This window comes from Limosilactobacillus avistercoris (genome assembly GCF_014836425.1).
Lineage (GTDB): Bacteria > Bacillota > Bacilli > Lactobacillales > Lactobacillaceae > Limosilactobacillus > Limosilactobacillus agrestimuris.
Window position 1 is genome coordinate 1 of record NZ_JACSQW010000007.1, and the last position, 84,458, is coordinate 84,458.

At 40.1% G+C, this 84,458-nt stretch carries 80 protein-coding genes and 4 pseudogenes; 43 read left to right on the forward strand and 41 right to left on the reverse strand.

Features of this window, described 5'->3' with window-relative positions:
• The first annotated feature begins 226 nt into the window (after positions 1-226).
• The 6 genes from H9564_RS03655 (at position 227) to H9564_RS03680 (ending at position 6,157) form a co-directional block, all read left to right on the forward strand.
• Entirely contained in the window at positions 227-1,240 is a 1,014-nt protein-coding gene (locus tag H9564_RS03655) for a zinc-dependent alcohol dehydrogenase family protein (RefSeq protein ID WP_191684171.1), read from the forward strand.
• A 132-nt stretch (positions 1,241-1,372) separates the two neighbouring features.
• Positions 1,373-1,891, forward strand: coding sequence for a TetR/AcrR family transcriptional regulator (locus H9564_RS03660; protein WP_191684172.1), 519 nt, complete (start codon positions 1,373-1,375; stop codon positions 1,889-1,891).
• Positions 1,892-2,953: an ABC transporter permease gene (locus H9564_RS03665; protein ID WP_191684173.1), complete on the forward strand. Its 1,062-nt coding sequence runs from the start codon at positions 1,892-1,894 to the stop codon at positions 2,951-2,953. It begins immediately after the preceding gene.
• Between the two features lie 9 nt (positions 2,954-2,962).
• Positions 2,963-3,649, forward strand: coding sequence for an ABC transporter ATP-binding protein (locus H9564_RS03670; protein WP_191684174.1), 687 nt, complete (start codon positions 2,963-2,965; stop codon positions 3,647-3,649).
• A 119-nt stretch (positions 3,650-3,768) separates the two neighbouring features.
• Positions 3,769-5,748, forward strand: coding sequence for an ABC transporter ATP-binding protein/permease (locus H9564_RS03675; RefSeq protein ID WP_191684175.1), 1,980 nt, complete (start codon positions 3,769-3,771; stop codon positions 5,746-5,748).
• Between the two features lie 172 nt (positions 5,749-5,920).
• Positions 5,921-6,157: a hypothetical protein gene (locus H9564_RS03680; RefSeq protein ID WP_191684176.1), complete on the forward strand. Its 237-nt coding sequence runs from the start codon at positions 5,921-5,923 to the stop codon at positions 6,155-6,157.
• Positions 6,158-6,217: 60 nt separating this feature from the next.
• Here the strand turns inward: H9564_RS03680 and H9564_RS03685 are convergent, their stop codons facing one another.
• Positions 6,218-6,529 carry an ArsR/SmtB family transcription factor gene (locus H9564_RS03685; protein ID WP_191684177.1) on the reverse strand — a complete coding sequence of 104 codons (312 nt, stop codon included), beginning with the start codon at positions 6,527-6,529 and terminating at the stop codon, positions 6,218-6,220.
• A 131-nt stretch (positions 6,530-6,660) separates the two neighbouring features.
• Positions 6,661-8,616: a LysM peptidoglycan-binding domain-containing protein gene (locus tag H9564_RS03690; protein ID WP_191684178.1), complete on the reverse strand. Its 1,956-nt coding sequence runs from the start codon at positions 8,614-8,616 to the stop codon at positions 6,661-6,663.
• A 336-nt stretch (positions 8,617-8,952) separates the two neighbouring features.
• Here H9564_RS03690 and H9564_RS03695 point away from each other — a divergent pair, with 336 nt between their 5' ends.
• On the forward strand, positions 8,953-9,888 hold the full coding sequence (locus H9564_RS03695) for a LacI family DNA-binding transcriptional regulator (RefSeq protein WP_191684179.1): 936 nt from the start codon (positions 8,953-8,955) through the stop codon (positions 9,886-9,888).
• Between the two features lie 118 nt (positions 9,889-10,006).
• Here the strand turns inward: H9564_RS03695 and H9564_RS03700 are convergent, their stop codons facing one another.
• Positions 10,007-10,207: an LBP_cg2779 family protein gene (locus tag H9564_RS03700; RefSeq protein ID WP_191684180.1), complete on the reverse strand. Its 201-nt coding sequence runs from the start codon at positions 10,205-10,207 to the stop codon at positions 10,007-10,009.
• 218 nt (positions 10,208-10,425) lie between these two features.
• On the opposite strand from H9564_RS03700, the gene H9564_RS03705 reads away from it, so the two are divergent.
• From H9564_RS03705 to hisS, 3 genes and pseudogenes are all read left to right on the forward strand, one after another.
• Positions 10,426-11,043 carry an LVIS_2131 family protein gene (locus H9564_RS03705; RefSeq protein ID WP_191684181.1) on the forward strand — a complete coding sequence of 206 codons (618 nt, stop codon included), beginning with the start codon at positions 10,426-10,428 and terminating at the stop codon, positions 11,041-11,043.
• A gap of 139 nt (positions 11,044-11,182) precedes the next feature.
• Positions 11,183-12,296: pseudogene (locus H9564_RS03710) on the forward strand (MFS transporter).
• A gap of 169 nt (positions 12,297-12,465) precedes the next feature.
• Positions 12,466-13,743 (forward strand): histidine--tRNA ligase, encoded by a 1,278-nt coding sequence (gene hisS / locus H9564_RS03715; protein ID WP_191684182.1) that lies wholly within the window; start codon positions 12,466-12,468, stop codon positions 13,741-13,743.
• A gap of 68 nt (positions 13,744-13,811) precedes the next feature.
• Here the strand turns inward: hisS and H9564_RS03720 are convergent, their stop codons facing one another.
• The 5 genes from H9564_RS03720 to H9564_RS03740 form a co-directional block, all read right to left on the reverse strand.
• A complete protein-coding gene (locus tag H9564_RS03720) occupies positions 13,812-14,813 on the reverse strand; it encodes a D-2-hydroxyacid dehydrogenase (protein WP_191684183.1) in 1,002 nt (333 codons plus the stop codon).
• Between the two features lie 163 nt (positions 14,814-14,976).
• A complete protein-coding gene (locus H9564_RS03725; protein WP_191684184.1) occupies positions 14,977-15,519 on the reverse strand; it encodes a hydrophobic protein in 543 nt (180 codons plus the stop codon).
• Between the two features lie 54 nt (positions 15,520-15,573).
• Positions 15,574-16,899 (reverse strand): dihydrolipoyl dehydrogenase family protein, encoded by a 1,326-nt coding sequence (locus tag H9564_RS03730; protein WP_191684185.1) that lies wholly within the window; start codon positions 16,897-16,899, stop codon positions 15,574-15,576.
• Positions 16,900-17,019: 120 nt separating this feature from the next.
• The gene (locus H9564_RS03735) at positions 17,020-17,481 is read right to left on the reverse strand and encodes a hypothetical protein (protein WP_191684186.1); all 462 of its coding nucleotides are present in this window, start codon (positions 17,479-17,481) and stop codon (positions 17,020-17,022) included.
• 105 nt (positions 17,482-17,586) lie between these two features.
• Positions 17,587-18,228: an NAD(P)H-hydrate epimerase gene (locus H9564_RS03740; RefSeq protein WP_191684187.1), complete on the reverse strand. Its 642-nt coding sequence runs from the start codon at positions 18,226-18,228 to the stop codon at positions 17,587-17,589.
• Positions 18,229-18,367: 139 nt separating this feature from the next.
• Between H9564_RS03740 and H9564_RS03745 the strand changes: the two genes are divergently transcribed.
• Both H9564_RS03745 and H9564_RS03750 read left to right on the forward strand, forming a co-directional pair.
• Positions 18,368-18,685: a DUF7671 family protein gene (locus H9564_RS03745; protein ID WP_191684246.1), complete on the forward strand. Its 318-nt coding sequence runs from the start codon at positions 18,368-18,370 to the stop codon at positions 18,683-18,685.
• 420 nt (positions 18,686-19,105) lie between these two features.
• Positions 19,106-19,582, forward strand: coding sequence for an XRE family transcriptional regulator (locus H9564_RS03750; RefSeq protein ID WP_404804676.1), 477 nt, complete (start codon positions 19,106-19,108; stop codon positions 19,580-19,582).
• Between the two features lie 63 nt (positions 19,583-19,645).
• On the opposite strand, the gene H9564_RS03755 is transcribed toward H9564_RS03750, so the two are convergent.
• Positions 19,646-20,032 (reverse strand): DUF488 domain-containing protein, encoded by a 387-nt coding sequence (locus tag H9564_RS03755; protein ID WP_191684188.1) that lies wholly within the window; start codon positions 20,030-20,032, stop codon positions 19,646-19,648.
• A 64-nt stretch (positions 20,033-20,096) separates the two neighbouring features.
• Here H9564_RS03755 and H9564_RS03760 point away from each other — a divergent pair, with 64 nt between their 5' ends.
• The 8 genes from H9564_RS03760 (at position 20,097) to H9564_RS03795 (ending at position 26,981) form a co-directional block, all read left to right on the forward strand.
• Positions 20,097-20,732 carry a DNA-3-methyladenine glycosylase gene (locus H9564_RS03760; protein WP_191684189.1) on the forward strand — a complete coding sequence of 212 codons (636 nt, stop codon included), beginning with the start codon at positions 20,097-20,099 and terminating at the stop codon, positions 20,730-20,732.
• Positions 20,733-20,734: 2 nt separating this feature from the next.
• Positions 20,735-21,910 (forward strand): ATP-binding protein, encoded by a 1,176-nt coding sequence (locus H9564_RS03765; RefSeq protein WP_191684190.1) that lies wholly within the window; start codon positions 20,735-20,737, stop codon positions 21,908-21,910.
• Positions 21,907-23,208 (forward strand): vWA domain-containing protein, encoded by a 1,302-nt coding sequence (locus tag H9564_RS03770; RefSeq protein WP_191684191.1) that lies wholly within the window; start codon positions 21,907-21,909, stop codon positions 23,206-23,208. Before H9564_RS03765 ends, H9564_RS03770 begins: the two co-directional genes overlap by 4 nt.
• Positions 23,205-23,498, forward strand: coding sequence for a hypothetical protein (locus H9564_RS03775; protein WP_191684192.1), 294 nt, complete (start codon positions 23,205-23,207; stop codon positions 23,496-23,498). Before H9564_RS03770 ends, H9564_RS03775 begins: the two co-directional genes overlap by 4 nt.
• Positions 23,499-23,543: 45 nt before the next feature.
• Positions 23,544-25,457 carry a M13 family metallopeptidase gene (locus H9564_RS03780; RefSeq protein WP_225209537.1) on the forward strand — a complete coding sequence of 638 codons (1,914 nt, stop codon included), beginning with the start codon at positions 23,544-23,546 and terminating at the stop codon, positions 25,455-25,457.
• 273 nt (positions 25,458-25,730) lie between these two features.
• Positions 25,731-25,868, forward strand: coding sequence for a helix-turn-helix transcriptional regulator (locus tag H9564_RS03785; protein WP_191684194.1), 138 nt, complete (start codon positions 25,731-25,733; stop codon positions 25,866-25,868).
• Positions 25,869-25,950: 82 nt separating this feature from the next.
• Positions 25,951-26,226, forward strand: a complete 276-nt coding sequence (locus H9564_RS03790) for a hypothetical protein (protein ID WP_191684195.1) — start codon at positions 25,951-25,953, stop codon at positions 26,224-26,226.
• A gap of 245 nt (positions 26,227-26,471) precedes the next feature.
• Complete coding sequence (locus tag H9564_RS03795; protein ID WP_191684196.1) at positions 26,472-26,981, forward strand: O-acetyl-ADP-ribose deacetylase; 510 nt, start codon at positions 26,472-26,474, stop codon at positions 26,979-26,981.
• Between the two features lie 196 nt (positions 26,982-27,177).
• On the opposite strand, the gene H9564_RS09105 is transcribed toward H9564_RS03795, so the two are convergent.
• From H9564_RS09105 to greA, 8 genes are all read right to left on the reverse strand, one after another.
• The gene (locus H9564_RS09105) at positions 27,178-27,582 is read right to left on the reverse strand and encodes a GH32 C-terminal domain-containing protein (RefSeq protein WP_225209538.1); all 405 of its coding nucleotides are present in this window, start codon (positions 27,580-27,582) and stop codon (positions 27,178-27,180) included.
• Positions 27,583-27,694: 112 nt separating this feature from the next.
• Positions 27,695-28,570, reverse strand: coding sequence for a glycoside hydrolase family 32 protein (locus H9564_RS09110; protein ID WP_318241069.1), 876 nt, complete (start codon positions 28,568-28,570; stop codon positions 27,695-27,697).
• Positions 28,566-30,509, reverse strand: a complete 1,944-nt coding sequence (locus H9564_RS03805; RefSeq protein ID WP_191684197.1) for an FtsX-like permease family protein — start codon at positions 30,507-30,509, stop codon at positions 28,566-28,568. The genes H9564_RS09110 and H9564_RS03805 overlap by 5 nt, the downstream gene beginning before the upstream one ends.
• A gap of 2 nt (positions 30,510-30,511) precedes the next feature.
• Positions 30,512-31,267: an ABC transporter ATP-binding protein gene (locus H9564_RS03810; RefSeq protein WP_191684198.1), complete on the reverse strand. Its 756-nt coding sequence runs from the start codon at positions 31,265-31,267 to the stop codon at positions 30,512-30,514.
• A gap of 349 nt (positions 31,268-31,616) precedes the next feature.
• Positions 31,617-32,591: a sensor histidine kinase gene (locus H9564_RS03815; protein ID WP_191684199.1), complete on the reverse strand. Its 975-nt coding sequence runs from the start codon at positions 32,589-32,591 to the stop codon at positions 31,617-31,619.
• Complete coding sequence (locus H9564_RS03820; RefSeq protein ID WP_191684200.1) at positions 32,581-33,264, reverse strand: response regulator transcription factor; 684 nt, start codon at positions 33,262-33,264, stop codon at positions 32,581-32,583. The genes H9564_RS03815 and H9564_RS03820 overlap by 11 nt, the downstream gene beginning before the upstream one ends.
• Before the next feature lie 100 nt (positions 33,265-33,364).
• Positions 33,365-34,117, reverse strand: a complete 753-nt coding sequence (gene pnuC, locus H9564_RS03825; protein WP_191684201.1) for a nicotinamide riboside transporter PnuC — start codon at positions 34,115-34,117, stop codon at positions 33,365-33,367.
• Positions 34,118-34,336: 219 nt separating this feature from the next.
• Entirely contained in the window at positions 34,337-34,855 is a 519-nt protein-coding gene (greA, locus tag H9564_RS03830) for a transcription elongation factor GreA (RefSeq protein ID WP_191684202.1), read from the reverse strand.
• A 109-nt stretch (positions 34,856-34,964) separates the two neighbouring features.
• Between greA and H9564_RS03835 the strand changes: the two genes are divergently transcribed.
• The 3 genes from H9564_RS03835 to H9564_RS03845 are packed head-to-tail and all read left to right on the forward strand — an operon-like array spanning position 34,965 to position 37,625.
• Positions 34,965-36,113, forward strand: a complete 1,149-nt coding sequence (locus H9564_RS03835) for a hypothetical protein (protein ID WP_191684203.1) — start codon at positions 34,965-34,967, stop codon at positions 36,111-36,113.
• 38 nt (positions 36,114-36,151) lie between these two features.
• The gene (locus tag H9564_RS03840) at positions 36,152-36,478 is read left to right on the forward strand and encodes a hypothetical protein (RefSeq protein ID WP_191684204.1); all 327 of its coding nucleotides are present in this window, start codon (positions 36,152-36,154) and stop codon (positions 36,476-36,478) included.
• Between the two features lie 7 nt (positions 36,479-36,485).
• Positions 36,486-37,625: a glycerate kinase family protein gene (locus H9564_RS03845; protein ID WP_191684205.1), complete on the forward strand. Its 1,140-nt coding sequence runs from the start codon at positions 36,486-36,488 to the stop codon at positions 37,623-37,625.
• 41 nt (positions 37,626-37,666) lie between these two features.
• Here H9564_RS03845 and H9564_RS03850 read toward each other — a convergent pair whose 3' ends face one another.
• The 4 genes from H9564_RS03850 to H9564_RS03865 all read right to left on the reverse strand — a co-directional run bounded on the left by H9564_RS03850 (position 37,667) and on the right by H9564_RS03865 (position 40,237).
• Positions 37,667-37,894: a hypothetical protein gene (locus H9564_RS03850; protein WP_191684206.1), complete on the reverse strand. Its 228-nt coding sequence runs from the start codon at positions 37,892-37,894 to the stop codon at positions 37,667-37,669.
• 14 nt (positions 37,895-37,908) lie between these two features.
• Entirely contained in the window at positions 37,909-38,415 is a 507-nt protein-coding gene (locus H9564_RS03855; protein WP_191684207.1) for a YbhB/YbcL family Raf kinase inhibitor-like protein, read from the reverse strand.
• Between the two features lie 13 nt (positions 38,416-38,428).
• Positions 38,429-39,214 (reverse strand): tyrosine-protein phosphatase, encoded by a 786-nt coding sequence (locus H9564_RS03860; RefSeq protein WP_191684208.1) that lies wholly within the window; start codon positions 39,212-39,214, stop codon positions 38,429-38,431.
• A gap of 69 nt (positions 39,215-39,283) precedes the next feature.
• Positions 39,284-40,237, reverse strand: a complete 954-nt coding sequence (locus tag H9564_RS03865) for a GDSL-type esterase/lipase family protein (RefSeq protein ID WP_191684209.1) — start codon at positions 40,235-40,237, stop codon at positions 39,284-39,286.
• A gap of 227 nt (positions 40,238-40,464) precedes the next feature.
• Here H9564_RS03865 and H9564_RS03870 point away from each other — a divergent pair, with 227 nt between their 5' ends.
• The 3 genes from H9564_RS03870 (at position 40,465) to H9564_RS03880 (ending at position 44,382) form a co-directional block, all read left to right on the forward strand.
• Complete coding sequence (locus tag H9564_RS03870) at positions 40,465-41,643, forward strand: galactokinase (protein WP_191684210.1); 1,179 nt, start codon at positions 40,465-40,467, stop codon at positions 41,641-41,643.
• 231 nt (positions 41,644-41,874) lie between these two features.
• Entirely contained in the window at positions 41,875-43,323 is a 1,449-nt protein-coding gene (locus tag H9564_RS03875) for a UDP-glucose--hexose-1-phosphate uridylyltransferase (protein WP_191684211.1), read from the forward strand.
• A gap of 66 nt (positions 43,324-43,389) precedes the next feature.
• A complete protein-coding gene (locus H9564_RS03880; protein ID WP_191684212.1) occupies positions 43,390-44,382 on the forward strand; it encodes a LacI family DNA-binding transcriptional regulator in 993 nt (330 codons plus the stop codon).
• Positions 44,383-44,590: 208 nt separating this feature from the next.
• Here the strand turns inward: H9564_RS03880 and H9564_RS03885 are convergent, their stop codons facing one another.
• The 4 genes from H9564_RS03885 to H9564_RS03900 form a co-directional block, all read right to left on the reverse strand.
• On the reverse strand, positions 44,591-45,925 hold the full coding sequence (locus H9564_RS03885) for a dipeptidase (protein WP_191684213.1): 1,335 nt from the start codon (positions 45,923-45,925) through the stop codon (positions 44,591-44,593).
• Positions 45,926-45,937: 12 nt separating this feature from the next.
• Positions 45,938-47,419: a YfcC family protein gene (locus H9564_RS03890; RefSeq protein ID WP_404804677.1), complete on the reverse strand. Its 1,482-nt coding sequence runs from the start codon at positions 47,417-47,419 to the stop codon at positions 45,938-45,940.
• A gap of 388 nt (positions 47,420-47,807) precedes the next feature.
• A complete protein-coding gene (locus H9564_RS03895) occupies positions 47,808-49,382 on the reverse strand; it encodes an amidohydrolase (protein WP_191684215.1) in 1,575 nt (524 codons plus the stop codon).
• A 16-nt stretch (positions 49,383-49,398) separates the two neighbouring features.
• The gene (locus H9564_RS03900; RefSeq protein ID WP_191684216.1) at positions 49,399-50,067 is read right to left on the reverse strand and encodes a hypothetical protein; all 669 of its coding nucleotides are present in this window, start codon (positions 50,065-50,067) and stop codon (positions 49,399-49,401) included.
• A gap of 216 nt (positions 50,068-50,283) precedes the next feature.
• On the opposite strand from H9564_RS03900, the gene H9564_RS03905 reads away from it, so the two are divergent.
• Positions 50,284-51,564, forward strand: coding sequence for a dicarboxylate/amino acid:cation symporter (locus H9564_RS03905; protein ID WP_191684217.1), 1,281 nt, complete (start codon positions 50,284-50,286; stop codon positions 51,562-51,564).
• Positions 51,565-51,784: 220 nt separating this feature from the next.
• On the opposite strand, the gene H9564_RS03910 is transcribed toward H9564_RS03905, so the two are convergent.
• Together H9564_RS03910 and H9564_RS03915 are read right to left on the reverse strand one after the other, a co-directional pair.
• A complete protein-coding gene (locus H9564_RS03910) occupies positions 51,785-52,276 on the reverse strand; it encodes a GNAT family N-acetyltransferase (protein ID WP_191684218.1) in 492 nt (163 codons plus the stop codon).
• A 12-nt stretch (positions 52,277-52,288) separates the two neighbouring features.
• Positions 52,289-52,744: an Lrp/AsnC family transcriptional regulator gene (locus H9564_RS03915; protein WP_191684219.1), complete on the reverse strand. Its 456-nt coding sequence runs from the start codon at positions 52,742-52,744 to the stop codon at positions 52,289-52,291.
• A gap of 220 nt (positions 52,745-52,964) precedes the next feature.
• Here H9564_RS03915 and H9564_RS03920 point away from each other — a divergent pair, with 220 nt between their 5' ends.
• Positions 52,965-53,432, forward strand: coding sequence for a universal stress protein (locus tag H9564_RS03920; RefSeq protein WP_191684220.1), 468 nt, complete (start codon positions 52,965-52,967; stop codon positions 53,430-53,432).
• Positions 53,433-53,716: 284 nt separating this feature from the next.
• Here the strand turns inward: H9564_RS03920 and H9564_RS03925 are convergent, their stop codons facing one another.
• The 4 genes from H9564_RS03925 to zwf all read right to left on the reverse strand — a co-directional run bounded on the left by H9564_RS03925 (position 53,717) and on the right by zwf (position 59,286).
• Positions 53,717-53,866, reverse strand: a complete 150-nt coding sequence (locus tag H9564_RS03925) for a hypothetical protein (RefSeq protein ID WP_191684221.1) — start codon at positions 53,864-53,866, stop codon at positions 53,717-53,719.
• Positions 53,867-53,953: 87 nt separating this feature from the next.
• Positions 53,954-55,921 carry a glycoside-pentoside-hexuronide (GPH):cation symporter gene (locus tag H9564_RS03930; RefSeq protein ID WP_191684222.1) on the reverse strand — a complete coding sequence of 656 codons (1,968 nt, stop codon included), beginning with the start codon at positions 55,919-55,921 and terminating at the stop codon, positions 53,954-53,956.
• A 313-nt stretch (positions 55,922-56,234) separates the two neighbouring features.
• Positions 56,235-57,671, reverse strand: coding sequence for an NADP-dependent phosphogluconate dehydrogenase (gndA, locus tag H9564_RS03935; RefSeq protein WP_191684223.1), 1,437 nt, complete (start codon positions 57,669-57,671; stop codon positions 56,235-56,237).
• 136 nt (positions 57,672-57,807) lie between these two features.
• Positions 57,808-59,286, reverse strand: a complete 1,479-nt coding sequence (gene zwf, locus H9564_RS03940; protein ID WP_191684224.1) for a glucose-6-phosphate dehydrogenase — start codon at positions 59,284-59,286, stop codon at positions 57,808-57,810.
• A 354-nt stretch (positions 59,287-59,640) separates the two neighbouring features.
• On the opposite strand from zwf, the gene H9564_RS03945 reads away from it, so the two are divergent.
• Positions 59,641-60,075: a VOC family protein gene (locus H9564_RS03945; RefSeq protein ID WP_191684225.1), complete on the forward strand. Its 435-nt coding sequence runs from the start codon at positions 59,641-59,643 to the stop codon at positions 60,073-60,075.
• Between the two features lie 47 nt (positions 60,076-60,122).
• On the opposite strand, the gene nrdI is transcribed toward H9564_RS03945, so the two are convergent.
• Complete coding sequence (gene nrdI / locus H9564_RS03950) at positions 60,123-60,584, reverse strand: class Ib ribonucleoside-diphosphate reductase assembly flavoprotein NrdI (protein ID WP_191684226.1); 462 nt, start codon at positions 60,582-60,584, stop codon at positions 60,123-60,125.
• Positions 60,585-60,876: 292 nt separating this feature from the next.
• Here nrdI and H9564_RS03955 point away from each other — a divergent pair, with 292 nt between their 5' ends.
• Genes H9564_RS03955 through H9564_RS03965 form a run of 3 tightly spaced genes read left to right on the forward strand, consistent with a single transcriptional unit; the run spans position 60,877 to position 62,836 of the window.
• Positions 60,877-61,743: an ATP-binding cassette domain-containing protein gene (locus tag H9564_RS03955; RefSeq protein WP_191684227.1), complete on the forward strand. Its 867-nt coding sequence runs from the start codon at positions 60,877-60,879 to the stop codon at positions 61,741-61,743.
• 17 nt (positions 61,744-61,760) lie between these two features.
• Entirely contained in the window at positions 61,761-62,300 is a 540-nt protein-coding gene (locus tag H9564_RS03960) for a saccharopine dehydrogenase related protein (protein ID WP_191684228.1), read from the forward strand.
• A complete protein-coding gene (locus tag H9564_RS03965) occupies positions 62,300-62,836 on the forward strand; it encodes a DUF1836 domain-containing protein (protein ID WP_191684229.1) in 537 nt (178 codons plus the stop codon). Before H9564_RS03960 ends, H9564_RS03965 begins: the two co-directional genes overlap by 1 nt.
• Before the next feature lie 12 nt (positions 62,837-62,848).
• Here the strand turns inward: H9564_RS03965 and H9564_RS03970 are convergent, their stop codons facing one another.
• From H9564_RS03970 to ybaK, 4 genes are all read right to left on the reverse strand, one after another.
• Positions 62,849-63,952 carry an AI-2E family transporter gene (locus H9564_RS03970; RefSeq protein WP_191684230.1) on the reverse strand — a complete coding sequence of 368 codons (1,104 nt, stop codon included), beginning with the start codon at positions 63,950-63,952 and terminating at the stop codon, positions 62,849-62,851.
• Position 63,953: 1 nt separating this feature from the next.
• The gene (locus H9564_RS03975; protein WP_191684231.1) at positions 63,954-64,790 is read right to left on the reverse strand and encodes a TIM barrel protein; all 837 of its coding nucleotides are present in this window, start codon (positions 64,788-64,790) and stop codon (positions 63,954-63,956) included.
• A gap of 167 nt (positions 64,791-64,957) precedes the next feature.
• Positions 64,958-66,391: a C69 family dipeptidase gene (locus tag H9564_RS03980; protein ID WP_191684232.1), complete on the reverse strand. Its 1,434-nt coding sequence runs from the start codon at positions 66,389-66,391 to the stop codon at positions 64,958-64,960.
• Between the two features lie 107 nt (positions 66,392-66,498).
• Positions 66,499-67,005: a Cys-tRNA(Pro) deacylase gene (gene ybaK / locus H9564_RS03985; protein ID WP_191684233.1), complete on the reverse strand. Its 507-nt coding sequence runs from the start codon at positions 67,003-67,005 to the stop codon at positions 66,499-66,501.
• Positions 67,006-67,132: 127 nt separating this feature from the next.
• On the opposite strand from ybaK, the gene H9564_RS03990 reads away from it, so the two are divergent.
• Complete coding sequence (locus H9564_RS03990) at positions 67,133-67,864, forward strand: GntR family transcriptional regulator (RefSeq protein WP_191684234.1); 732 nt, start codon at positions 67,133-67,135, stop codon at positions 67,862-67,864.
• Positions 67,865-67,914: 50 nt separating this feature from the next.
• On the opposite strand, the gene H9564_RS03995 is transcribed toward H9564_RS03990, so the two are convergent.
• Positions 67,915-68,991, reverse strand: coding sequence for an acyltransferase family protein (locus tag H9564_RS03995; protein ID WP_191684235.1), 1,077 nt, complete (start codon positions 68,989-68,991; stop codon positions 67,915-67,917).
• Between the two features lie 264 nt (positions 68,992-69,255).
• On the opposite strand from H9564_RS03995, the gene H9564_RS04000 reads away from it, so the two are divergent.
• The 3 genes and pseudogenes from H9564_RS04000 (at position 69,256) to H9564_RS04010 (ending at position 74,243) form a co-directional block, all read left to right on the forward strand.
• Positions 69,256-71,667, forward strand: coding sequence for a phosphoketolase family protein (locus H9564_RS04000; RefSeq protein ID WP_191684236.1), 2,412 nt, complete (start codon positions 69,256-69,258; stop codon positions 71,665-71,667).
• A 169-nt stretch (positions 71,668-71,836) separates the two neighbouring features.
• Positions 71,837-73,184, forward strand: a pseudogene (locus H9564_RS04005) (APC family permease).
• A 156-nt stretch (positions 73,185-73,340) separates the two neighbouring features.
• On the forward strand, positions 73,341-74,243 hold the full coding sequence (locus tag H9564_RS04010) for an ROK family protein (protein WP_191684237.1): 903 nt from the start codon (positions 73,341-73,343) through the stop codon (positions 74,241-74,243).
• 60 nt (positions 74,244-74,303) lie between these two features.
• Here H9564_RS04010 and H9564_RS04015 read toward each other — a convergent pair whose 3' ends face one another.
• On the reverse strand, positions 74,304-74,768 hold the full coding sequence (locus tag H9564_RS04015) for an Rrf2 family transcriptional regulator (RefSeq protein WP_191684238.1): 465 nt from the start codon (positions 74,766-74,768) through the stop codon (positions 74,304-74,306).
• Between the two features lie 169 nt (positions 74,769-74,937).
• Between H9564_RS04015 and H9564_RS04020 the strand changes: the two genes are divergently transcribed.
• The 5 genes and pseudogenes from H9564_RS04020 to H9564_RS04040 all read left to right on the forward strand — a co-directional run bounded on the left by H9564_RS04020 (position 74,938) and on the right by H9564_RS04040 (position 78,869).
• A complete protein-coding gene (locus H9564_RS04020; RefSeq protein ID WP_191684247.1) occupies positions 74,938-75,840 on the forward strand; it encodes a glycine betaine ABC transporter substrate-binding protein in 903 nt (300 codons plus the stop codon).
• Between the two features lie 30 nt (positions 75,841-75,870).
• Positions 75,871-76,521 (forward strand): ABC transporter permease, encoded by a 651-nt coding sequence (locus tag H9564_RS04025; RefSeq protein ID WP_191684239.1) that lies wholly within the window; start codon positions 75,871-75,873, stop codon positions 76,519-76,521.
• Entirely contained in the window at positions 76,496-77,266 is a 771-nt protein-coding gene (locus H9564_RS04030) for an ABC transporter ATP-binding protein (protein WP_191684240.1), read from the forward strand. The genes H9564_RS04025 and H9564_RS04030 overlap by 26 nt, the downstream gene beginning before the upstream one ends.
• Complete coding sequence (locus tag H9564_RS04035) at positions 77,259-77,915, forward strand: ABC transporter permease (RefSeq protein WP_191684241.1); 657 nt, start codon at positions 77,259-77,261, stop codon at positions 77,913-77,915. Before H9564_RS04030 ends, H9564_RS04035 begins: the two co-directional genes overlap by 8 nt.
• Positions 77,912-78,869 (forward strand): annotated as a pseudogene (locus H9564_RS04040) (zinc-binding dehydrogenase). Before H9564_RS04035 ends, H9564_RS04040 begins: the two are co-directional and overlap by 4 nt.
• A 235-nt stretch (positions 78,870-79,104) precedes the next feature.
• On the opposite strand, the gene H9564_RS04045 reads toward H9564_RS04040, so the two are convergent.
• Both H9564_RS04045 and H9564_RS04050 read right to left on the reverse strand, forming a co-directional pair.
• Positions 79,105-81,030 (reverse strand): GTP-binding protein, encoded by a 1,926-nt coding sequence (locus H9564_RS04045; RefSeq protein WP_191684242.1) that lies wholly within the window; start codon positions 81,028-81,030, stop codon positions 79,105-79,107.
• A complete protein-coding gene (locus tag H9564_RS04050; RefSeq protein WP_191684243.1) occupies positions 81,027-81,506 on the reverse strand; it encodes a universal stress protein in 480 nt (159 codons plus the stop codon). The genes H9564_RS04045 and H9564_RS04050 overlap by 4 nt, the downstream gene beginning before the upstream one ends.
• A 206-nt stretch (positions 81,507-81,712) precedes the next feature.
• Between H9564_RS04050 and H9564_RS04055 the strand changes: the two genes are divergently transcribed.
• Together H9564_RS04055 and H9564_RS04060 are read left to right on the forward strand one after the other, a co-directional pair.
• Positions 81,713-82,726 (forward strand): lipoate--protein ligase, encoded by a 1,014-nt coding sequence (locus H9564_RS04055; RefSeq protein WP_191684244.1) that lies wholly within the window; start codon positions 81,713-81,715, stop codon positions 82,724-82,726.
• A gap of 97 nt (positions 82,727-82,823) precedes the next feature.
• A complete protein-coding gene (locus H9564_RS04060; RefSeq protein WP_191684245.1) occupies positions 82,824-83,288 on the forward strand; it encodes a hypothetical protein in 465 nt (154 codons plus the stop codon).
• A 449-nt stretch (positions 83,289-83,737) separates the two neighbouring features.
• Here the strand turns inward: H9564_RS04060 and H9564_RS09405 are convergent.
• Positions 83,738-84,458: pseudogene (locus tag H9564_RS09405) on the reverse strand (IS66 family transposase); the annotation flags it as partial.

Here is an 84,458-nt window from a genome sequence, read left to right on the forward strand (position 1 = left end):
TTAGCGACACCATTAAAGACCTTTATGGGTTTTTCTGTCCACTAAAATGTTCAACTTAAATTTTACAATCTGCCAAATAATTAATTCTTTCTAAAACAACAATAAAATGTGAGAGTTTTATAAAAGATATGGCAAATTTATGTTAACCGGTTGACAGCGAAATGATTATTCCCTTATAATCAAACGCATAAGATAAAAGAAGTATTTCACAAGCGAGGTATTAAAGATGAAAGCTCTTGTATTAACTGCTGTTAAGAACTTAGAAGTTAAAGATGTTGACATGCCTGAAATCAAGCCTGATGAAGTGTTAGTTCACACTGCTTATGCAGGTATCTGTGGTACTGACCATGCCCTTTACGCTGGGTTACCAGGTTCTGCAGATGCTGTTCCACCAATTGTTTTAGGACACGAAAACTCTGGTGTAGTTGCTAAGGTTGGTTCAGAAGTTACTAATGTAAAGGTTGGGGACCGTGTTTCTGTTGACCCTAACATTTACTGTGGTGAATGTAAGTACTGCCGGACTTCACGCCCAGAATTGTGTGAACACCTTGATGCAGTCGGTGTTACCCGTGATGGTGGGTTTGAAGATTACTTCACTGCTCCTGCTAAGGTTGTTTACCCAATTCCTGACAGTCTTTCATTGAAGGCTGCTGCTGTTACTGAACCACTTTCATGTGCTGTTCACGGTGTTGACTTGCTTACTCTTCACCCATACCAAAAGGCTTTGGTTATCGGTGATGGTTTCATGGGTCAATTATTCGTACAAACTCTCTTGGCACAAGGTGTTAAGGAAGTTACTTTGAGTGGTCTTTCCGAAGATAAGTTAAAGTTAAACCACGATAAGTTTGGTGCCAAGACTATCAACACTGCTAAGGGTGAAGAAATTCCTCGCGATACTTATGACATCGTTATCGAAGCTGTTGGTCGTCCACAAACTCAAGAACAGGCCGTTGAAGCAGCTGCTCGTGGTGGCCAAGTATTGATGTTCGGTGTAGGTAACCCAGATGACAAGTTCTCCATTAATAGTTACGAAGTCTTCCAAAAGCAATTAACTATTCAAGGGGCCTTCATTAATCCTTACTGCTTCGAAGACGCTATCGCATTAATGGGTTCAGGCAAGGTTGACGTATTACCATTGCTTTCACACGAATTTGATTTCAAGGACGTTAATGACTTTGTTAACGGCCGAATCAAGGGTGTGTCTAAGGCTGTTGTTAAAGTAGCCGGCGAAGAAGCTTAATTGGAATTTTATTTAGGGACTGGAAAATTAATCTAGTCTCTTTTTTTGTTCGTACTATTGACACGGTGTCACTTTAAATTATAAGATGAAACCAATTAAAATGACACGATGTCACTGAGGAGGAGTAAAACAATGCCAAGTACAACATATCAGCATTTACCAAAAGAGAAACAGCTAAAAATTGAGTCTGCTCTCTTAAAGGAATTTAGTAGTCATAGCCTTGCAGATGCTCAAGTGGCAAGAATTGTAAAGGATGCTGAAATTGCGCGGGGGGCATTTTATAAGTACTTTGAAAATATTCAGGCAGCATATATTTACCTCTATCAACAAGCGGTTCTTGAGATCCATGCCGGAATTGTTGGTGAGCAAAAACTATCAGCAGAGGACTATTATCAGCAGGTTTCATCATTTGTAAACGTTGTGAATGGGAGTGAGTATCACGAAATGATGAAGCTTCATTTTGAAATCAATGAACAACTTGTTGAAATTGCTGGTAACCGTAACTTGAGACCAAAGAGTGCTGGTGAATGGGCAATTATGGTTTTGAGTCATGAAACAATTCGTGAATGCTTAGAGAAGCCCAGTCGGTCTGTAAAGCTTTTGAAGCGTTACTATCAAGCAATTGTTCCATTAACTAAGGAGGGAAACTAAATGTTCTTAGCGATTAAGGAAATCATGCATGAAAAACTGCGCTATGGTTTGATTTTAGCGATGTTCATCTTAATCAGTTACTTGATAATGATTTTAATGGGGCTGATGCTGGGACTCGCTAATGAAAACACCGCAGCAATAAAGAGCTGGGATACTGAAACCGTGTTTTTGAATAAAAATAGTAACGATAATCTTAGCCAATCATTAATTAACCGCGAACAAATAAAAAAGTTTAATGATAACGATACAGCTTTAATTGGTGTGACCCCGGTAGTGATGAAAACAACTGATCACGGAAGAAATAAACAAAATGTCCAATTTGTTGGCCTGGACGAGAATCAGTATATCTATCAAAAGAAATTGAACCTAGTGAGTGGTCATCGTCCACAGAACAACAAGGAAGTAGTTGTCGATGAAAGTTTACAGGATCAGGGTTACCGTTTAGGCCAAAAGATCACGCTTAATTCTTCAAAAAATTATCAAATTGTTGGCTTCAGTCGTGGGGCTAAATTAAATATTTCTCCCGTAGTTTACGGTAGTTTAAGTGATTGGAGAGACTTAAAAGGAATTAACAACAGCGTAGTAGCTAGTGGGATTATTAGTAATCAAAAACTCTCAACAAGTGCCTTTCCACAACTCCAACGTTATTCAGTTCAAAAGTTTATTGAAAAATTACCAGGGTACACTGCTCAGAATACGACTTTTATCTTTATGATTGTCTTCTTGATGGTGATTTCATTGATTATCATTGCAGTCTTTCTGTATATTTTAACAATGCAAAAGATGAGTCATTTTGCAGTTCTCCGGGCTCAAGGAGTTCCAGCTAAGCACTTAGTTAAGGCAACGATGGCTCAGGCATTGATTCTGGTAGTGGCTGGTTATGTAGGAGGTGTTATCCTAACTGAACTTACATCGTTATTATTGCCGACCGCTGTGCCAATCTTAATGAATTGGCCACTAATTGGCTTGCTTGCAGTAGTGATGGTGATTTTAGGGATGGTTGGAGCGCTATTACCCGTAAGATTGATTTTGAAAATTGATCCTGCTAAAGCACTCGGTTAGGAGGTAGAAATGACAACAGCAATTAAATTAGAAAATGTAAATAAGTCCTTTGGTAAGGGAATCGGTAAGGTTCACGTATTAAAAGACGTTGACTTTGCAGCAAACCTTGGTGAGCTATGCTTGGTTTTAGGACCATCAGGATCAGGAAAAAGTACTTTTCTAACCATCGCTGGAGGGTTACAAACACCCGATAGTGGTAAGGTGATTGTTGATGGTCAGAATTTCCTGAGTCTATCGAATAAAGAGCGAGATCAGTTTCGATTAAATAAAATCGGCTTTGTCCTTCAATCGTATAACTTACTGCCATACCTGAATATTGCTGACCAATTTAAGTTAGTCCAACAGGTGAAGAAGGAGGGTAACTTAGAGCCAAAGGAATTTCATGAACTACTAGAAGAACTTGGAATTGAAAAATTATTAAAGCAATACCCGGCTGAATTATCTGGGGGTCAAAATCAACGGGTGGCGATTGCTCGAGCATTGTATACTGAACCACAAATTGTCTTAGCCGATGAACCAACTTCAGCTCTAGATAGTGACAGGGTTGAGCTGGTGGGCCGGCTATTGAAGAAGCTAGCGGTTAAGCAAAATAAAGCAGTGATTGTGGTAACCCATGATCTTCGCTTACGACAATTTGCCGATAAAATTTATCAATTAGAGGATGGAAAGCTGAAACAAGAGGAAACTAACCAATAATTTCCCGGGAAATGTTAATAAGATTTAATTTAGATCCCTTTTGGAGAATTATGAAAAAGCTTAAATCTTGGTATAATCATTTAATAATAAGCGTTTAGATAGAAAATGAGGAGGAAGTCATGGCCTTTTTAGAATTAAAGGACATTCATAAATCGTACTACCTAGATAAACAGGCATTTCCGGTTCTAAAGGGGATTAATCTTTCTTTTGAACGTGGCGAATTTGTCTCGATTCTTGGTGAATCTGGTGGTGGGAAATCAACTTTAATGAACATCATTGGTGGACTTGACCGTAATTTCACCGGGAAAGTAATTGTTGACGGGAAGATGATCGATCATAGCAAGAAAAAGCAACTAGATACTTATCGGCGGTCGACTGTTGGCTATATTTACCAATCGTATAACCTGATTTCACATTTAACAGTTCTTGATAATGTTTTAATTGCCCTTGATATGACAACTTTGGACAAGAATGCTCGCCGAAAGCGTGCACTAAAGTTACTTGAACGAGTTGGCTTAGCTGACCAAGTTAACAAGCATCCTAATCACTTATCTGGGGGACAAAAGCAGCGGGTGGCGATCGCTCGTGCGTTAGCCAGTGATCCACAATTAATCATTGCTGATGAACCAACAGGGGCACTCGATTCTGAAAACACTAAGGAAGTATTAAAACTGTTGGATGATATTGCTAAAGATGGAAAATTGGTGATTGCCGTTACCCACTCTCAAGAAGTGGCTGATCACGGGACACGGATTGTCCACCTTGCTGACGGTAAGATTGATGGTGATGAGCGACTTCGACCAGCTTACCCAACTCCTGATGACCCACAGCGACTTCAATCACGAGTCCTCCCGGCGCTAGCAAGTTACCGGACTGCATTTAAACACTTAATGTACAACTTTTGGCGGAATTCGCTAATCATGCTTGGTACTGCAATTGGGATTTTTGCGGTTCTTTTGTTTAGCGGGTTAGGAAATGGGGTAAATGGTTATATGCAAGACCAGATTAACTCATTAGCCAACCCGCGGAGCATGACAATTTTGAAGAATACAAGCGAGAAAAAGATGACACAGGACCAGCTACAAATGTCTGCTCAAAATATGATGGCTGATCCTCAATCAATGTTTATTAAACAGAGTGAGATTGACCGTGTGAAGAAGATTGCGGGGGTTTCATCAGTAGAAAAGGGGTATGTGCTACCAAGCTACCGATTATCGTATAAAAACCTACAACAGAGTGGGACTTCATTGGATAGCTGGACCGATTCGACTACTACTCGGGGAATCACCAAAGGACATAAACCAGGAAATGGTGAAATTGTTCTTACTAAACAACAAGCAATTCAATTAAGTAGTGCTAAAAATTATAAACAATTGATCGGCAAGACCGTCCAAATTAGTTTTAATTGGGTTGATAATGCGGGTAAACCGGTTCAAGCTCAAGGCAATGTTAAAGTATCTGGGATCTCAAATGGTACTAGTGTTCGAACATCGCTTAATTCTGCAACCTTAGTTAAGATGATCCGGAGTGCTAACGGTAGTGTTCAACCAAACTTCCTTTCAGTAAATGTTAAGGATCTTGACCAGGTACAAACCGTTGCTGACAAGATTAATAACTTACGTAATAGTCAGAATAAACGGATCCTTGGTGCAATGACGGTCGGATCGATTTTGAAGACTGTTAACACCTATGTTAAGTTGGCATCAACTCTCTTGGCCGCAATTGCCGGAATTTCTTTATTAGTTTCAGCATTGATGATCATTGTAACGATGTACATGTCAGTTTCAGAACGAACGAAGGAAATTGGAATCTTGCGGGCACTTGGAGAACGAAAGAAGGATATTCGGCGGTTGTTTACTTCTGAATCAATGTTTATTGGGTTCTTCTCGGCAATTCTCGCCTTAATAATCGTCTTCTTTGCAACATTAGCGATTAATCATGGGCTTTACCACTTAATTAAGTACAACATTATTCAGATTACTTTCGGTAACATTGTCTTTGCCTTTGTAGTAGCATTAATTATCTCGTTCTTAGCTGCATTATTGCCAGCACGGCGCGCAGCAAACTTGAACCCGATTGATGCACTTGCTGCCGATTAAAATAGAATAAATTTAGCAACCAGCGATTTAGGGGGAACAAACCTGATCATTGGTTGCTTTTTTATACTTAATATACTATTTTTGCTAAAATGACTATTTTATAACATTTAATCAAAAAATATTTTTAGGCTACCCCAAATTGGCGTTATAATAGTAAGTGGAGGTGTTATGGATGACGACAGTTTATGTTCGCGATAAAGATAAAGCAACTCAAGAATTTAATTGTTCTGATGGTTCCACTGGGGTATTAAAAGTGGAAGATATGAAAACAGCACCAACATACTATTTTAAGTTTTACGCACACAGTCATCCAGGTTTTCGGTTGGCTGATAACGAATTTCATGATGGGGAAGAATTGACAATTCGGGATATTCTCGATAATGAGCAAGTAGCCCTAAAATTTGTTTGATTTTAGTAATAAAAAATGCGGCTAGACGTCTAAAAGGTTGTCTTGCCGCATTTAATTGTATTATCGATGAATTATTTGTTCCGCGTGTGAAAGAACGTCTGCAATTAATGTCATTACTTGTGGGTCTTCAAGACGGTAAATAATCGCCTTACCATCTCGTTTTTGCCCAACAAGATTGAACTTGCGAAGCAGTTGTAATTGATGGGATACTCCTGATTGTTCCCAGTTCATTCGTTGACTGATCTCTGTAACACTCATTGAATCTTGAATTAAGAGATATAGTAATTGAAGTCGTTTAGGATTACCAAGTAACTTGAATAACTGGCTAATCTCCTCAATATCAGAAAAGGCTCTCCCCGTTTGACTAACCATGTAATCACCCTTCTCACTATCTAAACAGTCCAAAACATATCAATAATATAATACTATTATATTACAAAAAGCGCTTAAATATGATTACTTTATCATACTTAAGCGCTTTGCCTTAATGATTTAGTTATTAATTAAAGAACAATGTGTTGCCCAACAATAATTTGGTTAGGGTTAGAAATATTATTTATCCGTGCTAATGTTTGGTAACTCATCCCGTAACGAGCAGCGATTGCTGAAAGAGTGTCACCAGCTTTAACGGTGTAAGAACCGTTATTGCTTGATGAAGTTGCCGCATAACGAGTGCTGGTATTAGCTTTAGTACCTAAGTTAAGAGTTTGACCAACATAAATACGGTTAGGATTGGAAATATTATTCAACCGTGCCAATGTTTCATAGCTCATTCCATAGTGAGCAGCGATTGCTGAAAGTGAATCACCAGCCTTAACGGTGTAAGAGCCGTTAGCGGAAGAAGTGGTAGTAACATGATGTTGTTCGACAACATTTGATGAAGTGGTTCCAGCACCTAACTTTAGTACTTGACCAACATAAATGTGGTTAGGGTTAGAAATGTTATTCAACCGTGCTAATGTTTCGTAACTAGTCCCATAGTGAGTAGCAATTGCTGAAAGTGAGTCACCGGCTTTAACGGTGTAGCTTCCAGTTGGGGTATTATTAGTTACTTGGTGATCAGGAGTTGAAGTGGTAGAGTTTGCACTTAACTTCAATACTTGACCGACATAGATCCGGTTAGGGTTAGAAATATTATTCAAGCTTGCTAAGGATTCGTAATTTGTTCCGAACTTATTAGCAATTCCGGAAAGAGTGTCGCCGGGTTGAACAGTATAGGTTCCCTTAGCATTAGTAGTTGAATTAGTGTTATTGTTGTTGCTTGAAGCATTATTACTAGTTTGTGAACTTGCTTGTTGCCGGACGAGGAGGTGTTGACCAACATAGATCCGGTTAGGGTTACTAATATCATTTAATGAAGCTAAATGGTTAACGGTAGTGCTAAAATGGTTGGCAATTCCAGAAAGGGTATCACCAGATTGAACAGTGTAGTAACCAGTGGTACTTACAGTTGAGCTACCACTGTTGTAGTTGTTGTTATCTCCATTATTATTCTTGTTAGTGACAACTTTTCCGGAAAGGGCAACTGAATCTAATTGGGTTAAGTTGTAAGTCCGGACCAGGTTAATTAGTGAGTTTGCATAATTAGGATCGGTAGCGTAGCCATCTTGGTGAAGTTTATTAGCCACTGAAACATAATTGGTATCACCAAGGAGGTTCCGATAACGACTATTAACGTTTAAGAAGCGACCATGATCAGTTACAGATTCAGAATTATTAGTATAAGCTCGGAAATTTGAGTTAACATATACAGAACGCCCGCCTATTACTTCACGGGTGCGCATAACTACAGAATGACCATTGTAAGAACCCTTAATTCCGAATAGGTTATGAGCGCTGGTAGATAAACTTGAACGTCCCCAGCCACTTTCAAGAATTGCTTGGGCAACAGTAATGGATGGAAGAACGTGGTATTGGTTCCAGCCGTCGATTGCTCCTTGAGCAACACTTTCAATAAATTGTTGTGAATGAGCATCGTTACTAAAGTGAAGAGAATTTAAATCAACTGAAGAAGCTGGTGCTTGAGCTGCATAAGCGGCAGTGGTGGTTGCTGAAGCAGTATTTGACTGTGGGGCAACAGAAGAGTTAGCAGCACTAGCTGAAACTGAACTAGCAGATGATGCACTAACAGCTGAAGTAGCAGCACTAGCCTCACTAACAGCAGCACTGGTTACCTTAACATTTGATGCGGCTACAGTAGCTGAAGCAGTAACTTCACTACTGTCACTGGTAGCACTCTGACTAGCAGCAGAATCAGCTGAGCTGTTGTTGGCACTATTACTGTTGGAATTAGTGGTTACTTCAGTGGCATTACTATTTGGTTGAGTTTCATCGGCATGAGCTACAGCCCCCGTTGCGGTTAGCAAGGTAACGGCAGTTAAACCCGCAAACATCCACTTTCGACCGCTTTTATACATCTTGTAATGCGTTGTCGAATTTGATAGTTCTGAACGATTCATTATCTTGACTCCCTTTAGATGAATTTCTTGAAAATTTATTAACTAATCGAACAATAATTAAAAGATAACAAAAAAATAAAATTGTTAAGAAGTTATTAAGATTTCAAACTAAGTTAAAAATAGCATTATTAGCTTAAAAGAGCAAGTGATTTTAATATTTATTATAACTAAATTAATATTTGGCTATTCTTATCAATTGAAAGGTAAACCTCTAATACGATAGCTAACAATTAACATTATAGTATTATTCGTCTGATTAAAGTAATTTTATTTTAACTATTACCTTTGATATTAGGATATAATGAAGGACAGTTCGAGAAAGATTGGGGAAGAAGTATGGTAGCTAAATTACAAGACGTGGCCAAATTAGCAGGCGTTTCCGTAACAACGGTATCACGAGTAATTAATAATTATAGTTCTTTAAGTGATAAAACAATCAAAAAGGTTCATCAAGCAATGCGCCAATTAAATTACCAACCCAATGCGCTTGCCCGTGCAATGCAAGGAAAACCTTCAAATTTTATTGGCTTAATCTTTCCAAACCTTACTAACCCATTTTTTGCTGAATTAGTAAATGAACTGGAACATCAATTGTTCTTGCAAGGTTATAAGACGATCATTGCGTCATCTGCTGAAAATCGTGAGATCGAGCATGAGTACTTAAATATGCTTTTTGCCAATCAAGTAGATGGAATTATCTCTGGTTCCCATAACCTGGGGATTGAAGAGTACCAGCAATTAACTGCGCCAATCGTTTCGTTTGACCGTTATCTTTCGGATAATATTCCAATTGTTGCTGCCGATAGTTATCGTGGTGGTCAGTTAGCTGCCCAATTTATGGTGAACCACAAAGTAAGACGGTTGGTTGCAATTGTTGACGAAGATACTTCAGTTTCACCAACATTAAACCGTCTTCAGGGAGTGGTTGACTACCTAAATGATCAGGGACAAGATTTTACAACTTTAGCTAAAGAAGAAATTGCGAAAACTAACTTTGCCGACCAGTTTTCGGGTGTGATTGCGTCAAATGATGTCCAAGCATTAAAAATTATTTCCCAGTATCGGCAAAAGGGCTATCGACTTAATCAGGACTTCTTTGTTACTGGTTACGATGGTTCCCAACTTATTCGCCAAATTGCACCGCAGTTACCAACAGTTGTTCAGCCAATCCATGCCCTTGCTGAGAATCTTATTTCAACCTTACTTAAACGAATTGCTAGTCCTACAAGTAAGGTTGATTCAGTAACATTACCGGTAAAATTTGAAGAATAAGCTTGTTTTATATAAAACAAAATGGATTTAGGTGAAATTTTTGAGTTTCACTTAAATCCATTTTTCGTTTGAGATCGTATATTACAGTCTCCTTTATATCTAACGATTAATTTTGAAATTAATCGTTACTACTATTATTACTTTGCATGAACCGTTCAATTAGTTCTGCTTCTTCTTCTGTTGCGTCACTGTTACCAGATTTGATATCGTGAATTCGTTCAACTGATAAGTGGCTACCAAAGGCAACTTGGTTATCATTCATATCTTGTTCACGTTCAAATTTGATCAATTCTTGGGCAATTTCGTTCAAATTATCCATGAAATAAATTTCCCCCTTACTGCAATTAGCATGGCTAATACAAGATTAACTATTCCTATTGTAGAACATTCTTTGTTTCGATGCCAAAGTTAAGTTTATCATAGTTTTAAAAATTGAAATCGAATAAATATTTAAGTTTTGGTGTTGTGGGCGGACAAGGACGTCATTTTGTGTGATAATCAATATAAATCTATTGAGAAGAATGGAGAATTAGAATTATGAGTTGGAACTGGCTAGGCTGGTTAATGTGGATTCTTGGAATTGTATTTTTAGGCTTTGTAATTCACTATATTCGGGTAAAACAATTAATGTTGATTGCCAAAACTAAAAAGAGGTTTAACGGTAAATTATTTATTCAGTATGTAGTGATGAGTTTAGTAGCAATTTTTTGGTTAGGTGGGTTGCTTTACCTTCATTTTCAACCAGTTGATTATAATGATCACCAGCAGATACGATTATCAACAAAGTATCAGCCACTACAATTGCATGACCAGGGAAACGATTACTACTACGTTCTTGCCAAGCGAAGTGTTGCAGGAAAAAAGACAATTGTTTCCTATACTTATTGGACTAATGATTCTAAATACATGGTTAGTTCTCATTTTAGTTCGATTAGTGATGGTGAACGACTTATCCCAGTTGAAGCGACAAATTTACCATGGAATAAGAAAAAGCTCCAAAAGATTGATAGTGAATCTGGACATGCATTTGCCGCTGTAATGACCGGACATTACCGGAACACGCCACTAAATGGTCTTAGTCTTCGTGCAAATCATGTCGCTTCTAGTTACACCCTTCTTCGGGTACCACAAGAAAACATGGTTGCTGAGCACTAGCTATTGTAAACACTAAATATGAGACTGGGAGAAACTAACCTGGTCTCTTTCTTTTTGTTAAGTAGTTCAAAGGTTGAGGAGTTAGAAAAGGAACGAATGAAAAAAAACGGTTAAGCTAAAATGGGTTGCCCTAGCGAGTCTGTTGAATAATACAGGGGCCGCCTTTATTTGGCCACTAACGACGATGTATGTTAATAAATACTTGGGGCAAACACTAACGACAGCTGGAATAGTAATGCTATTGATTTCTGTTGCAATGATGTTTGGAAATTATATAGGGGGTTGGTTATTTGATCATTGGAGTTCATACCGAACAGCCTCGTTGGGAGTAATTTGTTCGACAATTCCAATTGTTCTTTTAATCTTCATTCATGGTTGGCCCTGGTATGCGTTGCTAATGATAATTAACAGCTTTGGTGACGGGATTAATATGACAATCGTTAATTCCTACGGGACAGCTGTTGCCGATCATCCGGCACGGTTCGTTTTTAACTATGTCTACATGGCATTTAATGTTGGTGTAGTTTTAGGGACACTCCTTGTTGGGATTCTCTTACCAATTAGCGTTGTCCTTGTCTTTAGTGTTGCCGCTGCTTTCTATGTCGGGTTAACTTTGATGGTTCTGTTCACCTTTAATATTGAAGTGCGGAGTACAGAACAACAGCAAACTAAGGCATCCCCTAAGGTTAAGGGACGACCAAAGTTCATTACTCTAGTAGTTTTGATCCTGGTTAACGTGATGACGATTCACATTAGTTATTCATTGTGGGAGAGTGTCATGGCGGTTCACATGACTAATATGGGGATTCCATTTTATGCCTACAGCCTGTTATGGACCTTAAATGGGATTATCATTATTATCGGTCAGCCGTTAGTTAATAAGTTAAGTCCATATGCGCCTTTCGACGCAGATTGTGATGGGAATATTGATCTTTGCTAGCTCGTTTTTCTTCCTAATTTTTGCTAAAAACTTGCCAGAATTTGTAGTTGATTTTGTGATCCTAACGGTTGGTGAAACACTAAGTTTTGCCGGACTTCCTGCCTGGATTACTCAATTAACGGGAACCGAGAATGCTGGTCACTATCAAGGGCTTTACAATATTGTCATTTCCGTTGGGCGAGCAATTGGGCCATTATATGGGGGATATGTAATTGAACATGGCAATTACTAGGAACTATTTTTCTCTGTTTTTGGACTGATGATGGCCACCTTATTGTTTGTTGGAGTTAAATTATTCCATATTCATCACTAGCAAGCCCGTTGAAAGGTACCAAAAGTCCGCTAGCTATGGTAAAATCACACATGGATAATCAGTAATAATTAAGTTTAACGATTAATTATAGAGAGACGATTTAATTTACTAGTCGCCCTCTAAGGCGGTATGTCTTAGGAGGGCGCTTTATTTTGAAGGGAGTACCAGTATGGAATACCAAAAACCAAAAGGAACTGCAGACTTACTACCAGGAACAACTAATCTCTGGGAAAAGGTTGAAGGAGTTGCCCGTGAAGTCTTCGATCAATTTGGCTATCGCGGTATCCGGACACCAATGTTTGAAGACTATAATGTTTTTTCACGAAATGTTGGTGATACTTCAGATATCGTTGAAAAGGAAATGTATGACTTCCATGACAAGGGTGATCGCCATATTGCCCTGCGCCCAGAAGGAACTGCCGGGGTAGTTCGGGCATACGTTGAAAATAAGCTCTACGGTCCAGAATACCCGAAGCCATACAAGGTTTATTACATGGGGCCAATGTTCCGTTATGAACGGCCACAATCTGGTCGGCAACGTGAATTCCACCAAATTGGGGTTGAGGCGTTAAATAATGAATCACCACAAATTGATGTTGAAGTTATTGCAATGGCAATGCAACTTTTTAAGCGCTTTGGTGTTCCAAATGTTAAGTTAACAATTAATACTTTAGGTGATAAGAAGGTTCGCGAAGATTACCGAAATGCGTTGATTAACTTCCTAAAGCCACACTATGATGAATTAAGTTCTGATTCCCAAGAACGAATGTACCGGAACCCACTTCGGGTATTGGACAGTAAGGATGTTGGTGACCAAAAGATTGTTGCCCAAGCGCCATCTATTCTTGATTATTTAGATGATGAATCACAACAATATTTCGACCAAGTTCAGGCCCTTTTAAAGGAATTAGGAATTGAATACGAGATTGACACTAACATGGTTCGGGGATTGGATTACTACAACCACACAATCTTTGAAATTATGTCAGATTCTCCAGTATTCGGTGGTGGCTACACCACTGTTTGTGCCGGTGGTCGCTACAATGGCTTAATTAGCCAGCTTGGTGGCCCTGAAGAAGGGGGGATTGGATTTGGAATGGGTGTTGAACGGTTGATGCTCCTCCTTCAACAAGAGAACCCAGAATTTGCCCCTCAAGATGAACTTGATGTGTTCTTTGCAAGTGCAAACGCTGATGGGGATGACTTAGCCTTTAAGATTTTGAACCAAATCCGTGATAAGGGCGTTGTTGCTGATAAGGATTACAGTGGAGTTAAGGTTGGAAAGCAAATTAAGGAGGCTTTCCGGCGTAATGCTAAGTACTTTGCTGTCTTTGGTGAGCGTGAAGTTGAGGAAGGACAATTCCAATTAAAGAATGCTGCCACTAAGGATACCGTTGATGTTAAAATTGCCGACTTTGTTGCTGAACCAACGAAGTACTTGCGCTAAAAAGAATAGGGTGGGAAAACAGCTTGTTTTCCCACCCTTATTTTGTTTAAATTGTTAGTTTTAGAAAATTATTTTACCTCAACCGGTGTTTCTGGAGTTTGGCCTTCTACTAGTGCGAGGTTATTATCAAATGCCTTTACTACCATGTTGCGGACCGCATGGGTAGTGTAGAAGGCAGTGTGTGGAGTTACCAAAACATTAGGCCGGTTGATTAAATCTTTTAAGACCTTGTCAGGAAATTCCTTTCCAGTCCAATCTTCGTTAAAGATCCCGACTTCGTTTTCGTAAGTATCCATTACAAAGCCGAATAACTTGCCACTATCAAGTGCGCGAACAACGGCAGCGGTATCCACTAATGGTCCTCGAGAAACATTAACAAGAACTGCGTCGTCCTTCATCTCAGCAATGGTTTCATCATTAATCATATGGTAATTACTATCCATTGCGGGAACGTGGAGAGAAACTACGTCGGCCTGCTTATACAAGTCGTCTAATGAGTCAACATAGTATCCCTTCTTGTCCAATTCAGGGTTCTTGTAAACGTCGTAGGCAATTACTTTAGCACCGAAACCTTCCATAATTTGCATGTAAACGCGACCAATATGGCCGGTTCCAATGATCCCAACAGTTTGATCACGAACTTCACGACCAATTGTTGGTGCCCAGCGAAGGTCGCCATGAGCAATTTTAGCATCAAGCCGTTTTGTTTGTCGTAAAATTCGGGCTGTCTGAATTGCGGCATGTTCTGCAATTGCGTTTGGTGAGTAGACAGGAACATTGGTGATCTCAAAGCCTAATTCCTTGGCCTTATCCATATCAATGTTATCAACCCCAACGTTACGCAATGACATCTTGGTAATTCCCAGGTCAGCTAAAGCTTGGAGTGTTTCAGGAGTGTAATCTAACTGTTGGTAGACAACTACACCGTCAGCTCCCTTTGCTAACTTTGCTGTTTCGGGGGTTAATAATTTGTCCGTATAGTCTACCTCAACTGCAGGATGAGCAGCTGCCCATTCTTTTAAGTATGGTTCTTCGTCTTTACGGATACTAAAAGCAAAAATCTTACTCATAATGGTTCCCTCCATAATTAACAGTTCAACTGCAATGGTTAATTGGTTTATATTATTTTAAAAACCTTGCAATAATTATCTGGGATATCCTGAGTAAAATCAAGCGTATTGCACGATGGTTCATGGATTTAAACTAAAAATAAGAAATGAGTTTACACTACGGTTACTTAATTTTTTGTCGAATGGCTTCTTTAATCTTTGGATAGCGAATCATTAGGCAACATCCGTAAGAAAAACTTGTTGCAAAGTTTAAGATCCATACAGACCAAGTGCCGTGTCCTCCCAAAAAAGCTATTACGGAGAGGCCTTTTAAAATTTCAGCCAATAGTTCGCGAGATATTTCTTCAGCATTAAAATGTGAACCATAAAATATTTCAATACTTATTGCAATCAAAAATGATCCAATCCAGCCAACAAGGTAAGGTAAATTTCTTTTAACTTCTAATATTGGTCTGTTATAGGAGTCGAATTTACCAGTATCTTTAATTTGTGTTTTGCTAGCTTGGAGAAATTCAATGGCAGTCCCAATAAGTAATAGGATTATCGCAATACCGATTGCTGTTATGGATGGCATGTCGTTGAGATTAAGTAATACCATAATTATGGAATAGACGGGAATAATTACCAATTCAAATTGAGTTACTTTCTCATACTCGAAAGTTCCTTTGATGAATTTGTAAATTAGGAGAATTATAAAAATGATCATCAATAATAATGTCCTATAAAAAATACTTTACATTAAACTAAATAACTCAACACTTTATGGTAATAATCCGCCAACTTTATCGGCAAGAGTGGGGTAAATTGCCATTACTTTTTGTCGATACTCAGCGCCAGTAATATTCAAACCAATAATTGGTAAGAAGTTATTAATATCGTCAGCAGCGTAATCACCAATTTCGCTTGCACCCACTAGTTGTTGCCCTTTAAAGACTAGTGTTAGGGTACTGATTTTGTCATTTTGGCCAGCGTAAAGGCTACTGTATTTAAGTGGGATTATCTTTACCTTATATTGTGGGTTACTTTCAACTTCATTAGGGTTAACTCCGGCGCGGGCGACTTCAGGAAAAGTAAATGCCGCTTGACCAATGGTCGGGTAAGCAATTTCTTGGTTTGTTTTGCCAGTTAGGTAATCAAAAAGATATTGCCCTTCAAATTCAGCGACAGGAGTTAACTTTGGTTGTGTTCGGCTGACAACATCCCCAATTGCGTAAACTCCTTCAACTGACGTCATCAGGTGGCCATCAACCTTAATCCCGTGCCGATCATATTTAATACTAGTCTTTTCCAATGCTAGCTTTTCTATGTTTGGATGGCGACCAGTTGCGTCGAGGACATAATCAGTTTTTATTTCACCGTGGTCAGTTGTAATTGATAATCCTTTTTCGCGTTGGCTTATTTTTTGTGTATCGGTATTAAAGCTGAATTTGATTCCCCGTTCTTCCATTGCTTCAACAAGAGCCTGATCTTCCGCCTTGGTAAATTCACGAAGGACACGATCGGAGTGAACAATTATTGTAACTTTAGCTCCAGCTGCTGCCACTAGTGTTGCTAACTCTAAACCAACGAATCCAGCACCAATTACCGTAATTCGTTTAGGAAGTTCTTTTAGTGAAAGGAGATCATAATTAGTGTGTAAGTATTCTTTACCGGGGATGTCTAAAATGTTAGGCGTTTGGCCAGTTGCGATAATGATATGGTCTGCTTGATATTGGTGACCATTGACGCTAACCGTTTTATTATCAATGAAACTGGCATAGCCGTCTTCTATATCATGACTTTTCTTAATGATATTCCGAGTTTCAGCTGGCCATGGATCGAAGCGGTTAAGTTTAGTTTTCATTAATGATTTCCATTCGAGCTTTGCTGGTTGACTAATTCCATGACCAAGGAGCTGTTGTGATTGAAGAATTGGACGGACGGCACCTTTAAGGAAGATCTTTGGTTCACAACCATAATTAGGACAGGTTCCTCCGTATTCAAAACCTTCGATAACAAGAACCTTATGTTTCGTCTTTGCCAGTAGATTTGACATCTTGTATGCAGCTGGACCAGAACCAATTAAAATCTCATCATACTTCTTCATATCTATCCCTCCAAAATTCTTGTGTTGTTAGGTTAAGTGTAGTCTAAATCATGGATAGGGTAAAATAAAATTCTAGACAAAAATCCCCAGAGCCAATACAAAGCTCTGGGGAAATTTAGTTTATTTACAATTACAAATGGCATTTAAGCCAGTGTAGTTAACATCACGATTCTTGTAGTCTTCGAGAAGAATATTAATAATCCGGTCAAGATCACGTTGTTCATTCTCACTCAAAGAACGATAAGCTGCTTCAGTAATCTTTTCACGACGAGTGAGGAGCTTATGGGCAACTTCGATTCCTTCATCGGTTAAGCGAATCCGATGTTTATCATTATCGGTTGTAGTTGTTGTGAGATTATTATTAACTAGAGCACTTGTGGCATCATCCAATTCACTAGTAAGGCCATCCTTATGATCACGAAGGATCCGAAGAAGATGGTGGAAATTGTGCCGATCTGGGTATCCAGGTAAGCAGTATTCACCATGGCGTTCTTCATCGATGTGAACTTGGCACTTTAACATTTCTTGGTACTTTTCAAATTCCTTAATATCGAGAAATAATTTAGTTGTTAATTCTGACATTTCATTACCTCCAATTCGGGCTGTAGCGTCATACCTTTCATTAATATAATAATATTAATAATAGAAAAATGTTACTATAACGACTTGGAGAGGGAAAATAAATGATTAGTCCTTTACTGGGTAAGTTCCCATATCGCTAGCGACTACGACCCGGCCAGCATAATCCTTACCATTACCTTTAGTTAAACCGATCTTATTCAAGGCAAAAGTAACGGTTGCAGTTGCTTTAACAGCGACACCCATTATTTCACCGGTATCGGTATTAATCCCTGATGGCATATCAACAGCGACAACTACGGCATTCCGATCATTGATAGCACGGATTACATCAGCATAACTTCCTTCAACTGGCCGGTCAATTCCAATTCCGAAGATGGCATCGACAATTAGCGATGCATCGTTGAGAACATCAAGATCTGTAGTTTGGAGAATCTTGTAGTATTGGCAGATGTGGTCCTGAACTTTGTGCTCTTCTGAGGCGTGGTCAGGATTGCTGACATTAAGAATAGTGACTTTTACACCGGCAATATGGAGGAGGCGGGCAATGTCGAGTCCATCGCCACCATTATTTCCACTTCCAGCGACAACGACAACATTTTGCAGGTTGAGTGGGAATGCGTTTAAAATCTCATCCCGAACTGCTAAGGCTGCCCGTTCCATCAATACTAATGATGGGATCCCGATTGTGTTAATTGTGTATGAATCATAGTGCCGCATTTGTTCAGCGGTAATCGCATCTTCTGCCATAATAGTAACCTCCTGAATGTATAATCTACCTTTAGCTTAGCACTTTTTTGGTAAGAGTAGTTGAAGGATAAGTAGAGTAGAATCTCTAGGGGAAGACGGGTAAAATATGGGTAGTTCAAAAGTTCGGGGGAAGATAACGGTGAGTAAAAAGGGAAAATACGAAGTACAGCGGTTTACGTGTATTCCAGTTGAAACTGATGATAACGGGAAATACCAATTAAAGGTCGATCAGCAAGGTAACGCTAAGATCCATATTTGGCGAACCGGGAAGCACACCAAGGGGAAGTACCAACGACCGGGCCAATTAATGTTGACGGAAAATAACTTGATGGCGGTTATCATTGCGGCTGAACCAATGGCATTTAAGGATCGCCACAGTGAAACGCCACTCCAGCGTTTTTTGACAACCTTTGTGGATGATGCTGTTTTGAAGCAAGGGTTAGCTTTGATGAAATAAGAAAAATTGGGTAGCAAAAAAATCTAAAAATCTATTGCTAGTTAATTAGATCATATGCTATAATAAGTCTATTCATGTAGGTGTCCTTAATTTGGACACAAAAGAGGTACCCATCCCATAACCTAGTCGGGGTACCTCTTTTTAGTTTAAAATTTATTAATGGGTTATTGCATTATAGGAGTTAAATCGTTGTCATGACGCTAATGCAAACAATCTTTGCTTGTCAGTAATTACCTTGGCCTAATATACTTACTTCAGCTTATTTGAAGAAGGAGAAAATGAATTATGAACTTTGGTACACAGCTACGGGAACGACGAGAAAAACTCGGCTTAACCTAAACTGACATTGCTAATAGGTTATTCGTAACACGACAGACAATCTCGAACTGGGAGCAGGGTAAAAGCTACCCTGACCTTAATATGTTAGTAAAGATTAGTGATGAGTATAAGATTTCGGTTGATTTGTTACTAAAGAATGATGGTCAACTGAAAGGGTATTTAGAGCAAGGGAAGGCTTATAATGCATTCAACATTTTTCAAGGATTATTTACCATACTGTATGGGTTATTCTTCCTGATAACAGGAGAACTAAACTATGATTCCTCCGTAACCCAATTTTGTCTGTGGGGAATTATTATTATCTTCTTAATTTCTTTTATTTATGGAGAATACACGAAACCGTTTTTCCTCGGAGTAAACCAGAAAACATATTGGCTAAAACGGTCGAAAGTCAGACAAGAACGATCGTTACTTGGTAAATCGTGCAATGTGTTGTTATTTGCTATTATGTTTCTCATGGTAGTGATGAAGAGTATTGCCGATTACTTATTGATGATGGAATTGACGATTGCTGGGCTGATGTATATTTTCCAGAAATACATGTGGGAACAAACTTAGAGCGTTTTTGCATTCAAAAAAAGCTACTAACTTATCCATAATGGAGGTTAGTAGCTTCTTTTGTTACTTGATTGCATGAACTTTAACACCCAAGTCAGCAGCAAGTTTATCTGCAAGAACTACTGCTTGGTTATGTTCTTCATCTTTGGCACCGTAAAGGAGGATTACATTTTGTGATTTTAACTCTTCCTGAACAATCGCACGGAGAGTGTTGTAGTGAGAAGGTGTAGCCGCAATTTCATTGAGGTAGCGTTCCTTAAATTCTGGGAAACGAGCAACATCATGACCATACCATTTTCGTAAATCATTGCTTGGAGCGACTTCTTTCATCCAGCGATCAAGATGAGCTTTTTCTTTTGAAATTCCACGAGGCCAGATTCGGTCGACAAGGATTCGGTAGCCATCTAAATCAGCAGGCTTTGTATAAATTCTTTCTAACTTTAGTTCCATTATAGTGAATCCCCCTCAAATTAGTGATACTTTTAGAATAGTACAAGTTGAGGAGGAATCAAGGATGCTGACAAAATATCAACAGTTTTTTACTGGTCGACCCACTGAGGAAATTGCCCAATCGTTATTAGGAAAGAAAATTGTTTATACCAATTCTGATGGTATAAAGACTGGTGGACTGATTGTTGAAACTGAAGCCTATCTTGGCGAAAATGATTCCGCCTCGCATGCATACAATGGTCGCCGGACAAATTATTCGGAATCGCTATATGGTAACCCGGGAAATATTTATATTTATCAGATTCGCGGACACTATTGTTTTGATGTGGTTGTTCAAGATGCGGAAGAACCACAGGGAGTGCTCATTCGGGGGTTAGAGCCAACCATTAACCAAGAACAGATGGCAATTAACCGGAAAATGAGTGGATTTAATATTAGTAATGGGCCTGCTAAACTAGTTCAGGCATTGGGAATTCATTCACGGAAACTTGATGGAAAATCACTAGAAACAAGTCCTCTTACAATTGATATCACAGCTGGTAAAAAGCCACGAGAAATCGTTACGGGTAGCCGGATTGGAGTGAATTTAAACGGTAAGGATGGTCTAAAACCTTATCGTTTCTATGTTAAAGGGAACCCCTATGTTTCAGGATTGCGAAAACGAGAAATGGACTTAGAAGATTATGGATGGGAGGAATAAGATTGGCCTTAACGTACCAACAGCTTTTGATTACGGTCCCCTTAGTTTTACGTGCTGGTAATGTTCCGAGCATTATTGGTGAGGCTGGATTAGGAAAAACTGCCTTAGTTGAAGAGGTTGCCGAAAAGATGGATGCAAAGTTGTTCACGACGGTGGTTAGTTTAAGCGAAAAAGGTGACCTCGCAATTCCGGTTCCCCCATTAACTAGTGATTCATTTGTTGAGACAAAGAATCATGGTCGGTTAGCAAATGTTCAATTTGGGTATTCTGAAACACTGGTATCGATTATTCGATACGCTGAAGAGAATCCTAACCAAGCAATTATTTGGTTTCTTGATGAGTTTAATCGAGGACCGCAAGCTGTTCAAAGTGAATTGATGAACCTGGTTTTACAACGACAAATTAATAGCCTTCACCTGCCAGAAACGGTTAAGATCGTAATTGCTGAGAATCCAGATAATACTATGGAAGGCTTTGAAAATAGTGAGTATGCAGTTTCAACTGGAGATGCGGCGATTAAGGACCGGACAGTTCGGCTTGTAATGACTAGTTCGACTAACGAATGGTTGGAATGGGCAAAAAAGCCATTAAAACAAGGTGGCCGGTCACAAATTAACCCGTTAGTGATTGAGTATTTAACTCGGTATCCTAGTCGGCTAGTTCAGCCTCACCAGTTTGGCTCTGATTTAACGCCAACACCACGGGCTTGGGAACGGGTTTCGAGAAATCTTGATCAGTTGCAAAAGCTTCCAAATGAGCTTCAAACACAGCTAGCGCCTGATCTCTTTAGTGGTGATCTAGGTACAGAAATAGGGGTTTCATTTGCCGAATTTGTGCAAGCGCATGGGGTACGGTTACAAGTAACCGATATGATAAGGAAAATTGAATTAGAAGTAGATTTTCAACAACTAGAAGAAGCTGATAAATTAGCTCTTTTACGTGAATGGGTTGAGAAATATCCGGAAACCTTGGCTCAAAATAGCGGAGCAGCAAACTTTAGTGCATACTTAGCGGATATTAGTCCAGACGGGCAGTATGCACTAGTTCAACAAGTTGGGGAAAATGACGAACTTCTAAACAAGATGTACGCTACTGCAAAGGAAAATCCAGCGGGAGCAGTTGATGAGTTGTATGAAACCGGGGCACAAATCGCAACCTATGGAGATAAGGGTAAATGAACCAGTTAGTAAAAATGCTGGAACAATTACGTCGCAATCCTCAAGATAGCGAACTTGCTCAACGAGTTTTAACCCAGGCCATTATTCAGATCTTACAAAGCCAGCGGGTTCTCGGGGAAGTTCTTCTTCAAATTCCACGGCAGATTGTTTCATACCAGAACCCGAAAGCAGTTGTTGGCTTGTTTTGGCGGAAGGATCAGATTGAATTAAGGGTTGCTTCAGACAAACTAGCGGATTTACGAAGTGACGAAGTAGTGATCTTGCTAGAGCATGAAGCGCTTCATCTCTTATGGCAGCATCCCCTCCGTTACGCAAATTCGCCGACTCCCGAGTTAGTGCAACTAGCAACTGACATTGCAGTTAACCAGTATCTTCCAGAAGTTCCACGGGAAACAATGACTTTAGCCCAACTACAACGATGCTTACATCGGCAAATTTCGCCGTACCAAGATTCGAGTGTTTATCTTCGCCTTTTGCAAAGTTTACCGGAGAAGGATAAAAGAAAATTGCGGAAACTTGGCGAACGGGAAATCCAACAAGCTGCAAATGATAAGTTGACGAAAACTTACCAAGAGACACATCAGGGATGGCAACTAGGTAGTAGTCAGCTTAATCCTGGCAACCAACAGTTACGGTTAGCTCAATTAAAGAAAATTCTCCGGCAAGCGTGGCAAAATACTCCGAAAAAGGATCGGGGATTACTTCCGGGGGATGTCATGGAACCCTTGACTGAACCTAAATCAAAATCACAATTTAAATGGCAACAATTGGTTAGCCGGCAATTGGGAACGATTGCTGCGGGAAGAGAAGAAGTTGCCTACCGATTTAATCGTCGACAACCTTGGCGGATGGAACTTCCGGGAACAGTGAGTCGTCTCGTGCTCCGAATCCTGGTTTTTGTTGATAACTCAGGTTCAGTAACGGATGAAGAGCTAGCAAAAGTATTAAGTCAGATTAGTTTTTTGGCTAATAGCGATCAATTACCATTAGAAATTTATCCGTTTGATGCCCGAATTCATTCTGAACAGCGACAGAAAATTGCGAATGGAAGACGGGTTAAGTTTCAACGAATTGGTGGGGGCGGAACAAGTTTCCAGTGTATTTTTGACTTTCTCTACGCGCAAAATGTAAACCCTACTAATTCATTAGTTTTAATTATGACTGATGGCTGGGGTGAAGAGAGTGTTAATACGTATAATTTTCGACATGTTGATTGGCTGTTAACAGGAGCGACAACAGATTTATCTATTCACCATCCAGTCGGTCGTATTTTTAGTTTAAAGAAGGGAACAGAATGACCGAATTATTAAAACCAACAGTAATGAAACAAATTTTAACTCATTCAAAAGAGTATCAACGAGCATTAAAACTCCTCAATGTTGATTGGGATTTAGGTAACCAGATGCTTTTTCGGGACCGGGTTACTGGGGCAGATGTAATGTTAGCTCGTCAACTACAACAACACCACCTGATAGTTGGTAATGTTAATCTTGATGATTATCAGGCGGTTGGGCAGTTATTAAACCAGCATTCTCAATGGTTCAGTGCTGCTGCACGACACGAACTCTTGAAGCCGTTTAATGGTTAGCACCCAATTAAAAATAGTATAATGAAATTATGATTAATAAGGAGGATGAAGAGCGTGACAGTGAACGAACAAGAAATCAAAAAAGACCTGTACGATGCGGTTAATGGGGAATGGCTAAAGACTGCTAAAATTCCTGATGATAAACCGGCTACTGGTGGCTTTAACGATTTGGTAGATGAAATCGATAAGCAGCTGATGGATGATCTCGATGCTTACACGGAAGGCAAGGAGAAGAGTGACGATCCACGGTTCAATGAAATGGTAAAGTTGTACCGAATTGCGAAGAAGTTTGACTTCCGGAAAAAGGTTGGCCCACGACCACTAAAGCGGATGTTGACTGGTATTGAAGAATTAAAGTCATATGGTGAGTACCAGGCGCAATGGCGGAACTGGATTATGGCGGGGATGCCATCGCCAGTTGCCTTTGATATTGATGCTGATATGAAGAATGCGACTGTTTATGCGCTCTTTGCTGCGGCACCATCCCTAATTCTTCCAGATAAGAGTTACTATGAGGAAGGGAAGAAGGAACAACACGATCAACTTCTAGAATTGTGGTCCTCAATGGTTGCTGCATTAATGGATAAGCTTGGCTACGATAAAGATGAAGCCGCAAAGCATATTGAAAACGCCAAAAAGTTTGATGCCCTTCTTGCACCGAACGTCAAAAGTGCGGAAGAAGCAGCTGACTACAGTAAAATGTACAACCCACAAACTGTGGATGAACTAGCTAGTTCAACGGATCAACTTGATTTGGCTGATGTGATTAAGCGGTTAGTGGGAACAACCCCTGAAAAGGTAATTGTTACTGAGCCGGAATATTTTAAGGCCTTAGACGGGATTTTGAAAGATCACTTTGAATTATTTAAGAGCTGGGCACTAATTAATGTTATTCGGGCTAATGCAAGCTACCTTGATGATGAGATGCGTGAAATTAACGGTCGTTACAGTCGTGCTCTTTCTGGTAGTAAGAAGCCGATTAACCAACGAAAGTTTGCTTATTACCTTGCCCGGGACGTCTTTAGTCAAGTAATGGGTGACTACTACGGAAAGAAGTACTTTGGTCCACAAGCTAAGGATGATGTTCACCACATGGTTGAACAGATGATTAAAGTTTACAAGGGCCGTTTAGCTAACAATGATTGGTTGAGTAAAGCGACCCGCGATAAGGCAATCCTAAAGTTAGATAAGCTTGGCATTCAAGTTGGTTATCCTGATAAGATTCCGGCACTTTACGATAAGATCAAGATTGATGAAGGCGAATCACTAATTGCTAACTTGAATCAAGCTAACATTGTGGCTAACCGTGAAATGTTTGGCCGGTGGAATAAGCCTGTTGACCGGATGCGTTGGGAAATGAGCGCGGCAACTGTGAATGCTTATTACCATCCATTTAAGAATATTATCGTTTTCCCAGCCGCAATTTTGCAGGCGCCATTCTACTCATTGAAACAAAGTAGTAGTGAAAACTATGGTGGGATTGGAGCCGTAATTGCTCACGAAATCTCTCATGCCTTTGATAACAACGGTGCCTTGTTCGATGAACTGGGGAATTTAAATAACTGGTGGACTGATGAAGATTCTGCCCACTTCAAGCAATTGGCTCAAAAGATGATTAAAGAATTTGATGGAATCGAGTTCGCTGGTCAAAAGGTCAACGGTAAGCTAACTGTTTCCGAAAATATTGCTGACGCTGGTGGCCTGAGTTGTGCTCTTGAAGCCGCTAAGCAAGAAGATGACTTTAATGCTAAGGAATTCTTTATCAACTGGGCAACCATTTGGCGGATGAAGGCCACAAAGCAGTATGAACAACTATTGCTTTCCATTGATGTTCATGCTCCGCAAAAGCTTCGTGCCAACATCCAAGCTGAAAACCTTGATGATTTCTATACCGCCTTTAACATCCAACCCGGTGATCCCATGTTCAAGAAGCCTGAGGATAGGGTGAATATATGGTGAGCAGATCTTGACTAGGTTGCCTTAGAAGCGTGTTAGCTCGAGGGAGTCGCAGCGAAGCAAGCCTATTCGGTAGGCTGAGCACATTTTGACTGTGTTGCCTTACCCATACCTAATTTAAAACAGATAAAAACACCACTTGTCTTACCACCTAAGACAAGTGGTGTTTTTATATTGCCACGATCCTTAGCGTGACATTTATAGTATTTGTCTGTATCTTAGTAGCAAGAATTATTTCCCGGGAAATCAATTTAATATCGGTAGAGGAGAATGCAAATGGACTTTGCTCAAAAGATAAAACTATATCGACAGAAGAATAACTGGACTCAGCAAGACGTTGCGGAAAGACTAAATATTTCACGGAAAACGCGATCGGGACTTTCGGTCATGCTACTATTGGAATATTTTCGGTAGTATTTTTGTTTTACTAAAATTTGTCCATGTATTACCGTCATGGCATGGTTGGCTTGGAAGTATTAGTGATGCGGTTGTGGGGTTGACTGTTGTAAACTTATTTTTCTTGTTGGCCTATACTGAATGGAGTAGGTTAAAAAATGAAGAAAGAATTAGTTTCATTTTTGCTTTTTTGATTATTACCTGTTTATTGATCGCAATTATGATGTTTAACCCATTAAAGACATCAGCAAGCGGAAGTAACGATTATACTTATGGACTGTTAACTGGACGAATTGTGGTAACAATGATCTTTTCGTTATCTTTAACTTGTTCGATTACCCTTTATCCACAATTTCAAGAACGGAAAAAAGAATAGTTTCAACGGGAGTGAGACAGAACTAGCTTGCTAGTTCGTTTTCGAACCCCCGCAAGCACAAAGAGGACTCTAGCGTTTGGAAAATCCGAACGCTAGAGTCCCTTTGTGTACTGCGCTGTAGTATTTTTAACTGTGTAGATAACTTAAGTCACAGCCCTCCCTTTTTTGTGGGAGTTAGAAGAGTGACGTTAACTTTCAATTTGCCTTATAATTACAAGAGATAGTAATTATGAGGAGGAAAATAGATGAACCGGCTTAAAGCAATTCAAGGTGATATTACTAAAGTCCACGTTGATGCAATCGTTAATGCTGCTAACACAACGTTACTTGGTGGTGGCGGTGTCGATGGTGCAATTCATCGAGCAGCGGGTCCAGGATTGTACGCTGCTTGTTTGAAGTTTCATGGTTGCCCAACCGGTGAAGCGCGAATTACCCATGGCTTTCGCTTGCCTGCAGAGTACGTTATTCACACTCCTGGGCCAATTTGGCGGGATGGCAATCATGGTGAAGATGAGCTGTTAGCTAATTCTTACCGGAATAGCCTTAAATTAGCTGAAGAAAATAATTGTCATACCATCGCCTTTCCTTCAATTAGTACTGGAGTATACGCATTCCCATTGGAGCGAGCTGCTCACATTGCGGTTACGACAATCCATAATTTCTTGAGGGATAGTCAAGTTATTGATGAAGTTGAAATGGTGTGCTTTGATCCGGTAACGCTTGCAAGTTATCAAAGAGAAATTGAAAAGCTCTAGTTAAATAATGAGCAAATTAAAGGGGAGTGAGACAGAACTAGCATGCTAGTTCGTTTTCGAACCCCCGCAAGCACAAAGAGAGCTCTAGCGTTCAGAGAATCCGAACGCTAGAGCCCCTTTGTGTACTGCGCTGTAGTATTTTTAACTGTGTAGATAACTTAAGTCACAGCCCTCTTTTTATTAGTTACAAGATTATTTAGCCTAAAGAATAAGCTATTACTTTGATTGGCTGCTTTTGTGAACTTTGAAGTTGGTGGGTAACCTTACCATTTGCGTAATAACGTTCAGTGAATGAAGCCCATCCCTGATTAAGGAAAATTTCAACAGAACTAGTATCCACTAGTATTCGTAATTCTGTTAGTGGCCCAGCTAATTGAGCGTATCGTTTAGGATCAGCTCCACGACGAATTAAGGTTACATTTTGTTGATTAATAATTAATTGGATTAAGTAACCATCCTGATCAGTCATTTGCCAGGTTAATTGATCAATTCCATCTGCGGAAAATTTAAATTGTAAATCAAGATGCTGACTATCAGAGAGAGTTAATGATTGTGGCTTGGAAACTGTAATTACATCATCAAGAACTTTATCATGATGCAAATTATTAATTTCAGCAACGGGGTAGTTATAAAGGTGATTACTTATAATTTTAAGTTCACGTGGTAAGGTTAGTACACCGGCCCAACCATCGGGATCCTCTTTCGGTTCATCTTCAAATGGTGCTCATCCACCCAACCATGATTCGTCGGTGATTTGGAGTAAGGAATGTTTGTGGGGCGTAAAAGTTATGCCCAGAATCAATATCACGGAAAGCTGATCCTGTGAATTGAGGTTTTGATAAATCAAGCTGACCAATTGAGTAACAAGATTGGGAATAATTTAGAAACTGTTTTTCCTGCTTGTCCATTCCCATCGGTGAACACATAAAGACATCTTGGCCATTAAGGCTGAATAGATCTGGACATTCCCACATATATCCTTTGTCCTTCGAAGAGCTTGCTTTAGCAATTGGCCCCATTTCTTGCCAGTTGGTTAAATTAGAAGAACAATAAAGTAATACGCGACCTTGATCCTTATCTTTTGCACGACTGCCAATTACTAGATAATAATAACCGTTTTGGAACCAAACTTTGGGATCACGAAAATCTTGTGAATTATCTTTTGGTGCAGTGATGATTGGATTTCCATAATACTTAGTAAAGTGAATTCCATCATCACTGTAGGCGAGGTTTTGTACCTCGAAGAAGTGATTAAGATCATGATCTGCGTAGTAATGTTGACCTGTATACAATAAGTAAAGCCGATCGTCTTTTACAATCGCGGAACCAGAAAAACAGCCGCCAGGATCTTCCTGATCTCCTAGAGTCAAGGCGATTGGTAATTGTTCCCAGTGGACAAGGTCTTTACTTCGAACATGTCCCCAATGCATTGGGCCCCACTTTGCAGAGAAGGGATGGTATTGATAAAAGACATGGTAGTATCCGTTAAAGTAACAGAGACCATTTGGATCGTTAAGCCACCCCCCTGGAGTCGCAATGTGGTAAGTGGGACGGTAATTTATATATAGATAAAGTTGAATCGAGTTAATTCTCTACTTCTTTAATTGGCTCATCCACAATTTGACGATATACTCTGGTCGTTAATGCGTAGAGAACTAGGTAGAGGACAATGAGGCCAACAGTAACAATGATTCCAACGGTAACCATTAATTTAAGGTTGTAGAAGTTAAGTTGGACCATGATTTGACGAATTGCGGGGGTAGCGAAGCCAAGATTAATAATTGCTCCGATGACTGGTAAGAGGAAGACCATTAAAACTTGGCTGTGGATACTCTTAACGGTTTCTTTTTCGCTAAGTCCTACTTGTTTCATAGTCTTGAAACGATTTCGATCGACATAACCTTCTGAAATTTGCTTGAAGTAAATTACGATTGTGGTCGTAATAGCGAGGGCAATACTGATCAAAATACCAATGAAAATCAGACCGCCATATAGTCCGTTAATTAATAACGTAATCGTTGCTTTTCCGGTAAAGTTAAGGTTATTCATTCGTAACTTCATTTGTAAGTCATTTTCAAACTTAATCCGCTGCTTTTGATTTCCTTTTAATTGATAGTTAAAGATAGTAACGGTAGTCATTGGCAAGGATTGCGGCAGTTTATTAAGAATGATAAAGGTTGGCGTATAAATGCTGTGATCAGGGTTGAAGTATTGCTCAAAGTGCTTGAGCGATTTTGCTTGGTATTTATGATTATTGATAGTGATGGCTCCAGAGCGTCCCTTATTATTGGCGTAGGTTAATGCCTCGTTATCCGTAAGGCGAACGTTCTGCTTAGCGATTCGGTTATATTCCTTAGTTGTCAATAAAATGATTGAACTACTGGTTTTGTTGTCCATGGACTGGAGAGAACCTTGACTAACAAACTTATTATCACGCCAGTAACCGTATTGAGGTGTTGACATGGTATAAGTCAAGTAGTGGTTAATTCTTGCCTGGTGTTGATGAGCGGTAGAATTAATCATGTTCTTTTGAGTTTGGGTTAATCTTTGGTTGCTAGTGATAACGACATCTTCAGGAGCATATGATTTAACTGTGCTCCCTATCCCTGCGTAAAGGGTAATTGATGTAAAGAGAATGACAAGGATTGAGCTGCAAAGTAAACAGATCGTAGCGAGGCTGGCACCATTCTGCTCCATCCGTTGAATCATTCCAGAAATAGCAATAAAGTGACGTGGTTTATAGTAGAATCGCTTGTTTTTCTGTAAAAGCTTTAAGAGGATGATACTTCCAATGATAAAGACTAGGTAAGTGCCAATTACTAACAGGACTACTGCTAAAAGGAAGTGGGAGATGGCGGAAATTCGTGGCTTAATTGTTAAGGTGATGTAGTATGCCCAGATTAACAAGATAAAGCCAAGAATACCGGCTAATGTGTAGACAACACCATGGCGCTTTGGCTTTAACGATTCTGGATGCCAAAGTTGATTAGGAGTTAAACGGTGGAACTTGAATAAGTCGATTAGTGCAATTAGAGCAAAGAAACAAACAGTCAAGATTACAGTTTTCCCGATTGCTGTCGGAACAAACCATGGTTGGGAAATATGTTCAATGTTTAGGAGGTAACCAAGACCGAGGAAGGCTAGCTTTTCGAAAATAATACCGAGGACTAATCCAGCAACTAAGCTAATAACCATTAAGTAACACTTTTCGATAATTGTTAAAATTTGGAGGTTCCGACTAGTCATTCCTAGCATACTGTAAAGGCCCATTTCCCGGCTTCGTTGTTGCCAGAGAAACCGATTAACATAGATAAGAAAGGCTAAGGTGACTAGGAGAATAAAGTGAAAACCAAGATCCAGCATTGCTGAGGTAGTAGCACCTGTATTAAGTTTCTTTAAGCTAGTATTTGCTTCAGTTGCGAGAAAAATATAGTTGATTGCAACAAGCATAACGGTAGCCATTAGGTAAGGACCGTAGCTACGCATATTTCGCTTGAAGCTTGAATTAATTAATTTAAAATACAACATTTCTACTCACCCCCGTTTGTTAGGGTCATCATTGTGTTACTAATTTGTTCTTGGTAGTCCTTAAGAGATTCATTACCTCGGAATAGTTCGTGATAAATTTTACCGTCTTTAATAAATAAAGTTCGCTTAGCGTGACTAGCTGCAGCAGCACTGTGGGTAACCATAATGATTGTTTGGCCGTTGTGGTTAACCGTATCGAAAAGGTTCAAGATTTCTTTACTTGTATTCGAGTCCAAGGCGCCTGTTGGTTCATCTGCTAACAAGAGATCGGGTTGGGTAATTAATGCCCGAGCGATTGCTACCCGTTGTTGTTGACCACCGGAAATCTCAGTAGGGTAACGATCGATAATCTTATTGATTCCTAGAGCTGAAGCAAGTGGCTTAATCCGTTTATCCATCTCTGCCACAGGAACTTTTGCGAGAACTAGTGGAAGGTAGATATTATCGCGATTAGAAAGACTATCGAGAAGGTTGAAGTGTTGGAAGATAAAGCCTAAGTGTTCCCGGCGGTACTTTGCAGCTTCATCAGCGGTAAGTTCATTAAGATTTTGGCTGTTTAAGAGGACTTCACCCGCAGTTGCTTTTTCTAGAGTGGCAATAATGTTGAGTAGGGTACTTTTACCAGCCCCTGATTCTCCCATGATTGCAATGTATTCGCCTGGGTTAACATCAAAACTAATATTCTTCAGTGCGTAAACTGGGTGGGATGAATTTGCGTTATATGTTCGTTGAACGTGGCTAAGATGGAGAAGATTCATGTTAGTCATTCCTTTCTTTGTGTGTTAGTTAAAATATTGCTTTCTGCAAATTAGATTGCCATGATTGGAGACTAGAGGTTCTGAGTAATAGGGTTGAAATGAGTTCGTCAGGGATTTGCTAGGACTAAAATTCTAGGCAACATAGCTGAAATGAGTTTGCCCCAACTGCACGCTAGAGCCTAACTACGCCTGATTCCGATGCAAGTCATCGTTCATCAGGCTAGGTTAGTCAACCGCGTGCTAATTCGTCGGGGCTCACTTTCTATCTTCATTATAAAAAGGTCCTCCGGCAATTCATACTTACAGAATTGTGGAGAACCTTACAGAATTGTAATGTTGGAAAAGCTGATTATTCTTTCTTAACGTTATTTCCCGGGAAATGTAAACTTGCATTGGTTCCGTGACCAGCTTTTGAGGAGATCGAGAGACTAAAGTTTAGTAGGCTAGTAATCTTTTTGACCAGGTATAATCCAATTCCCGTTGATTTAGTTGTTTGGTGACCATTCTTACCTGAAAAGCCATTATCATAAATCCGGGGAAGATCACTGCTTGTGATTCCAATACCGTGATCAATAATTTGGAGGGTATTATTAACCCAGTTAAAGTAAATTGTTGAGCCATTGGGAGAATATTTAATTGCATTTGAAAGAAGTTGGTTGATGCAGAACCGGAGCCACTTTCTATCGGTTAGAACCAAAATGTTATTGAGATTATCTAGCTGAGGAACGAGTTGATGACTGATAAAGATCGATGAATTTTGTTTCAAAATTTCAGTAATTAGTTTTTGCAGATTAATCCATTCAAAATCAAAGTCATTCTTAGTCATTGCGAGACGTTCATCATTCAGAAGCATATCCAGGTGATAATTAGCTTGAAAGACAGCACGGAGAACTGTTTTACTTGGGACCGTATCACTATTTTCTGTTGCAGCTTGAAGAATGGTCAACGAATTTTTGATTTCATGAGAATATAGCTCGATACGGTCTAGTTGATCTTTTTGTTGGTTATTTAAATCATGGATTAGGTGATCAGCAGTTCGTTGTTGTAACTGATAGTTGTGAAACAACTGAGCTTCAAATGGATTACTTACAGAAATCCCTTTTTCTTTAGTAATTGCCTGAGCTCGTTTATACGATTGATAGCTATTAATCAGGAACCAAATTACTAATAACGGAAAGCTGAAACGGAATGTGTCCCAGAAAAAGCTTTTCGGTAGGTAGTACAGAATGGCGAGTAGTTTGATAAGACCGAGAAGAAGTAGGTAAAAAATGAAGATCGGTAAAAATGATTTGAATTGGTAGGTCCAGAATTTTTTAGCTTTCATGATAAATTACCAATCGGTATCCAATCCCCCGTTCAGTTCGCAAATTTTTATCTAAGTTAACGGCTGCTAGTTTAGAGCGGAGCCGGCTAATGTTAACGTTTAATGTATTATCATTAAGAAACTTTCCACCTTGCCAGAGCCATTCGAGGAGTCGCTCCTTAGTAACGGTGTGATCAAGATGATTAATTAGGATCCCCAGAAGGGCACTTTCGGTAGGTGATAGTTGGATGTTGCCGTTAGGGGTTGTTAGTTCGTTAGTTAGCGAATTGAGTTCACTTGTTCCCCAAGTAAGCTTCTCCATTCCGGTGGCTTTTTGATTCCTACGCAGGAGTGCTTGAACTTTAGCGAGTAAAACAGTCGCAGAAAATGGTTTCATGATATAATCATCTGCTCCGGAGGCGATCGCGTGCATAATATTACTATCAATGTCTGCGGCTGAAATAACGATGATCGGCGCCTTTGTCAGTTGACGAACAGCATTAATCCAGTAAAACCCGTCGAAAGTAGGTAAGGTGATGTCGAATAAAATTAGATCCGGCATTGCTTCCTTAATTTCATCGGCGACATGGTCCCAATCTTTAACGTTAACAACTGCATACTGCCATTTCTCTAGTTCGGTTTTGACTGTTTTAATAATAGTGGGATTATCTTCCACAATGAATACTTTTGCCATCCTTGAACCCCCAGAAGATCAAATAACTAACCAAATCATACATTAAGAAAATCCCCAACTCAAATCGCAAAGATCTGAGCTGGGGATTAGTAGGTTAAGGTTATGCTTGAGTATTTAAGTTTGCGGAATATTGAGCTTCTTCTTTTTCAAGACGAGCACGTTCACGCTTGTTGTACCATGGTGAGATGGTAAATGCCAGGACATCATTGATGATGTAAACCATACTGTTAACAGCCATTGCTAATGATGCATCACCTTGGGCATATGTAATCCCCCACAGAACCATTTGGAAGATTCCGGAAGCTAACCACCAGAAGTATTGGTTGTTGTAACGTAAGAAGCAAATAACACCGGCAGTTAAACTGATTGAGAAGCTAATAGCATCGATCCATGGCCGTGGATCATTTGTTAACGCACCAATCAAGTAACCTGAAACGATGTAAACTGCAATCGTTGATAGGATCGCAACTACCCAAGTCTTACCGGTGAACTTCCGGATCTTTGAGACCATATTGATATTCCAGTTAGCAGAGAGCAGAACAGGAATATCCAGAGTAACGACGTAGGCAATTTGTTCACCAATGCTAAGGTAATTTTTGGCACTGAAACCAACAATAATGAAACAGATCGCCGAAAGAATCCCTAGCCAACCATTAACGGACTTAGCAGCGTTAATGGCTAAGATACAAAGAACACCTAATGTGGTCCCGATAAAAGTAATTACTGTAATCCAAGTAATTTTATCATTTACCAGGGTCATTACCTGACAGCCGAGGCTGAAGAAAAACAGGTAGTAGTTTTGCTGAGGCCAGCCCTTAAGTTGGTGAGCGAGAAAGTGTAAATAGTTCTTCATTACTCAAAGTCTCCTATATCTATATATTGTGTCCACGCTAAATAATAAAAGATATAAATACAATATGTTGTGGACCGTGCTTAATAGCAACGAGATCTAGTATAGCATTCTTCTCTCCCGAAACAAGCAAAAAAGCAGCGATTAATCAGCTGATATTTACTGTAATTAGTTAAAAATAAGGGACTAGCGTAACTAAAAAATATTTTTTTATAGTTGAATTTAATTTGTTTCTTCTGGTGCCGTTAATTGAACAGCTAAAATTTTAACTTGGTAGGTAGATTGTGGGGCCTGAACTGCAACAGTTTGTCCAGCTTTTTGGTGTAAAAGAGCTTGACCGAGTGGTGAGTCAAAAGAAATCTTTTGCTTTGCTAAATCAGCTTCTTGTTTACCAACAATCGTGTAGTTGACCTTTTCATCGTCATCTTCAAACTGGAGAGTAACGGTGGTTCCAAGATCAACAGTTTGGTCATCGGCTGGTTTAACGATTTCAGCATATTGTAACTGCTTGTTGAGGTAACGTAACCGACTTTCTAGGTGCCGCAGCTCCCGTTTTGCCGTGCTGTATTCGGTGTTTTCAGACAGGTCACCAAGAGCCCGGGCCGCTTTTAGTTGGGCGATTTTGGCGGGACGTTGTTCTTGTAATTGTCTAATTTCTTCCTCAATTTCATGGTAGCCAGTGGGCGTCATTTTCTGAAAATAAACGTGAGCCATGGCTTCTTGAATCGTTTTTCGTTGCATTAGTAATCTTCTCCTTACTGTTTCAATAGAGGGGATAATTAATTGTTCATTCTTAATTATGATATGATAGAGAAGATAATTCAATTTATGATGGAGGAATAATTGGGAAATGAGCGAACAAGAAGAACATATTAAAAAGTTCCTAAATTCGTCCACGTATGACCAGCTGTCTGCTAACCAGCAGAAACATGCTCAAGAAATTCTTACCCGGTTTAATAAGTACATGACCGAAGAGCACCAACTGGATGACACCGCGTGGACACCACAAGCGGTTAAAGAGGTAATGATTGGTCAATTTATCGCTGATCCAGCGTTAACTAATTCATTTGGGATTGCCGTGGCACCAGTTTTAAAGGCTTATCAAAAATTCTTGGGGAATGCTCAATTAAGCGCACTTGAAGCAGCAATTGATGATCAACGACCAACAATGAATAAGTGTCGAAAAGCACACCAAACATTAGCTGAAATGAATGGTGAGCCGGAGAAAAAAGCTTCAGTAGCGAAGAAAACTGTTGCGAAGGCGGCAACCCAGAAAGGGCAAAAGACAACTAGTGAAAAAGTGCAACAACCAAGTGCACCAGCAAAGTTGATCCCAGTCGGCAAAATGAAGCAGGAAATTTCTCGGATCAAAAAAGAAGTTGTAACTGCTCCAGAATTTAAGGGGAAAGATCTTAGCATTGCTGATCAGCAGTACTTAGTAGTTGAATTCTTACAATTAATGTACCAAGAATGTCACCAGGGTCTAAATCAATGGCGCTTCAATGACTTGCAATTGGTATTGGGGATGATGATGCCATTAGATCCTAACATTACTAAGCTAGAGATCTTAAACATTGTTCCAACTGCCCAAGCATTGTTTGACTACCTGAAGCGGACTGACCAAATTGATATGGAACAGTATCGGGTTGCTTTAAAGTCGATTGCCCACATGCAAACATCCCAGAACATGTTAGCTTCGATGGAACGTCGTCAACGGACCACCCAATTGATGCTTTCATATATCCAGAGTCAAGGTGTTAATACCGATGACGTGAAAAAGACGGAGAAGTGGATGGATGCCCACCAATCAGAGGTTGCTACCTTTATGCGGTCAATCCTTAGCCCGTGGGGTGAATATGAACGTCAACAACTTCACAAACGTCAGCAGGCTTCTCAACAACAGGCACTAGTTGAAAAAGATCGTCAGTTGTTACGAAAGAAGAGAGCTCCCCAAGGAATTAAGTTTAGTAAGAAGCGGCGAAAGAGACGAAAAAAATAGCCAGTCGCTCATTTTAAGATGAAAGGAAGCGGAGACTAGTGAGTGAGTATATTCCTGAAAACATGGAAGAAGTCGCTGTTCGGGTTGCTAAGTACCAAGTTCATGGTGAAAAAGTAACACCTGAAGAAGTGATTGAACAAGCAGTTCCTGATATCCTTCAAGCATTATTAGATGAAGCACTTGAAGGCTGTTATGATGAAGTAAAACGTGATGGTGATAAATTAATCGTAACAGATGTGATGGGCGAACAAGTTGGTGTCGTAACGCCAAAAGGAAAGAGCTTTGTTGACGATTTTAAGACTGATTCTGACAGCTTAATCAATTATCTTGAAGCGCAAGTCGCTCATATAGTTGGAGGACGGTAAAAAAACGATGAAAATTATAATTGCTCCTGATTCTTTTAAAGGGAGCCTGACTGCCCGTCAAGCAGCTGATGCAATTGCTCAGGGATTAAAAAGTGCAATTCCGGATGCGGATTACGATTTAATTCCAATTGCTGATGGTGGTGAAGGGACAGTGGAAGCATTAGTAACCGCTACAAATGGTCGAGTAATTACCGTGCCTGCACATGATCCTAACGGGAACACAATTAAGGCTTGGCTTGGGATCCTTGGCAATTCAAATACTGCTGTTATTGAAACCGCTGCTGCAAGTGGGATCCAATATTTAAATTCCCAGAGTAATCCATTAACGGTTAATACGTTTGGGACTGGAGAATTAATTAAAGCTGCACTGGACCATAATGTTGAGCAAATTATTGTTGGCCTTGGTGGTAGCGGGACAACAGACGGTGGTGTTGGAATGCTCCGTGCGCTTGGTGCCCATTTTTATGGTCAGGATGAACAAGAACTTTTAGCCGGCGGTGACGAATTGTCTCAGCTGGAAAGAATTGATTTATCAAAACTAGATCCACGGTTAGCCAAGACTGATATAATTCTTGCGGCAGATGTGACTAATCCCCTGACAGGAAGAGAAGGGGCAGTCACCGTGTTTGGTCCACAAAAAGGGGTAACTACGGAAATGATTCCGCACTTGGATCAAGCGTTGCAAAATTACGCTGAAGTAATCCGTTGTGATACCGGGAAAGATGTTGCTAATCTTGCTGGTGCAGGAGCTGCGGGTGGACTTGGCGCAGCCTTTTTGGCCTTTACAAATGCACAAATTAAGTCTGGAATTCAAACAGTCCTGAATGCTAGCAATTTTGAACAGCGGGTTAAAAATGCTGATGTTGTAATTACTGGTGAAGGTCAGTTAGATTACCAAACCCAATTTGGAAAAGCACCATATGGGGTAGCCAAACTTGCTAAGAAAGTTTCTCCGGAAGTAGTAGTAATTGCTGTTGCTGCTAGTTTAGGAGAACGAGCTACTGACTTATACCAAACAGGGATGATTGATGGATTGTTTGCTAGCCAAACTACCGTTAAACCACTATCCGTAGCTATTCAAGAAGCTGCAAGCGATCTTGAGATTACTTCTCAAGGAATCGGTCATTTAATAAGGGCGTTTAGATAAAAAATAACGAGGTCGGTGAATTATTCACCGACCTCGTTATTTTATACTCGCTTTTTAACCTCATATACCTTAACTTTATTAGCCTTTGGTTCGGGTTGCGCATCCTTAGCGTAGAAGATCGCATACTCTTCATCATCTGGACCTTTAGCAATGACGAGATCATCAGCTTCACGTTCACGTTTGAAGATTTGTCCTTTCCGTACGGCTTCATTGTAGTCATGAATGTTGGCGATTGAATCACCAGGGTTAAAGAAAATTCGTGTTTCCATTTGTTTGTTCCTCCTTATGCACGGCTTGGAATATCAAATTTAGCTTGGGCTAAAATGTGATTTTTAGCGGTATGGATAAAGTCATTTAGCCAATACCGATTCTCAAGTGGTAATTGCTCATCAAGTGCGTAAACCTTTAATGTATAATGATGAGTTTTATCAGGTGGTTGTGGTCCAACATAACTACTGGAAATGGCAGGATTACCATTAACTAAAGAACCAGCATTACTGTTGTTTCCTTGAACAAATTTGTTGCTTAGTTCTCGACTGGCATTTGCTGGAATAGAGGTCATTGTGGCAGGAATATTTGCTGCCAACCAGTGGATCCAAGTGAAACCACAAACCGGAACAGAATCATAGTCAACGAAAACAATGGCAAAGGTTTTCGTTGTAGCCGGGGCATCGCTAATTTTGATTGGAAATGATTTGATTGGGTGATCGGCTAACATTGAATTAGCTGGAGCATATTTCCCATACTCATCGGCTAACATTCCGTTAACAAGCGGGACAGAAATTTTCATTAAAATCACTCCTCTAAGCTAAGTATAAGTGTTGCAATTCTTTAAGATCATCTGAAGATAAGCCAAGATATTCTTTTAAATAATTTTGAACATTTCCATAATTGGTATTGATTAACTCGATTGCCTGTTTGATGTAGTCGGGGGAGACTGAGCCGAGAGCCCGGCGGTTTTCTACGACAATCTCACTTTCGCCCTTATCGCGGAGTCTTTGAAGCCACCGTTCTCGAAAATCGCGAGTGGCGTCATTGGTCAGAAGGTAATCCTGAAGAATCACTTTTTCTGGTACCTGAAGGGCGCTTAGGATCAAGTAAGCAGCCATTCCCGTGCGGTCCTTTCCTGCAGTGCAGTGAAAGAGGTTAGCTTGAGTCGGCTCGTTGCTCAAAAGGAGCTTAAACATTTGCTGGTAAGCTGCTTTCGCGGTTGGTACTTCTACCATCCGTCGATAAACATCGAGCATGTGCTGGTAACCATTTCCCGGTTTCAGGATCCGACTCATAATCTCTTCATCGCTGTGGGAAGCATCGGTTTCATCAGATTTAAACACGGGAAGATGGTAGTAATTAGCAGTTTGGGGAAGTTTATCTGGCGCTTGCTTAACTTCTTCGGGAGCCCGTAAGTCAATATCAATTGTAACGGGGATCGCTGCTAAAGTATTTAAATCATGTTCGTTTAAGTTGGCAAGGGAACCGGAACGAATTAACCGGTGCCACTTTACATGACGTCCATCAGTAGTTTCGTAGCCACCCAGATCACGGAAGTTATGACCGCTCTGAATGTCTAGTAGGCGTTGATCCGTCATGGCAAAACCTCCTTCATTAGGACAATAAAATACTCAATTGTCCTAAGTACTTTACTTTATAATTGTACCCTACTTTAGCCAGTTTGATAACTTCTGTGCTAAACGGACGCCACTTTCTGTTGCTCCTGGCTGATCGGGGTGTAAACCATCAGTATAAGTTGTACACCATCCCGTGGTTTCAATTACTGGTAGCTGGTGGTTACTTGCTAGGCGACGAATAGGCTCCGCAAAGGTTTGACTGAACGGAATCATGATGAGAATCGGGGGAGTTGGAAAAAGAGAAGTAACAAGTGAAAGAAAGTGATCATAACGGCTAGTAAATTGCTTTAATGGGAAACGGCGATCATTAACTCCGAGATTGACGACCACTAAATCAGGATTATTGGCTTTCCAAGGAGTAGAGGCGTCAAGATGAGTTAAGAAATGTTCTGCAGTGGGAACCTCACCAGTAGCCTGACGCAAGACACCACCCGCAGAATAGGCGATCCGGACGTCAGTAGCGTGGAGGAGGTCTACAGCTGTTCCTACATAATTTCTCTCTGGGCGGTAGTCATAGGAGGCATGGCGCCCTGCAACCCAGCATCCCGCAGTGATTGAGTCTCCAATAAAGTCAATTACAGGAACGCTTGGGGCACTTTCTAAAGTTCCCTGATCAATTTCAACTGAACTAATCGCAAACCCTTGATTACCACTCCATACCCGATCAAGATCTGTATTTCCAGCGGTTATGATTTCAATTAAGTGGGATTCAGGATTAGTTTTAATCTTCCAACTATTTTGACTTGCCTGTTCCCGGTGCCACGGACCGTTGTCGATTCGCCAAGCATATATTTGTGAAGGTGAAAGTTCATTCCGGTTGTCTAACACATTAACCGTTAGTTTACTTATACCGTTAGTGGTAAAACGTAGTCGGCTACCGAGGTTAGTAGTATAGAGGGTAGAGACATTGTTTATTTCTTTGATAAACCAACGACCATGTTGGGGAATTAAGCTGTAAAGAGAACGCGGAGAGTAGTAATTCATGATAAAGATTCCTTTCGTCATTTAAATAATTATAAAACTTTAGGACTTGCTAATGAGGACTAAATTAGCGGTATGACAGTCTTTTATAGAAAGCGCTTTCAACGTTAACTATTCAAAAATGAAAGCGCTTGTTGACAAATGAGGTAAAAGAGTCTAAATTATAGTTTAGTAAAAGTTTACTAATTTGGTTAGCCACTTTGTCTAAGTGGTCATGGAGGTATTTTGACATGGATAAGCAAGATTTTCTTAAAGAATATCAAGACACATTTAAGGAACCCGGAAAGGATGTTTTCTTCTCTCCTGGTCGAATTAATGTGATTGGTGAACACACGGATTACAATGGTGGTCATGTTTTCCCATGTGCAATTAGTATTGGTACTTATGGTGTTTACGGTCCACGTGAAGACACTACGGTAGCAATCTATTCAGCTAATTCAGCTAAGGTTGAAAATAGTAAGATCATTACTTTTGATATTAATGATGAACAACCACAATCAGCTGATGACGAAAAGTGGGTTAACTACTTTAAGGGGATGCTTGTTTACCTTAAGCAACGCGGTTACAAGATTGACCACGGTTTTAACCTATACATTCATGGCTTCTTACCATACGGTTCTGGCCTTTCATCCTCGGCTTCAATTGAAATGCTGATGGGGGACATCTTAAAGGAAGAATTCAATTTGGACATTGATGAGATCGATCTCGTTAAGCTTGGTCAAAAGACTGAAAATGACTTTGTTGGGTTGAATTCTGGAATCATGGACCAATTTGCTGTTGGAATGGGGAAGAAAGATAATGCTATCTTCCTCGACTGCAATAGTTTGGAATACAAGTACTTACCACTTGAATTGGGCGACTATGAAATTATTATCATGAGTACCAATAAGACCCACTCATTAGCTAGTTCAAAGTACAACGAACGGGTTCAAGAATGTGAAGAAGCTGTAAAGCGTCTCAGCAAGAAGTTAGATATTAACAAGCTTGGTGAAATTGATCCAGAAACCTTTGATCAATACACTTACTTAATTAATGATGATACTTTGATTCGTCGTGCACGTCACGCTGTTAGTGAAAATGAACGGACTAAGCGTGCTATTGATGCAATGGAAAAGGGTGACCTTAAAGAACTTGGCCGGTTAATCAACGCTTCTCATGTTTCATTGAAGTATGACTACGAAGTTACTGGTAAGGAACTTGATACTTTGGCAGAAAATGCTTGGGATCAACCAGGATGCCTTGGTGCTCGGATGGTCGGCGGTGGATTTGCCGGTAGTGCAATCGCCATCGTTAAGAAGTCCGAAGCCGAAAACTTCAAGAAGAACATTGGTAAGATTTACCGTGACAAGATTGGTTACGACGCTAGCTTCTACGATGCCGAAGTTGTCGACGGACCACACAAGTTATAAGAGTGCGAAGCCAGCAGAGGACTTGCGGTTGGCTAACGATTTCTTCTGGTGAGGACGTGACATGTCACGTCTAGCCAGAAGGTCGTTAGCTCTAGCAAGTCCCTGGCTGAGCACGTTTCGGCTATGTTGCCTAGAAATACTAGCTCTAAGAAACTCGGGCGAAGCACATTTCAGCTATATTGCCTAGAACAGGCTTGAGAAAAGAATTAAAGTGAGTGGGGGAATTAAAAGATGAAGTTAATCGAAAAATTTGCTGATGATGTAATTGCCAGTGGAGCATATAAGCCACTTGACAAGATTTATGTAATGAACAAGATTCGTGGCTTTGTTGGCGACGAAGATGTTGATGGTAATGAAGACCAACCGGTTGTTGCCCAATTAGTTGATCTAGCTGTTAAGCGGGGCAAGATTGAGGACGGTCAAACAGAACGGGAAATTTTGAATGATCAGCTTTATGACTTAATGACACCACGTCCATCTGTTGTTAACGAAGAATTCTGGGAAAAATATCAACAATCTCCAGACACTGCTACTAACTGGTTCTACAAGTTAATGACATCAAATGATTACGTTAAGGTTGCTGCGATTAAGAAGAACATTGTTTTCGATCGCCCAACTAAGTACGGTAATCTTGAAATTACTATTAATCTTTCTAAGCCAGAAAAGGATCCAAAGGCAATTGCGGCTGCTGCTCATGACACCAAGAAGAAGTACCCACAATGTGCCCTTTGCATGGAAAATGAAGGTTACAAGGGTCGTCTTGGACAAGCGGCACGGAGTAATCACCGGGTAATTCGGATGATGATTGGCGGTCATAAGTGGGGTTTTCAATACTCGCCATATGCTTACTTCAACGAACACTGCATTTTCCTTGATAGCAAACACGAACCCATGCAAATTAATCGGCAAACTTTGATTAATTTAGTGGAAATTGAAAAGCAATTGCCAGCCTACTTTGTTGGTTCTAATGCCGACTTACCAATTGTTGGTGGTTCCATGTTGGCCCACGAACACTACCAAGGTGGTCGTCACAGCTTCCCAATGATGAAGGCTGAAATCAAGAAGCCATTGCACTTTGACGAATATCCTGATGTTGAAGCCGGGATTGTTAACTGGCCAATGAGTGATATTCGGTTAACTAGTGCCAACACGACTGAACTAATTAATCTTGGTTCCCATATTATTGACGTTTGGGATCACTATGATGATGAAAGTCTTTCATTGAAGGCCTTTGACGGTGATACTCGTCACCACACAGTTACCCCAATTATGCACCGTGATGGGAAGAAGTTTGTTCTTGACCTTGTTTTACGTGACAACAACACTAGTGACAAGTACCCACTAGGTATCTTCCACCCACACGAAAAATTATGGCACATCAAGAAGGAAAACATCGGTTTAATCGAAGTTATGGGCCGGGCAATCTTACCAGCACGGTTAAAAGATGAATTAGCTGAAGTAAAGAAGTTCTGGCTAGGCGAAGCAAATAATATTGCTGATAGTCACCTTCCATGGGCTAAGGAAATCGCCGAAAAGATGGAAATTAACGCTGATAACGTTGATGAAATCATGGAACAAGAATTAGCCAATGTCTTTGCTAACGTTCTTGAAAATGCCGGTGTCTTTAAGGATGATGAAGCCGGGAACGCTGGTTGGGATCGCTTTATCGCTCAATTATAATTCGGTCTAGACAAGTTAAAGGTGCTCCGAGTAAAATAAGTTCTAAAAAAGGAAGGGGTGACTACCATGGCGGCAACGTTACGTGATATTGCCAGTCGAGCTGGTGTCTCAATTGCAACTGTTTCGCGAATCTTAAATAATGATTCGACGCTCTCTGTTAACGAAAATACTCGTCAACGGGTTTTGAGTACAGCAGAAGAGCTAGATTACACGAAACATAAACGGACGCGAAGTGACCAAGTGCAACGAGTAGCAATTGTTCAGTGGTACTCCCTTACTCAAGAACTTGACGATCTTTACTACATGGCTATCCGGATGGAAATTGAACGTTCTGCTCAACAGCGGGGGATTCAAACGGTTCCCATCTATCAAAATAACCTGGAAGAGATTCCGCGGAACGTGACGGGAATTATTGCAATCGGTAAGTTTAGTAATTCGCAGGTTCAAGAATTAAAACTAGTGACTAATAATATTGTCTTCGTTGACTTTGATAGTTTGGCCGCGGGTTATGATTGCTTAGTTCCAGACTTTAAAAATGCTGTTCATACAGTAATTAATGAGTTCCTGGATGAAGGAATTCAGGATATCGGGATGTTATCCGGAACTGAAAAGACGACGGATAATGAAGTTGTTCCTGATTTGCGGCGGCGTTACTTTGAGGCTGATCTACGACAACGAGAAATATACCATCCAGAGTTCATGCTTGCGGGTGACTATACTTCAATGTCTGGATACCGGGCAATGAAGAAGGCAATTGAGGAGCTAGGTGATAAGTTACCACATGCAATCTTTATTGCTAATGATCCGATGGCTGTTGGCGCACTCAAGGCCGTTCAAGAAGCAAAAATTGATATCCCTAACCGGTTAGCGATGATTAGCTTTAATGACACGGCAATTGTAAAGTATGTCTATCCAAGTATGTCAGCAATCCATGTTGGTACTGATGAAATGGCACATGCGGCTGTTGATGTGATGGCTAAACGACTAGCACATCCAGCGAGTGATCCATGTAAAACAGTTGTTGGTACCCATTTGATTAAACGGCAGACAACTAAATAAAAATTAAAGGGACCGGAAGAAAAAATTCTTCTGGTCCCTTTAATTTACTGTAATTTAATTTGTTGAGAGAAGAGTTCTCAGCAACATAGCCTAAACGTGCTCAGCCTAACCTTCTTCATGCTAACGACCTCCACCTCCGACGACGAGACGTCGATCGGCGGAGAAATCGTTAGCTACCGGAAGGTTTTAACGGCTTCGCACTCTAATCTTAATCTACACACAACCTCTTTATTGCTTGGGCGTAGATTTCCATGGCTTTGAACATGTCCTTAAGTGGCCACTGTTCGTTAGCTTGGTGCATATAATCTGGGGTAGTAGGCAACATTCCACCAAAGGCTACACAATTGTTCATCGTCCGGGCAAAGGTAGCACCACCAGAAATTTGTGGAGTAGCAGAAGAATCACCAGCTTGCTCCTTGTAGACGTCCATAAGCGTCTGAATTAGCTTGCTGTCCTTTGGTACGTATAGTGGGGCCACGTAGTCAAAATGGACGTATTTGAGGTCATATGGGGCCACTTTTTCTTGTAATGTTTTAAGAAGTTTATCCCGATCAACCGTTACGGGAATCCGGAGATCAATTTGCATCCGGGTTTCCTTTTCGTTGATTTCTAAGCTTGAAATGTTCATCGTTAATTGGCCTGATTCATCTTCGACCTTACCGAAGACGTTTGAACCGGTGGCATCTTCCTTGAATAATTCACCAATGAACTTTAGTGGCTTGAAGTCAAAGACATCATTCAGTGCAATAGCAAGGCGCAAAACAGCGTTAGTGCCTTCTGGTGCTAACATAGCGTGGACAGATTTTCCGAGGACGGTGATCGAGTGATCATCACTGGTATATTTGAAACCATGTTTATCAAGGGCGGCCTTAACTTCATCTTGCTTTGGCCCGTCATAAACGGCTTTATCTGGAACGGCGTTAAAGGCATTCTTTAAACTCAATTTAAGTTGATCAGTTCCAGGACCAACAAGGTAGGATTGTTGGAGCCCTTTTTCAGCGTAAATTAATGGGAACTCAGCATCGGGAGAAATCCCACTATCGATTTGACTTTCTTTCTTGTTATACTGAGCAATTCCCCGCCAAAGGATCTCTTCGTCAGTCCCGTAAATAAACCGGATACGTTGATTAAACTGATAACCACGATCCATTAACGCTTTAACAGCGAAGAGGGCAGCGATTCCTGGACCCTTATCATCTTGGGAACCACGACCATAAACCGCATCATTGACGACTGTTCCCTTGAATGGATCATGTTCCCAGGTTTTTGGATCACCTGCTGGAACAGTGTCAAGGTGACAAATCACACCAAAGATCTTGTCACCTTCACCAACTTCCGCGTATCCATAGTAGCCATCAGGATCTTCATAGGTTTTGAAACCAAGACTCTTGCAGATTTCCATCATTTTATCAAGGGCGTTACGAATGCCGCGGCCAAATGGTGCACCATCTTCAGCGGGTTGGTTAAATGATGGAACAGAAATTAAATCAGTAAGTGCCTTAACAGCTTCTTGTTGTTCTTGTTCAGTTACTAGCTGTGTCATAATTTATTCCTCCTAGAGTATTGCCGCAATTCCTAAGAATACACAAGTGACGATGAAGAGGTAGATCATTAGTTTTAACATCCACTTCCACCAAACACTGATATTAACGTGGGCAATCGTTAAGGCTCCCATAACAATTCCAGATGTTGGTGTAATCAAGTTAACCCAACCTGAAGCAGCTTGGTAAGCAGTAATAACTAAGCTTCCAGAAACATGAGCAAAGTGCCCCATTGGACCAATGATGCCCATTGTAGCAGCAGCTAATCCAGAAGTTGATGGGATCAAGAATGACATTGGAATATAGAAAATGTACGTCAAGATAATAAAGATGCTTTGGGAAAGACCGTGAAGACCAGTTTCACCCCAATGAAGGACTGTCCCAGTAATCATTCCGTTGTTCATTATTACTTGAATTCCCCGAGCTACGGCAACAATAATTGCAACGCTAAGGAAGTCAGCCATTCCTTGCATGAAGGCGTCAATAAATTCACTTTCCTTCATACGGTAAAACCACATGATAATAACCGACATGAAGAGGAAGAGCATGGTAATTTCGTTAAAGTACCATGTCCCCAGTGGTGCCATATCTTGACCTAAGAGTTTCCCTAAGAACGGAATTCCGGTCAACCATTTAGTGAAGCTATCAAAGAATGTCCAGTGACTATTAAGATTTGTCCATGGAATTAAACCAAGGATCATGATTAAGAAAGTAAGACCGAAAAGCCAGATAACAGCCTTTTGTCGTTTTGTCATCTTAAAATCATCGTCATCAGAACGAACCTTAATGATAAAACGCTTTTCATCTTCAGCTCGTTGGTTATAAATTAACGATTTTTCGGGATGCTTTTCGATCACAGAAGCATAGTGGTAAACGTAAATAATACTAATTGTGGTGGTGATGATTAAAAGAAGAACCCGTGATCCTAAACCGTCACCAGGTGAAATATTTAATGTTTGTGAAGCAACACCAGTGGCAAATGGGTTAACGGTAGATGCCAGACACCCAACTTGGGTACCAACGAGGGCAATCGCAACCGCAACCAGTGAATCAAAACCAACCCCCATCATTACTGGAATTAGTAATGGGTAAAAGGCAATTGTTTCTTCACCCATTCCATAAGTGGATCCACCAATGGCAAAAAGGATCATCAAGATCGGGATTAGTTGCTTTTCACGTCCCTTGTAACGGTGGACAATTGAACTGATTCCTTCATTCAGGGCATCAGTCTTGTTTACAACCCCCAAGAATCCCCCAATAACGAGAATGAATAAGGAAACTGAGATTGCCCCTTCGGTTTTCTTGTCACCGACCATACCGATGACTGGGGCCATGAAGACGTCCCAGATCCCCTGAGGCTTACTAGCAACCGTCCGGTAGGTTCCAGAAATAATATTACCTGCTTTATCAGTTGCGTACGTTCCCGCCGGAATAATCCAAGTTAATATAGCAATAATAACAATGATAATGAATAAAATTGTAAAGGCAGACGGCATATGAAACCGGTGCTTTTTCTTAGCTTCTTGCAAATTTCCCACTCCAATTCTAATAAACCGAATTGCAAATTTATTCACAACCCTATTGTAAGCTTCTTTGAAAGCGGCTTCAATCACAAATTAGAGTGTGAGCCGTGACGGACTAGCAATCGAGCACTAAGGAATCCCGGACGATGATTGTTATACAATCAAGGACGGGATATTTAGGCGGAGATTGCGGTCACGGCGAACACGTTTTGGCATTGCTGCCTAGAATATTAGTAATTTCTCCGCCGTACGACGTCTTGTCGTCGGAGGTGGAGGTCGAGCTTGAGGGAGTTTAGGCGGAGCGCAGTAGCTTGATCCTTTAAAAAACAAAAAACCGGGATAATTCCCAGCCTCATAATTATTAGTTTTCAAATACTTTCTTGCCGGCCATCCAGGTTTCCTTAACGCGGACATTCTGTAGTTCATCATGGGGAACACTAAAGATATCTTTGTTAAGAATTACGAAGTCAGCAGCTTTTCCGACTTCGAGAGTTCCATTATCATCGAAGCCACCAATCTTGGCACCATCACGGGTATAACCAAGGACAGCTTGAGGGACGGTAATTGCTTCGTTAGCATTCATAACGTCATTGTTGGCCGCTTTCCTGGTAACCGCTGCATAAATACTGTAAAACGGACTGTCTGGCTCAGCCCATGGGGTGCATGGGGCATCTGAACTTAAACCAAGCATTGCCTTAGAGTTCAGCATCGTCTTTACCCGGTAGGCTAACTTAAACTGTTCGGCATTGAGGTAATGACGGTAAGATTCATCTTCAGCAAAGAAGAAGATTGGTTGAGTTACCAATGCATACTTCATCTTGCTGTGGGCAATTTCATCAAACATCTCATCGGTCATTAGGGACGCATGTTCAATCCGGACTGAAGGCATTTCCTCAAGCCATGGTTCTAGGTCTTTAGTAACATCAATAACAGTTTGAATTGCCTGATCGCCCATCGCATGAACAGCTAATTGTAGTTTGTTTTCGCGGGCCATATTAACAGCTCGAGTTAGTTTTTCCTTTGAAGTAAGGCTAACTCCCATTTTGCCTGAAGGGTATGGTTCAGCATTAAAGGCAGTTTCTCCAGAGATACTGCCATCCATAAAGACCTTAATTCCGGCGACCCGGAGTTTAGCATCACCACTTGGTTGAAGTCCCTTTCCTGGATCGATTTCGCCAAAGACATAGTAGATTGATGCTTTTGGAGCAAAACCACCCTTAACGGCATCTTGGTAAAGTTTGAGTGAGGTATAAGGCTTCATCCGTCCCATCATTTCACCGATTGCAACGATCCCGTTAGCAAGGTAATGGTCGGAACTGTTGATCATGTTTTGCACATCACCTTCATAGCTTTGTGCTGACTTGGCACGGATTAGAAGCTGAGATGCAGCAACTTCCCGCATAAACCCGGTTGGTCGACCATCAGCAAAGTGTTCAATCTTCCCACCAACTGGATCAGGGGTGTTTTCGTCGATTCTAGCAAGTTCAAGAGCTTTGGAGTTCCCAACGGAGGAATGGCAATCTGAACGATAAATAAAAATTGGTTGAGTGGTCGAAACGGCATCAAGATCGTCTCGGTTAGGACTCCGGTGCTCAGCTAACTTAGTTTCGTCAAATCCCCAACCTTCGATCCAGACATTGTCGCCCTTACCGTAAGCTGGAGATTGCCGTAATGCTTCCTGCATTTCCTTAATGCTGTTAACGTTTGGTGGGGTACAAGCAACCCCGTGTAAAGCATCAGCAATATATTTTGGATGGGTATGACAATCGATTAATCCAGGAAGGACGGTTTGTCCGTGAAGATCAATAGTATCACCTTCAGGAGTTGGATCGTTACCAATCCATTTGATTTGACCATCCTCAACGATCATTCCGTTTGCGAAGTGGTCTTCTGAATCACCAACGAAGATATGACCATTAATGTAAGTTTGCTTCATAATTCAATTACCTCTTTTAATGTTTGTAATTTAAGTGGTGGTGTAGCTTACTGAAAAAATGGCGATCAGACCAACCAATTAGGGCCCCCTGGGTAAGGATGTTATAAACGGTCCCAAAGTTAACGGCAACTAATTGATGAGTCTCGATTACCGAGATAATGATTAAAATAATTGGTGGAATGTAACTTACCCATTGTGACCAAACAGCGGAACCATGCATGAATCTGAACCTCAGAATATAGGGGAAGTCGTCATTAGGGTGCATAATTAGGTTTGCCCGTTGATAGAGGGAAACAGCGGCAGAGATCCCGAAAAGACCAATGATATCAAGAATAACCCGGATCCAGATATTGAGTGAGGAGACGCCGAGATAGTTAAAGAGTTCTGCAAACCATTGCAGAATATAACTAAAAGGGATGATATAAAGAAGATTTCGGATTAACCGAAAGTAATCGAATTTTCCTAACAAGATTAAGTTAGTGATGGCAACGACAACTCCTTCGATTAACAGCATGTTTCCTAGAGACCAGTGGAGCCAATTGCTAAGATTGGCAGCCGAAGCAGTCCAGATAGCACTTCCCATATTTGTAGACACCGTAAGACCGTTGGAACAAGCATTGAGCAAGATGGAAAATGCCAAGAAGCACCAACGACCAGTGAGACTATTTGCCCATTGTTTGGTCAATTGTTGATTTCCTCCTTTGAAAACATATTTTAATACTATTCTACTTCTCTTTAGTAAAAAATAAACCGCTTCCATTGCAAAGAATAAGTGAATAAATAATTATAAATATAAAATGACTGTTCGTCTTTTGATGGGCAAAATTTAAAATTTACTAAGAAAATCCTTTAAAAATATGCTAAAGTAGAACAAGATAATTTTTAAGGAGTCTGATTTAAGGTGAAAAAATACCGGATTTCACGCCTAAGTATGGGTTGGCAAATTATGATTGGACTAGTGCTAGGGATTATCTGCGGGGTAATCTTTTATCATAATACCGGCGCCATTAAAGTCATGCAGAGCTTAGGAACAATTTTTATTCGTTTGATCCAAATGATCGTTATGCCGATTGTGGTTTCTTGTTTAACAGTTGGGATTGCGAATATTGGTGATATTAAGAAGTTGGGACGGATCGGTGGAAAGACATTAATCTACTTTGAAGTCTTAACAACGGTTGCTATTATTCTTGGACTGGTGATTGGTAATGTTACCCATCCAGGGACCTTTATTGATATTCATAAACTGCATGCGACTAATATTTCTCAGTACATGTCGAGTGCCAAAACCGCTTCACATAATAGCGGCTTCTGGGAATTGATTCTTTCAATTATTCCAACGAATATTTTCAAGTCAATGTCTGATGGGGATATGATGCCTGTAATTCTCTTCTCTGTCCTATTCGGGTTAGGGATTGCAGCGGTTGGTGAAAAAGCCAAGATCCTCATTGATGTTCTAAATGCAGTTGCTGAAGTAATGTTTAAGGTTACCAACTGGGTAATGAAGTTTGCACCGATCGGGGTCTTTGGCCTGATTGGGATGACGATCGCTGAAATGGGAATTAGTGCGCTGTTGCCATTAGGATTATTTATCGTTATTGCTTATATGACAATGATCATCTTCATGGTTGTAATTTTGGGAATTACGGCCCACCTGTTCCATCTGCGTTACTGGAAGACTATGCATGTGATTCTTGATGAAATCATCTTAGCTTTTACCACGGCAAGCTCAGAAGTTACGCTACCCCGGTTAATGGAAAAAACGCAAAAAATGGGTGTAAGCAAGGGGATTGTTTCCTTTGTAATCCCAACAGGATATACCTTTAACTTGGATGGTTCAGCTATCTACCAATCATTAGCTGCTCTTTTCCTTGCTCAAGCATATGGGATTCATTTAACATTTGCCCATCAATTTACTTTACTGGTTGTGTTGATGATTACCAGTAAGGGGATGGCAGGGGTGCCAGGAGCATCGTTTGTCGTTCTGTTAGCGAGTGTGTCAACGATTGGGGTACCAATTGCGGGATTAACCTTTATTGCCGGAATTGACCGGTTCGTTGATATGGGACGGACAGCAGTAAACGTTGTTGGTAACTCCATTGCAACTCTGGTTATTGGTGAATCTGAAAAAGAATTTAACCGTGAAGAATATAACCGCTACTTAGATTCGTATGGAAAGAACTAGGGTGCGAGTAAGTAAAAAAAGCTCATAAAACAACAATTTCTCCCGACCGGATGTAGATATCTAGGAGGGAGTTTGTTGTCTATAGGGGCTTCCTTGGCGAGTTCGTTTCGATTATATTCCAGTAGAAATAAGCAGATTCTCAATTATTATCCTTAAAGTAGCAAAAGCCTAAGATTAGTTCAAAATGATTATTTTCACTTTGGACTAATCTTAGGCTTTTTTAGAAGTGTTTAACAAAGATTTTAAGCGTTCGTAGTTCTCCGTTAATTATGGAAATTTGTGGAAGACTTCCGCACTGCTGGTAGCCAGACTTTTGGAAAAGTTTCTGACTTGGAAGATTATTTTCATAAACGTAGGCAATTACAGTCTTGATATCAAGCGTAGTTTTAATCTGCTGATCAATAAAGCTTAAGATCTGTTGACCATAACCGTGACCTTGAGCATCGGGTGCCAGGTAGATTGAAATTTCAGCAGAAAAACGGTAGGCACGGTGAGGGTAAAATTGACCAAGTGCGCACCAGCCAATAATCTTGCTTTCATCTTTAACTACCCAAATTGGGAAGCGGTCATTAAAGTGGTTGAGCCATTCTTGACGACTGTCAACCGTAATTGGCATTTCATCATCAGTAATATCATGGCTGGGAACAGCACTGTTATAAATTTTAACAATTTGAGGAAGCTCACTGGGAACTGCTCGTTGAAAATTAATCATGATTAAAAGTCACTATTCCTTTTCCGTTGGTTCGCTTAATTGAACACCACGGTGGTTAACACTAGTGCTGAAAACAATCTGAGTACTGGTTTTTCCAAAGCGTTGTTGAATATCATTAATAAAGTCATCGAGATCAGTAGTGGAAGGGAAAACTACTTCCATTACTTCGGAAAAGTCACCGGTGACACAATTACATTCAATGACGTTTGGAATTTGTTGGACATAAGGGTAAAATTCTTTCTTTTGGCGTGGTTCAAGTTGAACTTGAATAAATGCCTTAACATGAAAATCAATTTTTTCTAAATTGATAGTTGCTTGATAGCCCTTGATGATTCCGGAACGTTCTAGTTTACTAATTCTTGCAGCAATTGCAGGGGAAGAAATAAAACATTCTTTCGAGAGATCCTTTAGGGATGCCCGGGCGTTTTTTTGTAAAATATTGACAATTTTGCGGTCGATTTTGTCCACTTGGATTACCTCTTTTCGTTAGATGCAAAATTAGAATTGATTAAGCATCCCTAATTAAATCTTAATATTATTCACCGTTGATTGTAATTGATTGCTTAGTACAAGTCAAATAGTTAATAATTACGAGAATATAAATAAAAGTAAATGCATAGTTACAAGCAAGGGACAATTAATGGTACAATAGCCTTATAAATAGAAGAGGCTGAATGGAGGGTCTATTATGGATCAAGAATACGAAAACATCCTGGTTCCAATGGATGGTTCAAAGGAATCTGAATTAGCGTTAGGCCGTGCAGTTGCCGTAGCAAGGCGTAATGGTAAGGCACATATTGATGTATTAAACGTTATTGATACGCGTGCAATGGCTTATAATTTTGCTGGAATGTCTGATGGTAGTATTGCTTACCAATTAGTTGATAAGTCTAAGCAATACCTTGACGATGTTTTAAAGCGGGTTAAGGATAAGGAAGACTTTGATAACATTGATATCCACATTCGTTTAGGAAATCCAAAGACAATCATTGCCTTTGATTTTGTTCGTGACCACCACAATGACATGATTATGATGGGTGCTAGTGGTTTATCACGGATGCAACGGGCTATCATGGGTTCAGTTACCTCTTATGTTAAGCGAAACGCTCCCGTTGACGTCCTCGTCGTTCGTACAGCAGTTGATCAGGTAAAGTAGGTTAGAGTGTGAGCCGTGACGGATTAGCAATCGAGCACTAAGGAATCCCGGACGATGATTGTTTTACAATCAAGGACGGGATAGTTAGGCGGAGATTACGGTCACGGCGAAAATGTTTCAACTCAGTTGCCTAGAACGTTATAGCTCTAGCGAGTCCCTGGCGAGCACATTTTAGCTGTGTTGCCTAGAATCCTAAGTAATATTTAACCTAATAAAACAAAGAGTACGGAGTCAAAACTGTAATTCAGTAAATTGCGATTTTGACTTCGTACTCTTTTTTAGTCTTAAGATTTAATGAGACACTTGATTGCATCGAGAAACATTCCGATCGCCATTAGATCCATTGCAAGCATCATCTTATTCGTGAATGTTAAGAAAAGGACAACTGCCCAAAGAATAACGAAAAACCAAGCAACATATTTATTTTTAGCCATATAGGTCACCTCCATGGGCCATTATAAAACTAAAAAAGAAGCTGAGGAAATTTTCCTCAGCTTCTTTTTAATTAGAGAGACGCAAGATTACTTATCTTGCTCTTTTTTTGTAACTTCCATAACGTTATCCGTTGTTGTAACCTTTTGGTCTGCAGGGATAAGTTGCTTGAAGTTAAATTCTTCACTGTTTGTAACAGTAACGATAACAGTATCATCGAGACCAGCCTTCTTAATGGTTGGGTCCCAGAATTCCATCAATTCGTCACCCTTTTCAACATGTTGTCCCTTGTGGAAGTAGGTAACAAATCCAGTACCATGTAATTTAACGGTATCAATACCAACGTGAATCAGAAGGGCAACACCGCTATCTGATACTAAACCAACGGCATGACGAGTTGAGAAGGTTGCACGAACAGTACCACTAAATGGTGCGTAAACCTTACCATCAGATGGCTTGATAGCAAATCCTTGTCCCATACTACCATCAGCAAAGGCAGGGTCGCTAACGTTCTTCAAGTCAACAACTGTACCGGCAACAGGGGCAGGAATATCTGTTACACCAGGCTTTGGTGCGACAGCAGCAGTTTTGGTTGATGAGGTAGCATCTTCTGTACTGTCACCCTTGTTAAATTGCTTACCCCAAGTTTGTTCAAGCTTGTCAACAATCTTAGCGTGCATCTTTTCATCCAACTTAACCTTAGTGGCGAAGATGAGAACAGAGATGGCTAACATAATGGCAGGAGCGAGGAACATAACGAGCTTAAATGTTGTTACACCTGATGCAGAAAGAGTAGATGCAGTAGCACCAGCAGTCATTCCGGCAGCAATCGCAGTAGGTCCGATAATCCAGTTAGAAACGGCACCAGCAAACTTATCAAGTAATGGACGAACAGAAAGGGTTAGTGATTCATCACGGTGTCCTAACTTCAATTGACCATATTCAACTGAGTCGGTAATCGTCATCAAAACAACCAAGAAAACAAGTGGTTGTGGAATGAAGAATAATTCAGCACCGATAAGAACAAGTACTAATGATTGACCAGCGAAGGCAAAGATTAGTAACCCTAATGCCAACATAATAATTGAACCGTAGAATAACTTCTTCCGGGAAATCTTACTAGTAAACATTGGGAACGTCAAAACAGAAATAACACCAACAACAGTGTTCAAACCACCAAGGATTGAGAAGGCCTTAGCATTACCAAGGATATAAGTAAAGTAGTAAAGCTCCATACTGTTAACCAGAGTAATACCAGTTGTGTAGAACAAGTAAGACATCGCAATTGAGAACAATTGGTCGTTCTTAACTAAGACCTTGAAAACATCCTTTAACTTAGTCTGTTCCTTGTTTTCACGAAGTAATGATTGTTGTTCATGAGTACCAAGACCAACACCAATAGCAGTAATAGCAGCAATGGCAGCGATAATAGCAGCAAAGATAAACCAACCACGGTCATCACCAGTACCACCATTTTGGTTAGCCGAGAAGAACAGAACCATTGGCATGATAACAAAACCAATAATCTGTCCACCGACAGTAGAACCAACACGGGCAAAGGTAGCAATCTTATCACGTTCGTGTGAATTAAATGATAAGGCTGGAAGCATTGACCAGAAACCAACATCATTAAATGAATAGAAGACATCCATTACGATGTATAAGATGGCAAAAATGATTAAGTAAAGATAAGGGCTAGAAATGTTTAAGCCACCTAGTGGTGTAAACAATACAGCAAGGATGATGGCAGAAATAATACCCCCACCGACAACCCAAGGCTTAAATTTACCCCAACGGGTATGGGTCCGGTCGATCGCATTCCCGATCATTGGGTCAATTAATAATTCGACAATCCGCAGTACCGCGATGATTGAAGTGATCCAGAGAACCATGTGATCGTCGAATACTTTGTTACCGGAGTTAAATAAGTGTCCAGTAACATACATAATAAAGTAAGTAGAGAGTAAGGCGTAGAAGGCATCGTGTCCAAATGCACCCATCGAGTAGGCGAAACGGGCACGGCCAACATGTTCTTGACTCTTTGAACTATTGTTCATTGTAGACTCCCCTTTTCTGCAACAGCTTTAATATAACTTACAGCCATTATGTTAAGCGCTTTCAAAAAAGATGTCAATATACTTTTAGTAAATTTTTACGAAAAGTTTTGATAAATAATTTGCTAATTGGGTAAAAATGTTTAATTGGTATAGTATTAATAGGCAAATTAGTGCAAGCGATTACACGGTAGAAATAATAAAATGATTAATGGCGGAAATGAGTTAGTAAATGTTTATTTATGGTTGAATAAAAAAGACCTATGATAATTTGATCATAGGTCTTTTTTAAACGTAAATTTTATTAATTCTTTATTTATTGTTCTTCGTACCAACTGTAGTGGAAGTTACCAGGGCGGTCAGTCCGTTCATAGGTGTGAGCACCAAAGTAATCCCGTTGTGCTTGAAGAAGGTTTGCGGGAAGAACTTCAGCACGGAAGGAGTCGTAGTAACTGATAGCAGCGCTCAATGATGGTACTGGAACTCCAGCTTTAACAGCGAGTGCAACCACATCCCGGATAGCTTTTTGATACTTCTTAGCAATATCTTTGAAGTAATCATCAAAAAGCAGGTTCTTTAGGTCAGGGTTCTTAGTAAAGGCATCAGTAATGTTTTGTAAGAATTGTGCCCGAATAATGCATCCTGCACGCCAAATCTGAGCTAGTTCACCGTACTTTAAGTTCCAATCATAACGTTCTGAATCAATCCGCATTTGTTCGAATCCCTGAGCGTAACTCATTACTTTACCAAAGTAGAGGGCTTGACGAATCTTTTCAACTAATTCCTTCTTGTCATCAATTGAGATTGCTTCAGTATCCACAGGTAATTCCTTACTTGCTTGGACCCGTTCCTTCTTCATCATTGAGATGTAACGAGCGTAAACGGCTTCGGTAATAACAGATTGTGGTGCACCACCGTCGAGGGCAGTTTCAGAGCTCCATTTACCGGTTCCCTTGTTAGCACCACGATCAAGAATCATGTCAACAATTGGCTTAGTCTTATCATCACCAAGGTCGTCTTTACGGGTAAGAATATCAGCAGTGATATCAACGAGGTAGCTAGAAAGTTCACCCTTGTTCCATTCAGCAAAGGTCTTTGCAATATCATCAACAGGCATCTTTAAGACGTTCCGCATGATGTTGTAACTTTCATCAATTAATTCTTCGTCACCGTATTCAATTCCGTTGTGAACCATCTTAACGTAGTGACCAGCACCATTAGGACCAATGTAAGCAACACATGGCTTGCCATCTTCTTCAGCCTTAGCAGCAATCTTAGTAAGAATTGGTTCAACAAGATCATAAGCTTCTTTTTGACCACCAGGCATTAATGATGGACCATAAAGAGCACCTAATTCACCACCGGAAACACCCATGCCGATGAAGTTGATACCAGATTTATCTAATTTAGCATTCCGCGCCATGGTGTCGTGGAAGTTAGTGTTACCACCATCGATTAGAACGTCACCCTTATCAAGTAAAGGTAATAATTCATCAATAACAGCGTCAGTTGCTTTACCGGCCTTAACCATCATCAGGATCCGCCGAGGCTTTTCTAGTGAGTCAACAAAGTCCTTGATTGTGTAACTTGGCACTAATTTCTTATCGCCATGATCGCGGATCATTTCGTCAGTCCGGTTACGGTGACGGTTATAAACACCAACTGTAAACCCGTGACTTTCGATGTTTAAGGCAAGATTTTTACCCATAACAGCTAAACCAACAACACCAATTTGTGCTTTTTGATCTGACATATTCTTACGCTCCTTAGCTATATTTGTGTTTAATTTCACAATAACTATTATACAGCACTCACTACTTAAAATACAAATAAAAAAGAGCCAAAAAGCAATTAATTTTGCTTGCGGCTCTTTAATAAATTAAATTTAATTACTTGTTAAGATCGTAAACCCACTTGCGACCGTCACGAGCTAACAATTCGCTAGCTGCGGCAGGACCCATTGATCCTGGAGTGTAGTTAGGGAATTGTGGCTTTTCAATGTCCCAAAGGTTCCGGATAACATCAACGAACTTCCATGCATAAGCAATTTCAGCCCATGAAGCAAAGTTGGTGTGGTTACCTTCAAGAGCATCGTGGAAAAGACGTTCGTATGGTTCTGGAGATTCCTTCTTAGCAGTGTCACTTTGAACAAAGTTAAGGTCAACTGGTTCAGTAGTGAATCCTTGACCAACGTGCTTAGCATTAAGACGAAGACCGAAACCAGAGTTAGGTTCAACGTAAATAGTTAAGACATTTGACTTCAATGCTTGCTTGTCAGCAGTATCTGGGTTGGCAAAGATGTCAATCAATGGCTTCTTGAAGACAATATCAATCCGTGTGAACTTGTCTGCTAACTTCTTACCAGTCCGAACATAGAATGGAACGCCTGACCAACGGTAGTTATCAAACATTAACTTAGCAGCAACGAATGTTTCAGTACCTGATTCTGGATCAACGCCATCTTCATGACGGTAATCAGGTTGATCATTAACGGCACCATATTGACCACGAACAAAGTTAGCCGCAGCTTCTGATGGGGTGTATACACGTAAACTACGCAAAGCTTTAATCTTTTCAACACGAACATCATCATCAGTGAAGGCAACTGGTTCTTCCATTGCTAATTGGGCAACCACTTGCATAATGTGGTTTTGAACCATATCACGTAATGCACCAGAGTTGTCGTAGTAACCGGCACGTTCTTCAACACCAAGTTTTTCACTCAAGGTTACTTGGATGTTATCAATGTAACGGTTGTTCCAAAGAGCTTCGATGATTGGGTTACCAAAACGTAATGCTTGGATGTTTTGAACCATTTCCTTACCAAGGTAGTGGTCAATCCGGAAGATTTGGTTTTCTTCAAATGTTTGTGACAATTCGTCGTTCAACTTCTTAGCTGAATCGAAGTCACGACCGAATGGCTTTTCAATAACAAGGCGGTTGTAACCATTGTCAGTTAACAAGCCTTGCTTCTTGATGTTGATGGCAATAGTACCAAAGAATTGTGGAGCCATTGACATGTAGAACAACCGGTTACCTTCAGTACCGAATTGCTTATCAAGTTCTGCCAAACGATCCTTCAACTTAACGTAGTGTTCTGGTTTAGTAACATCGTGAGCGCAGTAGAAGAAGTGCTTTGAAAATGCTTCTGCTTCGCCGTCCTTTGCAGGAATATCTTTAATTGAATTTAAAACCAATTCTTGGAATTCTTCATCGCTCATTTCATGACGTGAAGTACCAAGTAATGCAAAGTGATCAGCCAAGTAACCCTTTTGATAGAGCTTGAATAGGGAAGTGTAAAGCTTCCGCTTAGCTAAGTCACCAGTTGCACCAAACAATGTAATTAATGCCTTATTTTCTGTAGCCAAAATGTTCACTCCTTCTGAATATTCAGAAAATCTTCTAACGATACAATTATATACTTTCAATGGCAATTCTGCATCAAAAATGGTAAACGTTTTCTTTGTGAAATACTTACAAATACAATGGATCAGCCGATTTATCGTCTGTATAAAGAGGACGATAAACCTAAAACAATGATTGGTCTAGAACAAAAGTTTTTTGATTTTTTATGCAAGATTGGTCAAGATTTTGAGTGAAAATCCGGAAAATTTCGTTCTATATAGTAGATGGAAATTTAATGCCTTATTTTGAGACACCTGTTTGACGAGACTCAAAATGAACCATATAATCAAAAAGGAAGATTTTAACGGAGGAAAAACATGACTGCACAGATATACCCGTATTTAACATTTGAGAATGCAAAGGAAGCAATGGACTACTATATTCAAAACTTTGATGCAGAGATTGTTTACCATCAGCCATTAAGTGAAGAACAAGCAGAAAGTTTAGGCTTGAGTACAGATTCTTTAAGTTCAACAACGTTTCGTGCCGAATTTACAGTAGCTGGTCAGAAAATAATTTGTGCAGATGCCACGATGACTAATCCTCAACCCTCAGCAATGATTTCACTAGTGATAGATTTTGGTGATGATGAGGCGGCAGCAAAACAGTTATTTAATAAACTTGCTAGTTCTGATGATCAACGGGTTACAATTCCGTTTGGTAATCAGACAGCGAATAATCAACTTGGACAGGTGGTTGACAAGTATGGGATCACTTGGCTGATTTGTAGTGGTAAGTTAATAGAAGACTAAAGTAAAAGGAGACCGGAATTTTCCAGTCTCCTTTACTTTATAGATTTTTATTGTTCATTCCACCGTTTGGTAAGGCGATCGTAAATTACTTCAATATCTTGGGAAGTTCCCCGGAGTTCGTAATCAGCAAGGAATGGTGCATTGAACTGCTTAGCATACTTACGTGCAGTTAAGCAGTATTGCTCATTGAAGTTTCGGTTACCACTACCGACTACTCCAAGACACTTTTTAGGATTATCACCATAAGCGATGTATTTGCCAAGAGAATTAGTCATGATTTCTGTGAAACCAGAGGTAATGCCATCACCACCATCTAAGTAGGTTGGAACAAAAACAAAAAATGGTTCCTGTTCGTTAGTTGGTTCAGTTTGATCGGTGATTTCCTTAAGGTTTAAAAGTGGACTCTTGGGATTGAAACTATGTTGTTGTGTAGCGTATGTCGACATACGTTTAAGAAATGAACGCGTATTCCCCTCGATTGAAATATAAATAATGTTCATTGCTGTCATTTTAGATCCTCTTTCTATATGTAACTAACTATAACGTAATTTATCCTTAGTCTATTTTAGTTGAATAGGGCGATAAATAGTAGTATAAATTATTTTATCACACGGTGTTACTAATTTTTGTGTTTATTTGGCATAAAAGTAGCTATTTATGAGGGAAATAAACAGTTATCTTTAGATAAAGCACATTAATCAAAATTATGAAAATTACTTTAAGAGAGTAATGATCCAGTCCATTTGGGTAATTACATGATAAAATTAACTTATAACGTTTCTTATTTGGGGAGGACTAAATTTGAGTAGTATTGTCTTAGATCAACTGACTTTTGATGCTAAGTCCGGTGATCGCTTAGAAAATGTTTCATTGGAGTTAACTTCACCACAAGTGGTTGCTTTTTGTAGCAATGATGATGGTGCGCCAGCAGCGTTAAAACAGCTCCTAGATGCTCAAGGAAATATTGAGGAAGGTGCAGTAACCGTTAATGGTGAGCCATTAGGAAAGATTAACCGTCGTCGTGGTAATCCAATGGTTGCTCATTTTGATGATGTTGAATTAAAAGGGAAGACGGTTTTGAAGGCTGTTAAAAATTCCCTTAAACACCATAAAGATGTTTTAACAGTTGAGCAAACTAACCAAATGCTAGAGTCGTTAGGAATAGTTCCCGGAAAACGGGTTGCAGAATTAACTCCTGATGAACAGCAGAAACTGCGAATTGTTCTTTTACTTTCATTATGTCGCCCAATTGTCCTTCTTGATAATGCTTTTGATGGTCTTGATGAGAATAGTCGGTTAACAATGGGGGAATTGATTGCGGACTATACTAAAAAGACTGATTCGTTAGTTGTTTTCACAAGTCAAAACGTTTCAACCTTAATGCGATTTTCAAAGACAATCTACTACTTTGAAGGAAGTCACCTTACCTCTGCTCGGAATGTTGAGATGGTTGATAGTGTTGATTGTGTAGTAACGGTTATTGGAACTGGCTTCCCGGTTGAAAATGCAGTGAAGTTAGGTGCTCATATGCTAGAAGAAGCGTCTAAAGAAACCCGTTTTCTTTTTACTGGTAATATTCAGGTTCTTCTTCCCTTGTTAGAACAAAGCACGATCACCGATGTCCGAATTGAAGATGCGACAGTAGAAGATGAATTAATGACTTGGTAACTCAAGGAGGAATGCTTGTGGGTCGAGTAGTATTGATTGATAATCGGGATGATGAGCTTGCGTCTAAAGTTATCAAAAAGATGCCGGATGCAGTTGTATCAACTAACTTTAAGGTTCAACTTCAATCAGGAGATATTTTGTGCTGGTTGCCAAAGTCAAATGATTATGTGGATGATGAAGTTCAAGAATTGGCTGATTTGATAGATCAGAGTGTTTTCTTACCGGCTAAGATCGTAATGTTAAGCATTCCAGGAACTGCAGATGATGCTTCGCTAGAACAAGTTGAGAAATGGTATGGTAAAAGTGCCCGAACGATGGTAATGATGCATCAATATGCGGTTAAGATGATTGATGAATTTGAAATACCGTATACAATTGTCCGTATACCACCACTTACTGTTGCTAATACGGAAACGAAAATCACTGCTGAAGGGCAAGTGATGGATGGTGGTAAGGTCGGAATCGATCAACTAGGTTTGCTATTACAAACGGTTCTAAAAACTAATCGCTACCTTAATCAATCAATTGGGATTGTTAATAGTAAAGGAGGTCAATAATGACAAACTTAACAGAATTTAAACGTTGGGAGAATAGTATTTCCCGGATGCATTTTCCAAAATGGGAAGAACTACCTAGTCTTGGATTGTACGTTGATCAAGTTGCTGCAGTGATTAATGAAAATTTGACTAGTTTGGGAATGGAACCTCTTACAAAGTCGATGATTAATAATTACGTGAAGAAAAAGACTATCCAGGCACCGATTAAGAAAAAGTATGCTGTTAATCAAATTGTTGATTTATTGTTGATTGGCTTCTTTAAAAATACTTTTGCAATTGATGATATCCGTCGGGGAATTCTTCAAATTACCTCGAAGGACTACCCGAAACAAGCTTATGACCGCTTTGTTGAAATCCTCAATGCACGGTTAAGAAACGAAACAATTCCAACTAACCCTAACTTTGATCCAGCAAACGAACAATTAATGAACTTTGGTATTGATGCAGTTTTGGCTGGCTTAAAGGCACGGTACCTGTTAAAGATGATGGCAAAAGAAAGCCAAGTTGAAAAAGATAATCACGAAAACAAAGAATAAATAAACAATTTTTTACTCTGTTGCTAGTCGATTTCGAGTATCTCGTCCAATAATTTTATAAATTGCGGCAAGAAGCGGAACGGTGAACATCATTCCTAAGATACCGTAGATTCCACCACCGATAATAACAGCAGCAAATACCCAAACGCTAGGTAGGCCAATTGATTTACCAACAACCAATGGGTAAGTAACTCGGTTATCGAATTGTTGAAGGACAACGATAAAGATCAAGAAAAAGCCAGCCTGAATTGGTGAAATTGCAAAAATGATAATTACGCCGATACTTGCACCAAGAATTGCACCAACGATTGGAATAAGGGCACCAATTGCAGTTACAACACCAATCATTGATGCGTAGGGCATCCGGAGAATACTCATGCCGATAAAACAACAGATTCCTAGAATTGCGGCATCCTTGCATTGACCGATAATGTAGTTGCTGTAACTATCGTTAATCACCTTAATCACGTAAAAAATATGACTGCTCAACTTAGGCAGGTAAGCGTTAATAAGGTGTTTAATTTGACGAACTAGCATTTCCTTATAGATCAAAAGATAAATAGAAAAGAATAAGGCGATTAATGCTGTTGTGAATGCTGAAACGACTGAAGAGGCAGTTGAAACAACTGCTTTGAACGTTCCACCAAAGCCAACGGTGAGATACTTACCAACTTGATTCCATTTAATTTTTTCTAAATCAAAGCTATTCCATAAAGTGCTAAGATCCTTATTATGTTCAATTGCTTTAATAAACCGGTTAATTACCTGGCCGTGATTAGTAACTAGGAGTTTAATACAAGAAACTAGTTCTGGAATTACCAGAGAGGAAACAATAATAAGAATTAAGATAATTGTTAGGTAGGCAAAGATTATTCCAAATAAGCGACGGTATTTTTGCGCCTTCTTAGTCTTAAATATTTTTGAATAAAGGTGTTCATATTGGTTAAGAAGGAGGTTCACAATATAAGCAACAATACAACCGATTAAAAGTGGCATTGATGCTCTAGTAATTGAATGAATTAATTTAGCTACTGTCGGCCAGTACCGAATAGCAAGGTAGAGGATAAACAGGACAATTACTAGGGATAAATGATTTTTTTGAATTTTGACTTTCACGTTATGCTCCTTGGGCTAGTTTGTTAGCGAGATCAACAAGGTAGTGGTGGCTTTCGATTTGTTCGTGACAATTTGATTGATCATGAAGGTTAATTTCATAGATGCTGGTAGCATTTGGATTTAATAACTTTAAAACAGGAGCCCAGTCAATTTTTCCTTTTCCTAATTGAAGACTATCATGAGTTTGCCCTAATGAGTCCACGAGATGGTAGTGAACGACATGTTCTCGTAGATGCTTAAGGGATGCTTGGAGTGCCTGATTGTCACCATGCATTTCGATAAAACAGTGCGAAGTATCAAACGCTAACCGGTAATTATGACTTAGGATTTCATTCTCTTGCTCTGGGTGACCATAAGCGAATACCGGTGCAATTGAGTTCTCAAACATAATATGGTTACCACCAGCGCGGGCAAATCGATCGAGACGATCGTAAACTGCTTGGCGGGCCGCTTCAACGTTTGGGTAAAGATTAACCATTTCTTGAACTTCTTTTCCTGCATAACCACCATGGACTAATACCTGGATGTTACGCTCCTGGGCTAAGCTAATTAGTTGTTCAGTTGAGGTTTCGATGAACCGGTAAAGCTCTGGAAAGTAGTTTTCAGGAGCGACAACTTCAGAATGCCATTTTTTAAAGACCATTGGGTGGTGGATAACAATTTTTGAAATTCCCTTTGATTGAACATACTGAACGGCTTCGTCAAGGTGTTGGTAGCCTTCAGGAGTGAAGTCGTTAGCGTCCGTGTAAAATTCATAAACATCTGGATGGTATTGGAGCCGATCGTCAATTTGCTGACGATTACTGCTCCCTTTTAAACCGAGTAATGGTGAAATCATTTTATTTGCCTCCTCAAAAGTTACCTTTATTCTAACAGATTGAATTTAAATGAAATGGTGAAACTCTACTAAGTAAGTTTTGTTTCACATGAAACAACATAAATCCCCACTAGATTCACAGAAAACAATGAACCTAGTGGGGATTTGACTTTATTGATAAAAATTAATTACAGATTCTTATCCATAATGAATGTCAGTTTAGAAAGCTCAAGGCCATGCATAATCAAAGAACTCATCAATCCTTTAGTCCGCTTGGCCATTTCTGCGACCATCTTATGTGTTTCGTCGCTGAGATAAGCGCAAGCATCTTTATCACTCATTCCCTTAACCTTTGGGGCAACTTCATTAACCCACCGGTAGAGGTATTCACGTGAATCCTTTAAGTAGTTGAGATCGTCTTGAGCAAATTCAGCATGGTGAGATTCGACGATCATGGAAAGAGCCCGGTACATCCAGTAAGCACTCTTCAAATCCATGTTAAGCTTCTTTGGAGTTTCGCGGTAACTTACATCAATGTCATCAGCGTTTCCAAAGAATGGAATATAAGGGGTAAAGGTAGGAATACCGAAACTCATCCACATAATGGTTGATGCGGCTTCTGGTAAATCGTTTCGTACTTGAAGAACATGTGAGTTTTGTGTCCGGTTGAGTGAGATTGGCCGGAAGAGGTGTTTTTGTTCTTCTGTACCATGACCCAGCGGATCATAAGGAGTGCCTTGATAATGACTACTTAAAATCTTTTGGACATCAGCAAGGGTAATCCGGTGATTAGTCCGCATAATAAATGGAAGGTCAAAATCAAGGGGATCTTGTTCCACACTAGGGTTAAGAACCTTGTGACCATACCATTGCCGTGGTGTATTGTAATGTTGATCAAAGACGTCAGCGGTTCCAAAAATATGACGGAAATCCCAGCCGTACTTATCTGGATTAAGGTGATTCTTTTCGACAAATTCTTGAATACCTTCTGACCACATAAAGTTATTTGGATCATTAAAGTCTACTTGTTGAATTGCTACCCGGTTACCAGTTACCGCATAGGCATCATCTGGAATTCGTTCAGCTACCCAGTGATGGCCAGTAACGATTTCCATGTACCAAACGTCATTCTTATCACTAAAGATAACCCCGTTACCTTCAGCAGAACCATACTTGGCAATCAATTGGCCGAGGTATTTAACACCATCTTTAGCACTATTGATGAATGGAAGTGTTGCGGCAACAATGAGGTCTTCATTGATCCCAGTTTCAGTATTTAGTGGATCACAGGCAAGAACACGTTCGTTAGCGTAAACACTTTCAGTAGCGCTCATGCCGACATTTTTTTCGTTAAAGCCACTTTCGTCAAAGACACCTTCAGTCTTGTAGTTAACGTTTGGTGTCCCTTGGTATCGGTAACCGTCAGCTGGACGGTCAACAACACACTTGTTTAAGTATGCCTTTACCTGGTTTGGGTGATTATGGTAAGCAGGATAAGTAACAAAACGTTGTGGCGTTAATGGGCCAAACGTATCATCATTTCGTGCTGCCATTGTGGAACCATCAATTGTGGCTTCCTTACCAACCAAGACTGTGGTACAAGCAGATAAGTTTTTCTTCATTTATTTCAAGACCTTTCTAGATAAAACATAAAAATTTGGTTATTATCATTTTAAACTTCTTAATACTGCTTAGCAATTTATCTATTTTATTTAAAAAATTACTAGTATTAGGAATGTTGTTCAAGATCGGCAAATTCAGCATGAACTAAATTAGCTAGGTCCTCAGCGTTTAACTTAACTGACCGCCCAATCTTTCCGGAAGAAACGTAAATTTCACCTTGTTCTTTCGCTTCATTATCAATAAAGATCGGATATTGGAACTTTTCGTAAATTCCAACTGGCGTGTTAGCTCCATGAACATACCCCGTTGTCTTTAAAAGTTTCTTTAGCGGAACCATATTTACTTTCTTGTTCCCAGAAACCTTAGCGAGCTTTTTTTCGTCAAGGTGTTGATCAATTGGGATAATACCAACAAGTGGCCCAGTAACATTACCAGAAAGGACAAGTGTTTTATAGATGTGGTGTTCATCAACTCCAGTGTGATCCACCGTCATAGAACAGACATCACCATCTTGGTGAGTGGGAAATTCTGCTTGTTCATAGGCAATTTTATTTTTATCCAGAATTTGTTCAACTTGGGTTTTCTTCATTTTACTTTTTTTCTTTTTACTCATGGTAAATATTAGCCTCCATTTTTGTGGGACGAACCAATTTTTAGTGAAATAGATCCCAATTTTAAATAGGTCTGCTATACTAGAAACAGCATTAATCGTCTATCAAATAATCCGAGGAGTAAATGACATGGCAGATTTAGTATACCGCTCCGTGATGAGTGATATAAAACAAAAAATCCTAGCAAACCAATATCCGGGGATGAAATTACCCGATGAGCGAAGTCTTAGTGCAAGCTATAAAGTAAGCCGTAGTTCAATCAAACGCGCACTTGGGGTTTTAGCCCAGCAGGGAATCATCTTTAAGAAACGTGGTTCAGGAACATTTATTAATCCATTATACCTAAAAAACCGTTCGTTATTTCGCTATGAAGGAAGTAACTTAGGAGTTACTGATAGCTTTAAGTTTGGGGATAAAAAGCAAAGTATTAAGTTAATGGACTACCAAGTTATTCCAGCAAGCCAAGATCTACAACAGGATCTCTTTCTTGATGATAATGATTTTGTTTATAAGATCAAACGGCTTCGTTTAATTGACGATCAACCGTTTATTATTGAAACAGGGTATATTCCAATAAAAATTATTCCAACGCTTTCACCCGTTATTGTTAAAAGCTCAATTTTTAACTACTTGGAAACAGCTAAGGGTAAGCGAGTTACCAAGTCCTTTATGTCAATTAGTGTGGCTCCATCAAAGGCAGATGATCGACGGCTTCTTAAACTAAAGCCAACTGAACCAGTTGCTATTATGGAGGGGGTCTTCTTCTTGGATGACGGGACACCGTTTGAAGTATCTAACATGCGGGTTCACTATCGGTACATGAAGTACGATACATTTGTAAGTTTGGATCAGGAAAATTAGCTGTTTAGAAGACAAAAGATTGGGTCTGGAAATTTCCAGACCCAATCTTTTTAATTTTTAAGCTTAAACCAGAGCTTATAGAAACCATAGGCTGAGGCGAAAGAACAGGTTACGGTAAGTAGGTAAATAACGACTAATAACAGAAGTGGATTAAAGACTGACCAAATGCCTTTACCTAACTGCCAAATCCAGTATAGCCAAAAGACGTGTGAAAGATAAGCACGGTGCGCATAGTCTGCAATGTGATGACAACGAGCTAACCAATAACTGCGACTGTGAATATGGTGGAGGTGGAACGCAGCAACAGCAAGAATGGCTGTAAGGTTATAGAACAGCATTGATGGAAGGTAGTAGGGAGCATTAGTGAATTTAACTGGGAGACCAAATGCAAAGAAATTATGAGTAACGAATACATAGAGCAGTCCCCAACAAATTAAGATTAACCACCAAAATTTAGAGAGAAGAGGAAACAGTTGCCTGTGGAAACACCAAAGAAGGGTACCGAAAATTGCAAAGGCGAAAAAACTGGGAAAGACACGGTCAAGAAGGTACCAGTCATGATCGTGGGGACCGTGAAATACTTGGAATTCATACATCAAGTGCCAACAGAATTGAAAAATAATTGCTAGGGCAAGAGTAAGCCAGCCACGTTTACTATTATTGTTAACCCACCTAGCGATCCACCAGAATAGTGGGGTAATAATGATAAATTGGAGCATCATGACGTTATACCAAAGGTGTTGGGCGGCATTACCGTTAATGAATTGCCAGCAAAAAGTTCCTAAATTAGTGTAAGGACGTCCCCGTTGTAATTGGGGAGTAAGAAGTAAGTAGGCGAAGGTCCACCAAATTGACGGAATAAATAGCATGTGCCAGCGATTTCGCATGTATAGAGGATAGTTCATCATTGTCGCTCCAGGGTTTGTCCGAATTGTGGAATACATAATTCCAAAAATGAACATTGGTGCTGCATATTTAACTAATTCATATATTCCGCCAAATAAGAATTCTTGAGAACCTTTCGTGGCTTCGTGCATTACAACCGTTAATACTGACTGCAACATTACTGCTAATACTGCAAATGTTTTTGCATAATCTCCAACATCAGCTGGATACAAATGCTTCATGTTAGGTCTCCTCTGTAAACTAAATTTAATATAATTTTTCTGATGAATAGTATACAATAGTTGCTGTTACGTGTAATGGCGGATAGCTAAAAGCCGTGCCAATCTTAATTGTCAAAGTTCAATTTCAAAATTGGATCGGATCAATTTTGAAAAAGGTTGACTTTTTGTTTAAATCCGTTATTATTGTTATTGTAAATTTGAATGATTTACGTATTGTTTAACCGCAAGAACGTATTTATTTATTCAGAAGGAGTGTTTATTAGAATGGCAGTAGATTACGATTCCAAGAAGTACTTGGAAAGTGTTGATGCTTACTGGCGTGCAGCCAACTACCTTTCAGTTGGTACTTTGTTCTTAATGGGCGACCCATTATTACGCCAACCTTTGAAGGCTGAAGATGTTAAGCCTAAGCCAATTGGTCACTGGGGTACTATTGTTCCTCAAAACTTCATTTACGCACACTTGAACCGTGTAATTAAGAAGTACGACCTTGACATGTTCTACATTGAAGGTTCAGGTCACGGTGGCCAAGTTATGGTTAACAACTCATACTTGGATGGTTCATACACTGAAATTTATCCTGAATACACACAAGATACTAAGGGAATGGCTAAGTTATTTAAGCACTTCTCATTCCCAGGCGGTACTGCATCACACGCCGCACCAGAAACTCCAGGTTCAATCCACGAAGGTGGGGAACTTGGTTACTCACTTTCACACGGTGTTGGTGCTATCTTAGATAACCCAGATGTTATCGCCGCTGTTGAAATTGGTGATGGTGAAGCTGAAACTGGTCCATTAATGGCATCATGGTTCTCAGACAAGTTCATCAACCCAGTTAAGGATGGTGCGGTATTACCAATCATCCAAGTTAACGGATTCAAGATTTCTAACCCAACTATCCTTTCACGGATGAGCGACGAAGAACTTACTAAGTACTTCGAAGGTATGGGCTGGAAGCCTTACTTCGTATCAGCTTACAAGGAAGCTGACCGTGATGGTGAATTCAATGGCTACAAGCCACACATGGAAGTTCACGAACAAATGGCTAAGACTCTTGATACTGTTATCGAAGAAATCAAGGCTATTCAAAAGAACGCTCGTGAAAACAATGATGAATCATTACCACAATGGCCAATGATCATCTTCCGTGCTCCTAAGGGTTGGACTGGTCCTACTAAGGATCTCGATGGTAACCCTATCGAAAACTCATTCCGTGCTCACCAAATTCCTATTCCGGTATCACAAGATGACATGGAACACAAGGACATGCTTGTTGACTGGATGAAGTCATACAAGCCTGACGAATTGTTTGACGAAAACGGTCACCCAGTTGCTCTTGTTGAAGAGAACACACCAGAAGGTAACCGTCGGATGGCTATGAACCCTATCACTAACGGTGGTATCGATCCTAAGCCACTTGTATTGCCAAACTACCGTGACTTTGCTGTTGACGTTCAAACTCCAGGTTCTGTTGTAAAGCAAGACATGCTTGAATGGGGTAAGTACCTCAGCAAGATGGCTGAATTGAACCCAACTAACTTCCGTGGATTCGGTCCTGATGAATCTAAGTCAAACCGTCTTTACGCATTCCTTGACAATGACAAGCGTCAATGGATGGAAGGTATTCATGAACCAAACGATGAAAACCTTGCTCATGAAGGTCGGATGATCGATTCACAACTTTCAGAACACCAAGCTGAAGGTTTCCTTGAAGGTTACACTTTAACTGGTCGTCACGGTTTCTTCGCTACTTACGAAGCATTCGGTCGTGTTGTTGACTCGATGCTTACTCAACACATGAAGTGGTTACGTAAGGCTAAGGATCTCTACTGGCGTCACCAATACCCAGCATTGAACTTCGTTGATACTTCAACTGTATTCCAACAAGATCACAACGGGTACACTCACCAAGATCCAGGTCTTTTAACTCACATGTTTGAAAAGGAACGTCCAGACCTTGTTAAGGAATACTTACCTGCAGATACTAACTCATTAATGGCTGTATCTAACAAGGCATTTAACGACCAAGAATGCATTAACATTTTCGTAACTTCAAAGCACCCACGTGCACAATGGTTCTCCATTGATGAAGCTACTGAATTAGTTGACAATGGTCTTGGTTACATCAACTGGGCTTCTACTGACCAAGGTAGCGAACCAGATGTTGTCTTTGCGTCAGCAGGTACTGAACCAACTGAAGAAACTCTTGCTGCTATTGACATTCTTCATGACAACTTCCCTGAATTGAAGATTCGTTACATCAACATCGTTGAAATCATGAAGTTGATGAAGCAAGACAAGAACCCAGAAGGTTTGTCTGACGCAGAATTCAACCAATACTTCACTACTGACAAGCCAGTTATCTTTGCATGGCACGGTTTCCGTGACATGATCCAAGCATTGTTCTTCGATCGTGCTAACCGGAACGTTCACATTCACTCATACGAAGAAAATGGTGACATCACCACTCCATTCGACATGCGTGTATTGAACGAACTTGACCGTTTCCACCTTGCTAAGGATGCTATCCAAAACGTACCTGGTTACGAACAAAAGGCTGCTGCTTTTGTTGCCAAGATGGACAACATGATCAACAAGCACAACCACTACATCCGTTCAGAAGGTAAGGACTTACCAGAAGTTACTAACTGGACTTGGAAAGGTCTTAAGTAATCACTGTTGATTACTAATTAAACACTTAATAAGTAAAAGAATGACTAGAGAGATAATATGTTCTCTAGTCATTTTTCTTTTTTAAATGAAGATTTGTAAAACGGTTACAAAAAGATTACAATTTAAATGTAGATATAATTTTTGTTATAAAAGATTGAGGGTGAAAATCATTAGTAGGAAAGTATCAAGTCCTAAAAAGTTATCTTTTATTTCAATTTACTTTTTAGGCATTAATGGTGTTATTGGTTCCGGAGCTTTTTGCTACCACAAGTAATTTATCGGGATATGAATCTCGCTGGTGTAGTAGTATTGCTATGTGCTGCAATTACAGTTAGTATGGTTGCTTTATGCTATGCTGATCTGTCTAGCTGGTTTACTGGTTCAGGCGCAGCATGGTTATATTCGTATAATGCCTTTGGTCGCTTCTGGGGTTATGAATTAGGAATCTTCACGTGGCTTTTAGGTTGTTGTACACTATCAGCGGAAGTAGTTGCATTATTAACAACGCTGAAGAGTTTCTTGCCGATTTTTAGTAATCATTGGGTATATTATGGTTCAGTCTTTGGTTTGATCTTATTCTTCTCGATTATTAACTTCTATGGGCGAACGATTGTTAAGTTTGTCGATAATCTTTCATCGGCAGCAAAGATGATTACAATCATTGTTTTCATTGTTGTCAGGGTCTTTTGTATTCATTTTGCTAATTTTTCACCAGTTATCCCGCATGCAGCAATGACTGGTGCGATGCCATTAATTAAGCATTTTGGCTCTACCTTTAGTGTTGTATTCTATATGTTTACTGGATTCTCGTTTATTCCGATTGCTGCTAAGCAGATGAATGATCCTGAAAAAATATTCCACGGGTCTTAATTGCTGTTATGATCAGTGTAACAATTTTGTATTCATTAATGATGCTTGTTGCAATTGGAATTTTAGGAACTAGCATGGTGAAATATAGTACGCCAATTGCGAATGCCTTTAATGCTGGTGTTGGTAAGTGGGGTTACATCTTGGTTATTGCCGGAATGCTTATTAGTATTTTTGGAGTGGCATTTACCGCTTCATTTAATACCCCATCCTTGATTGCATCGTTAGCGAGTGAACACGCAATGTTACCAAAGTGGATCGGAAAGAAGAACTTACATGATGCTCCATGGGTAGCGATTATCTTTACTGCAGTTATTTCACTTCTTTTGGTAACTCAATCTTACCTCTTCTTGGTATCTTGTATTGTTCTTGCTTCGTTTATTCAATATGTACCATCGATTTTGGCAGTAATTAAGTTTAAACACACCAATGAATTTCCAAATCATGGCTTTAAGTTACCAGGTAAGTACATAATTCCTGCACTAGCCTTGCTAATTTCTTGCTACATGGTAACTAACTTTACAATTAAGACAATTACAGTTGGTGTTATTGTTGCTGTTTTAGCTGCTGTTTCGTACTTCTTTATTGAACGTGATGAAAAGCACGAAGCGCGGCACCAAGCTAAACTTCAAGCGATGAAGCAAAGGTAACTAAAAGGATAAATAGTTCAGGGGTTAATTCTAATGATCCCTGAACCTTTTACTTTGGTGAGTCAAATGTTTATAAAGATGGAGACTTGATCTGCTACCTTCTCGACAAGAGTTGTGTATAATATTAATGATAACTGAAGCGAGGTGTTTGTTAGTATGCAACGACAGTATCTGAGTATTGATATTGGTGGAACAACAATAAAGAGTGCACGAATTGATCATTCTGGAAATATTATGACCAAAGGAAAACTAATGACACCGCGTTCTAAGGATGCTTTTATTCAAGCACTTCAAACGATTATTCGTGAGAATCCGATAATTGCAGCTGTTTGCGTAAGTGTTCCGGGAATAGTAGATCCGCAGACTGGTAATGTTCAGTTTACGGGAGTCTTAAGTTACATGGGTGAATTTCACTTAGCTGAATACCTTGAAAAAACTACTAAATTACCAGTTTATGTGGGAAATGATGCCAACTGTGCAACGTTAGCTGAGTTATGGTTAGGAAACTTAGTCGGGGTAGATGACGGAGCTGTCATCACTCTCGGGACTTCTGTTGGTGGTGGAATTGTAATTAATGGGAAACTCTTGCATGGTCCCCATAGTCGAGCAGGGGAATTGAGCGCAATTGTGACTAACCGTGATGATCCTGACGTTGAACAACGGACAGTTGGAGCTACCACGTCAGCAGTTAAGATGGTTGAAATGATTGCTCGAGTATGTAAACTCCCTGATCCCACCGATGGTCGGCAAGCTTTTCAAAAAATTTCTGCACACGATCCGCTTGCCTGGGAAATTTTTGAAGAATATTGTCGTCGCGTAGCCTACCTGATTATTGATCTTCAGGCGGTATTAGATCTTGAAGTAGTGCTGATTGGTGGAGGGATTAGTGTCCAACCGATTTTAATTAAAGAAATTAAAACTCAATTTGTTAAAGTCCAAAAAAGTGATCGTCGGCTAATGGCTGATATTGCAATGCCGGTTATTAAAGCAGCTAACTTTGGCAATGAGGCTAACCTTCTCGGCGCCCTTTATGGCTTACTTTTAAAAATTGAAAATTAAATTATAGAGAACCCCTAAGTCGACTTTTACCGATTTAGGGGGTTCATTTTAAACGGTTTATTATTTCAAATTACTACCGATTAATTTTTGTGGATCCTTTTCACTCTGCTTAACAAGGATTAAATTAAGAACATCCTGGAGAGAAGTTGCTGCTAACTTTGCTTTTGCAGCTGTTTCTGCTTGTTGGTAGAATTCACTTAAAGTTGATTGAATATTACCACCAACAATACATTCGGGATTTGTTTTAGGATCAATTGTGAAAATATGTTGTTCCTCTTCGACAGCAAGAAAAATGTCATAAAGAGAAATATCTTTTGGCTCACGCATTAATTTGGGGTCAGCAGAACCATGGACTGTCTTTATTAAACCGGCACTCCTTAACTTTCCCATTAACCGACGAACGACTACTGGAGACGTTTCGATGCTTCTTGCAATGTTTTCACTACTTAATGGTAGTTTACCCTTATAGGTTTCAATAAAAGCGAGAATGTGGATGCTGTCGCTAAAACGGGTCGATATCCGCACACTAACCATTCCTTTCTACATATTAATTGTAACAATTTTAGTTACAATTATCTAGTGGGTAATTATCTTTCTTCCTTGACAAAGGAAATGCAGTAATATATATTTTAAACTGTTTAACAAGATGATGAAACTTTTTTAGTTACTAATATACGAGGGTGAGAATATGATTATCCGTTTAAGAAAATTAGTGCTTAGTTTGGCACTTGCTTTAGGAGCCTTGATAGTTACTGGTAGTTTACCGGTTAATGTAAGCGCCAGTAGTAAGCCGATCATTGTAGGATCTAAGAGCTTTTCGGAGAGTAAAACGGTTAGTGAGATCTATGCGTTAGCTTTAGAGCATGCTGGGTATAAGGTCGTTCGAAAGCCAAATATTTCTAATTCAGTTGTTTACCGAGCAGTTAAGACTGGACAGATTGATGTTTATCCAGAATATACAGGAACAATCGTTGAGGCTTACCTGAAAAAGAGTGCTAGTGGCAAGAATGCTTCGCAAATGGCATCCTTGGCGCAAAATGGTGTGGAAAAAGATGGCCTTGTAACATTCAACTATGCGCCAGGTGATAACCGGCAAGGGATTGGGATGCGGTCAAGCGTCGCCAAGAAGTACCATATTAAGACACTCAGCGATCTACAAAAGAATGCTTCAAAGATTCGCTTTGTTTCTCAGGGGGAATTTGACAAACGAGCCGATGCATTACCTGAGATGAATAAGAAGTATGGTAAATACAACTTTAAATCTCATAAGGACTATGATGATAGCCTTAAGTACAAGATTATGTCCCAGAATAAGGGGGATGCGGCACCGGTATCAACAACTGATGGTCAACTGGCTACCAGTAAGTTTACTCTCTTAAAAGATGATAAGGGATTATGGGCGCCATATAATTTAGTCCCGTTGGTCAACAAGAAGGCAGCAAAGAGTCACCCGAAGATGGAAAAGACCTTAAACCAGGTTGATGCGAAGTTAACGACTAAGCAACTGACAGCCCTTAATAAAAAAGTTGATGTCGATGGTCAAAATTACAAGACAGTTGCTAAGAACTGGTATAGTGAACATGTTTTGAATCATTAGTATTTTAAAAGAAGAGGAGGAAAGAACGCGTTGTTAACCCAGATTATTCATTATTTTCAAACTGATAGTAGCCAGTATTGGCTATACGTCTGGCAACATATTTACCTTAGTTTGATTACCCTCTCAATTGCAATGATCATTGCGTTGCCACTAGGGTATATTGGTTCACGGATAAAAACAGTTGCAGCTTTTTGTACTGCTTTTGCACAGGTATTAAGGATTATCCCTAGTTTGGCATTGCTGTTCCTACTAATTCCGTTTATTGGAACAGGGATGCTTCCCGCCTTGATTGCCCTTGTTATTTTAGCATTGCCTTCTCTCTTGATTAACACAATCCTTGGTTTTAACGAGGTTAGTCTATTATATGAAGAAGTCGGGACAGCACTAGGAATGGATCGACGTCAGTTAAGACGACAAGTTGAGATCCCGCTTGCCCTTCCTTATATCTTAAATGGGATTAAGTTAGCACTTGTTGAAATTATTGCGAGTGCTACTTTAGCTACCTATATTGGAGCTGGTGGTTTAGGAACGTTAATTTTTACTGGTTTAGGATTATATGATATGACCTATGTTGTTATTGGCGGTGTTAGTGTAGCGATCCTTTCGTTGCTTTCGATGATCGGATTTGATTTTTTAATTAGGAGGATCCAGCGATATGACAGAGCCAGTTATTCAATTTAAAAATGTTCAGAAGCGGTTTGGGAAGAATATCATAATTCCTGATTTAAGTTTTACAATTAACCGTGGTGAATTTGTTACCATTCTTGGTTCTTCTGGTTCAGGGAAAACGACAACCCTGAAAATGGTTAATGGACTTTGGAAACCCGATGCTGGTGAGATCTTAATTAATGGTCAGAAAATAAGTAGTCTTGACCTAGTAAAGCTGCGTCGACACATGGGGTATGTCGTCCAACAAATTGGCCTCTTTCCGCACATGACCATTGCAGAGAACATTGCGGTTGTGCCTAAGATGTTACGTTGGGATCAGGAAAAAATTGAACAGCGAGTTGAAAAGCTCCTTGATCTGGTCCAACTCGATCCGCAAAAGTATGCAAAGCGCTATCCAAACCAACTTTCGGGAGGGCAGCAACAGCGGATTGGCGTGGCGCGGGCATTAGCTGTTAATCCACCGTTCGTTCTCTTTGATGAACCATTCGGAGCATTAGATGCATTGACAAGGATTGAATTACAAAAAGAGATTAAACGGATTCACGAATCATTAGCTGATAAGACTTTTATGTTTGTAACGCATGATATCAATGAAGCGCTTTTTCTTGGTCAGCGGGTAATGGTAATGCATGAAGGCCAGATCGAACAGTTTGCCACACCGGAAGAGATTGTCACCTACCCAGCGACGTCTTTTGTGAGGGAGCTATTAGGAACAGTTCAGCAGAATCAAAGTCTTTGGGGGAACTACCATGATTGAGTACTGGAAAACTAACTGGCCAATTATGGTAGTCGATTTACAACAGCATGCAACTATGGTTTTAGCTTCTTTAGGGATTGCTTTGGTAATTGCAGGGGTAATTATTATTTTGCTGATGCACCGGAAAAACTGGCTGAATGGGTTAGTCTACTTTTTCTCCTTGCTTTACTCTGTTCCTAGTTTTGCCTTTTTTACCCTTCTATTACCTGTTTCCGGCTTGGGAATGCGAACAGCCATTATTGTTCTAACATTGTATTGTGAGTACGTACTCTTAAGAACATTTATTACTGGAATCCGAGAAGTTGATCCATCCCTGGTTGAAGTTGCGAAGGGGATGGGGATGACAGCACAACAGGTCTTCTTCAGGGTGCAGCTTCCCCTTGCCACACCAGCAATTTTTAGTGGATTGCAAGTTGCCCTTGCATCGACAATGGGCATTGCAACAATTGCCGCCACGATTAATGCAGGGGGACTTGGCCAATTATTATTTGAGGGCCTTCAATCGCAACAAGTTGTTCCAATTCTATGGGGCACTCTTTTAACGGTCATCTTAACTCTTGTGTGTGCCGGGATTTTGAAACTAATTGAATGGTTATTAATTCATCGTTGGCAATCGGTCGTTAATCAAAGAAAGGAGAAACGAGCTTGAAAGCAGTTGTAATTAAGAAAGTTGGTGGACCAGAACAACTGGTTTACCAAGATGTTCCTACTCCTAAGGTGAAGCCGGGATGGTCCCTAGTAAAGGTAAAGGGATTTGGAATTAATCATTCAGAGATTTTTACCCGAAAAGGACTCTCACCAACAGTTAAATTTCCCCGGATCTTAGGGATTGAGTGTGTAGGGGAGATCGTCCAAACTACTGATCCAGTTAAATTGCCGGTTGGTTAGATGATAATTTCTATTATGGGTGAAATGGGGCGAGCATTCGACGGTTCATATGCTGAATATGTTCTTCTCCCTAATTCGAAAATCTATCCCAGTAACGACCAATCTACCTTGGAAAACACTAGCAACAGTTCTGGAAACTTATTACACGGCATATGGCTCAATGCTTAATCTTAAATTGACGAAGGATGATTTAGTATTAGTGCGTGGTGTAAGTAGTGGAGTTGGTGTAGCATTCTTAAAACTGGCTAAAGCTTGCTATCCTGGAATTCAAGTAGATGGAACGACAAGGACTAAGGATAAGGTTGCGAGAATGAAAGAGCTGGGCTTTGATGAAGTTATCCTTGATCAAGATGGTAAATTACAAACCGATAAGCACTATTCCAAGGTACTTGAGTTAATTGGCCCAGCAACAATTAAAGAAACTTTTAGTCACCTTGAAGAAGGTGGAATTGTTTGCAGTACGGGACAATTAGGGAACCAATGGTATCTTGAAGAGTTTGATCCCATTTTTGACTTAGCGCCGAATAGTTATTTGACCAGCTTTTATTCGGGAAACGTTAGCGGTAAGAAACTAAACCAATTATTACAAGTAATTGAAGGGCACCACATTAATGTGGAACCAACGAAGGTTTACCGACTTGAGCAGGTTCCGCAAGCACATCAATATTTAGAGAGTCACCATAGTTTAGGAAAAGTAATTGTTTTGAATGATTAGGTTGGACGATGTTTAAAGTAAGAAGAGGATGAAGCTGGGAATTAACTCCCTCGAGAGCCTGGTTGGCTAACCTAGAACGATGAATGATGATGGAATCATCAAAATCGTTCGTAGTTAGACTCTAAGGCTCTGGTTAATTCCCGCGATTAGACTCTATAAGTTCGGAGACTATCAGTAACGGGTTGAGGCCGGGAAAAAACATTTTGTTTTTTCCCGGCCTCTCCTCTTTTACTTTTTAATCTTGCACATGAGCCATTGTGGGAACTTGATTCCACTTTACCGGATAGCCAGCACCGTGGGCACAAAAAACGGAATCGGGGGTATTAGCTAGATCGGCAGTTGGGTTATAATTTGCGTTTGCAATGATTTCACTCGCATTATGGCACTCTTGATAGCCCATTACAGTTAATTCTAGTTGCCCTTGACCGTGAGTGTAGGCGCGAACAGTTTGCGCGTATTTTCGCATTTCGGTTACCGGTGCCGTTCCAGTAATAACCGTTGTGGAAGAGCTAGAATTATCATTATTGAGCTTAAAAGTCCCGTCCATTTGCTGAATATCATTAATTGCACGACCAACGTGTTCCTGATCAATAGTTAACCGGAATTGGTACCACGGTTCTAATAATTTACACTGACCAGTTTGTTTGAGCATCATTAAGCCTTGGCGAACTGCTCGATAAGTTGCTTCCCGGAAGTCACCACCAACAGAGTGAACAATACTTCCTCGGCCGTTGATTAGGGTAATCTTCGTATCAGTAAGGGGTGCACCGATTAGGACTCCCCGGTGTTCCTTATTATGTAAACTTGTCATTATTTGCTCTTGCCAGTTATGGCTAAGAATGTCGACACTACAGTCAGAGTTAAACTGGAGTCCACTTCCTGTCTTTCCTGGTTCAAGGAGAAGATGAACTTCGGCATAGTGACGAAGTGGTTCAAAATGACCGATCCCGATGACTCTTGAAGCGATCGTTTCCTTGTAAAGAATATTACCTTCATTAAACTCAATATCAATTCCGTATCGTTGGTGGAGAAGTTGTTGAATAATTTCAAGTTGAACTTCACCGATGATTTGAAGGTGGATCTCCTGGAGGTGCGCTGACCACTGGACGTTTAGGTGTGGTTCTTCATCTTCTAACTCCCGTAATGCCAATAAACATTTATGGGGATCAACACCATTTAGTTTAACTGCATAACTAAGAACCGGTTGAATTTCATTTAATGGTTGATCCTTAGCATTTCCCAATCCCTGGCCCGGAAAAGTTGAAGTTAATCCAGTAATTGCACCAACGCCACCAACTGGAATTGCTTGGTTAACAGTAAACTTAGCACCGTTATAAACTCGTAATTGATTTGCTTTTTCATCAGGTAGAATTTCTGCTTTAGCCTTTAGCGTCCCACCGAGGACTCGGACCCAAGTAAGTCGTTCCCCCTTGTTGTCATGAGAAATTTTAAATACCCGTGCTTGAAAATCGGGGGAGAAAGGTGCTTCAATGGTCCATTTGGAGAAGCCGGTAATAAAGTCATCAACACCGGTGAGCTTCAATGCTGCCCCAGAATAGATGGGGAAGACCTTGCGTCGAGCGATAAGTTGACGGATAGTTTCGTCTTTGAGATTACCAGAATCGAGGTAGTCATTTAAAACATCATCATCCGTCATCGCAATTGCTTCAATTCTATCGGCAGTGAGTGGTTCAGTAAATGGGAGGCAAGCAGAAGAAAACTCGGTTTGAAGTTCTTGAATTACCTTATGTGGGTTAGTACCCATCACATCCGTTTTATTAATAAAAATGAAAGTCGGCACTTGATACTTTTTTAGAAGTCGCCAGAGAGTCCTAGTAGAACCCTGGATTCCATCAGTAGCTGAGATGACAAGGATGGCGTAGTCAAGAACAGGGAGCACCTGCTCAGTTTGTCCGGCAAAGTCGACGTGCCCAGGAGTATCGAGTAAGGTTAAATTTAAGTTGTTATAGGTGATACTAGCTTGGTGAGAGAAAATAGTAATTCCCCGTTGTTTCTCTAGAGTATCTGGATCAAGAAAGGAGTCGCCATTATCAACTCGACCGAGTTGGCGTTGTGTTCCTCCGCGGTAAAGAAGTGCTTCCGATAAGGTTGTTTTTCCGGCATCAACATGGGCAACTACACCCGCAACAATTCTTTTCACCGTTCTTCCTCCTGGTGGTTATTTTCAGTTCGTACAACAAGAACATCACACGGAGCGTTTCGGTTAACGTAATTAGTAACTGAACCGAGAACAAACCGTTCGACACTTGATAAGCCAGTTGTCCCAATAACAATCAGGTCGCTATGGTGATCCTTAGGAAAATCTTGGGCAATAACTCGTTTAGGATTTCCAAAACGAATGTGAATGCTGACATCGAGGAGGCCCATTTTCCAGGCAAGCATTTTAAGATCTTCTAGCCGTTCTTCGGTCGTCTTAACTAAATTATATGTTTGATCGGTACTGACTGTTGTACTGGTAATGTAGCCATCAGTGATTTGCCCCACCTGTTCGATCGTGAGGAGATCAAGGTGGGCATGGTTATGGATTGCGGATTTAACGGCAGCGGTGAGTACAGAGATCGTGGCCTTCGATCCATCAATCGCCGCAACGATATTTTTGTATTGCATATCCTTCATCAGACTTACTTCCTTTCAAGTACTTTACCTTAATTATAAGGGTTTAGTTGGAGTGGCAGTTAATAAAATTAGGATTTTTAGTAAATTTAACGTCAATAATTGAAAACGGTTGCAAAGAGGACTAAACTTTACATATAGATTAAAGGACATTTGACCGAATTTAGTCTAATTTTAGTTAGAATCTTCACAAAGGAGTTGCAGTTAATATGCGATATGTTTCAATGACTTCTCATAATATTGGGATGAACCTGGCAACTGAACAGTATTTGATGAACGATAAGGATTTTGGTCGGGAACCATTAGTACTCTTTTATTATGAAGAACCATGTATTATTGTTGGTCGTAATCAGAATACGCTTGAAGAAATCAACCAAGACTATGTTAGAGAACACAATATTAGAGTAACGCGGCGACTTTCCGGTGGGGGTGCTGTCTACCAAGACTTAGGTAATCTTTGTTTTAGCTTTGTTGTTCCTAGTGATAGTGAGGAATTCGGTGATTTTAAGTCCTTTACTAAACCAATCGTTGATGTTTTACATAAAATGGGTGCAACTACCGCTGAAGTTAGTGGGCGGAACGATATTTTAGTTGATGGCAAGAAGTTCTCTGGAAATGCAATGTATTCTCGGAACGGTAAGACCTTCTCTCACGGGACATTGATGTTAAATGTTGATTTAAGTGTTGTTGCGGATGCCCTTCACGTTGCTAAGGATAAGATTGCCTCGAAAGGGATTAAGTCTGTTCGTTCGCGGGTCACTAATCTCCGTCCATTTCTTGATAAAAAGTACCAAGATATCGATGTTCCAACCTTCAGGGATGATCTAATTAAGGGATTATTCCATGTTGACAGTTTAGATGAAATTAAGGATAAGCAATACGTGGTTACTCCTGAAGATCAAAAGGAAATTGATAAGATTTACGAACAATACTACAACAACTGGGACTGGGTTTATGGTAAGTCTCCTGAATTCACGCTTAAGCGGCGGAAGCACTTTGACATGGGAACGATCGATGCTCGGTTGAATGTTAAAGACGGTGTAATCAAAAATATTAAGTTCTATGGTGACTTCTTCGGTCCAGAAGATGTAAGTGCCTTAGCAGAGAAACTTCAGGGTGTTAAGTATGACCATGACGCAATTGCTAAGGTCCTTAATGAAAATGGTACCCAGCAATACATTACCGGGATTCCAACCGATCAGATTGCCGATCTGTTGGCTTAATTGAGCTTTACCGAGATATTTAGTAAAATGTGGTTGATTGATCATTTCCGGATGGTGGATTAGCCACATTTTTGATCCGGTGAGGAGAGACGGAATAATGAAATTAACAGTTGCAGATTATTTAGACCAGCTTAGCGGTGAAAAGACGATTGTAACAGAAACTGAAACAACCACATCAAAGGTTCAACAAAAATCAGTATTAAAAAAAGCGATTGAATCAGTAATTGATGCCCTAGACACAGGTCATTTAGGTAAGTATCAAATTACGATTAGGGTTAAAAAAGGTGATCCTGTTATTTTCCACCTTGATACTAACTTGATTAATATTCCGATGGCAGAGGCAGAACGATTAGATAGAAAACTACTGGATAAGGAAATAACTTATCCTGTAAACCTTTATATGGTGATGGAAAGCGAAGATGTTAATAAGTCAGGATTGCGGATTGACGAGTTAGCAAACGAGACGGACTTGGCAGGGGATGTTGATGTCCTTATTAAGCGCCTTCAAGAATGGCTTGCTGAACACCTGGCAGATGTCATGGAGGCACGAGCTGAGGCGTAAAACTTGCGAAAAAGGTTAATTCGTGTTAAATTATTATTTGCGATGAGTCGAGAGGTCTGGTAGCAACCCTAATGGCTACCATAAGACATTTCGAATGTGGGACACATAACTCACCGGATTGTGAGGTGTCCGGAGGTAGTCGAAGTGGACATCGACTATTTTCCTGAGATAGTATCAATACACGTAAAGAAGCTGGAGTTTTTCTCCAGCTTTTTTTGATCGGTTTGCTTAAGTTTACTAGCTTTATGAAATCGGTTACAATGAAGGTAGTGAATGTCGAGGTGATCAATATGAGAGATTGGTACTTCTTCGGTTACTTTGTTTTATTTGTTTTTCTAGTTTTTATTTACGTATGGAGGATTAGAAATCGCGTAAGCAGTCAATAACGATACGTATTGAAAAAAATGAAAAGGCGTGAGCCGCGGCTTCTTGCGGTTCACGCCCTTTCTCTAGTTATGACATACTTGCTGCACTTCTTCTGCCCACGGTAAAAAAGCCTCAATGTCGCTCCTTTTCTGGTTGGGTAGTCGATCAAACAGGTATTTGAAATACTTATATACATTTAGTTTATTAATTTTCGCTGTTGCTACTAACGTGTAGTAAATCGCATTGGCTTCAGCTCCACGAATGCTTTTCGCAAACAAGCAGTTCTTGCGAACCAAGGTTGTAAAACGGCTCTCTCCTTCTAGCGAGTTATTGCTTAGGGGAATTTGTCCATTTTCAAGAATTCGATAGACTATTGTCCGAAGCCTTAAGGCATTCTTGATGGCTGCACACAGCCGGCCCTGTGGTGAAGTGATACTTTCCAAGTACTGGTAAAACCTATCAAGCAACGGTTTCACATGAGTAATTCTTTGCTGCCGCTTTTCCTCTTCAGTTTAATATACTAATCCGTTTTCCTTATAGAAAACGGCCCCGAGTAGTTTTATCGCATGGAAAGCTTTCGAATACTTTAATTGCTTCTTACTCAGTAATTTAGTGATTCGAATAAACTCCCGGCGAATATGAACTAAGCACGAACCAAATCGGGCATGGGGATATAAACGATTACTGTAACCGCCATAGCCGCCACACATGATAAAGCCCAGATAGTCCTGTCCGATAATATCGCCAATTACTTTTCCTGAGCGTGTATTACGATAGTGAAAAATCACCATCTGATGACGACTA

Excerpts from the sequence above, each read along its gene's own strand:
- H9564_RS03655 (WP_191684171.1), top strand. The coding sequence starts at position 227 with ATGAAAGCTCTTGTATTAACTGCTGTTAAGAACTTAGAAGTTAAAGAT.
- H9564_RS03660 (WP_191684172.1), top strand. The coding sequence starts at position 1,373 with ATGCCAAGTACAACATATCAGCATTTACCAAAAGAGAAACAGCTAAAA.
- H9564_RS03665 (WP_191684173.1), top strand. The coding sequence starts at position 1,892 with ATGTTCTTAGCGATTAAGGAAATCATGCATGAAAAACTGCGCTATGGT.
- H9564_RS03670 (WP_191684174.1), top strand. The coding sequence starts at position 2,963 with ATGACAACAGCAATTAAATTAGAAAATGTAAATAAGTCCTTTGGTAAG.
- H9564_RS03675 (WP_191684175.1), top strand. The coding sequence starts at position 3,769 with ATGGCCTTTTTAGAATTAAAGGACATTCATAAATCGTACTACCTAGAT.
- H9564_RS03680 (WP_191684176.1), top strand. The coding sequence starts at position 5,921 with ATGACGACAGTTTATGTTCGCGATAAAGATAAAGCAACTCAAGAATTT.
- H9564_RS03685 (WP_191684177.1), bottom strand. The coding sequence starts at position 6,529 with ATGGTTAGTCAAACGGGGAGAGCCTTTTCTGATATTGAGGAGATTAGC.
- H9564_RS03690 (WP_191684178.1), bottom strand. The coding sequence starts at position 8,616 with ATGAATCGTTCAGAACTATCAAATTCGACAACGCATTACAAGATGTAT.
- H9564_RS03695 (WP_191684179.1), top strand. The coding sequence starts at position 8,953 with ATGGTAGCTAAATTACAAGACGTGGCCAAATTAGCAGGCGTTTCCGTA.
- H9564_RS03700 (WP_191684180.1), bottom strand. The coding sequence starts at position 10,207 with ATGGATAATTTGAACGAAATTGCCCAAGAATTGATCAAATTTGAACGT.
- H9564_RS03705 (WP_191684181.1), top strand. The coding sequence starts at position 10,426 with ATGAGTTGGAACTGGCTAGGCTGGTTAATGTGGATTCTTGGAATTGTA.
- hisS (WP_191684182.1), top strand. The coding sequence starts at position 12,466 with ATGGAATACCAAAAACCAAAAGGAACTGCAGACTTACTACCAGGAACA.
- H9564_RS03720 (WP_191684183.1), bottom strand. The coding sequence starts at position 14,813 with ATGAGTAAGATTTTTGCTTTTAGTATCCGTAAAGACGAAGAACCATAC.
- H9564_RS03725 (WP_191684184.1), bottom strand. The coding sequence starts at position 15,519 with ATGATCATTTTTATAATTCTCCTAATTTACAAATTCATCAAAGGAACT.
- H9564_RS03730 (WP_191684185.1), bottom strand. The coding sequence starts at position 16,899 with ATGAAGAAGTATGATGAGATTTTAATTGGTTCTGGTCCAGCTGCATAC.
- H9564_RS03735 (WP_191684186.1), bottom strand. The coding sequence starts at position 17,481 with ATGTCAGAATTAACAACTAAATTATTTCTCGATATTAAGGAATTTGAA.
- H9564_RS03740 (WP_191684187.1), bottom strand. The coding sequence starts at position 18,228 with ATGGCAGAAGATGCGATTACCGCTGAACAAATGCGGCACTATGATTCA.
- H9564_RS03750 (WP_404804676.1), top strand. The coding sequence starts at position 19,106 with ATGTTAGTAAAGATTAGTGATGAGTATAAGATTTCGGTTGATTTGTTA.
- H9564_RS03755 (WP_191684188.1), bottom strand. The coding sequence starts at position 20,032 with ATGGAACTAAAGTTAGAAAGAATTTATACAAAGCCTGCTGATTTAGAT.
- H9564_RS03760 (WP_191684189.1), top strand. The coding sequence starts at position 20,097 with ATGCTGACAAAATATCAACAGTTTTTTACTGGTCGACCCACTGAGGAA.
- H9564_RS03770 (WP_191684191.1), top strand. The coding sequence starts at position 21,907 with ATGAACCAGTTAGTAAAAATGCTGGAACAATTACGTCGCAATCCTCAA.
- H9564_RS03775 (WP_191684192.1), top strand. The coding sequence starts at position 23,205 with ATGACCGAATTATTAAAACCAACAGTAATGAAACAAATTTTAACTCAT.
- H9564_RS03780 (WP_225209537.1), top strand. The coding sequence starts at position 23,544 with ATGAAGAGCGTGACAGTGAACGAACAAGAAATCAAAAAAGACCTGTAC.
- H9564_RS03785 (WP_191684194.1), top strand. The coding sequence starts at position 25,731 with ATGGACTTTGCTCAAAAGATAAAACTATATCGACAGAAGAATAACTGG.
- H9564_RS03795 (WP_191684196.1), top strand. The coding sequence starts at position 26,472 with ATGAACCGGCTTAAAGCAATTCAAGGTGATATTACTAAAGTCCACGTT.
- H9564_RS03805 (WP_191684197.1), bottom strand. The coding sequence starts at position 30,509 with ATGTTGTATTTTAAATTAATTAATTCAAGCTTCAAGCGAAATATGCGT.
- H9564_RS03810 (WP_191684198.1), bottom strand. The coding sequence starts at position 31,267 with ATGAATCTTCTCCATCTTAGCCACGTTCAACGAACATATAACGCAAAT.
- H9564_RS03815 (WP_191684199.1), bottom strand. The coding sequence starts at position 32,591 with ATGAAAGCTAAAAAATTCTGGACCTACCAATTCAAATCATTTTTACCG.
- H9564_RS03820 (WP_191684200.1), bottom strand. The coding sequence starts at position 33,264 with ATGGCAAAAGTATTCATTGTGGAAGATAATCCCACTATTATTAAAACA.
- pnuC (WP_191684201.1), bottom strand. The coding sequence starts at position 34,117 with ATGAAGAACTATTTACACTTTCTCGCTCACCAACTTAAGGGCTGGCCT.
- greA (WP_191684202.1), bottom strand. The coding sequence starts at position 34,855 with ATGCAACGAAAAACGATTCAAGAAGCCATGGCTCACGTTTATTTTCAG.
- H9564_RS03835 (WP_191684203.1), top strand. The coding sequence starts at position 34,965 with ATGAGCGAACAAGAAGAACATATTAAAAAGTTCCTAAATTCGTCCACG.
- H9564_RS03845 (WP_191684205.1), top strand. The coding sequence starts at position 36,486 with ATGAAAATTATAATTGCTCCTGATTCTTTTAAAGGGAGCCTGACTGCC.
- H9564_RS03850 (WP_191684206.1), bottom strand. The coding sequence starts at position 37,894 with ATGGAAACACGAATTTTCTTTAACCCTGGTGATTCAATCGCCAACATT.
- H9564_RS03855 (WP_191684207.1), bottom strand. The coding sequence starts at position 38,415 with ATGAAAATTTCTGTCCCGCTTGTTAACGGAATGTTAGCCGATGAGTAT.
- H9564_RS03860 (WP_191684208.1), bottom strand. The coding sequence starts at position 39,214 with ATGACGGATCAACGCCTACTAGACATTCAGAGCGGTCATAACTTCCGT.
- H9564_RS03865 (WP_191684209.1), bottom strand. The coding sequence starts at position 40,237 with ATGAATTACTACTCTCCGCGTTCTCTTTACAGCTTAATTCCCCAACAT.
- H9564_RS03870 (WP_191684210.1), top strand. The coding sequence starts at position 40,465 with ATGGATAAGCAAGATTTTCTTAAAGAATATCAAGACACATTTAAGGAA.
- H9564_RS03875 (WP_191684211.1), top strand. The coding sequence starts at position 41,875 with ATGAAGTTAATCGAAAAATTTGCTGATGATGTAATTGCCAGTGGAGCA.
- H9564_RS03880 (WP_191684212.1), top strand. The coding sequence starts at position 43,390 with ATGGCGGCAACGTTACGTGATATTGCCAGTCGAGCTGGTGTCTCAATT.
- H9564_RS03885 (WP_191684213.1), bottom strand. The coding sequence starts at position 45,925 with ATGACACAGCTAGTAACTGAACAAGAACAACAAGAAGCTGTTAAGGCA.
- H9564_RS03890 (WP_404804677.1), bottom strand. The coding sequence starts at position 47,419 with ATGCCGTCTGCCTTTACAATTTTATTCATTATCATTGTTATTATTGCT.
- H9564_RS03895 (WP_191684215.1), bottom strand. The coding sequence starts at position 49,382 with ATGAAGCAAACTTACATTAATGGTCATATCTTCGTTGGTGATTCAGAA.
- H9564_RS03910 (WP_191684218.1), bottom strand. The coding sequence starts at position 52,276 with ATGATTAATTTTCAACGAGCAGTTCCCAGTGAGCTTCCTCAAATTGTT.
- H9564_RS03920 (WP_191684220.1), top strand. The coding sequence starts at position 52,965 with ATGGATCAAGAATACGAAAACATCCTGGTTCCAATGGATGGTTCAAAG.
- H9564_RS03925 (WP_191684221.1), bottom strand. The coding sequence starts at position 53,866 with ATGGCTAAAAATAAATATGTTGCTTGGTTTTTCGTTATTCTTTGGGCA.
- H9564_RS03930 (WP_191684222.1), bottom strand. The coding sequence starts at position 55,921 with ATGAACAATAGTTCAAAGAGTCAAGAACATGTTGGCCGTGCCCGTTTC.
- gndA (WP_191684223.1), bottom strand. The coding sequence starts at position 57,671 with ATGTCAGATCAAAAAGCACAAATTGGTGTTGTTGGTTTAGCTGTTATG.
- H9564_RS03945 (WP_191684225.1), top strand. The coding sequence starts at position 59,641 with ATGACTGCACAGATATACCCGTATTTAACATTTGAGAATGCAAAGGAA.
- nrdI (WP_191684226.1), bottom strand. The coding sequence starts at position 60,584 with ATGACAGCAATGAACATTATTTATATTTCAATCGAGGGGAATACGCGT.
- H9564_RS03965 (WP_191684229.1), top strand. The coding sequence starts at position 62,300 with ATGACAAACTTAACAGAATTTAAACGTTGGGAGAATAGTATTTCCCGG.
- H9564_RS03975 (WP_191684231.1), bottom strand. The coding sequence starts at position 64,790 with ATGATTTCACCATTACTCGGTTTAAAAGGGAGCAGTAATCGTCAGCAA.
- H9564_RS03980 (WP_191684232.1), bottom strand. The coding sequence starts at position 66,391 with ATGAAGAAAAACTTATCTGCTTGTACCACAGTCTTGGTTGGTAAGGAA.
- ybaK (WP_191684233.1), bottom strand. The coding sequence starts at position 67,005 with ATGAGTAAAAAGAAAAAAAGTAAAATGAAGAAAACCCAAGTTGAACAA.
- H9564_RS03990 (WP_191684234.1), top strand. The coding sequence starts at position 67,133 with ATGGCAGATTTAGTATACCGCTCCGTGATGAGTGATATAAAACAAAAA.
- H9564_RS03995 (WP_191684235.1), bottom strand. The coding sequence starts at position 68,991 with ATGAAGCATTTGTATCCAGCTGATGTTGGAGATTATGCAAAAACATTT.
- H9564_RS04000 (WP_191684236.1), top strand. The coding sequence starts at position 69,256 with ATGGCAGTAGATTACGATTCCAAGAAGTACTTGGAAAGTGTTGATGCT.
- H9564_RS04010 (WP_191684237.1), top strand. The coding sequence starts at position 73,341 with ATGCAACGACAGTATCTGAGTATTGATATTGGTGGAACAACAATAAAG.
- H9564_RS04030 (WP_191684240.1), top strand. The coding sequence starts at position 76,496 with ATGACAGAGCCAGTTATTCAATTTAAAAATGTTCAGAAGCGGTTTGGG.
- H9564_RS04035 (WP_191684241.1), top strand. The coding sequence starts at position 77,259 with ATGATTGAGTACTGGAAAACTAACTGGCCAATTATGGTAGTCGATTTA.
- H9564_RS04050 (WP_191684243.1), bottom strand. The coding sequence starts at position 81,506 with ATGAAGGATATGCAATACAAAAATATCGTTGCGGCGATTGATGGATCG.
- H9564_RS04055 (WP_191684244.1), top strand. The coding sequence starts at position 81,713 with ATGCGATATGTTTCAATGACTTCTCATAATATTGGGATGAACCTGGCA.
- H9564_RS04060 (WP_191684245.1), top strand. The coding sequence starts at position 82,824 with ATGAAATTAACAGTTGCAGATTATTTAGACCAGCTTAGCGGTGAAAAG.